This is a genomic window from Dyella ginsengisoli, from assembly GCF_044904665.1.
Lineage (GTDB): Bacteria > Pseudomonadota > Gammaproteobacteria > Xanthomonadales > Rhodanobacteraceae > Dyella_A > Dyella_A ginsengisoli.
Window position 1 is genome coordinate 55,742 of record NZ_JADIKM010000006.1, and the last position, 113,398, is coordinate 169,139.

The 113,398-nt window shown below is 69.9% G+C and carries 102 protein-coding genes and 3 pseudogenes (2 of these 105 cut by a window edge); 53 read left to right on the forward strand and 52 right to left on the reverse strand.

Features of this window, described 5'->3' with window-relative positions; translation table 11 throughout:
- The 3 genes from purH to ISP17_RS17630 all read left to right on the forward strand — a co-directional run.
- Positions 1–163 carry the 3' end of a bifunctional phosphoribosylaminoimidazolecarboxamide formyltransferase/IMP cyclohydrolase gene (gene purH / locus ISP17_RS17620; RefSeq protein WP_404635507.1) on the forward strand. Its footprint begins 1,448 nt before the window's first position, so the window shows 163 of its 1,611 coding nt (coding positions 1,449–1,611); its start codon lies off the left edge, out of view; it ends in the stop codon at positions 161–163.
- A 13-nt stretch (positions 164–176) separates the two neighbouring features.
- Positions 177–851, forward strand: coding sequence for a GNAT family N-acetyltransferase (locus ISP17_RS17625; protein WP_404635509.1), 675 nt, complete (start codon positions 177–179; stop codon positions 849–851).
- A gap of 72 nt (positions 852–923) precedes the next feature.
- Positions 924–1,628: a glutathione S-transferase gene (locus tag ISP17_RS17630; protein ID WP_404635511.1), complete on the forward strand. Its 705-nt coding sequence runs from the start codon at positions 924–926 to the stop codon at positions 1,626–1,628.
- A gap of 41 nt (positions 1,629–1,669) precedes the next feature.
- Here the strand turns inward: ISP17_RS17630 and ISP17_RS17635 are convergent, their stop codons facing one another.
- Both ISP17_RS17635 and ISP17_RS17640 read right to left on the reverse strand, forming a co-directional pair.
- Positions 1,670–2,101 carry an EamA family transporter gene (locus ISP17_RS17635; RefSeq protein ID WP_404635513.1) on the reverse strand — a complete coding sequence of 144 codons (432 nt, stop codon included), beginning with the start codon at positions 2,099–2,101 and terminating at the stop codon, positions 1,670–1,672.
- Positions 2,102–2,108: 7 nt separating this feature from the next.
- Entirely contained in the window at positions 2,109–2,636 is a 528-nt protein-coding gene (locus ISP17_RS17640) for a DUF2782 domain-containing protein (protein ID WP_404635515.1), read from the reverse strand.
- Between the two features lie 129 nt (positions 2,637–2,765).
- On the opposite strand from ISP17_RS17640, the gene polA reads away from it, so the two are divergent.
- From polA to ISP17_RS17660, 5 genes and pseudogenes are all read left to right on the forward strand, one after another.
- Entirely contained in the window at positions 2,766–5,537 is a 2,772-nt protein-coding gene (gene polA, locus ISP17_RS17645) for a DNA polymerase I (RefSeq protein WP_404635517.1), read from the forward strand.
- Between the two features lie 422 nt (positions 5,538–5,959).
- A complete protein-coding gene (locus tag ISP17_RS17650) occupies positions 5,960–6,178 on the forward strand; it encodes a hypothetical protein (RefSeq protein WP_404635519.1) in 219 nt (72 codons plus the stop codon).
- 93 nt (positions 6,179–6,271) lie between these two features.
- Positions 6,272–7,678: pseudogene (locus tag ISP17_RS19540) on the forward strand (UvrD-helicase domain-containing protein); the annotation flags it as partial.
- Between the two features lie 123 nt (positions 7,679–7,801).
- Positions 7,802–8,590, forward strand: a pseudogene (locus ISP17_RS19545) (3'-5' exonuclease); the annotation flags it as partial.
- Positions 8,591–8,657: 67 nt separating this feature from the next.
- The gene (locus ISP17_RS17660; RefSeq protein ID WP_404635523.1) at positions 8,658–8,996 is read left to right on the forward strand and encodes a hypothetical protein; all 339 of its coding nucleotides are present in this window, start codon (positions 8,658–8,660) and stop codon (positions 8,994–8,996) included.
- 19 nt (positions 8,997–9,015) lie between these two features.
- On the opposite strand, the gene ISP17_RS17665 is transcribed toward ISP17_RS17660, so the two are convergent.
- The 3 genes from ISP17_RS17665 to ISP17_RS17675 form a co-directional block, all read right to left on the reverse strand.
- Positions 9,016–10,269, reverse strand: a complete 1,254-nt coding sequence (locus ISP17_RS17665) for a heme biosynthesis HemY N-terminal domain-containing protein (RefSeq protein WP_404635525.1) — start codon at positions 10,267–10,269, stop codon at positions 9,016–9,018.
- Complete coding sequence (locus ISP17_RS17670; RefSeq protein ID WP_404635527.1) at positions 10,266–11,366, reverse strand: uroporphyrinogen-III C-methyltransferase; 1,101 nt, start codon at positions 11,364–11,366, stop codon at positions 10,266–10,268. Before ISP17_RS17670 ends, ISP17_RS17665 begins: the two co-directional genes overlap by 4 nt.
- Positions 11,367–11,695: 329 nt before the next feature.
- A complete protein-coding gene (locus ISP17_RS17675) occupies positions 11,696–12,475 on the reverse strand; it encodes a uroporphyrinogen-III synthase (protein ID WP_404635529.1) in 780 nt (259 codons plus the stop codon).
- Between the two features lie 145 nt (positions 12,476–12,620).
- On the opposite strand from ISP17_RS17675, the gene ISP17_RS17680 reads away from it, so the two are divergent.
- From ISP17_RS17680 to ISP17_RS17695, 4 genes are all read left to right on the forward strand, one after another.
- On the forward strand, positions 12,621–13,130 hold the full coding sequence (locus ISP17_RS17680) for a YiiD C-terminal domain-containing protein (protein ID WP_404635531.1): 510 nt from the start codon (positions 12,621–12,623) through the stop codon (positions 13,128–13,130).
- A gap of 72 nt (positions 13,131–13,202) precedes the next feature.
- Positions 13,203–13,619: a hypothetical protein gene (locus ISP17_RS17685; RefSeq protein WP_404635533.1), complete on the forward strand. Its 417-nt coding sequence runs from the start codon at positions 13,203–13,205 to the stop codon at positions 13,617–13,619.
- Positions 13,620–13,698: 79 nt separating this feature from the next.
- Positions 13,699–14,139, forward strand: a complete 441-nt coding sequence (locus ISP17_RS17690) for a rhodanese-like domain-containing protein (protein ID WP_404635535.1) — start codon at positions 13,699–13,701, stop codon at positions 14,137–14,139.
- 314 nt (positions 14,140–14,453) lie between these two features.
- Entirely contained in the window at positions 14,454–14,828 is a 375-nt protein-coding gene (locus ISP17_RS17695; protein WP_404635537.1) for a hypothetical protein, read from the forward strand.
- Positions 14,829–15,046: 218 nt separating this feature from the next.
- Here ISP17_RS17695 and ISP17_RS17700 read toward each other — a convergent pair whose 3' ends face one another.
- Entirely contained in the window at positions 15,047–16,129 is a 1,083-nt protein-coding gene (locus ISP17_RS17700) for a 2Fe-2S iron-sulfur cluster-binding protein (RefSeq protein ID WP_404635539.1), read from the reverse strand.
- A 33-nt stretch (positions 16,130–16,162) separates the two neighbouring features.
- Between ISP17_RS17700 and ISP17_RS17705 the strand changes: the two genes are divergently transcribed.
- From ISP17_RS17705 to ISP17_RS17730, 6 genes are all read left to right on the forward strand, one after another.
- Complete coding sequence (locus ISP17_RS17705) at positions 16,163–16,606, forward strand: hotdog fold thioesterase (RefSeq protein WP_404635541.1); 444 nt, start codon at positions 16,163–16,165, stop codon at positions 16,604–16,606.
- A gap of 31 nt (positions 16,607–16,637) precedes the next feature.
- On the forward strand, positions 16,638–17,585 hold the full coding sequence (locus ISP17_RS17710; RefSeq protein ID WP_404635543.1) for a serine/threonine protein kinase: 948 nt from the start codon (positions 16,638–16,640) through the stop codon (positions 17,583–17,585).
- A 45-nt stretch (positions 17,586–17,630) separates the two neighbouring features.
- The gene (locus ISP17_RS17715; protein WP_404635545.1) at positions 17,631–18,068 is read left to right on the forward strand and encodes a hypothetical protein; all 438 of its coding nucleotides are present in this window, start codon (positions 17,631–17,633) and stop codon (positions 18,066–18,068) included.
- A 38-nt stretch (positions 18,069–18,106) separates the two neighbouring features.
- On the forward strand, positions 18,107–18,442 hold the full coding sequence (locus ISP17_RS17720; RefSeq protein ID WP_404635547.1) for a VOC family protein: 336 nt from the start codon (positions 18,107–18,109) through the stop codon (positions 18,440–18,442).
- A gap of 71 nt (positions 18,443–18,513) precedes the next feature.
- Positions 18,514–19,707, forward strand: a complete 1,194-nt coding sequence (locus ISP17_RS17725; protein ID WP_404635549.1) for a class I SAM-dependent rRNA methyltransferase — start codon at positions 18,514–18,516, stop codon at positions 19,705–19,707.
- A 57-nt stretch (positions 19,708–19,764) separates the two neighbouring features.
- Entirely contained in the window at positions 19,765–20,835 is a 1,071-nt protein-coding gene (locus tag ISP17_RS17730) for a DNA topoisomerase IB (protein ID WP_404635551.1), read from the forward strand.
- Between the two features lie 6 nt (positions 20,836–20,841).
- Here ISP17_RS17730 and alaC read toward each other — a convergent pair whose 3' ends face one another.
- A complete protein-coding gene (gene alaC, locus ISP17_RS17735) occupies positions 20,842–22,077 on the reverse strand; it encodes an alanine transaminase (RefSeq protein ID WP_404635553.1) in 1,236 nt (411 codons plus the stop codon).
- 189 nt (positions 22,078–22,266) lie between these two features.
- On the opposite strand from alaC, the gene rmuC reads away from it, so the two are divergent.
- The 10 genes from rmuC (at position 22,267) to ISP17_RS17785 (ending at position 31,892) form a co-directional block, all read left to right on the forward strand.
- Positions 22,267–23,712, forward strand: coding sequence for a DNA recombination protein RmuC (gene rmuC / locus ISP17_RS17740; RefSeq protein WP_404635555.1), 1,446 nt, complete (start codon positions 22,267–22,269; stop codon positions 23,710–23,712).
- Between the two features lie 185 nt (positions 23,713–23,897).
- Positions 23,898–24,497 carry a GTP cyclohydrolase I FolE gene (folE, locus tag ISP17_RS17745; RefSeq protein ID WP_404635557.1) on the forward strand — a complete coding sequence of 200 codons (600 nt, stop codon included), beginning with the start codon at positions 23,898–23,900 and terminating at the stop codon, positions 24,495–24,497.
- A 2-nt stretch (positions 24,498–24,499) separates the two neighbouring features.
- Positions 24,500–24,835, forward strand: coding sequence for an EF-hand domain-containing protein (locus tag ISP17_RS17750; RefSeq protein WP_404635559.1), 336 nt, complete (start codon positions 24,500–24,502; stop codon positions 24,833–24,835).
- Between the two features lie 84 nt (positions 24,836–24,919).
- Positions 24,920–26,254 carry a TCR/Tet family MFS transporter gene (locus ISP17_RS17755; RefSeq protein WP_404635561.1) on the forward strand — a complete coding sequence of 445 codons (1,335 nt, stop codon included), beginning with the start codon at positions 24,920–24,922 and terminating at the stop codon, positions 26,252–26,254.
- Entirely contained in the window at positions 26,251–26,757 is a 507-nt protein-coding gene (locus ISP17_RS17760) for a DUF1993 domain-containing protein (RefSeq protein ID WP_404635563.1), read from the forward strand. The genes ISP17_RS17755 and ISP17_RS17760 overlap by 4 nt, the downstream gene beginning before the upstream one ends.
- Positions 26,758–27,387: 630 nt before the next feature.
- The gene (locus ISP17_RS17765) at positions 27,388–27,612 is read left to right on the forward strand and encodes a hypothetical protein (RefSeq protein ID WP_404635565.1); all 225 of its coding nucleotides are present in this window, start codon (positions 27,388–27,390) and stop codon (positions 27,610–27,612) included.
- Positions 27,613–27,849: 237 nt separating this feature from the next.
- Entirely contained in the window at positions 27,850–29,481 is a 1,632-nt protein-coding gene (locus ISP17_RS17770; RefSeq protein ID WP_404635567.1) for an NAD(P)/FAD-dependent oxidoreductase, read from the forward strand.
- 106 nt (positions 29,482–29,587) lie between these two features.
- Complete coding sequence (locus ISP17_RS17775; RefSeq protein WP_404635569.1) at positions 29,588–29,872, forward strand: helix-turn-helix domain-containing protein; 285 nt, start codon at positions 29,588–29,590, stop codon at positions 29,870–29,872.
- Positions 29,869–31,170, forward strand: a complete 1,302-nt coding sequence (locus ISP17_RS17780) for a type II toxin-antitoxin system HipA family toxin (RefSeq protein WP_404635571.1) — start codon at positions 29,869–29,871, stop codon at positions 31,168–31,170. Before ISP17_RS17775 ends, ISP17_RS17780 begins: the two co-directional genes overlap by 4 nt.
- A gap of 71 nt (positions 31,171–31,241) precedes the next feature.
- On the forward strand, positions 31,242–31,892 hold the full coding sequence (locus ISP17_RS17785; RefSeq protein ID WP_404635573.1) for a DsbA family oxidoreductase: 651 nt from the start codon (positions 31,242–31,244) through the stop codon (positions 31,890–31,892).
- A gap of 6 nt (positions 31,893–31,898) precedes the next feature.
- On the opposite strand, the gene ISP17_RS17790 is transcribed toward ISP17_RS17785, so the two are convergent.
- Entirely contained in the window at positions 31,899–34,832 is a 2,934-nt protein-coding gene (locus tag ISP17_RS17790; protein ID WP_404635575.1) for a bifunctional diguanylate cyclase/phosphodiesterase, read from the reverse strand.
- A gap of 146 nt (positions 34,833–34,978) precedes the next feature.
- Here ISP17_RS17790 and dinG point away from each other — a divergent pair, with 146 nt between their 5' ends.
- The 7 genes from dinG (at position 34,979) to ISP17_RS17825 (ending at position 40,223) form a co-directional block, all read left to right on the forward strand.
- Entirely contained in the window at positions 34,979–37,084 is a 2,106-nt protein-coding gene (dinG, locus tag ISP17_RS17795) for an ATP-dependent DNA helicase DinG (RefSeq protein WP_404636050.1), read from the forward strand.
- Positions 37,081–37,644 carry a HutD/Ves family protein gene (locus ISP17_RS17800; protein ID WP_404635577.1) on the forward strand — a complete coding sequence of 188 codons (564 nt, stop codon included), beginning with the start codon at positions 37,081–37,083 and terminating at the stop codon, positions 37,642–37,644. Before dinG ends, ISP17_RS17800 begins: the two co-directional genes overlap by 4 nt.
- Before the next feature lie 43 nt (positions 37,645–37,687).
- Positions 37,688–38,266 carry an NnrU family protein gene (locus ISP17_RS17805; protein ID WP_404635579.1) on the forward strand — a complete coding sequence of 193 codons (579 nt, stop codon included), beginning with the start codon at positions 37,688–37,690 and terminating at the stop codon, positions 38,264–38,266.
- 45 nt (positions 38,267–38,311) lie between these two features.
- Positions 38,312–38,512: a hypothetical protein gene (locus ISP17_RS17810; protein ID WP_404635581.1), complete on the forward strand. Its 201-nt coding sequence runs from the start codon at positions 38,312–38,314 to the stop codon at positions 38,510–38,512.
- Between the two features lie 4 nt (positions 38,513–38,516).
- Positions 38,517–39,110 (forward strand): DUF938 domain-containing protein, encoded by a 594-nt coding sequence (locus ISP17_RS17815; protein WP_404635583.1) that lies wholly within the window; start codon positions 38,517–38,519, stop codon positions 39,108–39,110.
- A 78-nt stretch (positions 39,111–39,188) separates the two neighbouring features.
- Positions 39,189–39,749, forward strand: coding sequence for a lipocalin family protein (locus tag ISP17_RS17820; RefSeq protein ID WP_404635585.1), 561 nt, complete (start codon positions 39,189–39,191; stop codon positions 39,747–39,749).
- Positions 39,750–39,821: 72 nt separating this feature from the next.
- Positions 39,822–40,223, forward strand: coding sequence for a YchJ family protein (locus ISP17_RS17825; protein ID WP_404635587.1), 402 nt, complete (start codon positions 39,822–39,824; stop codon positions 40,221–40,223).
- Between the two features lie 7 nt (positions 40,224–40,230).
- Here ISP17_RS17825 and ligB read toward each other — a convergent pair whose 3' ends face one another.
- The 4 genes from ligB to ISP17_RS17845 form a co-directional block, all read right to left on the reverse strand.
- On the reverse strand, positions 40,231–41,913 hold the full coding sequence (gene ligB / locus ISP17_RS17830; protein WP_404635589.1) for an NAD-dependent DNA ligase LigB: 1,683 nt from the start codon (positions 41,911–41,913) through the stop codon (positions 40,231–40,233).
- Positions 41,914–42,230: 317 nt separating this feature from the next.
- A complete protein-coding gene (locus tag ISP17_RS17835; RefSeq protein WP_404635591.1) occupies positions 42,231–42,995 on the reverse strand; it encodes an NRDE family protein in 765 nt (254 codons plus the stop codon).
- A gap of 218 nt (positions 42,996–43,213) precedes the next feature.
- Complete coding sequence (locus ISP17_RS17840; protein WP_404635593.1) at positions 43,214–44,086, reverse strand: methylglyoxal synthase; 873 nt, start codon at positions 44,084–44,086, stop codon at positions 43,214–43,216.
- Positions 44,087–44,112: 26 nt separating this feature from the next.
- Complete coding sequence (locus ISP17_RS17845) at positions 44,113–45,342, reverse strand: nucleoside recognition domain-containing protein (protein WP_404635595.1); 1,230 nt, start codon at positions 45,340–45,342, stop codon at positions 44,113–44,115.
- A gap of 373 nt (positions 45,343–45,715) precedes the next feature.
- Here ISP17_RS17845 and ISP17_RS17850 point away from each other — a divergent pair, with 373 nt between their 5' ends.
- Complete coding sequence (locus ISP17_RS17850; protein WP_404635597.1) at positions 45,716–47,059, forward strand: hypothetical protein; 1,344 nt, start codon at positions 45,716–45,718, stop codon at positions 47,057–47,059.
- A 4-nt stretch (positions 47,060–47,063) separates the two neighbouring features.
- Here the strand turns inward: ISP17_RS17850 and ISP17_RS17855 are convergent, their stop codons facing one another.
- Both ISP17_RS17855 and gltB read right to left on the reverse strand, forming a co-directional pair.
- Positions 47,064–48,494 carry an FAD-dependent oxidoreductase gene (locus tag ISP17_RS17855; protein ID WP_404635599.1) on the reverse strand — a complete coding sequence of 477 codons (1,431 nt, stop codon included), beginning with the start codon at positions 48,492–48,494 and terminating at the stop codon, positions 47,064–47,066.
- Positions 48,495–48,594: 100 nt separating this feature from the next.
- A complete protein-coding gene (gene gltB, locus ISP17_RS17860; protein WP_404636052.1) occupies positions 48,595–53,016 on the reverse strand; it encodes a glutamate synthase large subunit in 4,422 nt (1,473 codons plus the stop codon).
- 243 nt (positions 53,017–53,259) lie between these two features.
- On the opposite strand from gltB, the gene ISP17_RS17865 reads away from it, so the two are divergent.
- Together ISP17_RS17865 and ISP17_RS17870 are read left to right on the forward strand one after the other, a co-directional pair.
- The gene (locus ISP17_RS17865; RefSeq protein WP_404635601.1) at positions 53,260–54,465 is read left to right on the forward strand and encodes a murein hydrolase activator EnvC family protein; all 1,206 of its coding nucleotides are present in this window, start codon (positions 53,260–53,262) and stop codon (positions 54,463–54,465) included.
- 110 nt (positions 54,466–54,575) lie between these two features.
- The gene (locus ISP17_RS17870; RefSeq protein ID WP_404635603.1) at positions 54,576–55,931 is read left to right on the forward strand and encodes a S41 family peptidase; all 1,356 of its coding nucleotides are present in this window, start codon (positions 54,576–54,578) and stop codon (positions 55,929–55,931) included.
- A 10-nt stretch (positions 55,932–55,941) separates the two neighbouring features.
- Here the strand turns inward: ISP17_RS17870 and ISP17_RS17875 are convergent, their stop codons facing one another.
- The 5 genes and pseudogenes from ISP17_RS17875 to ISP17_RS17895 form a co-directional block, all read right to left on the reverse strand.
- Positions 55,942–56,409, reverse strand: a complete 468-nt coding sequence (locus tag ISP17_RS17875) for a cupin domain-containing protein (RefSeq protein ID WP_404635605.1) — start codon at positions 56,407–56,409, stop codon at positions 55,942–55,944.
- A gap of 7 nt (positions 56,410–56,416) precedes the next feature.
- Positions 56,417–57,175 carry a twin-arginine translocase subunit TatC gene (tatC, locus tag ISP17_RS17880; protein ID WP_404635607.1) on the reverse strand — a complete coding sequence of 253 codons (759 nt, stop codon included), beginning with the start codon at positions 57,173–57,175 and terminating at the stop codon, positions 56,417–56,419.
- Positions 57,162–57,611 carry a Sec-independent protein translocase protein TatB gene (gene tatB / locus ISP17_RS17885; protein ID WP_404635609.1) on the reverse strand — a complete coding sequence of 150 codons (450 nt, stop codon included), beginning with the start codon at positions 57,609–57,611 and terminating at the stop codon, positions 57,162–57,164. Before tatB ends, tatC begins: the two co-directional genes overlap by 14 nt.
- Before the next feature lie 21 nt (positions 57,612–57,632).
- Positions 57,633–57,872, reverse strand: coding sequence for a twin-arginine translocase TatA/TatE family subunit (tatA, locus tag ISP17_RS17890; protein WP_404635611.1), 240 nt, complete (start codon positions 57,870–57,872; stop codon positions 57,633–57,635).
- Positions 57,873–57,939: 67 nt separating this feature from the next.
- A pseudogene (locus ISP17_RS17895) lies at positions 57,940–58,611 on the reverse strand (lipid-binding SYLF domain-containing protein); the annotation flags it as partial.
- Positions 58,612–58,739: 128 nt separating this feature from the next.
- Between ISP17_RS17895 and hemH the strand changes: the two are divergent.
- Together hemH and ISP17_RS17905 are read left to right on the forward strand one after the other, a co-directional pair.
- Positions 58,740–59,858, forward strand: coding sequence for a ferrochelatase (gene hemH / locus ISP17_RS17900; RefSeq protein WP_404635613.1), 1,119 nt, complete (start codon positions 58,740–58,742; stop codon positions 59,856–59,858).
- Positions 59,859–59,862: 4 nt separating this feature from the next.
- The gene (locus ISP17_RS17905; protein WP_404635615.1) at positions 59,863–60,705 is read left to right on the forward strand and encodes an alpha/beta fold hydrolase; all 843 of its coding nucleotides are present in this window, start codon (positions 59,863–59,865) and stop codon (positions 60,703–60,705) included.
- Between the two features lie 189 nt (positions 60,706–60,894).
- Here ISP17_RS17905 and ISP17_RS17910 read toward each other — a convergent pair whose 3' ends face one another.
- The 8 genes from ISP17_RS17910 to ISP17_RS17945 form a co-directional block, all read right to left on the reverse strand.
- Positions 60,895–62,601 carry a dipeptidyl-peptidase 3 family protein gene (locus ISP17_RS17910; protein ID WP_404635617.1) on the reverse strand — a complete coding sequence of 569 codons (1,707 nt, stop codon included), beginning with the start codon at positions 62,599–62,601 and terminating at the stop codon, positions 60,895–60,897.
- A 70-nt stretch (positions 62,602–62,671) separates the two neighbouring features.
- The gene (locus ISP17_RS17915; protein ID WP_404635619.1) at positions 62,672–63,877 is read right to left on the reverse strand and encodes an ABC transporter permease; all 1,206 of its coding nucleotides are present in this window, start codon (positions 63,875–63,877) and stop codon (positions 62,672–62,674) included.
- Positions 63,874–64,608, reverse strand: coding sequence for an ABC transporter ATP-binding protein (locus tag ISP17_RS17920; protein WP_404635621.1), 735 nt, complete (start codon positions 64,606–64,608; stop codon positions 63,874–63,876). Before ISP17_RS17920 ends, ISP17_RS17915 begins: the two co-directional genes overlap by 4 nt.
- On the reverse strand, positions 64,605–64,775 hold the full coding sequence (locus ISP17_RS17925) for a hypothetical protein (protein ID WP_404635623.1): 171 nt from the start codon (positions 64,773–64,775) through the stop codon (positions 64,605–64,607). The genes ISP17_RS17920 and ISP17_RS17925 overlap by 4 nt, the downstream gene beginning before the upstream one ends.
- The gene (locus tag ISP17_RS17930; protein ID WP_404636054.1) at positions 64,772–66,340 is read right to left on the reverse strand and encodes an alpha/beta hydrolase; all 1,569 of its coding nucleotides are present in this window, start codon (positions 66,338–66,340) and stop codon (positions 64,772–64,774) included. The genes ISP17_RS17925 and ISP17_RS17930 overlap by 4 nt, the downstream gene beginning before the upstream one ends.
- Positions 66,341–66,342: 2 nt before the next feature.
- Positions 66,343–66,543, reverse strand: a complete 201-nt coding sequence (locus ISP17_RS17935; protein WP_404635625.1) for a helix-turn-helix transcriptional regulator — start codon at positions 66,541–66,543, stop codon at positions 66,343–66,345.
- The gene (locus tag ISP17_RS17940; RefSeq protein WP_404635627.1) at positions 66,540–66,944 is read right to left on the reverse strand and encodes a hypothetical protein; all 405 of its coding nucleotides are present in this window, start codon (positions 66,942–66,944) and stop codon (positions 66,540–66,542) included. Before ISP17_RS17940 ends, ISP17_RS17935 begins: the two co-directional genes overlap by 4 nt.
- Positions 66,941–67,576 carry a hypothetical protein gene (locus ISP17_RS17945; protein ID WP_404635629.1) on the reverse strand — a complete coding sequence of 212 codons (636 nt, stop codon included), beginning with the start codon at positions 67,574–67,576 and terminating at the stop codon, positions 66,941–66,943. The genes ISP17_RS17940 and ISP17_RS17945 overlap by 4 nt, the downstream gene beginning before the upstream one ends.
- 449 nt (positions 67,577–68,025) lie before the next feature.
- Here ISP17_RS17945 and ISP17_RS17950 point away from each other — a divergent pair, with 449 nt between their 5' ends.
- The 4 genes from ISP17_RS17950 to ISP17_RS17965 are packed head-to-tail and all read left to right on the forward strand — an operon-like array spanning position 68,026 to position 72,777.
- Complete coding sequence (locus ISP17_RS17950) at positions 68,026–68,634, forward strand: hypothetical protein (RefSeq protein ID WP_404635631.1); 609 nt, start codon at positions 68,026–68,028, stop codon at positions 68,632–68,634.
- 49 nt (positions 68,635–68,683) lie between these two features.
- Positions 68,684–69,397 carry a hypothetical protein gene (locus ISP17_RS17955; RefSeq protein ID WP_404635633.1) on the forward strand — a complete coding sequence of 238 codons (714 nt, stop codon included), beginning with the start codon at positions 68,684–68,686 and terminating at the stop codon, positions 69,395–69,397.
- Positions 69,394–70,230 (forward strand): fimbrial biogenesis chaperone, encoded by an 837-nt coding sequence (locus tag ISP17_RS17960; RefSeq protein ID WP_404635635.1) that lies wholly within the window; start codon positions 69,394–69,396, stop codon positions 70,228–70,230. Before ISP17_RS17955 ends, ISP17_RS17960 begins: the two co-directional genes overlap by 4 nt.
- A gap of 9 nt (positions 70,231–70,239) precedes the next feature.
- The gene (locus ISP17_RS17965; protein ID WP_404635637.1) at positions 70,240–72,777 is read left to right on the forward strand and encodes a carboxypeptidase regulatory-like domain-containing protein; all 2,538 of its coding nucleotides are present in this window, start codon (positions 70,240–70,242) and stop codon (positions 72,775–72,777) included.
- Between the two features lie 13 nt (positions 72,778–72,790).
- Here ISP17_RS17965 and ISP17_RS17970 read toward each other — a convergent pair whose 3' ends face one another.
- Together ISP17_RS17970 and ISP17_RS17975 are read right to left on the reverse strand one after the other, a co-directional pair.
- Positions 72,791–73,117 (reverse strand): hypothetical protein, encoded by a 327-nt coding sequence (locus ISP17_RS17970; protein ID WP_404635639.1) that lies wholly within the window; start codon positions 73,115–73,117, stop codon positions 72,791–72,793.
- A gap of 296 nt (positions 73,118–73,413) precedes the next feature.
- Positions 73,414–74,160: an FAD-binding oxidoreductase gene (locus tag ISP17_RS17975; protein WP_404635641.1), complete on the reverse strand. Its 747-nt coding sequence runs from the start codon at positions 74,158–74,160 to the stop codon at positions 73,414–73,416.
- Between the two features lie 92 nt (positions 74,161–74,252).
- Between ISP17_RS17975 and ISP17_RS17980 the strand changes: the two genes are divergently transcribed.
- From ISP17_RS17980 to dbpA, 4 genes are all read left to right on the forward strand, one after another.
- On the forward strand, positions 74,253–75,203 hold the full coding sequence (locus ISP17_RS17980) for an ABC transporter ATP-binding protein (RefSeq protein WP_404635643.1): 951 nt from the start codon (positions 74,253–74,255) through the stop codon (positions 75,201–75,203).
- Between the two features lie 176 nt (positions 75,204–75,379).
- Positions 75,380–76,159, forward strand: a complete 780-nt coding sequence (locus ISP17_RS17985; RefSeq protein ID WP_404635645.1) for an ABC transporter permease — start codon at positions 75,380–75,382, stop codon at positions 76,157–76,159.
- A 99-nt stretch (positions 76,160–76,258) separates the two neighbouring features.
- Positions 76,259–76,978 carry a pseudouridine synthase gene (locus tag ISP17_RS17990; RefSeq protein WP_404635647.1) on the forward strand — a complete coding sequence of 240 codons (720 nt, stop codon included), beginning with the start codon at positions 76,259–76,261 and terminating at the stop codon, positions 76,976–76,978.
- A 40-nt stretch (positions 76,979–77,018) separates the two neighbouring features.
- Positions 77,019–78,413: an ATP-dependent RNA helicase DbpA gene (gene dbpA / locus ISP17_RS17995; RefSeq protein ID WP_404635649.1), complete on the forward strand. Its 1,395-nt coding sequence runs from the start codon at positions 77,019–77,021 to the stop codon at positions 78,411–78,413.
- Between the two features lie 98 nt (positions 78,414–78,511).
- Here the strand turns inward: dbpA and ISP17_RS18000 are convergent, their stop codons facing one another.
- Both ISP17_RS18000 and ISP17_RS18005 read right to left on the reverse strand, forming a co-directional pair.
- Positions 78,512–78,733: a hypothetical protein gene (locus ISP17_RS18000; RefSeq protein ID WP_404635651.1), complete on the reverse strand. Its 222-nt coding sequence runs from the start codon at positions 78,731–78,733 to the stop codon at positions 78,512–78,514.
- A 218-nt stretch (positions 78,734–78,951) separates the two neighbouring features.
- Positions 78,952–80,193 carry a TIGR03862 family flavoprotein gene (locus tag ISP17_RS18005; RefSeq protein WP_404635653.1) on the reverse strand — a complete coding sequence of 414 codons (1,242 nt, stop codon included), beginning with the start codon at positions 80,191–80,193 and terminating at the stop codon, positions 78,952–78,954.
- Positions 80,194–80,304: 111 nt separating this feature from the next.
- On the opposite strand from ISP17_RS18005, the gene ISP17_RS18010 reads away from it, so the two are divergent.
- Complete coding sequence (locus ISP17_RS18010; protein WP_404635655.1) at positions 80,305–81,711, forward strand: M20/M25/M40 family metallo-hydrolase; 1,407 nt, start codon at positions 80,305–80,307, stop codon at positions 81,709–81,711.
- A gap of 25 nt (positions 81,712–81,736) precedes the next feature.
- Here ISP17_RS18010 and ISP17_RS18015 read toward each other — a convergent pair whose 3' ends face one another.
- Positions 81,737–84,409 carry a bifunctional diguanylate cyclase/phosphodiesterase gene (locus tag ISP17_RS18015; RefSeq protein ID WP_404635657.1) on the reverse strand — a complete coding sequence of 891 codons (2,673 nt, stop codon included), beginning with the start codon at positions 84,407–84,409 and terminating at the stop codon, positions 81,737–81,739.
- Between the two features lie 207 nt (positions 84,410–84,616).
- On the opposite strand from ISP17_RS18015, the gene ISP17_RS18020 reads away from it, so the two are divergent.
- Positions 84,617–85,528: a DUF2167 domain-containing protein gene (locus tag ISP17_RS18020; RefSeq protein WP_404635659.1), complete on the forward strand. Its 912-nt coding sequence runs from the start codon at positions 84,617–84,619 to the stop codon at positions 85,526–85,528.
- 357 nt (positions 85,529–85,885) lie between these two features.
- Here ISP17_RS18020 and hrpB read toward each other — a convergent pair whose 3' ends face one another.
- The 14 genes from hrpB to ISP17_RS18090 form a co-directional block, all read right to left on the reverse strand.
- Positions 85,886–88,402: an ATP-dependent helicase HrpB gene (gene hrpB, locus ISP17_RS18025; RefSeq protein WP_404635661.1), complete on the reverse strand. Its 2,517-nt coding sequence runs from the start codon at positions 88,400–88,402 to the stop codon at positions 85,886–85,888.
- A 117-nt stretch (positions 88,403–88,519) separates the two neighbouring features.
- The gene (gene gspD / locus ISP17_RS18030) at positions 88,520–90,841 is read right to left on the reverse strand and encodes a type II secretion system secretin GspD (protein WP_404635663.1); all 2,322 of its coding nucleotides are present in this window, start codon (positions 90,839–90,841) and stop codon (positions 88,520–88,522) included.
- A complete protein-coding gene (locus ISP17_RS18035) occupies positions 90,841–91,569 on the reverse strand; it encodes a hypothetical protein (RefSeq protein ID WP_404635665.1) in 729 nt (242 codons plus the stop codon). Before ISP17_RS18035 ends, gspD begins: the two co-directional genes overlap by 1 nt.
- Positions 91,566–92,198 (reverse strand): type II secretion system protein GspM, encoded by a 633-nt coding sequence (gene gspM / locus ISP17_RS18040; RefSeq protein WP_404635667.1) that lies wholly within the window; start codon positions 92,196–92,198, stop codon positions 91,566–91,568. The genes ISP17_RS18035 and gspM overlap by 4 nt, the downstream gene beginning before the upstream one ends.
- On the reverse strand, positions 92,195–93,361 hold the full coding sequence (locus ISP17_RS18045) for a PilN domain-containing protein (RefSeq protein WP_404635669.1): 1,167 nt from the start codon (positions 93,359–93,361) through the stop codon (positions 92,195–92,197). The genes gspM and ISP17_RS18045 overlap by 4 nt, the downstream gene beginning before the upstream one ends.
- Positions 93,358–94,224, reverse strand: a complete 867-nt coding sequence (locus ISP17_RS18050; RefSeq protein WP_404635671.1) for a type II secretion system minor pseudopilin — start codon at positions 94,222–94,224, stop codon at positions 93,358–93,360. Before ISP17_RS18050 ends, ISP17_RS18045 begins: the two co-directional genes overlap by 4 nt.
- A complete protein-coding gene (locus tag ISP17_RS18055) occupies positions 94,221–94,889 on the reverse strand; it encodes a prepilin-type N-terminal cleavage/methylation domain-containing protein (RefSeq protein ID WP_404635673.1) in 669 nt (222 codons plus the stop codon). The genes ISP17_RS18050 and ISP17_RS18055 overlap by 4 nt, the downstream gene beginning before the upstream one ends.
- Entirely contained in the window at positions 94,886–95,359 is a 474-nt protein-coding gene (locus ISP17_RS18060) for a type IV pilus modification PilV family protein (protein ID WP_404635675.1), read from the reverse strand. Before ISP17_RS18060 ends, ISP17_RS18055 begins: the two co-directional genes overlap by 4 nt.
- Positions 95,359–95,832 carry a GspH/FimT family pseudopilin gene (locus ISP17_RS18065; protein WP_404635677.1) on the reverse strand — a complete coding sequence of 158 codons (474 nt, stop codon included), beginning with the start codon at positions 95,830–95,832 and terminating at the stop codon, positions 95,359–95,361. The genes ISP17_RS18060 and ISP17_RS18065 overlap by 1 nt, the downstream gene beginning before the upstream one ends.
- A 25-nt stretch (positions 95,833–95,857) precedes the next feature.
- Positions 95,858–96,283: a type II secretion system major pseudopilin GspG gene (gspG, locus tag ISP17_RS18070; protein WP_404635679.1), complete on the reverse strand. Its 426-nt coding sequence runs from the start codon at positions 96,281–96,283 to the stop codon at positions 95,858–95,860.
- A 46-nt stretch (positions 96,284–96,329) separates the two neighbouring features.
- A complete protein-coding gene (gene gspF / locus ISP17_RS18075) occupies positions 96,330–97,547 on the reverse strand; it encodes a type II secretion system inner membrane protein GspF (RefSeq protein ID WP_404635681.1) in 1,218 nt (405 codons plus the stop codon).
- Position 97,548: 1 nt separating this feature from the next.
- Positions 97,549–99,240 (reverse strand): type II secretion system ATPase GspE, encoded by a 1,692-nt coding sequence (gene gspE, locus ISP17_RS18080; protein ID WP_404636056.1) that lies wholly within the window; start codon positions 99,238–99,240, stop codon positions 97,549–97,551.
- Positions 99,241–99,469: 229 nt separating this feature from the next.
- Positions 99,470–101,875 carry an ESPR-type extended signal peptide-containing protein gene (locus ISP17_RS18085; protein ID WP_404635683.1) on the reverse strand — a complete coding sequence of 802 codons (2,406 nt, stop codon included), beginning with the start codon at positions 101,873–101,875 and terminating at the stop codon, positions 99,470–99,472.
- Positions 101,876–102,025: 150 nt separating this feature from the next.
- Complete coding sequence (locus ISP17_RS18090) at positions 102,026–103,606, reverse strand: M4 family metallopeptidase (RefSeq protein ID WP_404635685.1); 1,581 nt, start codon at positions 103,604–103,606, stop codon at positions 102,026–102,028.
- A 268-nt stretch (positions 103,607–103,874) separates the two neighbouring features.
- On the opposite strand from ISP17_RS18090, the gene ISP17_RS18095 reads away from it, so the two are divergent.
- A complete protein-coding gene (locus ISP17_RS18095; RefSeq protein WP_404635687.1) occupies positions 103,875–104,672 on the forward strand; it encodes a TatD family hydrolase in 798 nt (265 codons plus the stop codon).
- 11 nt (positions 104,673–104,683) lie between these two features.
- On the opposite strand, the gene ISP17_RS18100 is transcribed toward ISP17_RS18095, so the two are convergent.
- Positions 104,684–105,310: a flavin reductase family protein gene (locus ISP17_RS18100; protein WP_404635689.1), complete on the reverse strand. Its 627-nt coding sequence runs from the start codon at positions 105,308–105,310 to the stop codon at positions 104,684–104,686.
- Between the two features lie 84 nt (positions 105,311–105,394).
- On the opposite strand from ISP17_RS18100, the gene ISP17_RS18105 reads away from it, so the two are divergent.
- Positions 105,395–106,087, forward strand: a complete 693-nt coding sequence (locus ISP17_RS18105) for an ArsR/SmtB family transcription factor (protein ID WP_404635691.1) — start codon at positions 105,395–105,397, stop codon at positions 106,085–106,087.
- A 14-nt stretch (positions 106,088–106,101) separates the two neighbouring features.
- Here ISP17_RS18105 and ISP17_RS18110 read toward each other — a convergent pair whose 3' ends face one another.
- From ISP17_RS18110 to ISP17_RS18125, 4 genes are all read right to left on the reverse strand, one after another.
- Positions 106,102–106,635 carry a pseudouridine synthase gene (locus ISP17_RS18110; RefSeq protein ID WP_404635693.1) on the reverse strand — a complete coding sequence of 178 codons (534 nt, stop codon included), beginning with the start codon at positions 106,633–106,635 and terminating at the stop codon, positions 106,102–106,104.
- A 10-nt stretch (positions 106,636–106,645) separates the two neighbouring features.
- Complete coding sequence (locus ISP17_RS18115; RefSeq protein ID WP_404635695.1) at positions 106,646–107,557, reverse strand: class I SAM-dependent methyltransferase; 912 nt, start codon at positions 107,555–107,557, stop codon at positions 106,646–106,648.
- Between the two features lie 86 nt (positions 107,558–107,643).
- Positions 107,644–108,306: an NYN domain-containing protein gene (locus ISP17_RS18120; RefSeq protein ID WP_404635697.1), complete on the reverse strand. Its 663-nt coding sequence runs from the start codon at positions 108,304–108,306 to the stop codon at positions 107,644–107,646.
- Positions 108,307–108,436: 130 nt separating this feature from the next.
- Complete coding sequence (locus tag ISP17_RS18125) at positions 108,437–108,850, reverse strand: SRPBCC family protein (RefSeq protein WP_404635699.1); 414 nt, start codon at positions 108,848–108,850, stop codon at positions 108,437–108,439.
- A gap of 288 nt (positions 108,851–109,138) precedes the next feature.
- Between ISP17_RS18125 and ISP17_RS18130 the strand changes: the two genes are divergently transcribed.
- Positions 109,139–111,091 carry a sigma-54-dependent Fis family transcriptional regulator gene (locus tag ISP17_RS18130; RefSeq protein WP_404635701.1) on the forward strand — a complete coding sequence of 651 codons (1,953 nt, stop codon included), beginning with the start codon at positions 109,139–109,141 and terminating at the stop codon, positions 111,089–111,091.
- A gap of 12 nt (positions 111,092–111,103) precedes the next feature.
- Here ISP17_RS18130 and ISP17_RS18135 read toward each other — a convergent pair whose 3' ends face one another.
- Positions 111,104–113,398 carry the 3' portion of a TonB-dependent receptor gene (locus ISP17_RS18135; RefSeq protein WP_404635703.1) on the reverse strand. Its footprint extends 48 nt past the window's final position, so 2,295 of the gene's 2,343 nt are visible here — the last part of the coding sequence; its start codon lies off the right edge, out of view — the gene reads right to left on this strand; the stop codon is at positions 111,104–111,106.

A 113,398-nucleotide genomic window follows, 5' to 3' on the forward strand; every position in this document is an offset into this window, starting at 1 on the left:
TGCGTTCTTCCCGTTCCGCGACGGCATCGATGCGGCCGCCGCCGCCGGCATCAGCGCGGTGATCCAGCCCGGTGGCTCGATGCGCGACGCCGAGGTGATCGCTGCCGCCGACGAGCACGGCATGGCGATGGTGTTCACCGGCATGCGCCACTTCCGCCACTGATCGCCGCGACGCCGTGCATCCGCTCGACCGCCCGGTCTGGTCCAGCCTGTCGACGGCACACCGGCCGCTGTCGCTCGGTGACGACTTGGCGCGGCGCTACGTCATCGACGTGAACCTGTTCGCCTCGGCGCGCGACGACAGCGACGAGGCACTCGCCGCACTGGCTGCATTGGTCGGCTCCGGCGAGCAGGTCTACCAGCTGCAGGTACCGGAGATCACGGTGCCGCCCGGCCTGGTCGCCGTGAAGCGTGCCTGGGGCGTGCAGATGGTGGCGCAGCAGCCGCTGGCTGGCGAACCCAGCGCCGACATCGTCATGCTGGGCGACGAGGACGCCGCCGAGATGCTGGCGCTGGCGCGACTCACCCAGCCCGGTCCGTTCCTTGCGCGCACGCACCGCATGGGCCAGTTCCACGGCGTGCGCATCGGCGGCCGCCTCGCCGCGATGGCCGGTGAGCGCTTCCGCTTTCCCGGCTGGACCGAGGTGAGCGGCGTGTGTACGCATCCGGATTTCCGCGGACGTGGACTGGCGCGCCGGCTGTCACAACATGTGGCCACGCTGATCGCCGCACGCGGCGACACCGCCTTCCTGCACGCGTGGCGCGACAACACGCCGGCCATTCGCCTCTACGAAAGCCTGGGCTTCGCCTGGCGCAGCGACGTCCACGTCGCCGTGCTGGCGCGTGCATAACAGGCAAGCGAACACGCCGGCTTCAACCGGCAGCGATTAGCGTCGTGGCGACTCCCGGCGAGGACGCCCGCCATGCGCTATCAGCTCTACTACTGGACCGGCATCCAGGGCCGCGGCGAATTCGTGCGGCTGGCGCTGGAAGACGCCGGCGCGGATTACGCCGACGTCGCGCGCGTCGAGGGCGACCGCGTTCTGCAGCCCTTTCTCGAGGGCAAGATGCCCGCGATGCCGCCGTTCGCGCCGCCGTTCCTCAAGGCCGGGCGGCTGGTAATCGCCCAGGTCGCCAACATCCTGCACTACCTCGGTCCGCCGCTGGCGCTGGTGCCGAGAGCGGAGTCGCGCCGGCTGCAGGCACTGCAGTGGCAGCTGACCATCGCCGACTTCGTGGCGGAAATCCACGACAGCCACCATCCGATTGCCGGTTCGCTCTACTACGAGGAACAACGCAAGGAAGCGGCGCGCCGGGCCGAGGATTTCCGCCGGCAGCGCCTGCCGCACTTCCTCGGCTATTTCGAGCGCGCACTGGTCTGGGCCGGCGGGCGCCATGCGCTGGGGCAGCATTCCTACGTCGACCTGTCGCTGTTCCAGCTCGTGCGTGGGCTCGAATACGCCTATCCCCGGGCGATGCGCAAGCAGGCCCGACGGCTACCCCACCTGCGCGCCCTGGCCGAGCGCGTGGAGGAGCGCCCGCGCATCGCCGCCTACCTCGCGTCGCCGCGGCGGCTGGCATTCAACACGCAGGGCATCTTCCGCCACTACCCGGAGCTCGACGGCTGACGGTTTCCGCGCTGTGGCGGGGCTCGCTCGCGGGCGTTGCGCTAGAACAGCGCGATAACCATGGCGCCGGCGACGATCAGGCCGCCGCCGACGAGCATCGGCACGCTCGGCTTCTCACCCAGGAACAGCAGCCCGAACACGATCACCATCGCCACGCTGAGCTTGTCGATAGGCGCCACCTTGCTCACCGGCCCCAGCTGCAGCGCGCGGTAGTAGCACAGCCAGGAAAGGCCAGTGGCGATGCCGGAGAGCACCAGGAACAGCCAGCTGTGCCACGGCAGTCCGGACGGCCGCGCCCATTCCCCACGCAGGCTCAGGATGCCGGCGGTGACCAGCAAGATCACGATGGTGCGGATGAAGGTGGCGAGGTTGGAGTTGATCCCCGCCACGCCCAGCTTGCCGAACAGTGCGGTGAGCGCGGCGAAGAACGCCGAGCCCAGCGCGAAGAGCAGCCAGCTATCGCGCATCGGCATCGTCGGCTCAGTGCGAGCCGCTGTCGGTGTCGCCCTTGCTGTCGCGCTTTTCGTCCTGCGGCGGCGGGCTCTTGCCCCACTCCATGATCTTGTACATCACCGGCCGCACCGGCGGCTGGCCGGCCTGGTCGCGCAGCTTGCCCTGGTTGTCGACCATGTAGGTCTGCGGCACGCCGTTCTTCGGCGTCACCACCACCATGTAGAGGCGGCCGCTCTGGCGGTATTCCTGGATGGTCTGGTCACCCTCACGGTGCACCTGGACGTCCGGGATCGCCTCGCTCGGGCCGGTGTCGCCCGGCTGGCGCGGCAGCGGGATCGGCTTGCCGGGCAGGCGCGTGGGCGTCATCTCGGCGGGCGTGGACTGGGTCGGCGTGGCGCTCGGTGCCGGCGCCGTATCGGGGGTCGGCGTGACGCCCGGATCGTTCATGCCCGGCGGCGGCAGCGCGGGCTGGTTCGGCTTGGTCGGTGCGTCCTGCGCGTGCGCCTGGGCGAACAGCAGCACGGCGGCGAGGGCCAGGGGAAGACGGGCTTTCATGGCACACAACCTCACGCGGGGGGAGAGGCACGCAGCATAGCAGCGCGCTGCTTGAGCGCCGGATGAAGCGGCTGCGCCGCGGGCTGCGCGCAGGCACCCATGCCGGACACCCATGCGAGAATGCCGCGCATGGCCAAGCTCATCCTGATCGACGGTTCCTCCTACCTCTACCGCGCCTTCCACGCGCTGCCGCCGCTGAGCAACGCGCAGGGCGAGCCCACCGGTGCGCTGTTCGGCGTGGTCAACATGCTGCGCGCCACGCTGAAGGAGCAGCCGACCTACATGGCCTTCGTCAGCGATGCGTCGGGCCCGAACTTCCGCAACGACATGTACGCCCAGTACAAGGCGAACCGCCCGCCGATGCCGGACGACCTGCGCGCGCAGGTGCAGCCGATGCTCGACATCGTGGCCGCGCTGGGCTTTCCGATCCTGCGCGTGACCGGCGTGGAAGCGGATGATGTGATCGGCACGCTGGCGCTGGCGGCGCAGGCGCAGGGCATCGAGGTGGAGATTTCCACCAGCGACAAGGATTTTGCCCAGCTGGTGCGCCCTGGCATCACCCTGGTCAACACCATGACCAGCACGGTCACCGATCGCGACGGCGTGATCGCCAAGTTCGGCGTGCCGCCGGAGCGGATCATCGACTTCCTCGCGCTCACCGGGGACAGCATCGACAATGTGCCCGGCGTGGCCAAGTGCGGCCCGAAGACCGCCGCCAAGTGGCTGGAACAGTACGGCTCGCTGGACGGCATCATCGAACGCGCTGCCGAGGTCGGCGGCAAGATCGGCGAGAACCTGCGCGAAGCCCTGCCGCAGCTGCCGCTGTCGCGCGAGCTGGTCACCATCAAGACCGACGTGGCACTGGACGTGGGCGTCACCGACCTCGCGCCGCGGGCGAAGGACGTCGACGCCCTGCGCACGCTGTTCACCCGCTACGAGTTCAAGCAGGCGCTGAAGGAGCTGGACAACGGCAATGCCACTGTGGGAGCGCATCCCCGGATCGAGTCCGGGGCAGGCGCTGTGCGCGAGAGTCCTTCGCCGGATCAGGACCATGAGCAACCCTCGCAGGGTGCGCTCCTGCATGAGGACATCGCGCCGGGGAGCTACGAGCTGGTCACCACCCCGGCGCAGCTCCAGGCTTGGCTGGCCAAACTCGAGAAGGCCGAGCTGATCGCCTTCGACACCGAGACCACCAGCCTCGATGCGCTGCAGGCCGAGATCGTCGGCGCCTCGTTCGCGGTGGAGAGCGGCCACGCCTGCTATATCCCGCTGGCACACGATTACCCCGGCGCGCCCGCGCAGCTGGATCGCGAGGCCACGCTGGCCGCGTTGAAGCCGATCCTGGAAACCCCCGCGCGCCCCAAGCTCGGCCAGCACGCCAAGTACGACATCAACGTGCTCAGCCAGTACGGCATCGCGGTACAGGGGCTCAAGCACGACTCGATGCTCGAATCCTTCGTGTGGAACGCCACCGCCACGCGCCACGACATGGATTCGCTGGCGAAGAAGTACCTCGGCTACGACACCGTCAAGTACGAGCAGGTGGCCGGCAAGGGGGCGAAGCAGATTTCCTTCTCGCAGGTCGACCTGGACACCGCCTGCCGCTACGCGGCCGAGGACGCCGACGTCACCCTGCGCCTGCACCGCGCGCTGTGGCCGAAGCTGGAAAGCGAGCCGGCGCTGCGCAAGGTGTACGAAGAGATCGAGATCCCGCTGGTGCCGGTGCTGGCGCGGATGGAGCAGCGCGGCGTGCTGATCGACGCCCACGTGCTGCGCCTGCAGAGCCAGCAGCTGGGCAAGCGCATGCACGAGCTCCAGCAGCAGGCTTATGCCGAAGCCGGCCGCGAGTTCAACCTCGACTCGCCCAAGCAACTGCAGGCGATCCTGTTCGACGAACTGGGCCTCGCCGCCAAGGTGAAGACCCCGACCGGCCAGCCCTCCACCAACGAGGAGGCGCTGGAAGCGATCGCCGACGAACACGCGCTGCCGCGGCTGATCCTCGACTACCGCGGCCTGGCCAAGCTGCGCTCCACCTACACCGACAAGCTGTCGAGCATGGTCAATCCGCGCACCGGGCGCGTGCACACCAGCTACCACCAGGGCGGTGCTGCGACCGGGCGCATTTCCTCGTCCGATCCCAACCTGCAGAACATCCCGGTGCGCACCGAGGAGGGCCGCCGCATCCGCCAGGCCTTCATCGCGCCCGACGGCTGGCGGGTGATGGCGGCGGACTATTCGCAGATCGAGCTGCGCATCATGGCCCACCTGTCCGGCGACGAGGGTTTGCTGAAGGCGTTCCGCGAAGGCGGCGATGTGCATCGCGCCACCGCGGCCGAAGTGTTCGGCATCGCGCCCGAGGACGTCACCGGCAACCAGCGCCGCGCCGCCAAGGCGATCAACTTCGGCCTGATGTACGGCATGAGCGCGTTCGGCCTGGCCAAGCAGCTCGGCGTTGACCGCGGCGAAGCCGGCGACTACATGGCGCGCTACTTCGCCCGCTATCCCGGCGTGCAGGCCTTCATGGAGGCCACCCGCAAGCAGGCGCACCGCGACGGCTACGTGGAAACCATCTTCGGCCGCCGGCTGTACCTGGAGAACCTGACCTCGCGCAACCAGGGCCTGCGCCAGGGCGCCGAGCGCGCCGCGGTGAACGCGCCGATGCAGGGCAGCGCGGCCGACATCATCAAGCGCGCGATGATCGCCGTGGATGGCTGGCTGGCCGGCCGCGACGATGCGCGCATGCTGATGCAGGTGCACGACGAACTGGTGTTCGAGGTGCGCGCCGATGCGGTGGAGGCGGTGCGCGCCGGCGTGATCGCGCGCATGAGCGGCGCGGCCGAACTGAAGGTGCCGCTGCTGGTCGACGCGGGCGTGGGCGCCAACTGGGACGAGGCGCACTGAGGCGTTGAGGAAAACCCACTTGCAGCAGTTCGCACGGGCGCGACAGGGGTCGAATGGCTGGAGCGTCGGAGCCCGTGCAGTTGTTGGATTTTCGTCAAATGAATCGGCGCTAAATCTTTCCGGAAACCGGGGCAACTTTCCGCCGTCGGCGCGCTCTATATCCTCGGATGCACGCAACGGCGTCCGTGGGTCCCTCCCCTCCCTGGAGAACCCAACCGATACGAGCCTTCCCCTGGGCCTCCGTATCGCGGTGATCCGGTCTTCCCCTGGACCGTCTCACCACCCCGGCCCCGAAGGTTCCCCCTAGCCTTCGGGGCTTTTTTTGCCCGCACGACGAGGCGCCGCGCCTAAACGCTGGCCCTGCACCTCGCGTGCACATTCCCGGCGCCTATGATCACCCCTTCATCACAGGAGGAAGGTCCATGCGTGCAGGTCTTATCGTTATTGGCGTCGTGCTGCTCGCTGCGGGGGTCTGGATCACCATCGGCAACGGCAGCTACAAGCAGACCGACACGGTCGCCAAGCTCGGTCCCGCGGAGATCACCGCGACCCATCAGAAGTCCATTCCACAGTGGGTGGGCATTGCCGGCATCGTGATCGGCGGCGTGCTGGCCATCGGCGGCTTCGTCAGCAAGCGCTGAGTTTCACCCGCGCGTCACCCTCGACCGCCGCCTCCGGGCGGCGGTCGTCGTTTCAGCAGGGCGATCGGGTCGTGCACCGTTACAATCGTGCGGATGGATGTTTCCCACCTGATCGATTCGCTCAACGACGCCCAACGCGAAGCCGTCTGCGCCCCGCCCGGCCACTACCTCGTGCTGGCCGGCGCCGGCTCCGGCAAGACCCGCGTGCTCACCCACCGCATCGGCTGGCTCACCGAAGTCGAGCGAGTGCCGCCGTGGGCGATCCTCGCCGTCACCTTCACCAACAAGGCCGCCGGCGAGATGCGCGCGCGGCTCGGTGCCCTGATTCCCAACAGCACGCAGGGCCTCACCGTGGGCACCTTCCACGGCATCGCCCATCGCCTGCTGCGCCGGCACTGGGCCGAGGCCGGGCTGCCGGAAGGCTTCCAGATCCTCGACTCGGACGACCAGCAGCGGCTGGTCAAGCGCGTGGTCGCCGGACTGGGCCTGGACGACGCGAAATTCCCGCCGCGCCAGGCCTGCTGGCAGATCAACAGCTGGAAGGACGAGGGCAAGCGGCCGGAGAACATCGAGCACTTCGACCACCCGGTCACCCGCACCTTCGTGCAGATCTACCAGGCCTACGAGGACGCCTGCCGCCGCGCCGGCCTGGTCGACTTCGCCGAACTGTTGCTGCGTGCGCACGAGCTGTGGCTGAAGAATCCGGCGGTGCTGGAGCACTACCAGCACCGCTGGCGCTACCTGCTGATCGACGAGTTCCAGGACACCAACACGCTGCAGTACGCGTGGATTCGCGTGCTCGCCGGCGCCACGGGCCAGGTATTCGTGGTGGGCGACGACGACCAGGCGATCTACGGCTGGCGCGGCGCGAAGGTGGAGAACGTGCAGCAGTTCCTGAAGGACTTCCCCGGCGCGCGCACGATCAAGCTGGAACAGAACTACCGCTCCACCGCCACCATCCTGAAAGCCGCCAACGCGGTGATCGCGCGCAATGGCGGCCGCCTCGGCAAGCAGCTGTGGACCGATGGCGACACCGGCGAGCGCATCGCGCTGTACGCCGCCTACAACGAGCAGGACGAGGCGCGCTTCGTGATCGAGCGGATCCGCGAATACGTCGACGAGCACGGCAGCGCGAAAGACTGCGCCATCCTGTATCGCTCCAACGCGCAGTCACGCAACTTCGAGGAGCAGCTGACCCAGCGCAACATCCCGTACCGCGTCTACGGCGGCCTGCGCTTCTTCGAGCGCGCCGAGATCAAGGACGCACTGGCCTACCTGCGTCTCACCGCCAACCGCCACGACGACGCGGCCTTCGAGCGCGCGGTGAACACGCCGCCGCGCGGCATCGGCGATCGCACGCTGGACGTGCTGCGCCGGCGCGCGCGCAGCGAGAACGCCTCGATGTGGGAAGCCGCCCTGCACGAACTGGCCGGCGCCAGCGAGCTGGCCGGCCGCGCGAAGAACGCGGTGAAGGCGTTCCTGGCGTTGATCGACCAGATGGCGCGCGATTTCAGCCCCACCACGGTGGCCCCCCTCTCCCCCGGTATCGCCGGGGGAGAGGGTCGGGGTGAGGGGGCAGGCTCTTTCGACGATCAAGAGCCCCCCTCACCCTTCCCTCTCCCCCGAGCAGGCTCGGGGGAGAGGGAAAACCACGAGAACCTCACCCTCGCCGAGCAGATCGACCACGCCATCACCCACACCGGCCTGCGCGACTTCTACGAGAAGGACAGTCGCGGCAATGCCGAATCGCGGGTGGAGAACCTGGACGAGCTGGTCAACGTGGCCAGCCGCTTCGAGCTGACGCCCGACGACATCGACGCGGGCCTCAGCGAGCTGGCCGCCTTCCTCTCGCATGCCGCGCTGGAAGCGGGCGAAGGCCAGGGCGAAGCGTGGGACGACTGCGTGCAGCTGATGACGCTGCATTCGGCCAAGGGGCTGGAGTTCCCGGTGGTGTTCCTGGTGGGCCTGGAGGAAGGCCTGTTCCCCAGCCAGCGCTCGGTCGAGGACGAGGGCCGGCTGGAGGAGGAGCGCCGGCTCGCCTACGTGGGCATCACCCGCGCGCGCGAACGGCTGTTCATCACCCACGCCGAATCGCGTCGCATGCACGGCACCGAGATGCTGGCGCGGCCCTCGCGCTTTCTCGGCGAGATGCCGGCCGAACTGATCGACGAAGTGCGCCCGCGCGTGCAGGTGAGCCGGCCGCTGTACGGTGGCTACCGCGCGCCCGCGTCGGCCTCGCTGGAGGAAGCGTTGCCGGTGAAGCTCGGCCAGCGCGTGAGCCACCCCACGTTCGGCGAGGGCGTGGTGCTCAGCGCCGAGGGCGCCGGCGCGCACGCGCGACTGCAGGTGAACTTCGAGAACGCCGGCAGCAAGTGGCTGGTGGCCGCCTACGCCAACCTGACGCCGCTGTGAAGTAGTCCGGCGGACGCCGTTGTCCAACGCCCCGGTTTTCGCAACGTCGGGTGGCGGCAGGCAGCCCATGACCGAATCCAAGCCGTCCAGCCGCCTGCTGGACTACGACCTGTGCGTGCACATCTTCACCGCCTCGGCCGGCATGGTCGGCGTGTGCCTGACCGTCATCGGCATCATCCGGGTGGTGATCTCGCTGCGGAAGGCCGACCTATTCGTGGACGACCTGCTGGCCGGCGACGCGATCCTCTACCTGATCGCCTGCCTGCTCTCCTACTGGGCGCTGCGCACGCGCAACCTCAAGCGCAATCACCGGGTGGAACGGGTGGCCGACGTGATGTTCCTGGTCGCGCTCACGCTTACCGCGATCAGCGCAGGCATGATCGCCTGGGCGATCTCGGTGCGCTGAAGACCGCCTCCCGCACGCGTCACTCGCGCAGGCGCGGCACCCCGTGTTCGTCGCGATCCTCGATCGCGATCGGCCGCGTGTCGATCACGCCGGCCGAGGCCGTGGGCACGTTCTGGATCATGTCGCCGCGGGTCAGTGCCAGCGCGTTGCGGAAGCAGCGCTGCGCCATCACCGCGTCGCCCTGGCCGGTCCACATATCGGCCAGCGCCTCCCACGCGCCGGCACTGGGCGCCAGCGCGATCGAGCGTTCCAGGTGCTTGCGCGCCTTGCCCCACAGCTTGAGCTTCACGCACAGGCGGCCCAGCGCGAGCAGCAGGCCGGCGTCGTTGGGATGGGCGTCCAGCCAGCCCTCGGCGCGGCGCAGGCGCGCGTCGAGGTCTTCGTTGCCCAGCGCGCCCCACGCCTGCACCAGCGAGGACGACCACTCGCGGCGCAGCGCCGATTCCAGCTCGTCCATCGCCGGCAGGATCATGCCGAGCTCGGCCGCGCGGCGCGCGTAGGCTTCGACCACCACCGGCGCGCGGCGCTGGTTCTTCGGCAGCTGCGACCACAGCGTGTTGAGCGCGGCGGCATCGGCGGCGGATTGCACGCTGGCCACCAGCACCTGGTTTTCCAGCGCCTGGTAGTTGCGGCTGCCCAGCGCGGCGCTCTTCTGCAGCGGCGCCAGCGCGGCGCGCGCGCGGCGCGTGTCGCCGGCGGCGAGCGCGGCCAGCGCCAGCTCGCGCCAGCCGCCCGGAGGCAGGCTGCCGTTATCCGCTTCCGGAGCCAGCAGCGCCACGGCCTCGGTCGGCTTGCCGTCACGGCGCAGCAGCGCCGCGCGTAGCACCCGCGCGGCCTGCGGTACCGACTGCGCAGCCTGGTTGAGCGACTCCAGCGCGCGCGTGGATTCACCGCGCCGCGCCGCCGCTTCGGCTGCCGCCAGCAGGGCCGGGCCTTGCAGTGCGTCCAGTCGCGAGGCGCGCGACAGGTCGCGCTCCGCATCGCCGTTGCGCCCCTCGGCCAGGGCCACCAGGCCGTCGGCGAGACGACGGCGGCTGAGCCGGCGATGGCGGCGGGTCAGCGCACCGAACGGCCAGCGGGCCAGCTGCCACAGCGCACCGAACAAACCCCAGGCCAGCAGCAGGATCACCACCGCAGCGAGCACCGTGGTCTGCACGCGCCAGCCGCGCAGGCGCACCAGCACGTAGCCCGGGTCCTCGGCGATCCAGTGCCAGCCGAATGCGGCCAGCGCCGCGATCAGCACCAGCAGGAGAATCCAGCGCCACAGCTTCACGGCTTCGCTCCCGCCGGCGCCGGGCCGGGCTTGAGCGCATGCACGGCGCGCAGGTTGCGCAGTTCGGTGAGCGCAGCGCCCAGCTCCACCGGCTTGGTCGGCTGCGCGGCCTTGAGCAGGTCGGCCAGGGTGGCGCGAGCCTGCTTCACCGCCGCATCGTTGCCGTCGAACTGCGCGGCGAGGCCGGCATCGGCGCGCTGCAGGGCGGCGAGATAGCCCTCCGCATCGTGCGCCAGCAGCGCCGATTCGGCGTGCGCCAGATCCAGCGCCACCAGCTCGCGGGTGAGCCGGGCGTCGGCCACCGCCATCGGTGCGCCGCTGTCGCGCTCGATGCTCACCACGCTGGCCAGCGCATGGCCGATGCGTGCCCACACGCTGTCGGCAGCTACATCCGCCGGCGCATCGAGCGGCTTCAGCGGCAGCGTGTCGAGCCCGCCGCGCAGCTGCTGCAGCTGCTGCAACGTAGTGTCGGCGTGGATGCGGGCGCCTTGCTCCAGCGCCTCGCGCTCGGCGGTGACGCTCTGGCGCAGGCCGGAGAACGCGCCGTCGTCCACCGCGGACAGCGCCTGGTCGGCAAGCGCGTACGCGGCGGCCGCGCCGGCCGCGTCGTGGAACAGCTGGTAGCGCTCCTTGCCCATGCGCAGCAGGGATTCGGTCTCGTCCAGCAGCATCGCGTCATGGCCGGAGAGGCTCTTCTCCGACAGCTTGGCCACGGCATCTTCCAGGTTGCGCAGGCGCTCGTTCTGACCGAGCAGCTCCTCGCGCATGCCGCGATTGACGTCGTCGGCGTCGCGCAGGCGTTCGCGCAGAGTGCGGCGCTCGTCGTCCATCGCCTTGAGGGTGCTTTCCAGCGTCGCCGTGCGGGCGCTCAGGCCATCGAGCGTGCTGCTTGCGGCGGCATTCGCGCGGGCCTGCTGCCACTGCTGCCAGCCCACGTAGCCGGCGCCGCCGGCGGCCGCCAACGAGAGCAGCACCGCCAGCGCCAGCGCGCCGCCGTGGGACCGCGGTTCTGGCGCGCGCGGCGAGCTGGCGCGGGCCGGGGACGGAACGCTCGCCGCGGGCGCGGCGGACTCGTGGGAAGGGGCGTCGTTGTTCATGCGCGCATGCTAGCAGCCTGTCGAACTTGAGTTGACCGAGCTGCAAAGCCGTCTGCGCGGTCCATGTGTCCGCCGATTCCTGGTCCATGGAGCCACCATGGGCCGGCAGCATCTGTCCTCACGCAGACGGCCTTTCGCCTCGACTACTCAAGTCCGACAGAACTGCCGGGCGGTAGATACCAAGCGAGCGGGGCCGGGCATGAGCGGGAGATGGGGCGATCGGCCGGGCGATCGTCGCCGTCGACGAAAACGCGCACGGATACCGGACGAAGTGGCGATGCCGCAGCCGCTCGTGTTTCAGATGGCGTGCTTGAGAGGGCCGCCGCGCATCAGCTCTGCGTGACACCCGCCCCGCTCGCCGCCTCCACCAGATCCGCCGGCAGCGCCGAACGCGCCAGCACCAGACGCGTCCACCCCGCCGCGCGCGCCACCTCGCGCAGCCGTGCGCTGCTGACCACGGCGGTGATGCCGCACAGCGCCCGCCATGCCTCATCCGGCAACTGGCGGCGCAGGTGCGCGATCGCCTCGGCGCTCGACAGCAGCACGCAGGCGTCCGCCGGCAGCGCGTGCAGCAGGGGATCGACGTGGCGACGATCCAGTCGCGGCGGCACCCGCCGGTAGACGTGCACCTCGCGCAGCTCGGCGCCGCGCGCGGCCAGCGCCTCGCGCAGCAGGCCGCGCCCGCCTTCGGCGCCGATCAGCGCGACCGGCGTGCCCCGCAGCGCCTGCAGCGCGGGCAGCGCGAGCACGCCTTCGCTGTCCTGCCGGGATGGCGCCACCGGCGCACGCACCCCGGCGCGCTCCAGCGCACGCGCCGTGCCCTGGCCCACGCCGATGGCGGGGCAATCCGCCGGCAGCAAGGGCTGCAGCGCGTGCGCAAAACGCACCGACGCCGGGCTGGTGAAGACCACCCGCTCGGCGCGCAGTGCAGCGGCCAATGCCACGCGGGTTTCCGCATCGTCGATCGCGCGCAGCGCCATGCCCGGCACGTGCAGCGGGCAACCACCGGCGGCGCGCACCCGGCGCATCACCGCGGCGGCCGCACCGACGGGGCGGGTGATCACCACCACGCGGCCGTGCAGATCGTGTGGCGCTGGAGGTTGGGGCATGCGTGCGTCCCCTGGACGGTGGGCAACGTAGAGAAACAGGTACGACCTTTCGCGCGTCGCAGTCTAGCGGCGATGGGCCGTACACTGGTCCGCCCTGCCCGCTGCCCACGGCCGGCAGCGATCCATCCCCGCTTCGAGTGTCGACATGCCTGCAGCTTCCTCCCAACCCTCGCATCGCGCCGACGATGTGGCGGAACTCGCCCTGGCCGAAGCGCTGGTGCAGTTCATCCGCGACGAGATTCCGCTGGCCCGCGCGATGGACCTGTCGCTTGCGGCCGCCTCGCCCGACCACCTCAGCCTGGCCGTGCCGCTGGCGCCCAACGTGAACGACAAGGGCTGCGCGTTCGGCGGCAGCCTGGTGAGCCTGATGACGCTGGCCGGCTGGGCGCTGGTGGAACTGGCGCTGCGCCGCCGCGGCGAGGATTGCGACGTGTTCGTGGGCGAATCCACCGTGCGCTATCTCGCCCCGGTATGGAGCGACTTCCGCGCCGATGCGCAGCTCGCACCCGGGGCGGACTGGACCACCTTTTTCGATACGCTCGATGCCCGCGGTCGCGCCCGCATTGAGGTGGTCTGCGAAGTGCCGGGCGAGCCCGGCAAGCCGGCCGCCACGCTGTCCGCGCGCTTCGTCGCCAAGCGCCGCGCAAGCCACTGAGCCGCCGTACGGGCTTGCCCGCCCGGCGGCATGCGTCACAATGCCCGGGCCTTCATCCGGGAGACCGACTCCATGCGCCGCATCGCCACCCTGTGCGTCCTCGCCGGCTTCGTGCTGCTTGCCGGCTGCGCCACCGACCAGCGCAACACGACGCTCACCGCCACGCTCAACGCCTACGGCAGCACCGTGCGCTGGGGTGACTTCGCCAGCGCCGAGCAGTTCGTCGATCCGAAGGTGCGCGAAGCGCATCCGCTGACGCCCATCGAGCTGTCACGCTTCAAGCAGTACCGCGTCAGCGACTACGACGACGGCCAGGGCCCGGTGCCCACCGGCGAGAACGAGGCGCAGCAGGTGGTGCGCATCGGCATCGTCAATCTCAACACCCAGGCCGAGCGCACCCTGGTGGACAAGCAGACCTGGCACTACGACCCCAAGGCCAAGCACTGGTGGCTCACCAGCGGCCTGCCGGATCTCACCACTGCGCGCTGAGCGCCGTTCCCTGCAGCCCGTATAATCGCGGGCTTTCCGCCCCACTCCCGCGGCCTGCGGCTGCCCCAGCGAAGCACCCATGAACGATTTCCTGCACAAACTGCCCGCCTTCGTGGGCAACCATCTCGCGCTCTCGGCGCTGTTCGTGATCCTGCTGGTGGCGGTGATCGTCACCCAGCTGATGACCCTGCTGCGCAAGTACAAGGAGCTCACGCCGGCCGGCCTGACCCTGCTGATGAACCGCGAGAACCCGCTGCTGGTGGACATCTCCCCGCGCGACAGCTACGAGAAGAGCCACATCCCCGGCGCCAGGCACGTGCTGATGAGCCAGTTCGACCCGGAGAGCAAGGACCTGGCCAAGGCCAAGGACCTGCCGGTGATCGTCATCTGCCGCGCCGGCCAGACCGCCCAGGGCGCCGCCCAGCGCCTGGTGAAGGCCGGCTTCCAGCGGGTCTATTTCCTCGGCGGCGGCATGGGCGCGTGGACCCAGGCGCAGTTGCCGGTGGCGAAGGGGAAGTAGGGCTGCACTCGCCGCACACCGAAGATCACGCTGATCGGTGCAAGAACAGAGAGCGCACGAAACCCGCCCGAGGCGGGTTTCTTTTTGGGCGGGATCGTATGCGAACGGCTTTCTGCGTTTCCTTCCCTTGATCGACAGACCGCGACTCAGCTTACGTTCCTCACCATGGACAAGAGCCCGCCGCGGCGGGCGTCATCGCAATCGGTGAAGTCGCCGATCGCTCGATTCGCTTGACCGTGCCGACGCCCGGAGCGGACGATCGCCTCTTGCGGCCCGCGCCCATCGCGTACCGCCTGATTGCAGCGTGGGGTGCCATGAGCAAGAGGTCGACACGGATGTGGCAGATAGGGCCGGCGTTCCTGTGGGGCATCGTGCTGGCGGCGGCGTTCGCCACGACGAGACCGACGCCCTGGCTGCTCACGCTGACTGGTCTTGGCTGCGGCGGTCTGGTGGGTCATCTGCGGTCGCGGGCGATCGCCGCGGGCAAGCGGACCACGCTTGCCGCGGCATTGGCGTGGTTGTGTGGCATCGGCCTCCTTGTCCTGGCCATGGCTTTTGCCGAGGACATGTTTCTTGGCGCATGGGCGGCCAGCATTGCCGGTTGTCTGCTGGTGGGCAGCGTGTACTCGCTCTGGACCAGTCACCGCGCCAAGCGAAGGTCGTCGGCTATGCCCGCGGAGGGCGGCTGACTTTTCATTCGTGCCGGCGACCATGCCGCCGGGCTCCGACGCTCGTCGGGGACAGGCATTTCTGCCTCCCACGGGCGACCGGCTCGACGTCCCGGAGTCACCGTCTGCTCGGAGCCATCGGGGCACCCGCTTAAGGCTGACAATGCGCGGGAAGGGCTCCGATGGCAGTCACCCGTACTCTCCAGCGCCTGCGCCTCCTCCGTGCGGCGACCGGAGTACTACCCCTGCGCCCGAATCCCCGCCCTTCCCGCCAGAATCTGCGCCAGCACGTCCGGCGCGTATTCGAAGGAGTCGTAGTAGAGGCGGTCTTCCGGCAGGCCGGCCTCGACGAAGCGGTGGCGGGCAGTGTCGATCATGGCGGGCGGGCCGCTCATGTAGAGGTCGTGGCCGCTGAGGTCCGGGTGGTCGGCGAGCACGGCTTCGTGCACCAGGCCGATGCGAGCATGCGCATCGTCGGCTTCGGAGAGTACGGGGACGAACAGGAGATCGTGCGCGTCGCGCTGCCACTGTTCGGCCAGCGTGCGCAGGTAGAGATCGCCGCCCTGGCGGGCGCCCCAGTAAACCCGCATGGCGCGGCTCGTGCCCAGCGCGAGGAAGTGCTCGACGATGGCCTTGACCGGCGCGAAGCCGGTGCCGCCGGCCATGAAGATCATCGGCCGCTCGGAATCCTCGCGCGGCACGAAGGTGCCCAGCGGGCCTTCGATGCGCAGCGTGTCGCCCACCTTGGCCAGCTCGCTCACCCACGAGGTGAAGCCGCCGCCGGCGACGTGGCGCACGTGCAGTTCCAGCGCACCATCGGCGACCGGGCCGTTGGCGATGGAGAACGGACGGCGCTTGCCGTCGTCCAGCAGCACGTCGAGGTACTGGCCGGCGAGGTAGCGCAGCGGACGCTCGCCGGGCGCGGGCAGCAGGCGCAGGCCGATCACTTCCGGCGCCAGCGGCTGCTTGTGCGCAATCACCACATTGAGCGCGCGGCGGGCGATGTCTTCCACCGAGGCGACTTCGCGTGCGGCGATCACCAGATCGCTGGCCGGTACGGCCTGGCACAGCAGCACGGCGTGGTGCGCACGCTCGTCGGCGTCCAACGCCAGCGGCGGCTGATGCGGATAGCTGACGCGACCGGCCACCAGCAACGCCTTGCAGCTGGCGCATACGCCCGAGCGGCACGAGTACGGCAGCGCGATACCGGCGCGCTGCGCGGCGTCGAGCACGGTCTCGCCCGGCTGCGCCGCAAAGCGGTGGCCGGTTGCCTGGAGGGTGATGGTGAACACGATGCGATTGTCGCCGCGGCGGGAGTGCATCGACAATGCGGGTTCGCCTTACGAGTATCAAGCATGCGCATCTGGAAGCAGGACACCGACCTGGCCCGCGTCAACGGCTGGTGCAACAACACGATGATGGAGACGCTGGGCATCGCGATCACCGAGATCGGCGACGACTACCTGCGTGGCACCATGCCGGTGGATCACCGCACACACCAGCCGTTCGGCCTGCTGCACGGCGGCGCCTCGGTGGCGCTGGCCGAGACGCTGGGTTCCACCGCCGCCATGCTCACGCTGGACCCGGCGCAGGAACTCACCGTGGGCCTGGACATCAACGCCAACCACATCCGCGGCGTGCGCAGCGGCACCGTCACCGGCACGGCGCGGCCGCTGCACATCGGGCGCACCACGCAGGTGTGGGAGATCCGCATCGAGACGGAAGAAGGTTCGCTGGTGTGCATCTCGCGCCTGACCATGGCGGTGGTACCGGCGCGGGTGATCGGGGCGAAGGGGTGACCACGGCGCGTGCGCCGACGGGAGACGGACGGTGAGCGCCGAAGCGCCCTACGCCAACCTCACGCCCGACCTGGTGCTCGATGCGATCGAGGCTTGCGGGCTGTGGCCGGACGGCCGCCTGCTGGCGCTGAACAGCTACGAGAACCGCGTGTGGCAGGTGGGCATCGAGGATGCCGCGCCGGTGATCGCCAAGTTCTACCGGCCGGGCCGCTGGAGCGACGAAGCGATACGGGAAGAGCACGCCTTTGCGCAGGAGCTGATGGACGCGGAGCTTCCGGTAGTGGCGCCGCTGCGCTTCGACGGCCACAGCCTGCTGCAGCACGGCGGCTATCGCTACGCCTTGTCGCCGCGCCACGGCGGCCGCGCGCCTTCGCTGGAATCGCGCGACCAGCTGGAATGGCTGGGCCGGTTGATCGCGCGCATCCACACCGTGGGCGCACGCGCGCCGTTCGCCCATCGCGGCCGGCTGGATCGCGACACGATGGTGCGCACGAGCGTGCAGGCGGTGCTCGACTCCAGCTTGCTGCCGGCGTCGCTGGCGCACGGCTACCGCGCCGCCAGCACGCGGCTGGACGACGCCATCGCGCAGCGGCTGGACGCGGTGGGCCCGATACGCACGCTGCGCCTGCACGGCGACTGCCACCCCGGCAACGTGCTGTGGACCGACGCCGGCCCGCACTTCGTCGATCTGGACGACGCCCGCACTGGCCCGGCCGTGCAGGATCTGTGGATGCTGGCCAACGACGAGGCCGCCATGCGCGCCCTGCTCGACGGCTACACCACCATGCGCGAGTTCGACGAGGGCGAGCTGGCGCTGGTGCCGGTGCTGCGCGCGATGCGCCAGCTGCACCACGCCGGCTGGATCGCCCAGCGCTGGCACGATCCGGCCTTCCCGCTGGCGTTTCCGTTCGCCGCCGAGCCACGCTGGTGGGAACAGCACATCGCCGACCTGCACGAACAGGCCGACGATCTGGAATGATGCGCTGCCCTTGAAAACTTCCACCCCCTCGCTCCGGAGCACTGCATGCGTTCGTTCCTCTTCCGCCTGATCGGCATCCTCGAAATCGCCGGCGGCTTTCTCGGCGTGGTGGCGAGCGTGCGCCGACTGCTGCCGCTGGGCTCGACCTACGAGACGCTGATGGCGGTGATCGCGCTGGCGGTGTTCGGCTTCATCCTGGTCGCCGGCGTACTGCTGGTGGAAGGCAGCGAGCGCGGCGTGGCGTTCTCGCGCGTGGCGCAGTTGCTGCAGCTGCCGCTGCTGGCCACGCCGGTGCTGAGCTACGCGCTGCACGCGGGCGCCTTCATCAACGTGTTCGCCACGCTGCAGGCCGCGCCGCGGCTGGGCATCGACTGGCACCTGGGCACGCACGGTTTTGTGCTGGCAGTGGCCGGGCCGGCGGTATCGCGCATCGGCCTCAACCTGCTGGCGCTGCTGTCCTGGCTGGTGCTCAGGCTGCGCTGATCCTCCACCACGATCGTTCAGCACCAAGAAGAGGTTTCATGGCCCGCCCCAACTACATCGAACTGCCCGCCGCCGACATCGCCGCGTCGAAGGCCTTCTACACGAAGGCATTCGGCTGGACGCTGGCCGAGTTCGGCCCCAGCTACGCAGCCACCACCACCGGCGACGTCGACGTCGGCCTGCAGGGCGATGCAAGCGAGGCACCGGCGGCGCCGCTGCCGGTGATCCAGGTGGACGATCTGGACGCGGCGCTGGTCGCGGTCACCGCCGCGGGCGGCAACATCGTGCGGCCCACCTTCGCGTTTCCGGGCGGGCGCCGCTTCCACTTCCGCGACCCGCACGGCAACGAGCTGGCGGTGATGCAGGCCGACTGAACGTGGGTGACAGGCCGCTCGCTGAGCGCGAGCGGCGCCGGCGACCGGCGCGCAGCCGGTAGAATGCGGCGATGAACACGCCGATCAACCCGCCCGCCACGCCCGCCGAACTCCCCGTCATCCGCCTCAAGTCCGATCGCCCGCCGGGTCACCCGTGGGTGTGGTCGGCGCAGGTCTACAAGCCCGAAGGCCGTCTGCCGCCGGGCAGCGTGGTGGAGGTGCACGACGCGCGCGGGCGCTTCGTCGGCCGCGGTTTCTGGAACGGCCACGCGCGCATCGCGCTGCGCCTGCTGTCCACCGATGCCGCCGAGACCATCGACGCCGAGTGGATCGCCGCGAAGATCGCCCGCGCCGTGCAGCTGCGCCGCGAGCTGCTGCAGCTGGACGCAGTGAGCGACGCCTGGCGCGTGGTGCACAGCGAGGGCGACGGGCTGTCCGGCCTCATCGTCGACCGCTACGCCGACATCCTGGTGGTGGAGTATTTCGCCGCCGGCATGTGGAAGTTTCGCGAGGCGATCCACGCCGCGCTGCAGACGCACTTTCCCGGCGCGCGCATGGTGTGGTTCGCCGAGAGCCACGTGCAGAAGCAGGAGTCGTTCGACTGCCGCAGCGGCGAGATGCCCGCGCCGGTGGAAGTGCACGAGCACGGCCGGCGCTTCCACGCCGCGCCGGGGCTGGGCCACAAGACCGGCTTCTTTGCCGACCAGCGCGACAACCGCCAGCGCTTCGCCCAGCTGGCGAAGGGCCGCCGCGTGCTCGACCTGTGCTGCAACGCCGGCGGCTTCGCCGTGCACGCGATGGCGGCCGGCGCGCGCGAGGCGATGGGCGTGGACATGGATGCCGGCATCCTGGAGATCGCCCGCGCCAACGCCGCCGCAAACAACGTGGACGTGGCGTTCGAACAGGCGGACATCTTCGACTGGGTGCGCGCCGCGGTGGCGCGCGGCGAGCGCTACGACGCGGTGATCCTCGACCCGGCCAAGCTCACCCGCGACCGCTCCAAGGTGATGGACGCGCTGAAGAAATACTTCGCGATGAACCGCATGGCGCTGGACATCATCCCGCCCGGCGGCCTGCTGTTGACCTGCTCGTGCACCGGCCTGGTCAGCGAGGCGGATTTCCTGGAGATGCTGCGCCGGGTGGCGCTCAACGCGGGCCGCGAGATCCAGGTGCTGGACGTGCGCGGCGCCGGCGCCGATCACCCGTTCCGCACCGACGTGCCGGAAGGGCGCTACCTCAAGGCGGTGTTCTGCCGCGTGGAGTGAAGCGGCCGCGCGCGTCGCCTGCACGCGCGCTTGATCGCGATTGACCACACTCGGCGCATGCCGCGCCGCCTGTCGAAGTCTCCCGCCGTCGATCCCAAGGTCCTGCGCGAGGCGCGTGCGGCGGGCCTGGTCTACGTCAGCGATGACCAGCCCGGCATCACCCGCCGGCGGCGCGGCAAGGGTTTCAGCTATCGCGACGCGAGTGGCCGGCGCATCGACGATGCGGCCGAGTTGAAGCGCATCCGCGCGCTGGCGATCCCGCCCGCCTACGCCGATGTATGGATCTGCGCTCACCCGCGCGGCCACCTGCAGGCCACCGGGCGCGATGCGCGCAGGCGCAAGCAGTACCGCTACCACGCCGACTGGCGCGCGCTGCGCGACGCGGACAAGTTCAGTCGCCTGCTGGAGTTTGGCGCGGCGTTGCCGCGCCTGCGCCGCCGCGTGCGCGCCGACCTCGCCCGCCCCGGCCTGCCGCGCGAGAAAGTGCTGGCGCTGGTGGTGCGCCTGCTGGACGAGACGCTGATCCGCATCGGCAACGATTGCTACGCGCGGGAAAACGGCAGCTTCGGCCTGACCACGTTGCGGTCGCGCCACGTGCGCGCCGAGCGCGGGCGGCTGCGCTTCGCTTTCCGCGGCAAGAGCGGGCAGATGCGCGACCTGGCGCTTGACGACAGGCGACTGGCGCACATCATCCGCCGCGTGCAGCAGTTGCCCGGGCAGCGGCTGTTCCAGTATCTCGATGACGACGGCACGCAGCAGCCGATCGACTCGGGCATGGTCAACGACTACCTGCGCGAGGTCAGTGACGGCGAGTTCACGGCCAAGGATTTCCGCACCTGGGGCGGCACCGTGCAGGCGATCGGCGTGATGGCCGACACACCCGTGCCGGAACGCGGCGGCGAACGCGCCCGGCGCAGTGCGATCGCCGCTGGCGTGAAGGCGGTGGCTGCCGTGCTCGGCAACACGCCGGCCGTCTGCCGTAGCTCCTACATCCACCCGCAGGTGTTCGAGGGCTGGCGTGACGGCAGCCTGCACGGCGCGGTGCCGCCGGGCACGGCGCGGCACGCACGCCAGCTGGAGCAGCATGCGCTGCGCTGGTTGCGCCGACGCCTGCGCGCGGAGCGGTGAGCGCGATCAGCCCGCCGCGTCGGGCGCCCTGGCGGCGGCCGGCAGCAGGCCGTCCTTGCGGAACATCGCCTTGATGCCGCGCACCGCCTGGCGGATGCGGTCCTGGTTCTCGATCAGGGCGAAGCGCACGTGGTCGTCGCCGTAGTCGCCGAAGCCGATGCCGGGCGACACCGACACCTTGGCCTCGGCCAGCAGCTTCTTGGCGAACTCCAGCGAGCCCAGGTGCGCGTAGGGTGCGGGGATCTTTGCCCACACGTACATCGAGGCGCGCGGGTTCTCCACCATCCAGCCGGCCTCGTGCAGGCCCTTGACCAGCACGTCCCGACGCAGCTGGTACTGGTGGGCGATGTCGCGCACGCACTGCTGGTCGCCTTCCAGCGCGGCGATCGCGGCCACCTGCAACGGGGTGAAGGTGCCGTAGTCGTGGTAGCTCTTGATGCGCGCCAGCGCGGCGACCAGCTCGGCGTTGCCGACCATGAAACCGATCCGCCAGCCGGCCATGTTGTAGCTCTTGGACAGGGTGAAGAACTCCACCGCGATGTCCTTGGCGCCGGGCACCTGCATGATCGAGGGCGCCTTCCAGCCGTCGTAGGTAATGTCGGCGTAGGCCAGGTCGTGCACCACCAGCACGTCGTACTGCTTGGCCAGCGCGATCACCCGTTCGAAGAAATCCAGCTCCACGCACTGCGCAGTGGGGTTGGAGGGAAAGCCCAGGATCATCATCTTCGGCTTGGGGATCGACTCGCGGATGCCGCGCTCCAGCTCGGCGAAGAAGTCGATGCCGGGCGCCATCGGCACCGAGCGGATCTGCGCCCCGGCGATCACCGCACCGTAGATGTGGATGGGATAGCTGGGATTGGGCACCAGCACGGTGTCGCCGCGATCGAGCGTGGCGAGCATGAGGTGCGCCAGGCCTTCCTTCGAGCCGATGGTGACGATCGCCTCGCGCTCGGGATCGATCTCCACCTGGTAGCGCTCGGCGTACCAGCGCGCGATCGCCCGGCGCAGCCGCGGGATGCCCTTGGAGGTGGAGTAGCCGTGGGTGTCCGGCCGCTGCGCCACCGTGCACAGCTTTTCCACGATGTGCGCCGGCGTGGCGCCGTCGGGATTGCCCATGCTGAAGTCGACGATGTCCTCGCCGCGGCGGCGCGCCGCCATCTTCAGCTCGGCGGTGATGTTGAACACGTAGGGGGGAAGACGCTCGATGCGCGCAAAACGGCGCGGGGAAGCGGGCTCGCTCATGGTGACCTCGAATGTACGTAGGCGCCCGGAACCGTCCGAGCGACGCCGGCCGCAGGGCGGCCTGGCCGGCCCTGACAACGAACCGGTTGCGCCGACGATAGTCCGGCCGCGGGGCGCGCGTCGAGCGGTCGGTCCCAGGCGCTGAGACGCCAGGCCGTAGAATGGCCGCTTCGCTTGCCGGAGGCCGTCATGCCCCTCACCTCGCTGCTGCTGATCGTCCTCCTCATTGCCATGCTGGCGAGCCTCGCCCTGCAGGTCGCCCAGCTGCTGCGCGGCTGCGGTGACGCCGGCCTGCAGGCGAAGCTCGACGCGCTGAAGGACGACGGCGAACGCCTGCAGCGCACGCTGCGCGAGGAGCAGCGGGCCGGGCGCGGGGAGTTGCAGCAGGGCTTCGACCGCTTCCGCGTGCACGTGGGCGAGCAGTTGAACGCCGTGTCGCAGCAACAGGCCGAGCGCATCGACGGCTTCGGCCAGCGGCTGGGCCAGCTCACCGAACGCACCGACACCGGCCTGCAGAAACTGGCTGAGCGCCTGGCCGGCGACGCCCACCGCAGCCGCGAAGAACTCACCCTGGCGCTGACCCGCTTCGGCGAGCAGCAGCAGCAGCGCCTGGCCGCGCTCACCGCCGACAACGAAAAGCGCATGGGCGACGTGCGCGCCACGCTGGAGGCGCAGCTCAAGGCATTGCAGCAGGACAACGCGCAGCAGCTGGAAAAAATGCGCGCCACCGTCGACGAGAAATTGCAGAGCACGCTGGAGACGCGGCTGGGGCAGTCGTTTGCGCTGGTCTCCGAGCGGCTCGAAGCGGTGCAGCGCGGACTGGGCGAGATGCAGAGCCTGGCCACCGGCGTGGGCGACCTCAAGCGCGTGCTGACCAACGTGAAGAAGCGCGGCATCTTCGGCGAGGTGCAGCTGGGCGCGCTGCTGGAAGACTTGCTCACCGCCGAGCAGTACGCCGCCAACGTAATCACCGTGCCGGGCAGCAACGAGCGGGTGGAGTTCGCCATCCGCATGCCGGGCCAGGACGAGGGCGACCACGTCTACCTGCCGATCGATGCCAAGTTTCCGGTGGAGGACTACCAGCGCCTGCTCGACGCGCAGGAGATCGCCGATGCCGACGCCGCCAACGCCGCCGGCCGCGCGCTGGAAACCCGCGTGCGCGAGGAGGCAAAGCGCATCCACGCCAAGTACGTGGCGCCGCCGCACACCACCGATTTCGCCGTACTCTACCTGCCCACCGAGGGCCTGTACGCCGAGGTGATCCGCCGCCCCGGCCTGTTCGAGCAGCTGCAGCGCGAGCACCGTGTCACGGTGGCCGGCCCGACCACGCTCAGCGCCCTGCTCAACAGCCTGCAGATGGGTTTCCGCACGCTGGCCATCGCCAAGCGCTCCAGCGAGGTGTGGAAGATCCTGGGCGCGGTGAAGACCGAGTTCGGCAAGTTCGGCGACGTGCTGGACAAGGTGAAGAAGAAGCTCGACGAGGCCGGCCGCCACATCGACGCCACCGGCGTGCGCACCCGCGCCATCGAGCGCCGCCTGCGCGAGGTGGAGTCGCTCCCGGGCGAGGCCGCGGTGCCGCTGCTCGGCGAGCTGGCCGCACCGGACCTGGACGACGAGGAGCCCGGCGAGGCCTGAGCAAGCGTCGCCGCCCCGACCTGCGACAACCTGGCGCAGCGGCGGCGGCATCCGGTCATCGGGGTTTGCCGTATCCGTGATACGGCAAGGCAGCAGCACCGCCCGCCTCCCCCGAACACCGTCGGTGCGGCCCGCAGGACGCCGCCCCGGTAAACTTCTCGTCTTGATTTGTCTCAGGAACACGCATGAGCGACCACGCACCGCGTCACGACGTCACCCGCGAGCAGGCCGAAGAGGCCGTGCGCACCCTGCTGCGCTGGGCCGGCGAAGACCCTGCCCGCGAGGGCCTGCTGGACACCCCCAAGCGCGTGGTGAAGGCCTACGGCGACTGGTTCTCCGGCTATGCCGACGACCCGGCCGAATACCTCAAGCGCACCTTCAAGGAAGTGGAGGGCTACGACGAAATGGTCGTGCTGCGCGACATCGAGTTCGAAAGCCACTGCGAGCACCACATGGCGCCGATCATCGGCCGCGCCCACGTCGGCTACATGCCGACCAACCGGGTGGTCGGCATCAGCAAGCTGGCCCGCGTGGTGGAAGGTTACGCCCGCCGCTTCCAGGTGCAGGAAAAGCTCACCGCGCAGATCGCCCAGTGCATCAACGAGACGCTCAAGCCACGCGGCGTTGCCGTGGTGATCGAGGCCAGCCACGAGTGCATGACGACCCGCGGCGTGCACAAGCGGGGCGTGTCGATGGTCACCAGCCAGATGCTGGGCTCGTTCCGCGAGGATCCGCGCACGCGCGCGGAGTTCCTGCAGTTCATCGGCATCCAGCGCACCTGCTGAGGATGCGCCTGGCCGCACGGATGCTGGCTGCCGCGGTCGCACTGACCGCCGCGCCAGCGTGGGCGCAAAGCACGCCGGCGGCCTACCTGCGGCTGTTCGACCACGACGGCGACGGCCGGGTCAGCGAGCAGGAGTACGTCGACCGCCTCAGCGCCGGCTTCCTCGCCATGGACAGCAACCACGACGGCACGCTGGAGCCGTCCGAACTGCCCGGCCATCGCGGCCGGGCGGTGACCCTGGTGCAGCACCAGGCCAACCTGCGCCGCCAGTTCCGCAAGCTGGACCGCAACCACGACGGCGTGCTCGACGCGCGCGAGCTGGCCCAGCCGCCGCAATAGCGTTCACGACGACGAGCCGGCACTGCGAGCGCCACACCGCTTCGGTTATCGTGCGCGCTCCGCGCTTGTCGACCCCAGACCGCCTTGACCTCCCCGCCCGCTCCCCGCCGCGCCGCCCTCGCCTTCATCTTCGTGACGGTGCTGCTGGACATGCTGGCGTTCGGCATCATCATCCCGGTGCTGCCGCATCTGGTGGAGCAGCTGATCGGCGGCGGCACCGCCAGCGCCGCGTGGTGGGTGGGCGTGCTGAGCACGGTGTTCGCGATCACCCAGTTCGTGTTCTCGCCGATCCAGGGCGCGCTGTCGGACCGCTTCGGCCGGCGGCCGGTGATCCTGATCTCCAACTTCGGCCTGGCGATCGACTTCTTCGTGCTGGCGCTGGCGCCCACGCTGTGGCTGCTGTTCGTGGGCCGCACGGTGATGGGCATGACCGCGGCCAGCTTCAGCACCGCCAACGCCTACATCGCCGACATCACGCCGAAGGACAAGCGCGCCGGCGCCTATGGCCTGCTCGGTGCGGCGTTCGGCGTGGGTTTCGTGCTCGGCCCGGGCCTCGGCGGCTGGCTCGGCGCGATGCACCTGCGCCTGCCGTTCTACGTGGCCGGCTCGCTGGCGCTGTGCAATTTCCTCTACGGCCTGTTCGTGCTGCCCGAGTCGCTGCCGCCGGAGCGGCGCAGCGCGCGTTTCGAGCTGCATACCGCGCACCCGATCGGCGCGCTCAAGCTGCTGCGCCGCACGCCGCAGCTGCTGGGCATGGGCGTGGCGAGCTTCCTGGTTTTCCTGGCGCACTACGCGCTGCAGATCACCTTCGTGCTGTACGCCGACTACCGCTACCACTGGGGCCCGCAGTCGGTGGGCCTGGTGCTGATGCTGGTGGGCGCCTGCGACGGCCTGGTGCAGGCGCTGCTGACGCGACGGCTTACGCCGCGCTTCGGCGAACGGCCGGTGCTGCTGTTCGGCATGCTCTGCGGCATCGCCTCGTTCGTGCTGATGGGACTGGCCACCGAGGGCTGGGTGTTCCTGCTCGGCATCCCGCTGATGGCGTTGTGGGGCCTGTCCAACCCGCCGATCCAGTCGATCATGACGCGCCAGGTGGAACCGTCCGAACAGGGCCGCCTGCAGGGCGCCAACACCTCGCTGGGCAGCTTCGCCGGCATCTTCGGGCCGTACCTGTTCGCCCAGGTGTTCGCCTGGTCGATCGCTCCGGCCAGTCGCGTGCACGTGCCGGGCGCAGCGTTCCTGCTGGCCGCGTTGCTGCTGGTGTTCGCGCTACTGGCGGCCGTGCGCGCCACGCGCCACGGCGAGATCGAGCCGCCGGCGGCCACGCCGATCGACCCGGCCCACGCTTCCCACACCGCCGCGCTGCATGTCGCGGCGAACGACCTTCCCCCCCACGAAACCACGGAGCACCACCCATGACGATGTCGATGTATCAGGCTTCCGTTCCCGTCGCCGTGCGCGCGCTGAACAACCTCTCGGCCGTGCTCAAGAAAGGCCACGCCCACGCCCAGGGCAAGCAGGTGGAAGACGCCACGCTGCTGCAGACCCGGCTGGTGCCGGACATGCTGCCGCTGGTGCGACAGGTGCAGATCGCCTGCGACATGGCCACCCGCGGCATCGCCCGCCTCGCCGGCGTGGAACCGGCCGCGTTCGAGGACAACGAGACCACCTTCGCCCAGGTCTACGACCGCATCGAACGCGCCATCGCCTACGTGAAGGGCTTCACCGCCGAACAGATCGACGGCAGCGAGACCCGCGCCATCCACCTGAAGATGCGCAGCGGCGAGCTGCACTTCGAGGGCCAGGCCTACCTGCTGGACTTCGTGCTGCCCAACCTGTTCTTCCACTGCACCACCGCCTACAACATCCTGCGCGAAGCCGGCACCGACATCGGCAAGCAGGATTTCATCGGCCGCAGCTGATCGACCGGCCCCGGCGGCCTTGCCGCCGGGGCCTCCCGCCGCCGCCAACGGGGTGACCGGGTCGGGCTCGCCGTCTTGGTCACCGCGTTCGCGTCACTTCCCCGGCCGAAGGTGACGCGACGCGTCAGATCGGGTCACTGCGCTCGCCGCGCGCGACCTTTCCGGCGCAGAAACGGCGCCTTTTCCCTGAACGAAAGGCCACTGCGCGCCCCTCCTGTGCATGCTTGGCACGCCGCCATCGCGCGGCGCCATGGCGCGCATTTCAGACCGTTCCAGCGCCCCCGCGACCGACCGCCAAGCCCACGCGAAGACAGCGTGGAACCCGCATCGGACAAGCGTTCTGCGTCCTTGATGGTGCGCCCGCCCCGATTGCCTGCTGGCAGTGGAAGCGCCGACGCGTTGCCATGGCGATCGCGCAGGTCCGTGACGTCGATGCGCGGCCATCGCCGCGCCACTGCGCGCACCAGCCGCGCGAACTGTGATCGACCTCGCATTTACCCCTGGCACGCTGGCCTGCGCCCTGCATCTTCCCCAGCGAAGAGAAAGGCGGCTCCCCCTCCCCATGTCGATCACCGCTTCTCGCTTCGCATTCCCTCTTCACTTGTGCGTTTACCCAGCGAGCACACGGCCATGAACCAGATCATCGAATACGTCATCGTCGGCGGTCCCCAGCACGGCATGGTGTGCCGTCATCCGGTGCCGTCCGTGCCGGCCGACGCCATTGCGATCTCCAGCAACGACGGCCAGCTGTGCCGCGTGGCCGCCCGCCGCCGCGCCAGCCATGCCAGCACCCGCCTGCTGTTGCTGCACCCGCAGGCGACCGGCGAACAGTTCCGTACCCTGCTCGCGGCGTGATCGCCCGCTGAGCCACGCTTTTCAGCGCCCGGCGGGGAAGGCTCCCCCTACCCCCCGCCAACCCCGCCGGGCGCTGACCTTTCTTCCCTCGCCGCTCGACGGCACTTCCCCCCACCCCCCTGCCCGCGTGTCCGTCGCGCGGGCGCGCCTTGTTCCGGCATGGCGTGGCCCGGACAATGACCGGATGGCTGCCCCGACGTGGCGGCCCTCCGACCGATCGACCGAGCGCCCCCACGCATGCTGCGACTGACCGACCTCAAGCTGCCGCTGGATCACAGCGGCGCCGACCTGGAGCAGGCGATCCGCACGCGGCTCAAGCTCGGCAAGGGCGAGCTGCGCGGCTTCACCGTGGCCAAGCGCAGCCATGACGCACGCAAGCGCGGCGCGATCGCGTTGATCTACGCGCTGGATGTCGAGGTGGCCGACGAGGCCGCGGTGCTCGCGCGCTTCGCCGACGATGCGCACGTCCACCCCGCGCCGGATACGCGCTACCGCTTCGTCGCCCAGGCACCGGCGACGCTGGCGCACCGGCCGATCGTGATCGGGCTGGGGCCGTGCGGCCTGTTCGCCGGGCTGCTGCTGGCGCAGATGGGCTTTCGCCCGATCATCCTCGACCGCGGCAAGGCAGTGCGCGAGCGCACCAAGGACACCTGGGACCTGTGGCGCAAGCGCAACCTGCACCCGGAGTCGAACGTGCAGTTCGGCGAGGGCGGCGCGGGTACCTTTTCCGACGGCAAGCTGTACAGCCAGATCCGCGACCCGCAGCACCACGGCCGCAAGGTGCTGGAGGAGTTCGTGAAGGCCGGCGCGCCGGAAGAAATCCTGTGGATCAACAAGCCGCACATCGGCACGTTCCGGCTGGTGACGATGGTGGAGCACATGCGCGGCACCATCGAGTCGCTAGGCGGCGAGATCCGCTTCCAGCAGAAGGTGGACGACCTGATCCTGGAAGCCGAAGGGACTGATCGCCAGCGCATCCGCGGCGTGGTGCTCGCCGGCGGCGAGGAAATCCGCAGCGACCACGTGGTGCTGGCGGTGGGCCACAGCGCGCGCGACACCTTCGCCATGCTGCACGCGCGCGGCGTCTACGTGGAGGCCAAGCCGTTCTCGATCGGCTTTCGCGTGGAACACCCGCAGTCGATCATCGACCGCGCCCGCTTCGGGCCGCAGGCCGGCCATCCGCTGCTGGGCGCGGCCGACTACAAGCTGGTGCACCACGCGAAGAACGGCCGCGCGGTGTACAGCTTCTGCATGTGCCCGGGCGGCACCGTGGTGGCGGCCACCAGCGAGCCGGGCCGCGTGGTCACCAACGGCATGAGCCAGTACTCGCGCAACGAGCGCAACGCGAATGCGGCGATCGTGGTGGGCATCGATCCAGTCGATTTCACGCCCTTCGACGGCAGCGGCAGTCCGCTGGCCGGCATCGCCCTGCAGCGCGCGCTGGAAAGCCGCGCCTACGTGCTCGGTGGCGAGAACTACAACGCGCCCGGCCAGCTGGTCGGCGATTTCCTGGCCGGCCGCGCCTCGCGCGAGTTCGGCGAGGTGCTGCCCTCGTTCAAGCCCGGCGTGACGCTGGGCAGCCTGGACAGCGCGCTGCCCGACTACGCGATCGCCGCGATCCGCGAGGCGATGCCCGCATTCGACCGGCAGATCAAGGGCTTCGCCATGCACGACGCGGTGTTCACCGGCGTGGAGACACGCACCTCCTCGCCGATCCGCATCAAGCGCGACCACTCGCTGCAGAGCCTCAACACCACCGGCCTGTACCCGGCCGGTGAAGGCGCCGGCTATGCCGGCGGCATCCTCTCGGCCGGCGTGGACGGCATCAAGGTGGCCGAAGCCGTGGCTCGGAGCATGGTGGGCGGCTGACCCAGCGAGGAACAGGCGGATTGTCACCGTACGCTGACAAGAGTTAGGATGTCGTCGTTCGGCGACAATTCAAAATGTCGCCGTACAGCGACATGAGGATGCCGCCGTGCAAATCCGAACACCGCAGGACATAGGCGCCATCGTGCGCGAGAGTCGCCAGCAGGCTGGTCTGGACCAAGCCGAGCTGGCGCGCCGCGCGGGCGTGAGCCGGCAGTGGCTGGTGGAAGTGGAACGCGGCAAGCCGCGCGCCGAGATCGGCCTGATCCTGCGCGTTTTCAACGCACTGGGCCTGCCTCTGCAAAGCGGTTACGCACCGTATGCCGCGGGCGTGGCAGACGCCCCCGGCCCAGACATCGACGCCATCGTCGATGCGGCACGCCAGCCCCGATGACGAACCCGCGCCTGCTCGCCTGCCTCAATGGCACGCCCATGGGCACCGTCGAGCGCGATCGAGCCGGGCGGCTGCGCTTCGCCTACGACGACGCGTGGCGCCGCCGGCCCGACGCCATCGCGCTGTCGCTGTCGATGCCGCTGATCCGCAGCGAGCATCCGCACGCCGCCATCGATGCCTTCCTGTGGGGCCTGCTTCCCGACAACGAGCAGACACTGGGGCGCTGGGGCCGGCAGTTCCAGGTATCCGCACGCAACGCATTCGGCCTGCTCGCGCACATCGGCGAGGACTGCGCCGGCGCCGTGCAATTCATTCCGCCAGATCGGCTGGCCTCGATCCAGCGCGACGCCCGCGAGGACATCGCCTGGCTCAACGAGCGCGACATCGGCGAGCGGCTGCGCCTGTTGCGCCACGACCCGTCGGCCACGCGTCGCGCCGAGGACCATGGCCAGTTCAGCCTTGCCGGCGCACAGCCCAAGACCGCGCTGTTGTGGCGAGACGGTCGCTGGGGCGTGCCCTCCGGTCGCGTTCCCACCACCCATATCCTCAAGCCGCCCACCGACGCATTCGACGGCCACACGGAAAATGAGCACCTGTGCCTGAGCCTTGCCCGCACGCTCGGCCTGCCGGTCGCTCACTCGCGGGTGCATCGCTTCGACGGCGAGCCGGCCATCGTGGTGGAGCGCTTCGACCGGACCACGTGGCAAGGACAGTTGCTGCGCGTGCACCAGGAGGACATCTGCCAGGCACTCGGCATTGTCCCGACGCGCAAATACCAGAGCGACGGCGGACCCGGCCCCGTGGTAATCGCCGAACTGCTGCGCACGCACTCCAGTGCCGCCAGCGAGGACGTGCAGCGATTCGTCGACGCGCTGGCCTTCAACTGGCTGATCGCCGGTACCGATGCCCACGCCAAGAACTACTCGCTCCTGCTGGGCAGTCACGGGCGCATTCGGCTGGCGCCGCTGTACGACCTGGGCAGTGCCCTGCCTTACCCGGAACTGCGCCAGGACAAGCTGACGATGGCGATGAAGATCGGCAATACCTATCGACTGCGCGACATTCGTCGCCACCATTGGGAGAAACTGGCACGCGAACTGCGACTGCCGGTGGAGGCGACGCTGGCTCGCATCGTGGCGATGGCCGATGCACTCCCCGACCATGCGCAGGACGTGGCGCGCGACATGCGGGCAGGCGGCCTGGATCATCCGATCATCGACACGCTGCTAGACCTGCTGGCCGACAGCGCGCAGGAGAAGGCGCGACGGCTGCTTGGAACGGCGGCGCCAGACGCCTGATTCGGACAGCATTGAGTCCCTGCCCCGCGCCGCCATATCGGCGTGCTGCCCCTCATTCACGAATTGCTCCCATGACCGAACCCACAGCGCTGCGCATCGATTTTGTCTCCGACGTCTCCTGCCCCTGGTGCGCGGTGGGGCTGGCCTCGCTGGAGCGCGCGCTCGATGCGCTGAAGGACGAGGTACGCGCCGAGATCCACTTCCAGCCGTTCGAGCTGAACCCGCAGATGGCGCCGGAAGGCGAGGACGTGGGCGAGCACATCGCGAAGAAGTACGGCATGACGCGCGCGCAGCTGGCGCAGAACCAGGAGAACATCCGCCAGCGCGGCGCGGCGGTGGGCTTCATCTTCGCGAACCAGGACACGCGGCGCATCTACAACACCTTCGATGCCCATCGCCTGCTGCACTGGGCCGAGGACAGCGGTCGCCAGCACGCGCTCAAGCGCGCGCTGCTCGCGGCGTATTTCACCGACGGTGAGGACGTGGGCGATCGCGAGGTGCTCGCGCGCGTGGCCGAAGCGGTCGGGCTGGATGGCGCCGAGGCGCGGTCGATGCTCGCCAGCGACCGCTACGCGCAGGAAGTGCGCGCGCAGGAGCAGTTCTTCCAGCGCGCCGGCATCCATTCGGTGCCGGCGATCATCATCAACCGCCAGCACCTGATCTCCGGCGGCCAGCCGCCGGAGGTGTTCGAGCAGGCGCTGCGGCAGGTGGCCGGCGGCTGAAGCCTCTCAGGCCTCGATGCCCAGCCAGTGCGCCAGCGGGTGCGGGCGGCCAAGCAGGAAGCCTTGCCCCAGTTCGCAGGCCATGCCCTGCAGCAGCGCGCGTTGGCGCGGCGTCTCGATGCCCTCGGCGATCACCTGGATCTCCAGCGCGTGCGCCAGCGCGAGGATCGCCTCGACCACGGTGGAACTGTTGGTGCTGCCGGCATCCAGCGCCTGCACGAAGGTCTGATCGATCTTGAGCATGCGCAGCGGCAGCGAGTGCAGGTAGTTGAGCGAGGAATAGCCGGTGCCGAAATCGTCCAGCGCCGCGCCCACGCCGGCCTGACGCAGGCGTTCGAGCGTGCCGCGCACGCGTTCGGGATCGTCCAGCAGCGAGCCTTCGGTGACCTCCACGATCACCCGCGACGGCGCCAGCGCGGTGCGCCCGATCATCGCCAGCAGGCGCTGGTCGAAATCGGCATGGCGCAGGTGCAGCGCGGACACGTTGAAGGTGAGGAAGCTGCCGTGCTCCGGCAGCCGGGTCAACGCCACGCAGGCGCGCTCGAACAATTGCCAGTCGATCAGCTCGATCTGCCCGCAGTCCTCGGCCACCTTGAGGAACGCACCGGGAAGCAGCACGCCGCGCTCCGGATGGTGCCAGCGCAGCAGCGCCTCGTAACCCACCAGCTCGCCGGTCCGCAGCCGGCAGATCGGCTGCAGGTAGGGCTGGAACTCGTCGCGCTGCAGCGCGTGGCGCAACTCGCCCTCCATGCCCAGTTCGTCCACCAGGTTCTTCGCCAGCGTGTCGTCGAACAACGCATAGCGCTTGCGACCCAGCTCCTTGGCCCGGTACAGCGCGATGTCGGCATCGCGCAGCAGCTCGTCGGCCTGGCCGTAGCGATGGTCGCCCAGCGCGATGCCCAGGCTGGCGCTGGGCTGCAGCTCGCGGCCGGCCACCGGCAGCGGCTGGCCCAGCGCGTGCAGCACGCGATTGGCCACCGCCGTGGCGGTGTCCGGCCCGTCGACGCGATCAAGCAGGATCGCGAACTCGTCGCCGGACAGCCGCGCCACCACGTCCGGCTCGCGCACGCAGCTGTGCAGGCGCTGCGCGACCTCCTTCAGCACGGCATCGCCGGCGAGGTGGCCGAGGCTGTCGTTGATCACCTTGAAACGATCCACGTCGATGTACAGCAGGGCGCAGCGCGCGCCGCGGATGTCGCGCACCAGCGTCAGGCTGCGCTCGATGCGCTCGCGCAGGTAGTCGCGGTTGGGCAGGCCGGTCAGCGCATCGTGCATCACCTGGTGGCGCAGCTGCTGCTGGACGCGCTCGCGTTCGCTGATCTCCTTGCGCAGGGCGCGAGTGCGCTCGTGCACGCGCAGTTCCAGCTGGGCGTAGGCGTGCTGCAGGGCGTCGGCGACGCGGCGGCGCTGCAGGCTGGTGGCGATCTGCGAGGCGACGAAGCCGAGCAATTCCTGCTCCGCCGTGCCGTAGGTGATCTGCTCGGTGTAGCTCTGCACCGCGACCAGGCCGATCGCGTGGTCGCCGTCCCACAGCGGCACGCCGAGCCAGCAGATCGACGGCGTGCCGGTGGAATGGGCGTCGATGTCACCGCACCCGATCATGCGGTCCATGCCGGCGCGATCGACCACCAGCGCACCGTGCCTGAGCACGTACTCGCTCAGGCCACGGCTGAGCGGCCGGGCGCGGTACGGCTCGCCCATCACGTCGACCGCATAGGGAAAACTCAGGGTTTGCGAGGTTTCATCGACCAGCGCGATGAAGAAGTTCTTCGCGTTGATCAGGCTGCCCACGATCGTGTGCACCTGCTGGTAGAAGGTCTGCTGGTCGATGTCGGCAGTGGCCAGCTGGGCGATCTGGAACAGCGCCGCTTGCAGGCGCTCGGCGCGCTGGCGCTCGGCCACCTCCTGCTGCAGGCCGCGGTTGAGCTCGGCCAGCTCCAGCGTGCGTTCGCGCACGCGGCGTTCCAGGTCGTCCTTGCCCTGCTTGCGCTCCAGCGCGGTGAGGATGTGGCTGCCGACGAACTGCAGCAACGCGCGATCGTCGGCGCTGTAGCGGATGCCTTCCTCGTAGGTCTGCACCACCAGCGCGCCACGCGCCACGCCCTCGCGCAGCATCGGCACACCGAGCCAGTGCCGGCACTGCGGGCCCATCGCGCGCAGCGTGCCGCCGAGCTGGCGGTCGATCTCGTCGGTGGTGCCCATCAGCGACCGGCTGCCGGTGAGCAGATGCCAGGTGAGGCTGCCCTGCAGGCGCGCCACCGGCATTTCCTCGTCGGACTGGCCCGCCTCGTCCTCGGTGTCGGCGTAGTAGAGAAAGCGCATCGCGCCGCGCTCGGCGTCGTAGCGCACGATGAAGAAGTTCTCCGCGTACATCAGCGTGCTGACGATGCCGTGGATGCCCAGCAGCATATCGGGCATATCCAGCTCGGAGCCGGACAGGTCGGAGATGCTCAACAGCGCGCGCTGCAGGCTCTCGGAGCGCTCGAGCTGGTCGTGCGAGCGCTGCAGGTCGGTCAGCTCCAGCGTGCGCTGCAGCTGACGTCCGGCCAGCTGCAGCAGCGGCATCGGCAGTTGTCGGTCGGGCGGCGTATCGGCGGCGCCCGCGTCCAGCTGCACCAGCAGCACCGCCGCGCCGGGCCGGCACAGCCGGCAGGCCAGCAGCGACAACGCCGGATCGAGCTGCGGCCCATCGTTGTCCAGCGCGCGCTGCACCAGCGCCATCTCCGCCGCGCCCAGGCGGGTGGCGGGGCGGCATTCGGGCTGACTCTGGCCCGGCAGCCACCACAGCACGGTAGCCGCCCGGCACGTCGGACCCACGTGCACCATGTCCACAATCACCGCCGCCACCGCCGCGGGGCTGGACGCTTCCAGCAGCCGCTCCAGCCAGGCCACGGGGCTGGCGGGAGAACGGCTGGGCAGGTCGCGCGGCATGGGCTTCATGTGGCAGTAATGATCCTTCTTGGCGAGCCGCTGGGCTGGCGACGCGGCCCGATCCGATAAACTGGATGCTTGCTGCGAGCATCGCGTCCCCCGCGGATCGCGTTCCATTGCTCCTTATCGACCGTTCCCGCCCGGGCTTTACCCGCTTGCTCACCGACGCCATCAAAGACGCCATCCGCGCCGCCTACACCCGCCTCAAGGACGGGCTGCCGGGCTTCCGCGCGCGCGCCTCGCAGGGGCGCATGATCGCCGAGGTGGCCAGGGCGCTGGCGGAGACCGGCGGCGCGGCGGTGATAGAGGCGCCCACCGGCACCGGCAAGTCGATGGCCTACCTGATCGCCGGCCACGCGGTGGCACGGGCGCAGAAGAAGAAGCTGCTGATCGCCACCGCCACCGTGGCGCTGCAGGAGCAGCTGGTGCAGCGGGACATCCCGCTGTACCTGTCGCTCAACGGCATCGAGGCCAAGGTGGCGCTGGCCAAGGGCCGCGGCCGCTACGTGTGCCCGCGCAACCTGCTGATGGCCGGCAACAGCCTGGCCGCCGACGCGCAGCTGGGGCTGGGCTTCGACACCGACCTGGCGCTGTGGACGCGCCCGCCCGACGCGCGCGACAAGCACGCGCTGGGCAAACTGCTCACCGCGCTGGACACCGGCAGCTGGGACGGCGACATGGACGCCGCGCCGGAGCCGGTCGGCGACCTGCTGCGCGGCATGATCACCACCAGTGCCGGCGGCTGCACCAGCCGCCGCTGCGCGCAGTTCATGGGCTGCCCGTTCTTCGCCGCGCGCCGCGCGGTGGCCGACGCCGAGATCATCGTGGCCAACCAGGACCTGGTGCTGGCCGACCTCACCATGCCCGGCGGCGAGGAGGACAGCTGGGGCGGCGTGATCCTGCCCAAGCCGGACGAGACGCTGTACATCTTCGATGAAGGCCACCACGTCGCCGCCAAGGCGATCGACCGCGGCACCGCCGAGGTGTTCATGGGCGCGGCGGTGCGCCAGCTCAGCCGGCTCGGCCGGCAGGTGCACGCGGCCTATTCGCTGACCGACAAGGAGTCGCTGGGCAAGCTCGGCCTCGACCAGGGCGACGAGAAGCTGCAGGAGCTGAGCAACGCGCTGGAGGATCTGGAGCGCGAGATCCGCCTCGGCTGGGTACCGGACCCCGGCGAGAGCGAACCGATGTATCGCGGCTCGATGGGCCAGCTGCCGGAAAGCTGGGTGGAACACGCCCGGATTCTGGCCGTCTATACGGCCGAAGTGCAGCGTTGGCTCAACGCGGTGCGCCGCGCCGTGCTGGAAATGAGCGAGGGCGGCCCGACCCAGGAGGCGCTGTCGCGCGAGCTGGGCATGGCACTGGAACGGCTGGAGAAGCAGTCACGCTGCTGGCGCGCCTGGTCGACCAGCGACCACGAGCACGCGCCGCCGCTGGCGCGCTGGGTCACACTGGCCAACGACCAGCAGTTGGTCTGTCACGCCTCGGCGGTGTCCGCCGCGGGCATGCTGCGCAACGTGCTGTGGGGCAACGCCAGCGGCGTGGTGATGACCTCGGCCACGCTGAGCGCCGGCGGCAACTTCCGCCATTTCGCCGATGCGGTGGGCCTGCCCGACGAGGCGGTGACGCTGAGCCTGCCCTCGCCATTCGATCTCGCCACGCAGGCCAGGCTCGAGGTACCGGCGATGCGTACGCTCCCCGACGCGCGCGACGCGCACGCCGAGGAGGTGGGCGAATGGCTGGCCGAGCACCTCGACTGGGACGCCGGCAACCTGGTGCTGTTCACCTCGCGCATCAAGCTCGACCGCGTGCTGCAGAAGCTGCCGATCGCGATGGTGCGCAAGGTGCGCGCGCAGGGCTCGCTGGGCAAGTCGCAGCTGGTCGCCGAGCACTGCGCCGACATCGAGGCCGGCAAGGGCAGCACGCTGTTCGGGCTGGCCTCGTTCGGCGAAGGCCTCGATCTGCCGGGCAAGTTCTGCGAGACGGTGGTGATCACCCAGCTGCCGTTCGCCGTGCCGACCGACCCGGTCGGCGCCACCTACGCCGAATGGCTGGAATCGCGCGGGCGCAATCCGTTCATCGAAGTGACCATTCCGGAAGCCACGCGCTTGCTGATCCAGTACTGCGGCCGACTGATCCGCAACGAGACCGACCGCGGCCGCATCGTGCTGCTGGACCGCCGCGTGGTGGTGAAACGCTACGGCGAACGCATGCTGCAGGCACTGCCGCCGTTCGAGCGCGTGATCGAGCGCGCCGCATGAGCGCCGGCCGCCTCCTGCGCGCCGAGGCGCTGCTGCCGGTGCCGTGGCGCAACGGCCAGGGCATCACCCGCGAGATCGCCGTGATGCCGCCAGGCGCGGGCGTGGGCGATTTCCTGTGGCGCGTGAGTCTGGCCGACGTGGTCGGCGCCGCGCCGTTCTCGCGATTTCCCGGCGTGGACCGAACCATCGTGCTGATCGATGGCGCCGGCTTCCGCATGACGCTGGATGGCACGCAGGTCCACGACCTCACCACGCCGTGCGTGCCGTTCGCCTTCCCCGGCGAGGCGGAGGTGGCGGTGGCGCTGGCCGGTGGCCCCACGCGCGACTTCAACCTGATGCTGCGGCGCGGCCGCGCCACCGGCGACGTCGAGGTTTGGCGCGGGCCGGAGACTCACCGCCTGCCCGCGGACCTGAGGCTGCTCCATGTCGTGCAGGGCCGCGCCGAGACGCCGGACGGCATCCTCGCCGCCGGCGACAGCTGGCTGCCGGCTGCGGGAGCGCACGCGGAGATCCGCCTCGACGGCGTGGCCCTCGCCGTGCGGGTGCGCGCCGCCGGCTGAGCCGCCGCTACACTCGTCGTATTTCCCGTGCGGAGCGACCACGATGGCGATGCTGATCCTTGGTCTGGCGCTGTTCCTCGGCGTGCACTCGATCCGCCTGTTCGCCGACGGCTGGCGCACGCGGCAGATCGCGCGCCTCGGCGCCAACGGCTGGAAAGCGCTGTATTCCTTGCTTTCGCTGGCCGGCTTCGTGGTGCTGGTGTGGGGTTTCGGCCTGGCGCGTCAGCATCCGGTGGTGGTGTGGGTGCCGCCGATGGCACTGCGCCACCTCAATGCGCTGTTCACCCTGCTCGCCTTCGTGCTGCTGGCGGCGGCCTACGTGCCGGGCAACGCGATCAAGGCGCGGCTCGGCCACCCCATGCTGGCGGCGGTGAAGCTGTGGGCCTTTGGCCACCTGCTGGCCGCCGGCATGCTGCACGACGTGGTGCTGTTCGGCGCCTTCCTGCTATGGGCGGTGGTGGATTTCATGGTTTCGCGGCGGCGTGACCGCGCGGCCGGCGTCACTTATCCAAAGGGACCGGCCTCGCGCACGGTGCTGACGGTGGTGATCGGCGTGGCGGCCTGGGCCGCGTTCGCGTTCTGGCTGCATGTGCTGCTCGTTGGGGTGAGTCCGTTCGGCTGAGGGCGTATCCTGCCGGCTCCGTTACCGCTGCCTGCGAGGTGCGCCATGGTCGGCTTTCTGCTCTGGTTGCTGCTGCTGGTGTTCTGCTGGCCGATCGCGCTGCTGGCGCTGGTGCTGTACCCCATCGTGTGGCTGCTCGCGCTGCCGTTCCGGCTGGTCGGCATCACGGTGGGCGCGGTGTTCGCCTTCCTCGGTGCGCTGCTGATGCTGCCGGCGCGCGTGCTGCGGGGCCGTCCGGCGGTCTGATCCGATGGAGCGGCCGAGCTCGCCGGCCTGCGCGCGCAATCGCGCGCCGATCCTGGCGGTGCTGCAACCGTGGTTTGCCGATCGCCGGCACGTGCTGGAGATCGGCAGCGGTACCGGCGAGCACGCCGTGCATTTCGCCGCGGCGATGCCGCAGCTGGTCTGGCAGACCTCCGACCGGGACGAGTATCTGCCCGGCATCCGCGCCTGGCTCGATCACGCCCGACTGCCCAATACGCTCCCAACAGTGACGCTGGACGTCAACGGCCGCTGGCCGGAGGGTCCGTTCGACGCGGTGTTCACCGCCAACACGCTGCACATCATGGGCTGGCCCGAGGTGCAGCGACTGTTTGCCGCACTGCCGGCGGTTTGCACTGTAGACGCCCGGCTGGCGATCTACGGCCCGTTCCACGAACGCGGCCACCCCACCTGTGACAGCAACGCCGCGTTCGACGCGGCGCTGCAGGCGCGCGACCCACGCATGGGCCTGCGCGACCGCGCGGCCGTGGACGATCTTGCGGCCACGAGCGGATTCAAGTTGCAGCGTGTCGTGCCGATGCCCAGCAACAACCTGTGCATGCTGTATCGGCGGGAAGCCTGACCAGGCCGCGACTCTGGCACGGCTTTCGCAAGACATGCCGGGCCTGCCGGCTGTCCGCCTGTTTCGAGGAAATGCGCCATGAACTGGTCTCTTCCACTGCCCACCACGCTCAGCGCCAGCGTCGCCCTGACGATGTCCACGCCGACCGCGATCAAGGCGGTGCCCCAACTCGACATCGCGCAGTTCGCCGGGCGCTGGCACGAAATCGCGCGACTGCCGTCGCCGCTGCAGCGACTCACCGATCGCGACATCCGACTGGATATCGAGCCGCTGGAGGCGGATCACTACCGGCTGCGCCGCAGCTGCAACGACCCTGACGGCAGCGAGCGGCGGCAGGAATTCCACGCGCGCCGGCGCTATCCGGTGCAAGAACCCGGGCAGTTCCAGCGCACCGCGGCGCCCGCCTGGGCGCAGTGGCTGCCCTCGACGTGGAAGGACCTGTGGGTGCTGGCCGTCGACCGGCAATACCAGTGGCTGATGCTGGGCGAGCCGCGCCTGCGCGAGCTGTGGATGTACGCCCGCGAGCCGCAGATGGAGCGCCAGGTGCTGGAGGCGCTGAAATCCACCGCGCGCGGCCTGGGCTACGACCTCGCCCCGCTGATCGTCAGCGGCCAGCTGCGCAGCTTTCAGATGATGTGACGCGCGGGCGGACTTGGCAGCGCGGCGGCGGCCGTTCACCATCGCGGGCTCGTCACGCACCGGCCTCCGCCCATGGCTTCCACCCTCCGCACGCCCTGCCCCTGCGGCCGGCCCGCCGAGTACGCGCAGTGCTGCGGCCCGCTGCACGCCGGCACGGCCGTCGCCACCACCGCCGAACAGCTGATGCGCTCGCGCTACAGCGCCTACGTGCGGCGCGACGAGGCCTATCTGCTGGCCAGCTGGCACGCCAGCACGCGGCCGGCCGCGCTGGACCTCGCCGCGCAGCAGCCCGCGCCCACCTGGCTGGGGCTGGAGGTGAAGCATCACGCCCCCGATGGCGACCGTGCAGTGGTCGCGTTCGTCGCGCGCCTGCGCCACGGCGGCGGCAAGGCGCAGCGCATGCACGAGGTGAGCCGCTTCGTGCGCGAGGACGGACGCTGGTACTACGTGGACGGCGACCTCGGCGGTAGCTGAGCGCGCCTCAGAAGCCGGTCACGCCGGCTGCGTGCAGACGTGCCGCCAGCGCCTGCACTTCCTCATTGGCGAAGTAGGCGCGCAGACGCTTCGCGCGCGTGGCGCCAATGCCGTTCTCGCGTTGCCAGTCCGCCTCGCTGCGGGCGACCAGCGTGGCCCAGTCCGGTGCCGGCGCGTCGCCCATCGGTGGCGGTGCCAGCGCCGCCAGCCAGCGGCCGAAATTCGCATCACGCGCGACGGCAAAGGCATGGCTCAGCGCCGCCGCGCGTTCCGCACCGATGCCATCGACCGCGGCCAGCTGCACGGGCGTCAGGCGCATCCAGTCCAGCAGGCTTCGCACCTGTCCCGTGTCGATCAGCTGCTGCCACAGCGCGGCGCCGACGCCGTCGAGGTCCAGCCCGTGACGGCCGCCCAGCCACACCAGTCGCGCGCGGAACTGCCCCTCACAGCCCGGATCGGGATGCCAGCAGCTAAGCGCGTCGTGCTTCGCATCCGGCGCCTGCACCGGCGCGCGCTCGCGGGTACGCCACACCACCTCGTCCAGGCGCGGGATGGTGAGCCCGGCCAGCGACACGCTCACGCGATCCCCCGGCCGCACATCGAGTTCGCGCCAGCGCGTCAGCGCACCCACGCTCACGCGCTGCACCCGATGGTCGTCCAGCTGCACCGGCTCCAGCTCAAGCACCACGCTCACCCGACCGCTGCGGCCGGTGCGGAAATCCACCCCACGCACGGTGGCCAGCGCGCGGGCGGCCGGGTATTTCCACGCCACCGCCCAGTCCGGCGGCGCGGCCTGCCAGCGGTTGGCCGGCGGTCGATGCCCCTGGCGCAGCACCACGCCATCGGCGGCAAACGGTAGCGTCTGGCGATACCAGCGCTCGCGCCAGCGCGTCACGTCGGCCAGCGTCGCCACCGGCTGCACCAGCGCGGCGCTGTCGGTCAGGCCCATCGCGCGCAGACCGGCCAGGCGCGCGGCCATGTCGTCCGGCCCGCTCGGCCAGTCCCACACGAACAGATCGATCTGCGCCGCGGTGGCGTCGTCGAGCTCGCCCCGCGCCAGTGCGCCGGCCACTTTCGAGCGGGCGTTGGCACCGCCGTCGCGCGCCTGCACGTGGCCGGGCAGGCGCCACACCAGCTCGCCCTGCAGCACCACGCGCGCCGGCGCGTGGGCCAGCGTCTTGGGCACCGCGGCGATGCGGCGGGCGGCGGCTGTCCAGTCCGAACCGCGCCTGCCGTCGCCGCGGCTCACCGCCTCGCGCAGCGCGCCGTGCTCGTAAAGCAGGGTGACCGCCACGCCGTCGGCCTTGGGCTGGATCCACAGGTCGCTGTGGCCGCGCGCCTGCATCCACGCCTGCACGGCATCCGCATCGGGCAGCTTGGCCAGCCCGGTCTGCACCACCGGGGCACGCACGCTGCCGCCGGCGTCGGCCAGGTGCGGCAGGTCGGCCGGCGACTGCGCGGGAAAGCACGCGCGCCAGGCGCGGAACTGCACCAGCGCCTGGTCGTAGATGGCGTCGTCCACCGGCGAGCTGCCTTCCACCCGATAGGCGTGGTTCCACGCGGCAAGGCGATCGTGCAGGGCGGCGAGCTCGACGCGGGCGCGGGCGGGCGGCCAGTCGGGACAGCCCGCATGCAGCGGCGCCGCGACCCACAGCAGGCCCAGGACGAACGCGATCCCTCGATAACGCATGGCGTACCCCCCCGGCGCGCTCCGGCGCCGATCGGGCAAGCCTAGCCAGGGCATCGACGCGCCCGACAGCGGGTTCGCTCCGGGGACACTGTAGGGTCGCGCTGCCTGCCCGCTAAAGCGTTCGCCGACGCGTGCGCTCAGAGGCTGAGAAAAATTCGACCGCCGTAGCGAGAGCGCCGCCAAGCGTTCGTGACAAGGTGCGTTGGGAGCAAATCCGGGGAGTTTGGTGAGCCAAATGACCCGGATTTGCCCGCAGCGCGCCGCCGGCACGGGCGTTTGGCGACGGTCGCAGTAGGCGGACGATTTTTTCTCAGCCCTCAGTCGGCGGTGCCGAAGCGCAATTCGGTTTGGCCGTCCGGACGTCCGTTCGGGCCAAACCGCCGCTCGACGATGCGGCCCGCGCCGCGATGATCGATCAGCACCAGCGTGCTCGCCCGCGTGCCGTAGCGTTCGCCGCGGATGAACGCCGAGGACAGCCAGCGCTCGCGCTCCAGGCCGATGCCGGTGTCCGGCAAGTCCTCGTCCGGCGCCTGCCGCTCGTCGGCCAGCGCTGCAAACAGCGGCTCGATGTCGTCCGCTCCGGCATCGAGCCAGTATTGCAGGCGCCGCATCAGGGCCCGTGTCTTCGGCCACGGCGTGTTGAAGTCGGCATTGGAAAGGCCGTGCACGCCGGGGCCGATCGCCTGCAGCCGCGGCTCCGGCCGGTTGCCGAGGTAGAAGCCGTCGCGCACGTCGAAGGTGAGCAGGTTGAACGGCCGATAGTGCGCCGCATCGGCGCGCAGTCGCGATGCGTGGGCGGGGGCTTCGCCCGGACCGGTGAGGTAGTCCACCGCGAGCAGGCCGCGCGAGCGTCCGAGCTGGGGATCGCGCGGATCGCGCACGTTGGTCACCACCGCGCAGCGACCTTCGTCGGTGACGCCGAGCCAGGTTCCGCCGGCCTCCAGGTCGCGCCCGGCCGCCATCGTCGTATCCGGCCAGCGCGCCAGCGGTGCACTCGGCCGGCCGTGGAATTCATCGCGGTTGCCGGCGAGCACGAGCCGCCAGCGGGGATGGGCGTTCCAGGCGAAGCCGATCAGGCACATAAGGCGAGAAGTAAGGGAAGAGGAGTGAGGAGTGAGAGGTGGGGTACGAGGCGCAGGACGCTACGGGATCTGTCCGGGCCTCGCGGGCGCATCGTTTTATGGAGAAGCTTTCTATCACTGTCGGGCGGGGCGTGCCGCAATGAACAGCGCACGAGGCTTTCGCTCTCCACTCTCACTTCTCACTCCTCTTCCCTTACTCCTCGCCTCTCCGCTCCTCTTCACTGACTCCTCGCTCTGAGCCTTACGGCTTCCGACCAGCGCGCCGCCACCCGCGGGCTGGTCATGCATACGGCCTCGTCGGTCACCGTGGTGACGGCGCGTTCGAGCAGCTGGATGTCGGCTTCGTGCTGGCGCGGCACGTGCGGATCCTCGAAGAAGATCGCGCGCTGGCAGCGGTGCTCCAGCACCAGGTCGGCGATCTGCGCGTCGCCGCCCATCGGGCCGCTCTGGTAGCGCTGCACCCACTCCCGACCCGCGGGCCAGCCGCGGCTCCACGCCAGTTCGTTGAGGCGCTGGCCGGTGGTGCCGGTGGCCACGCGCGCGTCGAAGCGCGAGAGCACGTCGAAGTGCTCGGCGGCGAAGGCCAGCATCTGCGGCTTCATGGCGTCGTGGGCGATCAGCGCCAGCGTCTGCTTTTCCAGTGCGAGCAGATCGTCGGCGCCCGGGTCGGGGGCGAAGCCGGCGTGCACGCGTTCCATCTCGATCCAGTCGCGCGCCGAGGCCACGGTGGAGATGAAGGGCTTGCCGTGGATCACGCACTGACGCTTGAGCGCCACCGCCTCGGGGAAGATCGAGGACGGATCGACCGGGTCGATCAGGTAGATCGCGCCATCGAGCGTGCGCTCCGGACCCATGCCGACCACCTCGGCCACCAGCTTCATCAGGCCGCCTTCGCGGCCGTACGGATAACGCTGCAGGCCGTCGTAGCCGGCGAGCAGCCCGGCACGCACGATGCCGTCGTGGGTGCGCCCCACGGCGTGCAAGCCCAGGGCCAGCTCGCGCACGCCGCGCTCGCAGGCGCGCAGCCAGCGGAACAGCGCGGCATCGCGCTGGTTGTGGTGGAGACGGTTGGCAGCGAGGCCCAAGCGCATCGATGGCGATCCCGTGGTTGAACGCATCAGCCGAAGAACCAGTAGCACACCGCGATGGAAGCCAGCACGCCGGCGAGATCCGCCAGCAGCGCGCAGCCCACCGCGTGGCGCACGCGGCGGATGCCAACCGCGCCGAAGTACACCGCCACCACGTAGAAGGTGGTCTCGGTGCTGCCCTGGATGGTGGCAGCGAGCAGCGCGGGGAAGCTGTCCACGCCGCTGTGGTTGATCGTCTCGATCAGCATGGCGCGCGCCGCGCTGCCGGACAGCGGCTTGACCAGCGCAGTGGGCAGCGCGTCGACGAAGCGCGCATCCAGCCCCGCGTGCTGCACTGCCCAGCGCACGCCATCGAGCGCGAAGTCCAGCGCGCCGGACGCGCGCAGCACGCCCACTGCGCACAGCATGGCGATCAGGTACGGCAGCACCCCCTTGGCCACGTCGAAACCCTGCTTCGCGCCATCGATGAAGGCCTCGAACAGCGGCACGCGCTTGTACGCGCCCGCGCACAGGAAGGCGACGATCACTCCGAACAGCACCAGGTTGCCCAGCAGCGACGACAGCGAGGCCAGCGCCGCCGCCGACAGCGAGATCAGCACCGCGATGAAGCCGCCCAGCACCAGCGCGCCACCGAGCAGCCAGGCCAGCACCACCGGGTCGGCCAGCCGCAGCCGCTGCATGAAGGCCACACTGAGCAGGCCGACCAGCGAGGAGGCGCTGGTGGCCAGCAGGATCGGCAGAAACACCAGCGTGGGATCGTGCGCGCCGGCCTGCGCGCGGTACATGAACACGGTCACTGGCAGCAGGGTGAGCGAGGAGGCGTTGAGCACCAGGAACAGGATCTGCGCGTTGCTCGCCGTGTCCGTCGAGGGATTGAGCGACTGCAGCTCGCGCATCGCGCGCAGGCCGATCGGCGTGGCCGCGTTGTCCAGCCCCAGCGCGTTGGCGGCGAAGTTGAGCGTGATCAGGCCCACCGCCGGATGTCCGCGCGGCACCTCCGGCATCAGCCGCGCGAACAGCGGCCCGAGCAGCCGCGCCAGGCCATCGACCAGGCCGGCCTTCTCGGCGATTTCGAGGAAGCCCAGCCACAGCGTGAGCGTGCCGAACAGCAGCACCATCACCTTCACCGACAGCTCGGCCATGTCGAACAACGCAGCCACCACGGCGGCGAACACGCCCGCGTCGCCACCCACCAGCCAGCGCGCCAGCGCGGCCACCGCCGCCACGAGGAAGAAGCCGAACCAGAGGCGGTTCAGCATGAGCTGGCGCGGTAGACATGCAATGACATGCACGCATTCTCGGCCAGCGCGCAGGCTGGTGCCAGTGTGGTGCTACACGCTTGGCGACCCTTTCAGCGAGGCAGGCAGTGGTCAGCGGCAAGGGGCGTTCGCGCAAGAAGGTTGGCGCCCTTTCAAGCGGACGCGCCGCGGCCGATGGCTGCTGCCTGCCCTCGCCCGAAGGGAGCCCTCCTCCCTCGCAAGGGCTGCGCCTTGCCCAGACGCGCGAGGAAGGTTCTGAAAGGACCCCAAACGTGCAACACCCCGCTAGCGCCATCGGTCAGGTTTCGCCCGGCGCGCGCCCGGTGCACACTCGCCGCAGCTGCCGGCATCGAGGCCGCGGCGAGGAGACGACATGGTCCGTTGGCACCCCCTGCTCATGTTGCTGATCGGCGTGATCGCCATGGATCCCCGTGCCGCGGCGGCGCAAGAGGACAAGGCATGGCGCGACGCCCAAGTCGCCGCCGCCGAAAAATCCGAGCGGATCATGGCGACCGCCGCCCGACGCAAGGACCTGCTGGGTCAGTACCGGGTGATGATGGATGCGGCCACCGCCGCACCGGCGGAAGATCGCGCGTTCAACATCATCTTCAGCCAGTACCTGAGCTGGTATCAGAGCTTCATCGGCGACTACCCGAACGCGCAGGCCAGCTACTCCATCAGCCAGCCGACGCAGCCGGACGACGCACCCTCGCCGCTGGCCGCGGGCTGGCAGATGCAGGATGCGCGCGACGCCATCGCCCGTCTCGCCAAGGGCCGCCAGGTGGTGCTGTTCAACGAGGCGCACAACGTGCCGCTGACCCGTACGCTGACGGTGGCGATGCTGGCCACGCTGCGCGCCGAGGGCTTCAACTACTTTGCGGTGGAGACGCTCTACGGCGACGACCACGCGCTGGCCAAACGCGGCTACGTCACCGCCGACAGCGGCTTCTATACCCGCGAGCCGATCTACGCCGAGATGGTGCGCACCGCGCTCAAGCTCGGCTTCACCGTGGTGGCCTACGAGTCGGACCAGCCCGGCACCGCGGACGAGCGCGAACGGGCGCAGGCGCGCAACCTGTACGACCGCGTGTTCCGCCACGATCCCAAGGCAAGGCTGGTGGTGAACGCCGGCTACGCGCACATCCAGGAGAGCGGCGCCTACCTCGGCGGCCGCAGCATGGCGCAGTACCTTCAGCAGCTGGACGACATCGACGCGCTGACGGTGGAGCAGACCATGCTGATCCCGCATCCGCAGGCGACGCAGGACCACCCGTGGTACACCGCGGCGATGGCCACGCGCCACCCCGACGAGCCGTTCGTCTTCGTCGACCACGACGGCAAGCCGTGGTCGCTGCGCCCGGGCTACGACGTCAGCGTGTTCTTCCCGCTGCCGCGCATGCGGCGCGAACGCCCGACCTGGCTGAGCCTGTGGGGACTGCGCCGGCCGTACTTCGTCAGCGGCGACGCGGCCTGCGCGCAGCGCTGGCCGTGCCTGGTGGAAGCGCTGCCCGCGAACGAAGGCGACGACGCGGTCGCCGCCGATCGCCTGCTGTTCGATCCGCCGCCGAATCCGCCACCGCTGCACGACCGGGTGCGGCCATTGCGCGGCGCCACCGCAGGCGAGCTGTACCTGCGCCCGGGCGACTACCGCCTGCGCATCACCGGCGCCGACGGCCGCATCTCGGTGAGCCAGAGCGTGCGCATTCCGGCACGCTGAGCGCTCACGCGACCGCGGCCGCCACGGGCTGCTCGGCCAGCATGCGCACGATCGAGCCGGCCGCCTCGCGGCCGTCGTACACCGCGCGCACCACCAGGTCGGCGCCGCGCACGTTGTCGCCGCCGGCGAAAATCTGTCGATGGGTGGTCTGGTGCGGCAGCGCGCCGTGTTCGCCGGTGATCACGCGGCCGGATCGATCCAGTTGCACGCCATGCGCCTTGAGCCAGTTCGGCGGGCTGGGCAGGAAGCCGAACGACTGGATCACCACGTCGGCCTCGACCACCGCCTCGCTGCCCGGCACGTTCTGCGGGCGCGGGCGGCCGTGGCCGTCGGTCACCAGTTCGGTTGCGATCACCCGCACGCCGCGCACGTGGCCGTGGCCGTCGTCGAGGATCTCCAGCGGCTGGCGCTGGAACACGAACTCCACGCCTTCCTCGCGCGCGTGTTTCACCTCGCGCGCGGAGCCCGGCATGCTGGCCTCATCGCGGCGGTAGACGCAGCTCACCGCCGAGGCGCCCAGGCGCACCGCGGTGCGCACGCAGTCCATGCCGGTGTCACCGCCACCCAGCACCACCACGCGCTTGCCGTTGAGGTCGATCGGCGAGGGTTCATTGCGCAGCAGGCGCTCGGTGTTGGCGATCAGGAACGGCAGCGCGTCGTGCACGCCGTGCAGGCCGCGGCCGGGCAGCTCGCCGTCGACGAAGGTGTAGGCGCCGGTACCGACGAACACCGCGTCGTAGTCGTCCAGCAGCTGGCCGAACTCGATGTCGCGGCCCACCTCCTTCTCGAGGTGGAAGCGCACGCCCATCTCCTCCAGCACGGCGCGACGCGTGCGCACCACGTCCTTCTCCAGCTTGAACGGCGGAATGCCGAAGGTCAGCAGGCCGCCGATCTCGCTCTGCCGGTCGTAGACGTCGGCGGCGATGCCGGCGCGGCGCAGGCGGTCGGCACAGGCCAGGCCGGCCGGGCCGGCGCCGATGATCGCCACGCGCTTGCCGGTTTCCGTCACGTGCGAGAGGTCCGGCCGCCAGCCCTGGCGCAGCGCCTCGTCGGTGACCCAGCGCTCGATGCTGCCGATGGTGACCGCGCCGAACGCGGTCTGCTCCAGCGTGCAGGCGCCTTCGCACAGGCGATCCTGCGGACAGATGCGGCCGCAGATTTCCGGCAGCGGGTTGGTCTCGTGCATCAGCGTGGCCGCTTCCATGATGCGGCCGTCCTGCACCAACTTGAGCCAGTTCGGGATGTAGTTGTGCACCGGGCAGGCGTGCTCGCAGTACGGATTGCCGCAATCGATGCAGCGCTCGGCCTGGGTGCCCGCCTCCTTGGTGGCGAAGTCGCCGGAAATCTCGCCGTAGCCCAGCACGCGCACGTTGACCGGCACGGTGCGCGGCGGCTGTCGCGGCACGTTGAGGAACTGGAAGGTCTTGTCGGTCATTCTTTGAACCCGGAAGTGAGTGCAGAGGAGTGAGAAGTGAGAGAAAGCATGTGGAGTGCGGATTTCTCTCGCTCCTCACTCCTCTGCCCCCGCTCCTGCTTCATGCTGCGCTCCGCAGCTCTTCGGCGAGCGCCGCCAGGCTCGCGGCCTTCGGCTTGACCAGCCAGAACTTGTACTGCAGGCCGCGGAACTCGCGCAGGATCTGCCGGCCCCAGTCGCTGTTGGTGTATTCGACATGGCGCGTGACCAGTTTGCGCAGGTGCTGCATGTAATGCTCCATGCCCTCTGGCGAGATGCGCAGGATGTCGACCAGCTCGTGGTTGTAGCAGTCGACGAAGTCGCGCTCGAGGTCGAGCACGTAGGCGAAGCCGCCGGTCATGCCGGCGCCGAAGTTGAGGCCGACCTTGCCGAGCACTGCGACCACGCCGCCGGTCATGTACTCACAGCAGTGGTCGCCGGCGCCTTCCACCACCGCCAACGCGCCGGAGTTGCGCACCGCGAAGCGCTCGCCGGCGCGGCCGGCGGCGAACAGCTCGCCGTCGGTGGCGCCGTACAGGCAGGTGTTACCGATGATCGAGGCGTCCTGGCTGGCGAACGGCGAGTCGGCCGGCGGACGCACGATGATCCGTCCGCCCGCCATGCCCTTGCCGACGCCGTCGTTGGCTTCGCCGACCAGGTCGATGTGCACGCCGCCGGCGTTCCAGGCGCCCAGGCTCTGGCCGGCCGCACCGGTGAGCGCGAGCGTGATCGGCGATTCGTCCATGCCGTGGTCGCCGTGCGCGCGGGCCACCTCGCCGGAGAGCCGCGCGCCGATCGCGCGATCGGTGTTGGCGATGGCGTATTCGAAGCGGCCGCCGCGCTTGCCGAGCACGGCGTCGCGGGTGTCGGCGCTGATCCGCGAGGCCAGCGCGGCGGGGTCGCGCATCGGGTTGCGCGCCAGCGTGCAGGTGGCATCGGCGCTGGCGCTCAGGCCACGGCCGTCGATCAGCGGCGAGAGATCGAGCCGGTGCTGCACGGGCGTGGTGCCTTCAAGCTGGCGCAGCAGGTCGGTGCGGCCGACGATCTCCTCGATCGAACGCACGCCGAGTTCCGCCAGCTGGGCGCGCACGTCGTCCGCCACGAAGCGGAAGTAGTTCATCACCATCTCGGGCAGGCCGATGAAGTGGTCCTTGCGCAGCACCGGATGCTGGGTGGCCACGCCGGTGGCGCAGTTGTTGAGGTGACAGATGCGCAGGTACTTGCAGCCCAGCGCCACCATCGGGCCGGTGCCGAAACCGAAACTTTCCGCACCCAGCATCGCCGCCTTGATCACGTCCAGCCCGGTCTTCAGGCCGCCGTCGGTCTGCAGCCGCACGCGGCCTCGCAGGTCGTTGCGGCGCAGCGTCTGCTGCGTCTCGGCCAGGCCTAGTTCCCACGGCGTACCGGCGTACTTGATGGAGGTAAGCGGGCTGGCGCCGGTGCCGCCGTCGTGGCCGCTTACCGTGATCAGATCGGCGCCGGCCTTCACCACGCCTGCCGCCACGGTGCCCACGCCGGCGTGCGAGACCAGCTTCACCGAGACCAGCGCGGTGGGGTTCACTTCCTTGAGGTCGTGAATCAGCTCGGCCAGATCCTCGATCGAGTAGATGTCGTGATGCGGCGGCGGCGAGATCAGGCCGATGCCTGGCTTGGCGTAGCGCAGCCGGGCGATGGTCGCATCCACCTTGTGGCCGGGCAGCTGGCCGCCTTCGCCGGGCTTGGCGCCCTGCGCGATCTTGATCTGCAGCACCTCGGCGTTGACCAGGTAGTGCGGCGTGACGCCGAAGCGGCCCGACGCCACCTGCTTGATCTTGGACATCTTCTCGGTGCCGTAGCGCGCCGGGTCCTCGCCGCCCTCGCCCGAGTTGGAGCGCGCGCCGAGCCGGTTCATCGCGATCGCCAGCGCCTCGTGTGCCTCGGGTGACAGCGCGCCCAGCGACATGCCGGCCGAGTCGAAGCGCTTGAGGATCGCCTCCACCGGCTCGACCTCGTCCAGCGGGATCGCCGCCCCCAGAGGCTGCGGCCCGAGCAGGTCGCGCAGCGCCGACGGCGGGCGGTGGTCGACGTGGTGGGCGTAGGCGCGGTAGTCGGCCGCCTCGCCGCTGCGCACCGCTTGCTGCAGCGTGGCGATCACGTCGGGGTTGTACATGTGGTACTCGCCGCCGTGCATGTACTTGTACAGGCCGCCGGCGCGCAGCGGCAGCGCCTCGTCCCAGGCTTCGGCGGCGAGCAGGCGCTGATCGTGCTCCAGATCCTCGAACGTGGCGCCGCCGATGCGCGAGGGCGTGCCGGGGAAGCACAGCTCCACCACTTCCGGCGCCAGCCCCACGATCTCGAACAGCTGCGCGCCGCGGTAACCGGCGATGGTGGAGATGCCCATCTTGGAGAGGATCTTCAACAGGCCCTTGCGGATGCCACGGCGGTAGCTGCGCCCCACCTCGGCGCGGTCGGCGTCGATGTGGCCCTGGCGACCGAGCTCGAACAGGCTCTGGTAGGCCAGCCACGGATAGATCGCGGTGGCGCCGAAGCCGATCAGGCAGGCGAACTGGTGCGGGTCGCGCGGGGTGGCCGTCTCCACGATCAGGTTGCACTGGCAGCGCAGCCCCTCGTCGATCAGGTGCGCGTGCACCGCGCCGGTGGCCAGCAGCGCGTGGATCGGCAGCTTGCCGCGCTCGGGGTAGCGGTCGCTGAGGAACACCAGCACCTGGCCGTCGCGCACGCTCTGCGCCACCTCGCGACACAGCCGGCGCAGCGCCTGCTCCAGCCCTTCCTCCGGCGCGTACATCAGGTCGAAGCGCGGCGTGCCGGCGAACTGCGGCAGCGCCAGCAGCTGGCGCAGCTTGCGCTGGCTCAGGATGGGCGAGTTGATCAGCGTCTGCTTCGCGTTCTCCGGGCGGAAGTCGAACACGTTGCCTTCCGGGCCGAGCTGGGTCACCAGTGACATCACCAGCTTCTCGCGCAGCGGATCGATCGGCGGGTTGGTGACCTGCGCGAAGGCCTGCCGGAAGCGGTCGAACAACGGTCGCACCTGGCGCGACATCGCCGCGATCGGCGTGTCGTCGCCCATCGAGCCGGTGGCCTCGGCCTCCAGGTCGGCCAGCACCTTGAGCACCGACTCGCGCTCCTCGCGGGTGAGGCCGTACAGCTTCTGGTAGCGGTGGAGCTCGTCGGCCGGCAGCGGCTCGGCGGCCAGCGAGGGATCGATCAGGTCCGACTCGAGATAGCTCACGCCCGCGCGCAGCCAGTCGTGGAACGGCGCGCGCGCGCGGTTGATGGCGTCGATGTCGGTGTCGCGCAGCAGGCGATGCGCCTTCAGGTCGACCGCGATCATCTCGCCCGGCGCCAGCCGGCCCTTGGCGACGACCTGCGACGAGGGCACGTCCCACAGGCCCGCCTCGGAGGCGACGATCAGGTGGTTGTCGGCCGACAGCGCCCAGCGCGCCGGGCGCAGGCCGTTGCGGTCCAGCGTGCAGGCGGCGTACCGGCCGTCGCACATCACCAGCCCGGCCGGGCCGTCCCACGGCTCGCTGTGCAGCGCGTAGTACTCGTAGAAACCCGCCAGATCCTCGTCGATGCCCTCGCGCGCGGCGAACGCCGGCGGCACCAGCACGCGCATCGCGGCAAGCAGGTCGAGCCCGCCGGCGAGCAGCACCTCCAGCGCGTTGTCGAGGCTCTCCGAATCGGAGCCGGTCTGGCGCACCAGCGGGCCGAGGTCGGACAGGTCCAGCAGCGGCGAGCGCATGATCGACTCGCGCGACTGCATCCAGCGCCGGTTGGCGCGGATGGTGTTGATCTCGCCGTTGTGTGCCAGCAGGCGGAACGGCTGCGCCAGCCGCCACTGCGGCATGGTGTTGGTGGAGAAGCGCTGGTGGAACACCACCGCGTCGGAGGAGAGCGCCGGGTGCAGCAGGTCCGGATAGACCTCGCGCAGGCGACCGGGCGCGGCCATCGCCTTGTAGCCGACCACCTCGGCCGACAGCGTGATTACGTAGAAATGTTCGTCCTCGCGCAGCGCGTGCTCGGTGCGCCGGCGGGCGCGGAACAGCGCGCGCTCGAACGCTCCCTCATCCATGCCGTGCGCGGGCTCGACGAAGATCTGCCGCACCCGCGGCTGCGCCGCCGCGGCCAGCGGACCGCAGGCCTCGGCGTTCACCGTCACCTCGCGCCAGCCGGCGGGTTCCACGCCTTCTTCGCGCAGGTGGCGCTCCAGCTGCACCGCCGCCGCATCGCCACCGGCCGGATCGAGGAACACCACGCCGGCGGCGAAGCGCTCGCCCAGCGCGATGCCGGCTTCTTTCGCCAGCGCGCGCAGCCACGGCTGCGGCCGATGCAGCAGCACGCCGCAGCCGTCGCCGCTGATGCCGTCGGCATTGACGCCGCCGCGGTGAGAAAGTTTGGCGAGCGCGCTGAACGCGGTATCCACCACCCAGGCGCTGGCGCGCCCGTCCACCTGCGACACCAGGCCGAAGCCGCAGCTGTCGTGTTCGAAACTCGCGTCGTACATGCGCGGCGTAACCTGCTGGTGCAAGGTCGCCTCCCTCTCTCGCTCAATGAAACCGTTGGGGACACCAACGCCTGCAGCGCACGCGCTGCAGGCAATTGACAAGACGTGCGCTCCGACTGTACGCACATTTGATGCGCCGCGTCAAAGGCATTTGGGCGTCTAAACGGAAAAACGTAACAACGACGGAGGAAGCGACCGGGGCGCCGCCTCGCCGTCGCCGCGAGGCTCAGTGATAATCGCCCCATGCCCACGCCTCCCGCCTTCCGCCTGCTCATCCCACTGTGCCTGGCCAGCACCTTCATGCTCCTCGCCGCACCGTCCGTCCAGGCGCGGCGCGGCGGCCAGAGCGCCGCCGAGAAAGCCCGCGCCGAGCACAAGCTGGACGACGTGCGCAGCCGCATGGAGGCGCTCGCCAAGGCGCAGGAAGCCACCGCCAGCGAACGCGACCGCGTGAATGCCGAGCTGGCCAGGCGCGCCCGGGCGCTCGCCAGCGCAGCCGGCGCCGTGCGCGCCACCGAGGCGCAGATCGCCGCCAAGCAGCACGACCTCGAACAGTTGCAGCAGCAACGATCGACGCTGCAGGCGAAGCTGGACCGCCAGAAGGCCGCCATCGCCGACCTGCTGCGCGCCACCTACGCGCTCGGCCAGGGCTCGGATCTGCGGCTGCTGCTCGGCGACGAGGACGTGGCACGCATCGCGCGCGCACTCGCCTACTCCAAATACTTCCAGCAGGACCGCCTGCAGCGCGTGCAGCAGCTGATGGGCGACCTCACGAAATTGCAGGACGTCGAAAACGCCATCACCGCCGAGCAGCAGGCGCTGCAGGCCACCCGCGCGCAGCAGGCCGAGCAGGCGAGGGCGCTGGCCGCGCGCCGTGCGGAGCAGAAGAAACTCGCCGAGCAGGTCGACGCCACCTACCAGGACGAGGCAGCGCGGCTGGCCGCGCTCAAGCGCGACGAGGCCGCACTCACCTCGCTGGTGACCAAGCTGCAGGCAGCGATCGACCAGGCGGCCCGCGCGGCGGAGCGCGAAGCGGCACGCACGCACGGCGGACGCGCGCCCGCCGGTGGCGGCAAGACTCCGATGCTGGCCAATATCCGCGGCAATCTGCCCTGGCCGGCGGCGGGCGCGGTGCACAACTACGGCAACGGCGTGCTGATAAAGGCCCCGGGCGGCAGCGAAGTGCATGCGGTGGCGAAAGGCCGGGTGGTGTTCGCCAACTTCCTGCGCGGTTACGGCATGCTGGTGATCCTCGACCACGGCGGCGGCTGGATGAGCATGTACGGCAACAACGAGGCGCTGCTGCACCGGGTCGGCGACACTGTCGAGGCGGGCGAGTCGGTGGGCACCGCGATGGCGCCGACCGGGGTCAATACGGGCGCCTATTTCGAGCTGCGCCACGGCAACAAGCCGGTGGACCCGCGCAGCTGGCTGGCCAGCCATCGTTGACGCCGCCCCGCGCGGCACCGCAGGCTAGCGAAGGCGGGAATTACCGCTGCCACCGGCGGTCCAAGCCGCCACGCGCCATGCGCCTCCCCTCGATCGTCCGGAGTTTCCCCATGCGTCTATCCCCCACCTGCGGCCTGATCGCCCTTTTGCTGGCCGCGCCGCTTGCCCGTGGCCAGGACCTGCCTGCCGCGCCGTCGAGCACCGCCGCGCCGGTCGCCACTGGCACGGTCGCCGGCGCGCCCGATCCGGTGGACCTGGAGGACATCCGCAACTTCAGCCGCGTGTTCGAGGTGGTGCGCCAGGCCTATGTGGAAAAGGTCGACAACAAGACGCTGATGAAGGCCGCCATCAGCGGCATGCTGGCCGGACTCGATCCGCACAGCGAATACCTGGACAAGGACGGCCTGGCCGCCCTCACCGAGGACACCACCGGCGCCTACAGCGGCCTGGGCATCGAGGTGATCGAGCAGGACGGCCAGCTGCGCATCGTCTCGCCGATCGACGACACCCCGGCAGCGCGCGCAGGCATCAAGCCCGGCGACACCATCGTCAAGATCGACGGCAAGCCGGTCACCGAGGAGAACATCGATGCGATGTTCAAGGACCTGCGCGGCGAGCCCGGCAGCAAGATCACCCTCACCATCGTGCACGACAAGAGCGACCACCTGATCGACCTGCCGCTGGTACGCGAAAAGATCTCCGTCACCAGCGTGCGCACGCGGGAAATCGAGCCCGGCTACGCGTACATCCGCATCAGCCAGTTCCAGGAAGACACCGCGCCGGACCTGGAGAAGAAGCTAGGCGAGCTGATCACCAAGCACGGCCAGCCCAAGGGCGCGGTGCTCGACCTGCGCTCCAATCCTGGCGGCCTGCTCACTGCCGCCGTCGCGGTGAGCGACGACCTGCTCGACGCGGGCACCATCGTCACCACGCGAGGCCGGCTGGCCGATGCCAACATGAACTTCAGCGCGCATCCGGGCGACCTGCTCGGCGGCGCGCCGCTGGTGGTGCTGGTGGACAACGGCACCGCGTCGGCGGCGGAAATCGTTTCCGGTGCGCTGAAGGACAACCATCGCGCCCTGATCATCGGCAAGCGCACGTTCGGCAAGGGCGTGGTGCAGACCGTGCTGCCGCTGGACGCCGAGCACGCGGTGAAGATCACCACGGCGCGCTACTACACGCCCAGCGGCACCTCGATCCAGGCCGAAGGCATCAAGCCGGACATCGCGCTGGCCGACCTCACCGTGAACAAGGCCGACAGCGGCCCGCAGCTGATCACCTCCGAGGCCGACCTCAGCCATCACCTCGCCAACGAGGACGGCAACGCGCCGAAGGACATCAACAACGACGGCAGCGCCGAAAACGCCAAACTCGCCACCCAGGATTACGCGCTGTCGCAGGCGCTCAACGTGCTCAAGGGGCTGGCGCTGAACCGCGCCCCGGCCGCGGTGCCGGCCAAGCGCTGAAGAGACGGGGTCACGCGCCCGTGCCGTGCGCCAGCTCGCGCAGGCGCGCGGCGAGCGCGTCATCGTCCAGCAGGGTGAAGCCCGCGAATTCGAACGCGGGCGCGACCAGGCAGGTGCACAGCGCATAGTCGCCGAGCGGCCGGGCCGACTGCCAGGCCCCGGCGGGCACCACGCGCATCGGCAGCACGTCGCTACCGGACTCGCCCAGCGGTCCCAGCCGGAGACGCTCCAGCCGATCGGTGTCGGCGTGGTAGACCAGCAGCTCCAACGGGGCGCCCTCCACGAAATGCCAGGCCTCTTCCGCATCCACGCGATGCCAGCGACTGCATTCGCCGGCGGCCAGCAGAAAGTGGATCGCGCTCAGCGCCGGGCGCACGCCCGGAGGCGCGGCGGCGGTGTGGATGCGGCGGAAGTGGCCGCCTTCCACGTGCGGTGCCAGCGCGAGCCGTTCAATCAGGGCGGTGGCGCGGGGATGCACCGGGCGGTCAGGACCGGGCGGGGTTGTCCGCGGTGGGCTTGAGCAGCCACGCCACCGCAAGTACCCCCACCTCGTAGAGCAGACACATCGGCACCGCGAGCATGATCATCGAGGTGATGTCCGGCGGGGTGATGAAGGCGGCCACGGTGAACGCACCGACGATGGCGTAACGACGCCCGCTGCGCAGCTTCTGCAGGTTCACCAGGCCGATCGCGGCCAGGATCACCACCGCCACCGGCACCTCGAAGCACAGGCCGAAAGCGAAGAACATCAGCATCACGAAATCGAGGTAGTGGGTGATGTCGGTCATCATCTCCACGCCCTGCGGCGTCACCGCGGCGAGGAAGCGGAACGCCGCCGGCAGCACGAGGAAATAAGCGAACGCGCAACCCATGTAGAACAGCACCAGCGCAGCGGCCAGCAGCGGCCGCGCCAGGCGCTTCTCATGCTTGTACAGGCCGGGGCTGACGAAGGCCCACAGCTGGTACAGGATCATCGGCATCGAGATGAACAGCGCCGCGTAGAACGCCAGTTTCAGTGGGGTCACGAACGGGCTGGCCACCTCGGTGGCGATCAGATGCGCGCCCTGTGGCAGGCGCGCCACCAGCGGCGCGGCCAGCTCGGTGTACAGGCGGTTCGCCATCGGCACCAGCGCGAGCAGCACCAGCAGCACCGTGACGGCGGCGCGCACGATGCGGCTGCGCAGCTCCAGCAGGTGCGAGAACAGGCCCTGCTGCAGATCGATCGACGGCTCAGGACTGGCCACGCGGCACCTCGTCGGGTGGAGTCGCCGGTGCCGGCGCATTGGCCGCAGGACTGGCGTCCATCAGTTCGTCGAACGGGGCAGCATCGACCGGGGCGTCGGACGGGCCCGGAGCGGCGGGATCCGCACCGGCCAGCGTGGAGACATCCGCGCGCACGGCCGTGTCGACCTTGCGGGCCGCCTCGTTGAGTTGGGCCTGGACAGAATTGAGATGGGCCTGCGCCGCCTCCGCCTGCGCGGCGGCCTCACGCGCGGCCTTGCGGATCTCTTCCACCTGCAGCTCGCGCTCCACCTCCGCGCGCACGCTGTCCCAACCGGAACGCAGGCGGCGCAGCAGGGTGCCGGCAGTGCGTGCCGCCACGGGCAGCTTCTCCGGTCCCAGCACGATCAACGCGATGACGGCAAGCAGCAGCAGCTTGCCGAAGCTGATCTCGATCATGGCCGCACGCCGTCGACGTGCTTACTTGGCGTCGCTGGAGTCGCGCTGACTCTGCGTGGCGGCGTCGGGGGCTTTCGGCGGGTCGGCCTGCAGCCGCTCCTCCGCCTGCTTGCGCTTGGCCGCTTCCTCTTCGTCGCCGCTGAGACCCTTCTTGAAGTCGCGCATGGCCCCGCCGAGGTCGCCGCCGATGTTGCGCAGCTTGCCGGTGCCGAAAATCACCACTACCACGATAAGCAGGATGATGAGATGCCAGATGCTCATGATGTCCTCGAATGCAAAACCGGATTGGATGGCGCGCCACGCCTGTCGCGCCGCGCCGTCCGGATCAACGTGAAGTGTACTCCTCCAGCCGGTCGCGGAAATCGACCACCTGGCTCGGCACGTTGCTCACGCCACCCTCGAAAATGCGCCGCGGGGTGATGCCGGCGCCGTAGATCGAGGCGTTGGCGTCGTAGTCGATGCGCAGCGCCGAGCCGTCCAGCGCCACGCCGGCAAACAGGCCGCGCGAGCGCGAATAAGAATAGATCTCCGCTTTCATCTGGCTGTCGGTCGCCGCGCTGGCCGTACGGCCCACCGGGCCGGCCGCGGCCGAGGCATCGGCGCCGAGGGTGAACTTGCCGTTGACGATCGAATCCACCCCGCGCTGGGTGCGGAACACCAGCACCACGTCGGTGGACGACACGCCGATCTGGAAGCCCACGCTGCCGCCGGTCATCGTGATGAAGCTGGGGTTGGACCAGGTGCCGTCCGGGCTTTTCACCGAGATCAGCCCCTCGCCGCGGCGACCGCCGAAGATGAAGCCGGCCTTGACCATGTCCGGGATCACCGCGATCGCCCTGGCGTCGCGCAGCAGGTCCTGCGGGATCGCCTTGTCCGGCGCCTGCATGATTTCGTTGAGCACGCGCACCGCGTTCTGCGCGCGCACCAGCGGCGGATCTTCGGCGTGGGCGGCCATCGCCGGCAGCAGGAGAATCAACGCAAGCAGCGACCATCGACGCAGGGATGCTTTGAACATGGAAGGCTCCGAAATCAGGGGGAAACGGGCATCGTGCGACATCGCGTGCGATCAGGTCGGCGCGGCGGCCTGTGGCAGACTGGGCGGCCTTGTCACGACCGCCGCCGACGCCCATGAGCAGCAACTATACCGGCCTGGCCGGGTATGCCCACGACCAGAGCGCCAAGGCTGGCGTACTGCTGGTGAACCTCGGCACACCGGATGCGCCGACCGCAGCGAAGGTACGGCCCTACCTGGCCCAGTTCCTGAGCGACCCGCGCATCATCGAGCTGCCGCGCTGGCTGTGGAACATCATCCTGCACGGGGTGATCCTGCGCATCCGACCCAGGCGCTCGGCCCACGCCTACGCGCGCATCTGGACCGAGCAGGGTTCGCCACTACGCACCGGCAGCGAGGCGTTGCTGCGGGCGCTGCAGGCGGAGATTTCGGCGCGCCGGCCGGGGCCGGTCAAGGTGGAACTGGCGATGCGCTACGGCGAGCCGTCGGTGCGCCGGCAGATCGAGAAGATGCAGCGCGAAGGCGTGCGCCGGCTGCTGGTGCTGCCGCTGTATCCGCAATATTCCGCGACCTCCACCGGCTCGGTGATCGATGCGGTGGCCGACACGCTGAAAGTGCTGCGCTGGCCGCCGGAGCTGCGCCTGATCAACGACTACCACGACGACCCGGCGCACATCGAGGCGCTGGCCAAAAGCATCGAGGCGTTCTGGGCCGAGCGCGGCCGCGGCGACAAGCTGCTGCTGTCCTTCCACGGCATTCCCGAGCGCTACCTGCGCGCGGGCGATCCGTACTTCTGCCAGTGCCACGCCACCGCGCGCCTGCTGCGCGAGCGGCTGGGGCTGGAGGCGGGGCAAATCCTCACCAGCTTCCAGTCGCGCGTGGGCCGCGAGCGCTGGCTGCACCCGTACACCGACGAGACGGTGAAGCAGCTGGCCAAGGACGGCGTGGCCAGGCTCGACGTGGTCTCGCCCGGCTTCGCCGTGGACTGCCTGGAGACGCTGGAGGAAATCGCCATGCAGAACCGCGAGTTCTTCCTCGAAGCCGGCGGCACCGACCTGCGCTACATCCCCGCGCTCAACGACTCGCCCGACCAGGTGAAGGCGATGGCCGACCTGGTACTGCGCCACACGCAGGGCTGGCCGGAGTTCGCGCCCGACTACGACGCCGAGGCCGCGCGCGCCCGCCAGCTCGCCGCCAAGGCGCGCGCCGACGCCATGCACGGGCGCACCGGTTGAACGCATGAGCGAACCGCGCGAACTTCGCATCGATCTGCCCACCCTGCGGCTGGCCGCACTCACCTGGGGCGACGACGACGCGCCACCGCTGCTCGCCCTGCACGGCTGGCTGGACAACGCCGCCAGCTTCGCACGGCTGGCGCCGCGGCTGGCTGCGCAGTATCGAGTGATCGCGCTGGACCTGCCCGGCCACGGCCACTCCGATCATCTGGGTGAGGGCGCCAGCTACCACTGGCCGGACTACGTGCGCGCGGTGCTCGGCGCCGCCGACGCGCTACGCCTCGAGCGCTACGTGCTGCTTGGCCACTCGCTGGGCGCCGGCATCGCCTCGATGGTGGCCGCCGCCCGGCCCGAACGCATCGAACGCCTGCTGCTGATCGAAGGCCTCGGCCTGCTCGGCGACGACGGCACGCAGACGCTGCAGCGCTTCCGCGACGCGCTCACCCATGAGCCGGCCGGCAAGCGCCTGCGCAGCTTCGCCAGCATCGAGCAGGCGATCAGCGCTCGCACCCTGGCCAGCGGCCTGCCGGCGAATCAGGCACGACCGATCATCGAACGCGCGCTGCGTGAAGCCGACAGCGGCTGGCAATGGCGCAGCGACCCGCGCATCAACCGCCCCACCCCGCTGCGGCTGGCCGAAAGCCAGATCCACGCCCTGCTCGCCGGCATCGAGGCGCCGACGCGCCTGCTGCTGGCCGAACCGGCCACCGCCTACCTGCCGAGCGAACCGATGCAACGGCGTGCGAGGTGCGTGCGCGATATCCGCGTCACGCACATGGCCGGCGGACACCATTTGCATCTGGAGCATGCGGAGGCGGTGGCGGGTTGGGCTCTGAGCGAGGAGTGAGTGACCGGGAGCGAGGAGTGAGTGGAGAGGAGCGAGAAGTGAGAGAGAGCATGAGCTCCTGCTCACATGGTCACTCTTCGACGCCCCATGCTTGGTCTACCGTACCGTGCATGAAGAGCAGGCACGCATCCGATCAACGTGATTCCGCCTTTCTCTCACTCCTCACTCCTCTTCACTCACTTCTCGCTGTCACAGTCCAAGCACGTCCTTGCCCTGCTCGAACGTGATGTCCACCGGGATGTGCGCGGCATCGAGCTTCTTCAGGTCGCCGGCGAGCGTGGCGTCGACGTTGCCCATCGAATCGGTGAGCGCCTTGGCCGCCGCGTAGTCGCCGTCGCCCTGGATGGTGAGCAGCTTGGCCGACAGCGCATTCATCGCGGCGGTCATCTTGTCGAAGTCGACGCGGTAGCGGCCGGTGGCCGGATCGCGCGAGAACGCACCCTGCTGCTGGAAGAAGTTGAAGCGCACCATGTTGGCCCTGGCGTGCGCGTCGCTGGCGCCGAAGCGCACCGAGCGCAGGATGCCGGCGAGGAAGGTGACGTAGTTGTCCATCAGCCTGGCCTTGTCCAGCTCGCCCTTGTCGGCCAGCTTGGCGACCATGTACAGGCCGAGCACGTCGGCCTTGCCTTCCTCGAAGCTGGAGGCCTGGTCCTTCAGCGCCTCGCGCACGGTGCCCTTGCCATCGAGTGTGTTCTTGATCCCCAAGCCGTGGGCCACTTCGTGGAACATGGTGTTCTGGAAGAACGCGTCGAACGTGAGATGTTTCTGTTGATCCTCGGCGATCAGCTGCTTGGCGATCGGCAGCATGATGGTGTCGAACTTCGCCTGCATCACGTTCTCCAGCTGCAGCCGGCGAGTGCCCTTCTTCAGCTGCACCTGCTCGTCGTTGGGCAGGTTGATCGCGATGGTCTTGGCGCCGACGTTGGCGTCGCCGGCGTAGTACACGGCGAAGTAGGCGTTGAGGTCGGCGTCCGACCCCGGCGTTTCGGCCTTGTATTTCGCGTCGACCGGCAGCTCGCGCTGCAGCTCCGGCAGGTACTTGGCGAAGCGCGCCAGGCGCTTGCTCCAGGCCTGGTCCTTCACCAGCACGTAGCTCTCGTAGCTGGCCTTGTAGCCGAACAGCTGGTCTTCGTAGGTCTCGATCGGGCCGATCACGATGTCGATCGGGTTGCTCTTCATGTCCATCCAGGCGAGGTCGCTGGGCTGGTAGTCGTCGCTTTGCAGGGCATCGGCACGCATCGTGAGGTAGTGGGCAAAGCCCTTGTCCCTGGCCAGTTTCGCCGCCTCGCGCAGCAGGCCGGCGGCCTTGTCCAGCTCGGTCTTGTAGGCGACATGGTAGGGCACGGTGGTGAGCTTGCCGGCGTCATCGCGGCGCAGCAGGGTGTAGAGCGAGGCCTTGTCCTTGAGTTCGGCCTGCTCGAACTCGGCCTTGCTCATGTCCGCCGGGTAGAACTGCGCGCCGGCCGGACGCGGGCCGATGCCGGGGACGAATGGCTGGTCGTTGTCGAGGCGGTCCCACGGGCCGTAGTTCAGCTCGGCGAAGGCGCGTACGTCTGGATCGCTGATCTTGGCCATCAGCGCGGCCTTGTCGCCCCAGGACTGCTGCCAGTAGATCGCGTTGGTGACGTCGGCCGCATCGATCAGCAGGCCGAGCATCTTCTTCTGGTCGGCATCGAGGCCGGACAGGTCGGCGGTGAGCTTGACCTTGGCGTAGTCGGCCAGGTGCTGCTGCACGGCGCTGTCGGCGGCTGGCGTCGCGGCGGTGGCAGCGGCAGCGGGCTTCGCGGCCGTCTCGGCGTTTGCCGGCGCCTGGTCGTCATGCGCGGACGAGCATCCACTCAAGGTGGCGCTGCCCAGGGCGAGCAGCAGGCACAGCGGAAGCAGGCGATGGCGCATGGCGGTTCTCCGTGGAATGAAAACCCCATGGTAAGCGAGGGCGACGCCGGTGCGCCGCCCTCGCACGCCATCAACCGGAGATCGCCAGCCGCTCGGAGCGGTACAGCTGCATGGTGACGCCCGCCGCGACGATCGCCGCCAGCGCGCTGCCGCCCAGGCACCAGGCCAGATGCAGCGGGCTCACGCCGGTACCGCGCACCAGGTCGAGGATGCCCAGGTGCTGGCCGAGCAGCGGCACCGCGTACATCCAGTCCTGCGGCTTGATCGGCATCACCATCAACGCCACGCTGGGCAGGATCGGCAGCATCATCAGCAGCGACACATAGGTCTGCGCCTCGCGGTAGCTCTTGGCGAACGCCGCCACCATCGACTGCAGCGAACCGAGCAGCACGATCATCGGCAACTGCAGCAGCAGCACGTGCAGCGCGAACGACGGCCCCAGGTGCAGCTCCATGCCCAGCTTCTCGGCTGGCACGAAGCGCCCGACGATGCCGAAGCCGACCAGGCAGATCACCAGGCTGGCGGTGGAGAACGCGCAGATCGCCGCCAGCTTGCCGAGGAAGATCTTCCAGCGCGGCACCGGATTGGCGAATAGCGGCTCCAGCGATTGGCGCTCGCGCTCGCCGGCGGTGAGGTCGATCGCCAGGTACATGCCGCCGATGAACAAGGTGAGCACGAACAGGTATGGCAGGATGTTGAACATCAGCACCGCCCGCGACTGGGCGGTGGCCTGGTCGCGCTTGGCCACCACCACCGGACTGGCGGTGGCCGGCGACAGGCCGCGCGCCACCAGCCGCATCGCGCCCTGCACACGTGCATAGCCTTCGATCAGCTTGGTCACCCGTTCCACCGGCGTGCTGGCGTCGCGCTGGGAGGAGTCGTAGATCAACTCCACCTGCACCGGCTCGCCCCTGCGCCAGGCCTTGGGGTAATCGGCGCGGATGCGCAGGGCGAGGTCGACCTCCTGATTGCGTACCGCCGCTTCCGGATCGGCGATCGCCGGCTGCGGCAGTACGCCGCCGGCCTTGAGCGCATCGACCAGGTTCGGCGCGTATTCGGCGCCGATCACCGGCACCTTCAGCGGCTGCTCGGCCTTGTCCAGTTCGCGGTTGATGGTGAAGTTGATCAGCATCACGAACATCAGCGGGGTCAGCAGCGGGCCGGTGAGGAAGGCGCTGGTGAGCGTGCGGCGGTCGCGCAGGTTCTCGCGCACCTCCTTGAGGAACACGGTGAGCACGGCGCGCGTGCGGCGCAGGGGGTTGTTCAAGGTACTCATGCGGCGAGGCCCTCCTCGCTGCCGATCAGTTTCACGAAGGCTTCCTCCAGGTTGCTCTCGCCGGTCTGCGCGCGCAGCTCGTCCGGCGTGGCGTCGGCCACCACGCGGCCGCGGGCGATCACTACGATGCGGTCACACAGCGCACCGACCTCCTGCATGATGTGGCTGGAGAACAGCACGCAGCGGCCCTCCGCCTTCAGGTTGTGCATGAACTCGCGCAGCGCGCGGGTAGCCATCACGTCGAGGCCGTTAGTCGGTTCGTCCAGGATCACGTTGCGCGGATCGTGGATCAGCGCGCGGGCGATCGCGGTCTTCACCCGCTGTCCCTGCGAGAAGCCCTCGGTCCGGCGATCGGCGATGTCGGCCATGTCCAGCGCACCGATCAGGGCCTCGCGTCGCAGGCGCAGCTCGTCCTCCGGCAGACCCTGCAGGCGCGCGAAGTAGTCGATGTTCTCGCGCGCGGTGAGCCGCTTGTACAGGCCGCGCGCGTCCGGCAACACGCCCAGCCGGCGGCGCACCGCCAGCGGGTCGGCCGCCGCGTCGATGCCATCCACCAGCACCTGGCCACGATCCGGCTTCATTAGCGTGTAGAGCATGCGCAGCGTGGTGGTCTTGCCGGCCCCGTTGGGGCCGAGCAGTCCGGTGATCTGGCCGTCGCGGGCGGTGAACGTGACGCCTTCGACGGCCTTCACCGTGCCGAAGGCCTTGTGCAGATCCTTCACCTCGATCATGGCGTGGAGCTCCTGGTCAGGCACGAACCGGTTCGCGGCAGCAGCGATGTGGCCGCCAACAGCGGAAGCAGGATCTGCGAAAAGAACGCGGGGGTACCGAGCAAGGCCGCGGCGAGGATGGCCGCCGCCCAGAGCACTGCGGCAAGAAGGGTTTGCTGCTTGTTCACGGCGTCGCTCCATTGAAATCAATGAACATCGGGGTGGGCTGCAGGCGCTCCAGGCAGCTCGCGTCGAGCGTCTTCGGCTGCAGGTCTTCGACGAAATGCTTGACGATCTTCGGCATGCAGCCGGCGCCGATCACGTTGTGGCCCTGGCCGGTGGCGACGAGGTGGCGCGCATTGCCCAGCCCCTTGAGCACCTCCTCGCCGTAGCGCGGCGGGGTCACCGGGTCGTACTGGCCGGACAGCAGCAGCACCGGCTTGTCGGTCTTCAGCGGATCGTGGAAATCCTTCGGCCGCGTGCCGTGCGGCCACACGCTGCAGACCGTGGTGAGCGCATCGATCATGCGCGTGCCAAGGATCGTGTGCTCGTCCTGCGGGCGCGGGGTGAACAGGTCGGCGTCCTCGCTGCAGATCACCGAGGACTGCATGCCGCCATTCATGGTGTCGGCCAGGTCGCCCGAGAGCAGCTTGGCCTGGCCGAGCAGCGGGCCGACGTCGCCGTGCGCGGCCGCGTCGATCGACAGCGGCAGCAGCGCCGCGGTAACCGGCGAGTAGGCGAACATGCGCACCACGCTGGCCAGCGAGAACTCGCTCAACCGGCGCTGCACGGTCTGGTAGCTCTGCGGGTCGCGGAAGCTCACCGTGTGCGGGTTGGCGCGCAGCGCGTCGCGCAGCTGGTACAGCGTCTGGTACGGGTCGCCGAAGCGCTTGTGACATTCGGCGTCGGCGGTGCAGCGGGCGAACTGCGCCTTGAGTGCATCGTCGAGGTTCTGCGCGAAGTCCTCGCCCAGCACCAGCGAGTTCGGCACCACGCCATCGAGCACCACCGAACGCACGGCGTCGGGATAGCGCATCAGGTACTGCTGGGCCATGCGCGTTCCGTACGAGACGCCGACCAGATCGAAGCTCGGCGCGCCCAGCGCCTTGCGCACGTCCTCCAGGTCCTGGGCGGCGATGGTGGTGGTGTAGAAACGCGGATCGGCGTTCTTTTCCACCTGCGCCAAGCAGCGGGTGATCTCGGCCTTGAGCTTGTCCGGATCGCCCTCGGCATCGTCGTCGGGGGTGGCCGGCTTTTCCTCGTTCTTGCAGCTGAGCGGATGCGAGCCGCCGGTGCCGCGCTGGTCCAGCAGCAGCAGGTTGCGGTGCGCGAGCAGCGGATCGAGCGCGGCGATCGCCGGCCCCGCGTTCTCGGTGGCCGCCTGGCCGGGACCGCCGGCGAGGAACACCAGCATGTCCCTGGCCGCCACTTCCGCATTCGAGCGCACCACGGCCAGGCGCAGGCTGATCTTGCGACTGGCCGGATCGTCGCGGTTCTCCGGCACCTCGAACGGTGCGCACCACGCGGCGGTGGTCTGCCCGCTGTTGGGCTGGCCCAGCTCGCACGCGGTGAGCGTGAGCGTGCCGAGTTTCCAGGTGGCCGGCCGCGCCGGCTTGACTGGTGCGGCGGTGGCGGCTGGCGATGCAGCAGCAGGTGTGTCTGCGGCCTTGCGTCGATGAGTGACATGGTTGGCTGCAAGGATCGCGACCGCAATCGCGACCGCCACGCCCATGCGTCCTGCCTTGGGTTTCATGCTCACGTGCTGCTCCCCGGGTCAAAAATGGATTCGATCGACTGCCCGAACAGCCGGGCGATCTTGAAGGCCAGCGGCAGGCTAGGGTCGTACTTGCCCGTCTCGATGGCGTTGATGGTCTGGCGCGACACATCCAGCCGCTCGGCCAGATCCGCCTGCGACCAGCCCTGCTCTCCGCGCAGGTCGCGCACGCGGTTATTCATGTACGGGCGTACCGCCGCGACACCGCCCACCTGGCGAGGCCGTAGCTGCCGAACAGGCCCGGCATCACCAGGATCGCGACCAGGAATGCCGGCGGCGCGGGGAACGCGCCCACACTCAGCAACAGGCCGTAACTGAAGAAGCCGAACCCGGTGACCATGGCGGCGATGGCAAACGCTTCCAGATCGATGCGGCGCTCCAGCTCGTCCTCGTCACGGATCAGCCGCACCACGGCGCGGATCACGCCGGTCACCGGCAACAGCGGGGCGATCGCCAGCACGAAGCGCCAGGAGCTGGTCGGCAGCCGCGGCGCCAGTGCGCCGTAGAGCACGATCAGCACCACGTAGGCGCCCATCGCGGTGAAGAACTCGCGCAGGTAGCGGCGGTGGATGGGGCGCATCATGGCTGCGGCGTCCCGGGTGCGCCGGCGCGTTCACGACGGACGCGCCGCCAGCGGCGCACCGACTCGATGACGGCCAAAAGCAGCGAGGAGCTGCCGAGTCCGGCGAGCAGACCAAGGCTCAGATCATCCAGCCGCCCGCGCCACCAGGCGGCCAGCAGCACCACGCCCATCAGCGCCGCCACCAGCAACAGGCGCAGCGGCAGCGACCACACCGACGCCTGCTCGCATTCGGTGCTGCCGCCGTAGCGGCGGGTGATCACCCACCAGCGCGTGAGGCTGTAGGTCACCATCATCACCGGGAACACCCAGATCAGGATGCTGCCGTCCAGCGGCACGGCGCCGGCCGCTGCCAGCAGGCCGCCGGTCAGGCTGAGCGCCGCCAGCACGGCGCTGGCCACACCCAGCGCGACCAGGTGGATGCGCTGCTCGAACTCGTCGCTCTGCGCCACCTTGCGGGCCATCAGGGCGATCACGTAGAGCATCGGCAGTGCGGGAACCGCGGCCAGCGCGATCTTCAGCCCCAGCCCGGACGTGGTACGCGCCAGCGGCCAAACCAGCACCATCGACGCCACGTAGACCAGCATCGTCACGCTGACATGGCGCTGGTACTGGCGCTCGGTCAGGCGCTTCATCGCGCGCCCCCGCCGACCCGTTGCGCCCGGTCCGGACCCAACGCCCCGCCCTGCCTGCAGCTGTTCACTCCCTGCCCCATGGTCACCCCCCGTTCCCCGCCGTTATGTAAAGCACCCTTGACAAGGAGAGTACGTAGCCAGTGGCGTCATGTCAAGGACACTTTACAAGGCGGCAGATGTCGGCTCGCACCCGGAAAACTTGAGGGTAGAAATGTGATCTGGTTTGCAATTTGTGACGCTCTGTGGCGCAATCAGAGTCTTGTGCAGGAGCAAAAGTCGACTCACGGATGGTCGCATGCCCTTGTTTATCCATACTTTCGTGACGACGGCAGGGAAGATCCGATCGTTTGGCACGTCGTTTGCTGCCAGCCACGCACGAAGCAGAAACAGATACGCCGTTCCTGGTTTGAACATTTGTTGTACTTCTCGATCCAACAAGGGGGAATTTCATGTTCCAGAAGAAGATCGTGCTCGCCGCCGTGCTCGCCGCGGCCCTGGGTTCCGCACTGCCGGCCGGCCAGGCGAGCGCCGCCACGGCCACCGGCCAGACCAAGTTCACGGTAGCCCTGCAGCCGGTGCTGGTGCTCGACTACTACCAGCAGATCGACCTGACCGTGAATTCGGCTGCGTTGACCACACTGGCCGGTACCTCGACCAACCTCAGCGCCAGCAAGGCCATCACCGCCAGCGCATCGGGCACGGCTCTGACGGGCGATGCCTCACTGAACACCAGCGCCGCTGGTCTGACCAATGTCAGCCTGACACTCAGCAATGTCTGGTCGGTGCGTTCGATTCTCGCCAAGAGCAGCAAGACCACCGTGGCCATCGGCTTGGGCGCAACCAGCAGCGGCACCACGGCCACGCTGACCGCCGGTACCGACACCAGCTCGACCATCGGCCTGAGCAACCCGGGCACCACGTCCACCGTGCCAAACGGCGGCACCGGCTTCGCCACTCCGGTCTACGGCAACGTCACCATGACCATGGACCTGAGCAACGCGAAGACGGCGGACACCTACTCCGGCGGCAACATCTACATCACCGCCACCTCCACCTGATCGCTCCCGCAGCGCGCAGGTCATGAAGGGGAAGGCACGGACCGCGGCCATGCCGTGGCTGGTACCGCTGCTGCTGATCGGGGCATCACTGCACGCGGCTGCGCTTTCGCGCGGCCGCGTAGTCGGACCGGCCTCGCTATCGCAGAACCGGGCCGCCAGTGCGCCGCGCCTGATGGCGGCGCCGGCGGCAGCCGGTTGTGCGGTCTACTTCGACGCCACCGGCCAGCTGAGCTTCAACCCGCCGGCCAACAACACGGCACTTTTCCCCGGCATCCGCCCGACGGACGTCGTGGCCGGTGGCCCGGGCATCGCTCACGGCACGCGGGCCGTCCAGGCCACGCCCGGCGGACCGCTGTCGCTGGCGGCCGATGCCGGGATCGACGGCATCCCGCTGGCCCTGGTCGCTCCGACCGTGGGGCAGCAAGCCGTTCAGGGGATCGCCTACTTCGCGACCAGCACGACGTGCGCGGGAGCCTCGGACTTCACCACGACGGTGCAGAGCCAGCCGGCCGGCATCAACGCGCCACCACCTTCGGGCACCGTGGTCGCCAGGCTCAACGGCAACACCAGCATGGATGCCAGCTACGCATTGCAGTACGCCGACGAGGGAACCTACCTGTGCTCGGGAGTCAAGCCCGGCTACATCCTGTGTGAAGTCTGGCGGGTCGACGTGACGTTCAACTTCCTCACGTCCAGCTTCGATGCGGACGGCGCCGGCAATTACAGCCTCACCATCAACCAGGTTTCGATGACGTCGCCATGATTCCGTTCCGCCGCGCCGCCGCCCTCGCCCTTGCGCTCGCCTTCAGTGCATCTGCCTTTCCGCAGGTGGCGCTGTCGCCGCAGATCGCCGACATCTCGCTGGACGCGCCCGCGCAGACGCAGTCCTTCCGCCTGAGCAACCAGGCCAAGCTGCCCATGCACGTGGTGGTCAGCGTGCAGAACTGGACGATGGACATCGACGGCCGCGTGGGCGTGGCGCCGGCCACCGAGCAATCGCTGGCGCCGTGGGTGGAGATCAACCCGACCTCGTTCACGGTCGAGCCAGGGCAGTCGCAGGTGGTGCGCTATGCGATTCGTCCCGCGGTGAAGCTGGAGCCCGGCGAGCATCGCGCCATGGTGTTCTTCACCGAACAACCGTCGCCCGACGACCAGGCCAAGCCCACCACGCTGCGCGCCTACTTCAAGCTGGGCGCGGCGATCTACGCACACGTCGGACCGGTGCAGGAGAACGGCGAAGTGGTATCGCTGCGTACCGACGCCCGTGCCGCCACGTTCACCCTGCACAACAGCGGCAACGCGACCACGCGCATGCGCGGCCAGTTCGCGCTGTGGCAGCAGCAGGCCCATCCGAGCGCAAACGCCGTCACGCCGGCGCAGCTGGACAAGGACTTCAAGCCGCCCGCTGGACTGATCGCCTACGGCCGGCTGCCGCAGGACGCAGTGCTGCCCGGCGCCGATCGCCACGTCACGCTGGACTTCGACGGCAAGCCGCTGCCCGCCGGCCACTACGTGCTGGCCCTGCAGGGCACGCTGGGCGCGACGGTGATCGACCGCAGCGTGCGCTTCGACGTGCCCGGCACCGTGCGCCACTAGCGCCTTGCGATGATCGCCCCACCCCTCCGCGCCCGGCGGCGTCGGCTGCTCGCGTTTGCATTCGTGCTGGCAGCCGGCCTCCCGCTGGCTGCGGCGGCGCAAACCGGAGCGGCGACGGCCGACGCAGCAACGAACGCGCCGCGCAAGCTGCTGGCCGGTCTCACGGTGAACGACCGCCCCGCCGGCGTGGACCTCGACCTGCTGGATCGCGGCCACGGGCACTACAGTGCCAACCTCGACCAGTTCGCTACCGCCATCCAGAGCCGCGTGATCGCCCGCGACCGCGGCGTGGCACTGCCGACACCGCTGGGTGAGGCAGCCATTCCCGCCGCAGCGATCCAGACCATCGACGGCGCCCGCTACGTCGGCATCGGCACGCTGGCGCGCGCGCTGGCCGGACGCATCCGCTTCGACCAGGGCGAGTTCGCGCTCGCCGTCACCCTGCCCTGGACGCCGGGCGCCACGCCCGATGCCACCGATACCGGCGGCGCCTCCCGCGAAGCGCCGGACATCCGGGCACCGGCAGCGAGCCTGTCGGCCATCCACAGCGAGGCCTATTTCACCCGGCAGGATGGTCGCGACTCGCTGGCCACGCTCACCGACCTGCAGGGTGCGCTGGGACCCGGCGCCTGGCGCACGCGTCTGCTTACCAGCTCACCCGGCGGGCGGCAGAGCATGCAGGACTACGGCTGGATGCTCGACCGCGGCCGCAGCCGCCTGTACCTGGGCCACAGCCAGCTCGCGCTCGACCCGCTGCTGCCCTACGCCAACCTCACCGGCGCCCAGTACGCGTGGAGCAATCGCCCCGACCTCAGCTACGGCGACACGCTGGCGAACAACCAGCTGGTGGCCACGCAGACGCTGGGCGGCCAGTCGCTGAGCGGGCACGACGCCCCGCCCGGAGGCATCGCCGAGCTGCGCGTGGACGGCAAGGTGCTGGCGCGCACCGCGATCCGCCTCGACGGCAGCTGGTCGTTCCGCAATGTCACCCTGCGCGGCAGCGAGTTCGCCCAGGTGGCGCTGTACGAACGCTTCGGCGACGGCACGCCGAGCCGCGTCATCACGATCGATGGCGCCACCAGTCCGCGCGCCCTGCCCGGCGGCACGCTGGTGTCCTACGCGGGCCTGGGCGTGGACGGCAACCCGCTGGATCGCGCCATCGGCACGCACGGCCTGGGCGGCTTCTACCAGATGCGCTGGGGCTTCAGCGACCGACTCACCGTCGATGCCTCGGCGCAGCGCGCCGGGGGCCGCGACTACGGCGCCACCAACGCCATCGTGGGCCTGGGCGCGCTGGGTACCTGGGGGATCGGCGTGGCGCGCAGCGGCAGCGCCTCGGCGTGGAGCATGCAGGGCGACGGCCAGCGTGGCATGTGGTTCTGGAATGCCTACGCGCGCCGCTACGGCGCGAACTATTTTCCCGGCGTGGCGGCGGTGCAGTCGGACCGCTACGGCGAGCTGGGCGCACACCTCAGCGCGCGGCTGAATGTCTCGCTGGTCGGTCGCGATGCCAGCGATCCGTTCGCCGATCGCCGCTATGTGTTCGTCAAGCCTGCGGCGGACTGGGCCATGACCGATCGTTTCAGTGTCAGCGCCCGGCCCGACTACAACGGCCTCTACACCTATGCCGCGAACTGGGACGTGCGCAACGACACCCGCGTGATGTTGACCCGCTACGTCGGAATTTCCCAGCTGGAACTGGCGCATGCGCTGGACGGCGGACTGCAGCTGGACCTCTCGGTGACGCGCGACCCGCAGCGCGGCACCCGCTACGCGCAGACGCTGAGCGGGCTGTGGACGCGCGGCCACCCGGTGAGCTGGACCGCCAGCGTGCTGGAAAGCACCTCGCGCATCGGCTACCTGCTCGATGCGGCCACCGAGGCCATCCCCGGCCTGTCGATGCACGTACAGCTGTACAACGACCCGACCCGCGGACCGTCCGGCAGCGGCAGCGGCACCACGTTCCAGCTCTCGCTGGTGGCCGATTTCGCGGTGACGCCGTCGGGGCTCGCACGCGGTTCGTTCAACGCGGCAGCGGCGCGCCGCGGCGGCATTTCGGGCAAGGTCACCGGACAGCTGCCCGAGGGCGTGCGCTGGGCCGACCTGGCCGGCGTGCGTGTGCTGGTGGACGGTCGTCCGGCGGGCCAGCTCGACGCCCGCGGGCACTATCTGGTGAGCGATCTGGCACCGGGCGTGTATCGCCTGCAGATGGATCCGGAAAACCTGCCGATCGACCTGCAACCGCCGGCGCGGCAGCCGCTGGTCGAGGTGCGTTCGGGTGCCACCACGCGGGCGGATTTCGCCATGCAGCTGCGGCTCGGCATGGCCGGCAAGCTCATCGACGCCAACGGCCGACCGATGGCCTCCGCCGTGGTTCGGGTACTCGACGCCGACGGCCGGCTGGTCACGAGCGTCCGAAGCAACACGCTGGGCTACTACCGCGTGGATCAGCTGGCCCCGGGCACATACATCGTCCAGTCCGGCGAGGCGCGCCGGCAGGTTCGGCTGGATCGGCGCTTCGTCTACGGGCAGGATCTGCAGCCCTGAGCGCCGGCCGGGTTCAGATGCACACGCTGCCGGCTGTGGCCGCGGCCTGACCGGCCGCATCGGACGCAGACGCCGCCACGCTGCCGCCGGCTTGCCGGCAATGCTGCTCGAACGCGGCCGCGGGCGAAGACAGGCCCGCCTCCATCGCCAGCGCGGGCGCGCCCTCGGTCGAGAGACCGTGCGCGGCACGCCACGCGCGCACCACGGCGGCCGCCTGCGGGTCGATGCGCACGGTGAAGCGGGTACGGCCATCGGCGCCCTGAGCGGCCAAGGGCAGGGAAGCAAGCACAAGTGCCGCAGCGAGGCCGCGGATCAGCAGGTGGCGAAGCGGTGTGAGCATGTCGAAGCCCTCGACAGCCGCGGGGTTGGCGGGCGTCCGAAGGGGTTTTCGGCCCGCACCATCGCGCCTTGATAGGCTCCGCCCGGGCAACCTGCGCAATTGCGATGCAGATCACATAAACCGATCGCTCCAGCGGTCTACCGCGAAAACGTGCTTGACAGCACGCATTTCACGTCGACTTTTTGACGCCGCTGTGCTGCGGGGGTTCGATCCGACCCGGAGGGCACCGCCGCCCCGAGCCACGCGCAGCCGGACCCGCCGCCAGGCGCCGGCCCGGCCGGCCCGCAAAGGCCTGCTCAGCGTGAGGAGATGTACTTCTCGCGGCGGATCTGCGGCACCGGCAGGCCGAATTCCTTCAACGCGGCGAAGGCGGCGTCGACCATGTTGGGGTTGCCGCACAGGTAGGCGATATCACGGTCGGCCGCGGGCGCCAGCTCCGGCAAGGCGGCCTGCACGTGGCCCATGCGGTCGCTCGGACGGGGCTCGGTGCGGGCTTCGCGGCTGAGGCAGCTCAGGTAGGTGAAGCCCGGGTGCGCCTGGGCGAAGGCGGTGAACTCCGCGTCGTAGAGCAGCTCGGCTTCCTTGCGGGCGCCGTACAGCAGCACCACTTCGCGGTCGCCCGCGGCGAGCAGCCCGGCCAGCTGGGGCAGCATGGCGCGGTACGGCGTGACGCCGGTGCCGGTGGCCATCAGCAGGTAGCGCGGCAGCGCGTCGCCGTCCTGCAGGCAGAAGCGGCCGTAGGGGCCGCTGGCCTCCACCGTGCCGCCGTGCTCCAGGCCACCCAGCAGTGCGGTGGCGGCGCCGCCTTCCACGTAGCTCACGGCGATCTCGATCTGCTGCACCGGCGAACGGCCGTCGCCCACGGTGGCCACCGAATAGCTGCGCTTGGTCGGCGTGCCGTCGGCATAGGCGAAGTGGATCTGCAGAAACTGCCCCGGCACGAACGCCAGCGGCTGGCCATCGACCCGCTCGAACACCAGGTGGCGCACGGTGGGCGCCAGCATGCGGCTGTCGACGAGACGGAGCGGAAAATGGTCGGCCATGGGGTTTCCGGAAACGGTGCGTGCACCCGGCGAGCCCGGGCGGCGTGGGTCAGCCACGTATAATAGGCGGCTTGGCCCCACCGGTGCAGCCCATGTCCACGCAACCCAGCACAACGGTTCCGGCGCTCGTCGTCGACAACCTGCGCAAGACCTACGGCAATGGCGTCGAAGCCCTCAAGGGCGTCAGCTTGACCGTGCAGCCCGGCGACTTCTTCGCCCTGCTCGGCCCCAATGGCGCCGGCAAGTCGACCCTGATCGGCATTCTCTCCTCGCTGGTGAACTCCACCGGCGGCGACGCGCAGGTGTTCGGCGTGTCGGTGAACAAGCAGCGCAACGAGGCGATGAAGCTGATCGGCCTGGTGCCGCAGGAAATCAACTTCAACCAGTTCGAGAAGCCGTTCGACATCTGCGTGAACGAGGCGGGTTTCTACGGCATTCCGCGGAAGATCGCCGCCGAGCGCGCGGAGAAATACCTCAAGGAGCTGCGCCTGTGGGACAAGGCGCACCACCAGGCGCGCATGCTCTCCGGCGGCATGAAGCGCCGCCTGATGATCGCCCGCGCGATGATGAATGAGCCGCGCCTGCTGATCCTCGACGAGCCGACCGCCGGCGTGGACATCGAGATCCGCCGCTCGATGTGGCAGTTCGTCAGCGGCATCAACGCGGCCGGCACCACGGTGATCCTCACCACGCACTACCTGGAGGAAGCCGAGCAGCTGTGCCGCAATATCGCGATCATCGACCACGGCACCATCGTGGAGAACACCACGATGAAGCGCCTGCTGTCCAAGCTCGACTCGGAGACCTTCGTGCTCGACGTCACCGCCGCGCCCGAGCCGCTGCCGATGCTGGCCGACATCACCCTGCGCCGCATCGACGAGCACACGCTGGAAGCGGAGATGCCGCGCACCTCCGACCTCAACGCGCTGTTCGCGGCGCTGAGCACGCACGGCATCCGGGTGACCTCGATGCGCAACAAGACCAACCGGCTGGAGGAGCTGTTCGTGCGGCTGGTGGAGAACGGGCGGGACAAGGCGGCGTGACCGCCGTTCTCCCTCTCCCCTGACGCAGTCGGGGGAGAGGGCCGGGGTGAGGGGGGCTTTCAGTATGGCCTCCCTCATTCCCGCAAAAGCAAAAAAAGCGAACAGCTTCCCCCTCACCCCAACCTCTCCCGCGGCGCAGCCGGAGGAGAGGGAGCAACAAGCCAAAGGCGAAAAGCATGAGCAACACATCCGCCAACATGGTCGCGCTGTACACCATCGTGCGCCGCGAGATCGCGCGCATCACGCGCATCTGGACGCAGACGCTGATCCCGCCCGCGATCACCATGACGCTGTACTTCGTGATCTTCGGCAAGCTGATCGGCAGCCGCATCGGCACTATCGAGGGCGGCTTCACCTACATGCAGTACATCGTGCCCGGGCTGGTGATGATGTCGATCATCACCAACAGCTACGGCAACATCTCCAGCTCGTTCTTCGGTGCCAAGTTCAGCCGCGCGGTGGAGGAGATGCTGGTGTCGCCGATGCCGAACTGGGTGATCCTGCTCGGCTACGTCACCGGCGCCGTGGTGCGCGGCCTGGTGGTGGGCGTGCTGGTGCTGATGATCGCGCTGTTCTTCACCTCGCTGCACGTGGTGCACCCGCTGCTCACCTTCCTGTCGGTGCTGCTGGGCGCCACGATCTTCTCGCTGGCCGGCTTCGTGAATGCCGTCTACGCGAAGAAGTTCGACGACATCGCGCTGGTACCCACCTTCGTGCTCACCCCGCTGACCTACCTGGGCGGCGTGTTCTATTCGATCAACATGCTGGGCGAACCGTGGCAGGCGATCTCGCGGATCAACCCGATCCTGTACATGGTCAACGCGTTCCGCTTCGGCGTGCTCGGCGTGAGCGACGTCGGCATCGGCACCGCCTTCGCGGTGATGGTGTTGTTCGTGGTGGTGCTGTCGGCGGTGGCGCTGCAGCTGCTCAAGCGCGGAGTGGGGCTGCGCTCCTGACGAATTCTCGTAGGAGCGCACCCTGTGCGCGAATACCCTTCCAAGACCTGACAAAAAAGCGATCGCGCACAGGGTGCGCTCCTACACGAGTGCTGTTGCATGCGCGTCAATAAATACATCAGCGAAGCCGGCCTGTGCTCGCGCCGCGAGGCGGACGAGCTGCTGCTCGCCGGGCGGGTGACGATCAACGGCGAGGTCGTCTCCACCGGCGCCAAGGCACTGGAGGGCGACGAGGTGCGCGTCGATGGCGAGATCGTCAAGGCGCGCATCCTGGCCACCACGCCGTCGGCGAAGAAGGCGGTCTACATCGCGCTGAACAAGCCAGTGGGCATCACCTGCACCACCGACCAGAGCGTGGACGGCAACATCGTCGATTTCGTCGACCACCCGCAGCGCATCTTCCCGGTCGGCCGGCTGGACAAGGAGTCCGAAGGCCTGATCCTGCTCACCAGCAACGGCGACATCGTCAACGAGATCCTGCGCGCGGAGAACCACCACGAGAAGGAATACCTGGTGGCGGTGAACAAGGCGGTCACCGACGAGTTCCTCGCCGGGATGAGCAAGGGTGTGCGCATCCACGGCCAGATGACCCAGCGCTGCCGCGTGCGGCGCATCGCCAAGTTCGGCTTCGGCATCGTGCTGACCCAGGGCCTGAACCGGCAGATCCGCCTGATGGCTGCCGCGTTCGGCTACCGCGTGACCCAGCTGCGCCGCGTGCGCATCGACAACATCAAGCTCGGCCACCTCAAGCCCGGCCAGTGGCGCAACCTCACCGACGTGGAACTGAAAGGCCTGCTGCCGAACCGCACGCAGTGGTGACGCCTGCCGGCTGAAGCGCGGCGCCGTGCGATCATGGCGCATGACTTCCTTCGCCTCGCTCCCGCTCAAGCCCGCCCTGCTCGCCAGCCTCGACACCCTCGGCTACGCCGCCATGACGCCGGTGCAGGAGCAAAGCCTGCCGCCGATGCTGGCCGGGCGCGACGTGATCGCCCAGGCGCAGACCGGCTCCGGCAAGACCGCCGCGTTCGGCCTCTCGCTGCTGCAGAGCATCGACGCGGACACCATCCGTCTGCAGGCGCTGGTGCTGTGCCCCACCCGCGAGCTGGCCGACCAGGTCAGCAAGGCGATCCGCAAGCTGGCGGCGAACATCCCCAACGTGAAGCTGCTGACGCTGTGCGGTGGCATGCCTTTGGGGCCGCAGCTGGCCTCGCTCACGCATGATCCGCACATCGTGGTGGGCACGCCCGGCCGTGTGCAGGAGCACCTGAAGCGCGGCAGCCTGCACGGCGGCGGCATCAAGGTGCTGGTGCTGGACGAGGCCGACCGCATGCTCGACATGGGCTTTTCCGAGGCGATCGACGACATCGTGGGACGCATCGCCAAGCACCACCAGACCCTGCTGTTTTCAGCCACCTACCCGGACGAGATCCGCGCGGTGAGCGCGCGCGTGCAGCGCGATCCGGTCGAGGTGACGGTGGATGCGCCGGTCACCCAGCGGCCGTCGATCGAGCAGCGCTTCCTGCTGGTGGAACTGGCGCAGAAGCTGGACGCGCTGGCGCAGCTGTTGACCAACGAACGCGCCGGTCCGGCCGCACGCGCCCAGGCGCTGGTGTTCTGCAACATGCGCAAGGATGTGGATGCAGTGGCGCAAGAGCTCGACCGTCGCGGCTTCTCCGCGCTGGCCCTGCACGGCGACATGGAGCAGCGCGACCGCGACGAGGTGCTGGTGCGCTTCGCCAACCGCAGCTGCGCGGTACTGGTGGCCACCGATGTCGCGGCCCGCGGGCTGGACATCGCCGCGCTGCCGCTGGTGGTGAGCTTCGATATCGCGCACGACCCGGACACGCATACCCACCGCATCGGACGCACCGGCCGCGCCGGGGAATCGGGCCTCGCGCTCACCCTGGTCACGCCGCGCGAAGGGCCGAAGGCGGACAACATCGAGCAGGTGTTGGGCACGCCGCTGCGGCGCGAGGTGCTCAAGGTGCAGCCGCCGCGCGGCAAGACGCTGCAGCTGGCGCCGATGAAGACCCTGGTGATCGACGCGGGCCGGCAGGACAAGCTGCGCCCCGGCGACATCCTCGGCGCGCTCACCGGCGACGCCGGGCTGCAGGCGGGCGACATCGGCAAGATCGACGTGTTCGCCACCCGTGCCTACGTGGCAATCAGCCGCGAGCTGGCGAACAAGGCGCTGGAGCGACTGCGCGCCGGACGCATCAAGGGCCGCAATTTCCGCGTGCGTGCGCTGGGCTGAGCCGGCGACCGACCACGCGACCACCGACGACCGCAAGGGTCAACGCGGGGGGAAATCCGAATGCGCGCCGCGACCAGCGCGGCGCGCTCACGCCAGCGTCAGTGGCAGGTGCTGCAGGCCGGCATGTTCACGGCCGAACGTGCCAAACGCGCCACGTCGACATCCGTCAGTGCATCCGTCGACACACCGAGCGCCTGATGGGCCGGATTGGCCTGCACCGGGGCGGCCTCGTGCGCGGCGACGTGGACGGTTTCACCAGCCATCGCGCCTCCGGCAATAACCGCCAGGGCGAGCATCGCGGTCACGGAACGAATCTTCATGCTGTGCATCCTCTCTGCAATGAGACGCGCCGGGCTTGCGCCTACAGCACACTGCGCCCAAGGCGAGCACGGCGCCGGTCTCTGTCCTTACCAATTTCCGAGCGTAGCGCCGAAATCCGCGCGCCACCAGTGCAGCGGCGATGCTGCACTGCATGAAGATCCGTCAGCCCGCGCGGCCTTGTTTTGCCTCATTTGCGCCGTACCGAACGGCGCTCGCATCACGCCCCGTGCAGCCACTGCGCGGCGCCGTGCCCGGCCCGCCGTCCACTGGCAAAGCAGGCGGTGAGCAGGTAGCCGCCGGTCGGCGCCTCCCAGTCGAGCATCTCGCCGGCGCAGAACACGCCGGGACGCGCGCGCAGCATCAGGCGTTCGTCCACCAGCGCATCGAAACGCACGCCGCCGGCGGTGCTGATCGCCTCGGCGATCGGCCGCGGCGCGTGCAGGCGCAAGGGCAACGCCTTGATCAATCCGGCCAGTGCGACGTGGTTGGCCAACGTGGCCTTGTCGGCCACTTCGAACACCAGCGCGCACTTGGCGGCATCGAGCCCCGCGCGGCGGCGGAGCCAGTCGCCGATGCTGTGCTTGCGGCGCGGCGCGGCCAGCCGCGACACCAGCGTGTCGAGCGGGTAACCCGGTGCCAGATCCAGCGTGAGCCGCGCCTCGCCGCGCGCGGCGATCTGCTCGCGCAGCGCGGGGCCGATCGCGTAGACCAGGCTGCCCTCGATGCCGTATTCGGATATCACGCACTCGCCCTGGCGCTGGTGCCGCCAGCCGTTGCGGTCGTGCCACTGGGCCACCACCGCCTTGAGCGGCGCGCCGGCGAAGCGGCTGGCCAGATGCTCGCTCCATGGGCGCTCGAAGCCGCAGTTGGCCGGTGCGAGCGGTGCCGTGTCCACGCCGGCGGCCTGCAAGGTGGCCATCCAGGCGCCGTCCGATCCCAGCTGCGGCCAGCTACCGCCGCCGAGCGCCAGCACGGTGGCGTCGGCGCGCACCGTCGTCTCGCCGGTCGGCGTGGCGAAGCGCAGCGCACCGTCGTCGCTCCAACCCAGCCAGCGATGGTGCATGTGGAAGCGCACGCCTTCGGCGTGCAACCGGCGCACCCAGCGACGCAGCAGCGGCGCGGCCTTCATGTCCGCGGGGAACACCCGGCCGGAGCTGCCGACGAAGGTTTCCACGCCGAGCCCGCGCGCCCACGCACGCAGGGCATCGGCATCGAAGTCGCGCAGCCAGCCGCCCACCTCGCCGGCGCGATCGCCGTAGCGGCCGACGAAATCATCGAAGGCTTCACCGTGGGTGAGGTTGAGCCCGCCCTTGCCGGCAAGCAGGAACTTGCGGCCCACCGAGCCCATGGCGTCGTAGAGGTCCACGGCGATGCCGGCGTCGCGCAGCTGCTCGGCGGCCATCAGGCCGGCCGGCCCGCCGCCGATCACGGCGACGCGCGGGGGGGAGGATTCGGTCATGCCGCGCATGGTCGCATGCCGAAGGTCGAGTGGTACGCGACGCGCGCGCTGCGCATACTCGGGCAATGCGTCATGCGCGCACCGCCTGCTCGATCAACCGAGGTTCCGCCGATGTGCCGTCTCCGATTTCTGCTTCCCGCCGCTCTGCTCGCCGCCACCAGCGGCGCACCCGCCGCCCAGGACGCCGCGCAGCCGCGCGAACAGCCCGCGCTGCACGCACTGGCCAACGCACCGAGCGAGGCGCGCCTGCACGACACCATCGCCCGCCTGGTCGGCTTCGGCACCCGCCACACGCTGTCCGATACGAAATCCGACAAGCGCGGCATCGGCGCCGCGCGACGCTGGGTGAAGGCACAGTTCGAGGCGATCTCGCGGGACTGCGGCGGCTGCATCGAGGTGGTGACGCCATCGCAGGTGTTCAGCGGCGAGCGCATCCCCAAGCCCACCGAAGTGATGGACGTGGTGGCGATCAAGCGCGGCAGCACCGATCCCAAGCGCGTCATCGTGATGAGCGGACACCTGGATTCGCGCGTCACCGACATCATGAACAGCACCAGCGATGCGCCGGGCGCCAACGACGACGCCTCCGGCGTAGCCGCACTGATGGAAGCGGCGCGGCTGCTGTCGAAGCAGGACAACAGCGCCACGCTGGTATTCGCCGCACTCTCCGGCGAGGAGCAGGGCCTGTACGGCGGCAAGGTGCTGGCCGACTACGCAGTGGCGCAAGGCTGGCAGGTGGAGGCCGACCTCAACAACGACATCGTCGGCAACAGCCGCGGCCAGAACGGCGTGCGCGACAACACCACCGTGCGCGTGTTCAGCGAAGGCACGCGCAGCACCGAGACGGCGAAGCAGGCGCGCGTGCGCAACTACTTCGGCGGCGAGGTGGATTCGCCCTCGCGCAGCGTGGCGCGCTACATGGCGTCCATCGCCGACCAGTACTTGTCCGATTTCCACGTGAAGCTGATCTACCGCACCGACCGCTACGGCCGCGGTGGCGACCAGGTGGAATTCCTCAAGGCCGGCTACCCGGCGATCCGCGTCAGCGAGGGCCACGAGGATTACACCCGCCAGCACCAGGACCTGCGTACCGGGAATACTGATCAGGATCGGGGTGTGCACTACGGCGACACGCTGGACGGCATCGACTTCCGCTACCTCGCCCGCGTTACCGCGCTCAACACCGTGACCATGGCCGCGATGGCCAACGCGCCGGCGCCGCCGAGCGGAGTGAAGACCGAGGGCGCGCTGGCCACCGACACCACGGTGAGCTGGAGCAAGGTGCCGGGCGCGGCCGGCTACCGCGTGCACTGGCGCGACACCACCGCACCGCGCTGGCAGTACGCCCGCACCGTGGGTGACGTGAACCAGGCGGTGGTGAAGGACGTGGTGATCGACGACTGGTTCTTCGGCGTGTCGGCGGTCTCGGCCGACGGCTACGAGAGCCCAGTGGTGTTCCCCGGTCCGTCCGGCAGCTTCGAGCGGCAGGCACCGGAAGCGACGCCCGCGGCGAAGTGATCGTCTGCGGCTGGCGCCACCGGCGTCAGCCGCGCTGGAACGGCACCAGTTCCGGCATGTGCAGCGAAAAGCCCTGCGCGAGATCCACCCCCAGCTCGCGCAGCGCCTGCATCACCGCCTCGCTGGTCACCCACTCGGCCACCACGGTCAGGCCGATCTGATGGCCGATGTCGGTGGCCGCGCGCACCATGGCGTAACTCACCGGGTCGTCCAGCATGTCGCGGATGAAACTGCCGTCGATCTTGATGATGTCCACCGGCAGGTTCTTCAGATAACCGAACGAGGACATGCCGGCGCCGAAATCGTCCAGCGCCATCTTGCAGCCCGCCGTGCGCAGCCGCTGCATGAAGCGCGCGACCTGCGAGAGATGGCGCACCGCCACCGTCTCGGTGATCTCGAAGCACACCCGGGAAGGATCAACCCGATGCAGCGCCAGCAGCTCGATGATGCGATCGGCCAGCGCGTCGTCTTCCACGCTGGCGCCGGACAGGTTGATGGTGGCCAGCTGCAGCGCGGCTCCGGCCGGATGCAGCTGGTCGAAGTGCGACAGCGCCGTCTCGATCACCCAGCGGTCGATCACCGGCATCAGGCCGTAGCGTTCGGCGGCGGGCATGAAGGCGCCGGGCACCACCAGGCGACCGTTGTCGTCGCGAAAGCGCAGCAGCAGCTCGATGCGCACGCCGTCACCGGCGTGCGCCACCAGCGGCGTCAGCTCCTGGTAGGTGAGCAGCAGGCGGCCCTCTTCGGCCGCCCAGCGCAGGCGGTTGGCCCACTCCATCTCACTGCGCCGGCGTGCGGTTTCGTCGTCGTGCTCGGAGTAGAAGTGCACGCGGTTGCGGCCCAGCTCCTTGGCCATGTAGCAGGCGGTGTCGGCCTGCGCGAACAGCTCGTGCAGGTGCATCCCGGGCTGGTCGATCAGCACGCCGCCGACGCTTGCGCTGATCGAGTAGCTGCGCTGCTCCCACATGAACACGTAGCCGTCGATGCGCCGGCGCAGCTGCTCGGCGATCGCTTCGGCCGCATCGCGCGTGGCCACGTTCGGCAGCAGCACGCCGAACTCGTCGCCGCCGAGCCGGGCGAGCACGTCGTGGCGCGCCAGCTGCTCGCGCATCACCATCGCCAGCTGGGTCAGCAGCTGGTCGCCGGCCATGTGGCCGGAGGTGTCGTTGATCAGCTTGAACTGGTCCAGGTCGATGTAGAGCAAGGCCGCTGCCGGCGCACCGGCGGCCACCGCCGCCATCGTCTGGGCCAGCCGCCGCTCGAACTCGCGCCGGTTGTACAGCTCGGTCAGCGCGTCGTGGCTGGCCTGGTGGCTGAGGCGCTCGTTGAGCTGGCGCTGCTCGGTGATGTCGGCGGCCACCATCAGCAGCTTGGACACGCTGTCCAGCTCCACCCGCGCGATCGATACGCTGGCCCAGAAGCGCTCACCGCGCTCGTTGCGCAGCAGCGCGTCGAGTCGGCTGACTTCCTCGCCCGGCGGATCACGCAACCAGCGCCGCACCGCGACGTCGTCGAACATCTCCGGCAGCTCGCGTCCGATCAGGCTCTCGCCGAGCCGGTCGCGCGACGCCTGGTTGGCATAGGTGACCCGCCCGCCGACCGCGTCGGCCAGCACTACCAGCGCCGGCAGCAGCTCGTTGAGCGCACGGAAGCGCTCCTCGCTCTCGCGGTAGCGCCGGCTCATGCGCCAGCCCAGCTCCACCGCGCGGCGCTGGGTGCCGGCCACCGACCACACCAGCAGCGCCAGCAACAGGGTGACTAGCAGGCCCGACGGCAGCAGCGACTGCGACCAGCCGAACGTCGGCTCCGGCTGCGGCCGGTAGCGCATGGCCACCCGCCAGACGCGGCCGCCGTAGTGCAGGTCGCGGGTGAAGTCGCCACCGGCGATCGCCGCCGCGGGCTGCGAATCGAACAGCGGCTGGGGCGCTGCGGTCACGTCGCTGACCTCCACGTGCAGGCGCTGGAGCGCGTCGGTACTGAAGGCGCTGCCCACCCACTCGGACACCCGGAACGAGGCCGCGATGGAACCGACCAGCCGGGCACTGCGCTCAGATGCAGACACCGGCGGCGTGCCCTCGCTGTAGATCGGCAGCCGCAGCGTGACGCCCAGGATGTGCTGTCCAGCCGCATTGGTCTGCACCAGTTCGAACGGTGCGGACAGGCTGGACTGGTCGCTGTCGCGTGCGGCGACCAGCGCGGCCATGTTGCGCGCCTGCCCCCTGATGTCGAGCCCGAGCAGCCGTTCGTTGCCGGCGCGCGGCTGCACGCGGCGGGTGATGTAGTGCTCGCCGTCCGGACGCGTCTCCCGTTCGGCGTAGGCCAGCGCGACCAGACTCGGAAACAGTTCACGCGGGCGCAGGTTCTCGTAGAAGTGGGCAAAGTCGTCCTCGGTGACCTCATCCGAGGCGATGAACAGCGTCTGCACCGCGCGCATCAGCAGTTCGGAAGAGGACAACCGGGCCTGCAGTGCGGCAAAGTTCTTGTCGGCCAGCTCGTGCATCGCGGCCCGGTCGGCCGCCTGCTGGCGCGCGCGCTGCTGGTGATGCAGCAGCAGCGTGAGGCCCACCCCCAGCAGCAAGGTGAGCAGCACCCAGAGCCCCGTCCACGAACCCTGCGGCGGACGGGTGGCCATGCCGTCCGCGGCGACGGCTGGCAGCGAGGCTTGGGTGGGCAGGGATGAAGCAGGTGGCTGGCTCAAGCGGTTGTCCGTGTCGCTGGCGGGCACTGCCGGCTATCTGAGCACATCCGACCCGTGCGCGCAGTACGGTTTTGTGAAGGGGTGGCGCGCCCGCTGGGCACCACCTGCGCGCTCTGCTACAACGTCGGCGGGACGCGCCGAGGGGAGCGCCCGCGCCACCGGGAAACCGCCGCGCATCGATGGAACGAACGCCACAGGGGATCACACATGACACGCTGCCTCACCGTGCCGGCACGCTTCGCGCTGGCCGCATTGTTTTGCCTGCCGCTCACCTTCAGCCGCACGGCCGACGCCGCCGATTCGTCCGCCGCGCAGACCGAAAGCTTCATCGCCTCGCTGCATCCGGCCAGCGGCACGGTGGCCATTCCCGGTGCCAACGCGCATCTCGCACTGAAGCCTGGCTACGGCTTTCTCAACGCGCATGACGCCCAGCGCGTACTCGGCCAGCTGTGGAACAACCCGCCGGACAAGGACGTGCTGGGCATGATCCTGCCCAGCGACGATCCGCACGTGCTGCTGGACGACAACAGTTGGGCAGTGGTGGTGACCTACGTGGACGAGGGCTACGTATCCGATGCCGACGCCGCCGGCATCGACTACGACAAGATGCTGCGCGACATGCAGGAGAGCGCGCACGACGAAAACCCCGAACGGCGCAAGCAGGGTTTTCCCGAAGTGGAACTGGCCGGCTGGGCCGAGCCGCCGCACTACGACTACGCCAGTCACAAGCTGTACTGGGCGCGCGACCTGATCTTCAGCCAGGACGGCCACAGCGGGCATTCGCTCAACTACGACATCCGTGTACTCGGCCGACAAGGCTACCTGTCACTCAACGCGGTGGCGCCGATCGGCCAGCTCGACCAGGTCAAGGCGGACATGCCCGAGGTGCTGGCGATGACCGACTTCGACGCCGGCCAGAGCTACAACGACTACGACAAGAGCACCGACAAGCTCGCCGCCTACGGCATCGGCGCGCTGGTCGCCGGCGGCATCGCGGCGAAGGCCGGGCTGTTCGCCAAGCTCGGCGTGATGCTGCTGGCGCTGAAGAAGTTCGTGATTCTCGGCATCGCCGCGGTGGCCGGCCTGTTCAAGAAGCTGTTCCGCCGCAAGCAGGCATGAGCCACGCGCCGTGCGGTACCGCCTAGGGGTGCTCTGATCCACTAGACGTAGGCGGCATGATGTTCAAAAGGCCGGCAGGATGCGTCGCGCGGCGCTGGGCAGACAGGCCGTCTGTTCAAGCCGCGCGGCACAGCATGACGGCCTTTTGAGCATCACCCTTCAGCATTGAATTCGACCGGTTGCGGCCAGTTCTGTTTGTCCACAGGCCTTCCTCGCTCCTCAAGGCCGTGACCATCCTTGGTCACTCCCCGCGTGCGGTGCGCCGGCTCGACAGATGGCTGTCCGCACTCGCATCAACCTTGCGGCCTGCGAACAAACAGAGCTGGTGACGCCTGCGTCTAGTGGATCAGAGCATCCCTAGGTGCCGCGCGGCTTGGCCCGGTGGGTGGGCGTGGCGCTCCACGGATCGTCCGGCCACGGGTGGCGCGGGTAGCGGCCCTTGAGCTCCTTCTTCACCTCCGGGTAGGTTCGTTCCCAGAAGCCCTTCAGATCCTGCGTGACCTGGATCGGCCGGCCCGCCGGCGACAGCAGGTGCAACGTCACCGGAACGCGACCGCCGCCGACCCGCGGCGTGTCGGCGAGGCCGAACAGCTCCTGCAGCTTCACCGCCAGTACCGGCGGTTCGCCGGGCGCGTACTCGAGTCGACGGCTCTGGCCGCTGGGCACCACGAGTTGATCGGGCGCCTGCGCGTCGAGGGTGCGGCGCTGCTCGTAGTCGAGCATCGCGGCGAGCGCCTGCGACAGCGATTCGCCGGCCAGCGCATCGAGCCCGCGCTTGCCTTCCAGGTGTGGCGCCAGCCACTGCTCCAGCGTGGCCAGCAGGTGCGCGTCGTCGACGTCGGGCAGGTCCAGCTCGGGCATCCACTGGCGCAACGCCTGGATGCGCGCGCGCAACCGACGCGCCGACTCGCTCCACGGCAGCGCCTCCAGCCCGCGGCTGCGCACCGCCGCTAGGAGCGCCGGCAGCGCGTCGGCCGGCTGCACCGGCACGCTGCGCCGCTCCAGCACGATGGCGCCGAAGCGCTGCTCCTCGAACGCCTCCACCGCGGCGCGCGCCTCGTTCCAGCGCAGCACCCGCTCGCGCGCGAAGGCGGCGGGAAAGTCGCGTTCGAGCTGGCGCGGATCCAGCGGCGCGGCGGCGAGGATCAGGCTGTCGCGCGCCTCGTGGCGCAGGTCCAGCGCCACCAGCCACGGCTCGCCGAGCAGCACGGTCTGCTCGTGCAGCCGCGCACCGCGACCGTTCGCCAGCGTGTAGCGCAGCGGTTGGCTGGCATCGCGAAAGGCGATGCGGTCGGGAAAGGCGTGCGCCAGCAGGTCGCCTACCGCGTGGCTGTCCGGTACGCCGCTGGCGGCGGTGCGCACGTCGAGGCGGCGGCGCCAGCCCTTGGCCGCCTGCTCGATCGCCGCCAGTGCGCCGACGTCGGCCTCGGCACGCCCGCCGCCGCGGCGATCGCGCCACACGTGCAGCGCGCCGACGCGGGCGCGGAAATCGTCGCTGCGCGCGAGTTCCCCGCGCAGCGGCGAGCGCGCGTCCATCAGCGCCAGCAGGTCGGCGACCAGCGCGAGGCGCTCGGACGGTGCGCGCAACGCAGCGGCGGCCAGCCGCGGGCTGGCGCCGAGCTGCAGCATGCGCCGGCCCAGCGCGGTGATGCGGCCATCGCCGTCCAGGGCGCCGAGCAGCGCAAGCAGTTCGCGGCCCTGCGCCAGCGCGCCGGCCGGCGGCGGGTCCAGCCACGGCAGACCGGCGGCACTGGCCGCGGTGATGCCCCACGCGGCCAGCTCCAGCGCCAGCGCGGACAGCTCGGCCTGGGCGATCTCCGCCGTGCGCGAGGGTTCCAGCCGCTTGCTCTGCGGCCACAGGCGATACGCGGTGCCCGCGGCCACGCGGCCGGCGCGACCGGCGCGCTGGTCGGCCGAGGCCTGCGAGATCGTCACCGTCTCCAGCCGGGTGAAGCCGGAGTTGGGGTCGAAGCGCGGCTCGCGCGCCAGGCCGGTGTCGATCACCGCGCGAACGCCCGGCAGGGTGACGCTGGATTCGGCCACGTTGGTGGCCAGCACCACGCGGCGCGTGCCCGGTTCGGCTGGCGCCAGCGCCAGCTGCTGCTCGGCCAGGCCGAGTTCGCCGTGTAGCGGCATCAGTTCCACCTGTTCGTCGAGCGTGGTGGCCAGCACGGTCTGCGCACGGGCGATCTCGCGTCGGCCGGGCAGGAACACCAGCACGTCGCCGTCGTTCTCCGCCAGCGCCTGCCGCGCGATGCGCGCGACGTGATGCTCGACGCTTTCCTGCGCGCGCGCCGGCGGGTACTCGATGCGCACCGGAAAGCTGCGCCCCGGGCTGCTGATGCGCGGCGCATCCAGCCACTGCGCGATGCGCTCGCCGTCCAGCGTGGCCGACATCACCAGCAGGCGCAGCTCGGGCCGCAGCGTGGCCTGCACGTCCAGCGCCAGCGCGGCGCCGAGGTCGCCGGCGAGATGCCGTTCGTGGAATTCGTCGAACACGATCGCGCCGATGCCGCTGAGTTCCGGATCGTCCTGGATCAGCCGCGTCAGGATGCCCTCGGTGACCACCTCGATGCGCGTCGCCGCGCTGGTGCGCGACTCGAAGCGGATCGAGTAACCCACCGTCTGCCCCACCGTTTCACCGAGCTGCTGCGCCATGAACTGTGCGGCGGCGCGCGCGGCGATGCGGCGCGGTTCCAGCATCAGGATCTTGCGCCCCTCAAGCCACGGCGCATCGAGCAGCGCCAGCGGCACCTGGGTGGTCTTGCCGGCGCCGGGCGGCGCTTCCAGCACCAGCCGCGGATGCGCGGCGAGCGCGTCGCGGATCCCGGGCAGCAGCGGGGTGATCGGAAAGGCGAGAGGCGGCGAGATCATCGCGTGGATGATACGTGCTGGCTCGACTGAGCCTTACGCCGAAACGAAAGCATCGCCCGCGAGCGGGCTCCTACTGGATCTTGCAGTAGGAGCCTGCTCGCGCGCGATGCCCTTGCTCTACGGCTTGGCCTTCGCCCGCAGCGGCGCCAGCGACTCGAACTTCTGCTGGTATTCGTTGGTGATGTCGCGGGCGTCGTCGCTGCTGGCGATCACGCGCGGGGTGATCAGCACGATCAGCTCGGTGCGGTTGTGGTTGCGGCTGGTCTGTCCGAACAGCCGGCCGAGCAGGGGGATGCGGTTGAGGCCGGGCACGCCGGTATCGGTGTTGCCCTCGTCCTGCTGGATCAGGCCACCGAGCAACACGGTCTGCCCGCTCTGCACGGCGACCTGGGTGGCCAGCTCCCGCTGCGAGATGGTCGGGTTGCCGTTGACCAGCGCAGTGGTGCGATCGACCTGACTCACCTGCTGGCCGATGTTCATGTAGACCAGGCCGCCGGGATTGACCCGCGGCTGCACGTTGAGGATCACGCCGGTATTGAGATAAGTGACCTGGCTGTATTGCTGCGTACCAATGCCGGTGCTCACGCTGGTCTGATTGATCGGCACCTGGTTGCCGACCTGGATGTGCGCGGTCTGGTTGTTCATCACCACCATCGATGGCGCGGACAGCGTCTTGGTGTTGCCGCTGGTCTCCATCGCGTGCAGGGCGACCTGCAGGTTGGAATTGACGAAGGAGTAGAACAGCGCGTCCTGCGCCGGATTGAAGCCGGCGCCGCCGCGACCCAGCGCGTACTGCTGCTGGTTGCCGGGCTGGCCGGGGGTGTAGCTGCCGTCGCTGTTGCTGTGCCCGCCGATCAATCCTTCCAGATACCACTGCACGCCGAACTGGAACTCACCGGTGAGGTTCACCTCCAGGATGCGCGTCTCGATCTGCACCTGCAGCGGCACGTTGTCCAGACGCTTGATCGCGTCCTGGATCTCATTCCACTGCGACGGGCGCGCGCGCACCAGCAGCTGGTTGTTGGCGTCCACCGAGCTGATGCGGATGCTGCCATCACCGGAGCTGTACTGCTGGTCGCCCGCGCTACCACCGCCGGTAGCGCCGACGTTGTTGATCAGCGCGCCGGCGTTGCCACTACCCGTGCCACCGGCGCCGCCCGCGCTGCTGCCCAGCCCGCTACCGCCGCCCATGCTGCCACTGGCGTCGCGCCCGCTGGCGCCGCTGTTGAGGCCGCCGCCGGTGTTGCCAAAGCTGCCGGCGGTGCTGCCCATCGCCGCGCCGCTGGCACCGCCGGTGTTGCCCAGCGTGGCGCCGGTGAGCCCGGGGCCGACTTCGCCGCCGGCACCGCCGCTGCTGCCGCCGGCGTTGTCGGTGTAGATCTGCGCCAGGTAATGCGCGAGGTCGGACGCCTTGATGTTGCGCACGTCGTACACGTACAGCTGCGGCTCGTTGCCGCCGCCGCGGTCGATGCGGGCGATCCAGTCGCCGACTTCGCGCAGGTAGTCCGGCTGGGTGGAGATCACCACCAGCGCGTTGGTGCGCTCGATCGGAATGAAGCGCAGCATGCCGGCCAGCGGCGTGTTGCCGTCCTTGCCGAACAGGCTGTCGAGCTTGGGCATCAGGTCGGTGACGCTGGCGCGCTCCAGCGAGAACACGCCCACCGACATGCCGCGCAGCCAGTCGACATCGAAGGTGCGCACGGTGCGCGCGTAGTTGGCCAGCTCCTGCGGCGTGCCGGAGAGCACCAGCAGGTTGCGCGCCGGGTCCACCAACAGCACCGAGTCGGGTCGTGCGAACGGCTTGATCAGCTTCTGCATCTCGGTGGCGCTGATGTAGTGCAGCGGGAACAGCCGCGCCTGCAAGCCGCCGGCCGGCGCGCTGGCGCCCAGCCCCGGCACCAGGTTGCCGGCCGCGGCGTCCTTGGCCGGCATCACCACGTAGCCGCCGTCGCCGCTGACCAGCGCGTTGCCGGTCCACGACAGCAGCATCTCCAGGATCGGCAGCGCCTGGCTGGTATCGACCGGTTCGGCGGTGGCGAAGGAGATGTTGCCCTGCACGCCGGGCGCGATGGTGTAGTTCTTCTTGAGCAGGTCGCCGAGCACCGCCTTCACCACCGCCTGCACCGGCTGGTTCTCGAAGTTGAAGGTGACCGCGCCGTCGCCCTTGGCCGCCGGCCGCGGCCTGGCCAGCGCGGTGGGCCGGATGAACTGGCCGTTGCCGGCGCTGACCTGCGGCTGCACCGCCGTGGTGACGGCGGTGCCGGCGGAGGTGTTGAGCGGCAGCGGCGTCGGCGCCGGCTTCTCGGTGCCGGCCATCGCCTCGCGCTGCAACACGCCATCGTCGGGCGGCGGCGGCAGCGTGGCGCAGCCCGCCAGCCAGACGACGACGGCCACGAGGGCGACCAGTCGTAACAGCGGAGACTTCTGCGTGCGGAACATCAACGAACTCCTTGCTGGGTCGAGTCAGCCTGCTCGGCCCGACGTTTCTGGATGACGGCATTGAGCTGGCGGATGCGTTCCGCCTGCAGTTGGGCCTGGGTCTGGCGCGCGCGCTGGGCGCGCCCGGCCTGCGGATTCACGCCCATCCGCAGGTCCTGGTCGCCGCCACCGGGGCCGGGACCGGGCTCGACCTCGCCCTGGCGCATCTCGGCAGCGCCGGGGGCGTTGTCGACGGGCGGGGCGGTCTTGTCGAACGGCGCGCCGGCCGGCAGTTTCAGTTCGACGCGGCCGTCGGGCGCATCGAATACCGCCGAACGTGGGTGCACTTCCACCAGCGTCCAGCGGCCGTCGGGCGTGGCCTTGCCTTCGACGATCTGCAGGTCGCGGTTGTTGCTCTTGTCGTGCACCAGCGCGATGTGTACGTCGCGGGTGAGGATCACGCCGGTAAGCGCCAGATCACCCACCGCGCCGCCGCCATCGGCCAGCGCGGACGGGCGGCGGTCCGGACTGAACAGCGGTTTCTGCCAGACCAGCGCAAAGCGATCCAGCGGCTGCGGCGGCGGCAGCGCGGCGCCGCGTCCGGGCGGCGGCAGCGGCGCCGCGGCGCGCGACGGATTCCAGCGCACGCCCTGCCCTGTGCCCAGCAGCAACGCGGCGAAGATCGCAGCCAGCAGCGCAGCCAGCAGCGCCAGGGCTGGAGTGAGGCGACGCTGCGCGGCGGCCCTCACGGCGCGGCTCCGGCGGCGGACGGCGCCGGCGCGTTGCGCGACGGGCGCACGTAGCCGGTGAGGGTGAACTGCACTTCCAGCGGCGCCTGCGCGTTCTGCTGGGTGATCACCGGGTTGCGGAAGATGCTCAGGTCGCCCACGAACAGGTACGGCGTGCCCTGCTCCAGATCGTGCAGCACGGCGCTGAGCGGCTCGATGTCGCAACGCAGGCTGATGCTCACCGCGGCCTTGCGGTAGGGCTCGGAGCTGTCGGCGGGCGGTTCGGGCAGGGGCATCTTCTGGGTCACCTCGCAGCCGCCGTTGCGCGGATGCGCGGCGGCGACGTCGACTACGCGCTGCATCAGCCCGGCGCTGGCGGCATTGGGATCGTCCTCGGGCAGGAACGCGCTGCTGGCGGCCTGGCCGGCGCCCAGCGTGGCGAGGCGCTTTTCCAGCTCGGGCTTCTGCGCGATGGCGGCGGCGTAGCGACTCTGCGTGTCGCGCAGGTCGGCCATCTGCGCGTCGATGGCGCGCAACGGCGCCACGAACCACCAGTGCAGCAGGACGAAATAGGCGATCACCAGCACCACCAGCAGCAGGCCGATCGCGGCGAGCCGGCTGTCGCGCGGTTTCAGCACGAGACGCTTCATGGCGTGGCTCCGGCCGCGGTGGCGGCGGGCGCGGGTGTCGCGGAGGGCGGCGTGCGCACCTTGCCGACCATGTAGAAGCGCTCCTTGCCGGTGGTCGGATCGGCCTGGATCGATCCCTGGAAGCCGACGTCGCGGATCAGCGGCGAATCCTTCAGCGCATCGACCAGCTTGGCCGCCTGCACGCTCTGCCCCTGGAAGCCGATCGCTCCGCTGGCATCGAGACTGAAGCGCTCCAGCCACGCGGTGTCGGGCAGCCGGTGGGTCAGCTCGTCGAGCAGCGCAAGCACCGGCACGCTGTCCTTTTTCTTCTGCGCGAGGAAGCCGGCCGCGCCAGCGTTGTCCTGCAGCTGCTGGCGCAGCGCGGCCACCTGCTGCGCCTCGCCGCGCATGGTATCGACCTGCGCCTGCATGGCGTCCAGGGCCAGTTGGCGGTTGTGCAGCCACTGGCCCAGCGCCAGCACCAGCAGCACCGCGCTGGCGACGGTGAGCGCAAGGTTGAGGCGGCGTCGCGGATCGCTGCGTCGCGGCCGCTGCGCGGGCGCGAGCAGGTTGGCGCCCACGCGGCGCCCGTCGGCCGTCAGCAGATCCACCGCGTCGACGCGGATGCGCAGGGCGGCGAGCCGTTCGAGCAAGGGATCGAGCGCGGCGCGCGGCAGCACGATCAACTCGGCGGCAAAACGCCCTTCTCCGGCCGGCTGGTCCAGCTCGCGCACGTCCACCGCCACCTGCTCGGCGCGGAACGGCGTCTGCCGGTCGATCTCGAAACCCACCACCTGCGCCAGGTTGTCGCGCGCCGCCAGCGGCAGCGCCAGCGTGCGGCGCAGGCCGGCCGCGGCGGGCAGGCACAGCGCCAGGCGCAGATCCTGCGGATCGACCGCCGCCAGCGCCTGGCGCAGGGTCTGGTGCTGCATGGCCGGATCGTCCGCATCGGACCACTGCGCCAGCGCGGCGGATTCGCCCGCGCGGCGCAGGTGCCAGATCCCGTCGCGTCGTTCGAGCAGGTGCCAGTCGGCTCCACCGGCCAGCGCCCTTTGCATCGTGGTGGGCAGCAGCGCGCGCAGTTCGCCGCCCCACCACGCCAGGAACGCCGGCAACGGCGACGCGCGCCAGGCGCGCCGTGCGCGATCCAGCTGCGGGCGCAGCGACTGCGTTGCGGTACTCATTCCCCGTCTCCCTCCTGCCAGCGCAACACCGCGTAGGGTTGCGCGCCGGCCCCGATCCCGCGCAGGCGGATCGTCGCCCGTACGACGGCCTTGGTGCCGTCGGCGAGCGTCGCCTGCGAACGAATACTATGCGTCACCCCGCCACCGGACGCCATCGCGGTGGCCGGATCGAGCGCCGCGCGCGCCTGCTGCGCCTGCGCGATGTGTGCCGCGTCCATGCCCGGAATGGCCGCCAGCGCCAGCGGCGGCGCGGTGGCCGGGTTGGGCGTGTCGCGGCCGGACCACAGCGTCACCTGTGGTGCGACAGTGCGATAAACCGCCGCCGGCATCCCCAGCACCATGCGCAGCTCCTCGATGCTGGCGAACGGACCGTGCCGCGGGGCGTAGTCCAGCCCGGCCGCGGCGTACGCCGCGTCGCCCGGATCGGGCCCCACGGTGCTCTTGAAACTGCGCCAGGTGACCACCCGGTCGGTCAGCACCTGCGCGGCGCGCGGCTCCATGCCGGCGGCGGTAAACAGGCCGGTAAGCACCACCGGCGCGGCCGCGTTGAGATCGACCTTGCCGCTCTCGTCGATCACCGCCACCTGCACGTTCGCCGCGCCGTAGCGGAAGGTGTACGGGCGGCCGTCCGGAATCCAGCGCTGCGCCGGCTGCGGATCCTGCAGTGCATAGATGGCGCGGGCGATGCCGGCCTCGGCGGCGTAATGCGCCTGCGTCTGCGCGAACGCATAGCGCGCCTGCAGCCCCTCGGTGCGCGCGAGCATGGCGTAGCCGCCCAGCAACACGGCGAGCAGGGTGCATGCCCACAGCACCACCAGCAGGGCGACGCCGCGTTGCGTCGCATGCAGGTCCAGCCGCCTCATGGCCCACCGCCCATGCCGCGCAGGCGCTGCAGCGGGCCCTGCAGCATCAGGCCGCTGGACGGATCGATGCGCAGCGGCACGGTCAATACCGGCCACGGCGTGGTACCCAGCGGGGTCAGCTCGACGCGCACCAGCTGCGGCAGCATCCGGCCATCGGGCCAGCGGTCCTGCCAGTCGCCGGGACGGCCCTGGGCATCGACGCCGCGGTACTGGAAGCGGCCGCTCTTGATGCGGTCCAGCAGCAGCTGTGGCTTGCCCAGCGGCTTCGGCGGCTTGCCGTCCGGCGGCAGCATCGCCAGCTGCATGTCCAGCCGCAGCGCGCCGTGGCCGTCGTCGACCAGCGACAGCGCCATCAGCTGCGGGCCGAGCTTGTCGAGGTAGCCGGGCAGCGGTGCGACGAAGCGCATGCTGCGCGCCTTGCCCTCGAAGAAAACGCTGTCGCCGTTCGCGTCGTGGCCGATCGGCGCCACCATGGTTTGCGCCAGCTCGCGGCGCAGCAGCTGCTGCGAGGAGCGCACCTGATCGAGCCGCTCCACCGCGACCGTGCCCGAGCGCACGCTATGCGTAGCGGTGCGGATGCCCGAGTACACACCGAGCAGCAGCAAGGTGAGCAGCACCAGCGCCGCCAGCACCTCCAGCAGGCTGAAGCCGGCCGTGCGCCTCACGGGGACGCTCCGCCGCCGGACGCGCCGCCGGGGTTGTCGCTCGACGGCTCGTCCGGCGGATTGGCGGGGGCGCCGGCGGGATGGGACGCGCCCAGGCGCAGCGTGCTGAAGTGCGCCACCTGATCGTGGCCGGCGCCACTCCAGCTCACGTCCAGATCGAGTTGGTACAGCTGCAGCGCCACGTTCGGTGCCGGCTTGCCGGCCGGGTTCCACGGCGTTACCCGCAACTGCCAGCGGTACTGCTTGTTGAACGCGCCGCGACTCGTGCCGGCGCGAATCGGCTCGGTGACGAAGGCGCTGTCGAGCAGGCTGCGCGCCCACATCGCAGCCTCGCTGCGCTGGGCCGCGTGCTGGGTGAGTCCGATCGCTCCGCCGGCCACCTTCATCAGCGCGGTGAAGGTGATCGCCAGCAGCAGCAACGCCGCGATCACCTCGATCAGGCTGAAGCCGCGGGCGCGACGGGGCGACATCACGGCTGCTCCACGCTCACCGCACCGGTGAGCCACGCCACGTTGACCTGCCAGCGGCGCTGTCCTTGCTGCAGTGTGACGTGGCCGCCGGTGGAGCTGCCGTCGGGAAAGAAGCGGATGCGTCCCACGCCCGGGCCGACCTGGTCCTCCTTGGCGCTGGTGATGCTCAGCGCCAGGCCGTCCGGCAGCTGCACCGTACGGCCGTTGGCACCGCGGTAGCTGCCGGCACGGGTGTCCACGTCGAAGTGCTGCTCCCGGCCTTTCACGATCGCCTCCGCGCGGGTGGCGCGCAGCGCGGCGGCCAGCTCGCCGCTGGCCGCGCTCACGCGCGCACCCTTCAGGCCCTGCGACACCGATACCGACACCGCTGCTGCGGCGATGCCGATCAGCAGGATCACCGCCAGCATCTCGAACAGGGTGAAGCCGCGCGCACGCGGCGCGCCCGGGAGGCGGAGGGAAGAGCGGGCGTTCACGTCAGGCGGGCCGCGCAGGCGGCGCTCATTCCCAGTTGCCGATGTCCTTGCTGAAGCCGTCGCCGCCGGCCTGGCCGTCCTGACCGTAGAACACCAAGTCGAAGCTGCCGTGCTCGCCGGGATACTTGTAGCCGAAGGCGTGGCCCCACGGATCCTTCAGGTCCGAGGCCTTGGCGTACGGACCCTGCCAGTTGGCGGCACCGGCCGGCTTGGTCACCAGGTCATCGAGCTGGCGCGGCGGCGTGCCGTTGTCGAGCGCGTAGTTCTCCACCTTCTGGCCGAGCGTGGTGAGCTGCGCCTTGCCGGCGCCGTACTTGCCCTTGTCGACGTTCTTGCCGACCTGGGTCACCACGACGGCGCCGATGATGCCGATCAGCACGATCACGGCGAGCATTTCGAGCAGGGTGAAGCCGGCGCTGCGGCGCACGGCGCGGAGAGACCTGGACTGCATGGGATTACCTCGGGTCATACGGAACGGATACATGGGACATCGCCGATCACTGGATGTTGCTGGTGAGGCTGAGCAGCGGCAGCAGGATCGCCGCCATGATGATCGCCACCAGCACGGTCATCACGATGGTCAGCGCCGGCACCAGCGCGGCAAGCAGGCGGTCGATCGCGCGCTTGCTTTCGAGCTCGAAGGTGTCGGCGACCTTGAGCAGCATCACATCGAGCTGGCCGGCCTCCTCGCCCACCTGCACCATCTGCAGGGCGAGTCGCGGGAAGCGCTGCGATTGCGAGAGCGCGAAACCGAGCCCGGCACCGCCCTTGACCTGCTCGGCGGCCTTCGCCAGCGCCTCGTCCAGCGCGCGATTGGAGGTGACCTGCCGCGCGATGGTCAGCGAGGACAGCAGCGGCACGCCGTTCTTCAGCAGCGTACCCAGCGTGCGCGCGATGCGCGCGGTCTCCACCTTCAGCAGCAGCGGGCCGACCACGCGCATCTGCAGCAGCTTCGCGTGCCACGCCAGCCGGATCTCCGGATCACGCAGCCGCGCGCGCCATGCAAAAGTGCCACCGACCAGCAACAGCAGCACCAGCCACCACCACGCCTGGATGAAGTTGCCCAGTCCGAGCACGGCTTGCGTGATCAGCGGGATCGGCACCTGCATGTCCTGGAAGATCGGCACGAACTGCGGCACCACATAGGCCAGCAGCAGCACCAGCGAACCGAGCACGCCGACCAGCAGGAAGGCCGGATAGATCAGCGCGTTGACGATGCTGCCGCGCAGCTGTTGCGCGCGCTCCAGATAATCGGCGAGCCGGCGCAGCGTCTCCTCCAGCGAACCGCCCGCCTCGCCCGCGCGTACCAGCGACACGTAGAGTTTGGGAAACACGCCGTGCTCCTCGTCCAGCGCCTGCGACAGCGTGGTGCCGCCGCGGACGCGGTCGCGCACGCGTTCGATCAGCTTTTTCGCCCGCTCGCCTTCGGGCAGCTCCAGCAGGATGCCGAGCGCGCGATCGAGCGGCTGGCCCGCGCCGAGCAGGGTGGCGAGTTGATGGGTGAATTGCGCCAGCTGGTCGCCGGTGAAGGGGCCGCGCGCAAACAGCGCGGCGAGGCCGCTGCCGCCGCCCGGCGCGTCGGCGGGCTGCGCTTCCAGCGGCGTGTGGCCCTGGTCCTGCAGGCGCGCGATCACGTCCTCGACCGAGGCCGCCTCCATCTGCCCCTGCAGCATGTCGCCGGCGTCGCTGACCGCGCGGTAGCGGAACTGCGCCACGTCAGCCTTCCTGCGTCACGCGCAGGACCTCTTCCAGCGTGGTCACGCCGGCCACCGCCTTGGCGATGCCGTCCTCGTACATGGTGCGCATGCCTTCGGCGCGGGCGGTGCGCTCGATCTCGCCGGCGTCGGCGCGCTGCATGATCATGCGGCGCAGCGGGTCGGTCATCACCAGGAACTCCATGATCGCGCGGCGGCCGCGGTAGCCGGTGGGGTTGGCCGTGCTGCTGCCCGGTTTCCACAGCCGGATCGGCCGCTCGCTGGTGTATTTCTCCAGCTCGAACTCGGCGATCACCTCGGGTGACGGTTCGTAGGGAATCGCGGTCTCCGGATCGAGCCGGCGTACCAGCCGCTGCGCCAGGATGCCGTTGACGGTGGAGCCGAGCAGGTAGTCCTCCACGCCCATGTCGAGCAGGCGGGTGACGCCGCCAGCCGCACTGTTGGTGTGCAGCGTGGACAGCACCAGGTGGCCGGTGAGCGCGGACTGGATCGCGATCCGGCAGGTTTCCAAGTCGCGCATCTCGCCGATCATGATCACGTCCGGGTCCTGGCGCATGATCGAGCGCAGCGCGCCGGCGAAATCCAGCCCGATCTGCGGCTTCACCTGGATCTGGTTGATGCCCTCGAGCTGGTACTCGACCGGATCTTCCACCGTGATGATCTTCACGTCGGGCGTATTGATCTGCGACAGCGCGGTGTACAGCGTGGTGGTCTTGCCCGAACCGGTGGGACCGGTGACCAGCAAAATGCCGTGCGGCCGCTGCAGCACGTCGACGAAACGCTGCTGGAAGTGCTCGGTGAAGCCCAGCGAGGCGAAGTCGAACACCACCGATTCGCGATCCAGGATGCGCATCACCACCGACTCGCCGAAGGCGGTCGGCACGGTGGACACGCGCAGGTCCAGCTCCTTGCCCTGCACGCGCAGCTGGATGCGGCCGTCCTGCGGCAGGCGGCGCTCGGCGATGTTGAGCTTGGCCATGATCTTCACGCGCGAAATCACCGCCGCGGTCGAGGACGAGGGCGGCGCCTCCACCTCGTGCAGCACGCCGTCGATGCGGTAGCGCACCTTGAGCCGGTTCTCGAACGGCTCGATGTGCACATCCGAGGCGCGCTGCTCCACCGCGCGCTGCAGGATCAAATTGACCAGGCGGATCACCGGCGCCTCGGAAGCAAGGTCGCGCAGGTGTTCCACGTCTTCTTCTTCGGTCGCGCCGGCGCCGTCGAGGTTCTCCACGATCGAACCCATCGCCGAACGGCCCTGGCCGTAGTAGCGCTCGATCAGGTCGTCGATCTCCGAACGCAGGCCGATGCACAGCGCCACCGGCTTGCCGGCGGCCAGCTGCACGGCGTCGAGCGGATACGGATCGGCCGGATCGGAGACGATCAGCGCCAGCCCATCCTCGCCGTGGCGCATCGGCACCACGTGCTGCTGCTTCAGGAAACGCGGCGAAATATCGACCTCGGCCGGCGGCAGGTCGGGCGCCTCGCGGGTGGACACCAGCGGCGCGCCGAGCAGTTCGGACCAGGCCAGCGCCAGATCGCGCTCGGACACCAGCCCCAGTCGCGCCATCAGGGCCGTGAGCGTGCCTTCCGGGGCCTCTTCGTGCAGGCGGCGGGCGCGGGCCAGGTCGCCGTCCTTGAGGGCACCACGCGACACCAGCAGGGCGCACACCGCTTCCTCGCGATCGTGCATCCCCGACTGTGCTGCGTACTCCGACGCGGTCACCACTGCCGACATCACCCACCCCGCTCCATTGCATGGACAAACAAATGCTGCCGATCGGCGCCCCCGCCCCGATCGGGACCGGCATTGTTATCACATCCGGCCGGTGCCGGCGCGATACCACCGGCGCTGGCGTTCACAAAAAGAGGCCGACGCCCTGCGGCGCCGACCCCGTCACGCATGATCCGGCAGCCCGGGCTTACCAGCCCATGCCTATACCCACGCCGGCACTGCCCTGGTTGCCGCTCACCGCACCGCCGAAGGTGACATTGGTGTTGCTGCCGACCTGGCGCGAATAGCCCACCGCCAGCGCGGTGCGGCTGCCGTAGCCGCCGATGCCCACGCCCAGCCGGTTGGGCTGGTTGATGCCCTGCGTGCTGAAGGCCATCTGCGACATCGCCGTGCCCATCGCGCCCACCTGGTCCAGCCGGCGATCGACCGCGCGGAACTGGTCGCTGACCTGGTTGCGGAAGCTGTTGAAGTCGCCATTGGTGACGAACCCGGTGGCCAGCTTCTGGTCGGTGTAGGCCTTGGACGCGCTCAACGTCTGCACGTCGCCGGCGTCGGCATAGGTCTTGGCGGTGGCCAGCGCCTCGTCGACCTGGCCGACGTTGGCCGCGTCGGTCGCCTGCGTGCCGGCGGCCACGTTGGTGATCTGCCGCTGGCTGGTCGCCGTGCCCACCGACACCGTGTTGGCGCGGTTGGCCACCGAGCCCTGGCCCAGCGCCACCGCGTTGGCGGCGGTCACCGATGCACCCTGGCCCACGGCCGTGCCGGAAGCTGCGCTCACCGAGGCGCTCTCGCCTACCGCCACCGCGTTGGTAGCGCTGGCGGTGATGGTGGTGTTCGCACCCACCGCCGTGCTGCCGTCGGCGTTGACCTTGGCATTGCCGCCGATGGCGGTGTCGTTGGGACCGGCCGCGTAGCTGTCGCCGCCCACCGCCGTGCCGTGGTCGCCGCCCACGGTGGCGTTGGAGCCGACCGCCACGCCCTTGCTGCCGGCCAGCACCGAGGCGGTATCGCTGCCGTCGCCGGCACCGTCGACCACCAAGTGCGAGCCGCCCACCTGCTGCAGGTAGTCGATGCCGGACAGCGCGCTGCTCAGCGCCACGTCCAGCGCGCCCAGCGCGTCGCCGACGTTGTTGTAGCTGGCGCCCTGGATCAGGTAGTTCGGCGCCACGAAGGCCCCGCCCGCATCCAGCCCGGCGCCGCCGCCGAGCGCGGCGAACACGCCGTCGAGCTGCATCGTGCTGTCGTTGACGGTGCGCACCACCGCATTGAGCTGGCCCACGTTGACGGCGTCGGTGTCGTCCACGCCCGCATCGACGTTGACGATGCGCCGCTCGCCGCCCGCGCTGCCCACCGACACCGTGCTGGCCTGGTCGGCCACCGAGCCGGCGCCCAGCGCGATGCTGGAGTCCGCGCTCGCCGCGGCACCGTCGCCCAGTGCCACCGAATCCGCTCCGCTGCTGGTGGCACCGATGCCGGCGGCCAGCGAGTAGTCGCCGATGGCCGCGGCGCTGTAACCGAATGCCGAGGAGAGGAAGCCCTGCGCCACGCTGTAACCGCCGACCGCGGTGGCGGCCGTGCCCAGTGTGCCGCTGTTGAAGCCGATGGCCACCGACTGCTGGGTGGTCGCACCGCCGTAGCCGTTGGCGTTCTGGCTGCCGATGGCGATGGCGTAGCTGCCCGCCGCATTGCTGTCCGCGCCGAGCGCGGTGGCGCCGGTGGCGGTCGACACGGCGTTGTTGCCCACCGCGGTGGCCGAATCGGCGCCGGTGTAGGCCGAACCGCCCACCGAGGTGGTCGCCGCGCCCATCGCGAAGGCGCCGTTACCCAGCGCGGTGGCGTTGTCGCCGATGGCCGCGCCCTGGTAGCCCAGCGCCAGCGCACCGCGTCCTTCGGCGGCGGCGATCGAGCCGATCGCGATCGAACCTTCGCCCTGCGCCTCGGTGGCGAGGTAGTTGTTGGCCGGATCCGGATCGCCACCGCCGATGGCGATGCTGCCGACATCCGACGCCTGCGCGTTGGCGCCGAGCGCCACGCTGTTGTAGCCGTTCGCGCCGGCGTTGTAGCCGCCGGCGAAGGCGTTGATGGCAGTGGCGTAGGACAACGCGCCCACCGCAGTGCTGTTGGCACCGTCGGCGCCGGCGCCGGCGCCGAACGCGCTGGCGCCGATGCCGCTGGCCTCGGTGGCGTAGTCGACGCCGTCCACCGTGTACACGCCGCCCAGCGCGGTGGTGTAGTCGGCCAGCGCGTTGCTGCCCTGGCCCAGCGCCGTGGCCTGCACGCCGGTGGCCACTGCGTTGGCGCCCACGGCGGTGGCGCCGGTGCCGCTGACGGTCTGGTTGGGGCCGCACGACAGAGTGTCGTTGTCGGCCGGCACCACCTGGTTGCCGCTGCTCAGCACGCAGGCATCCGGCAGCTGCTGCGCCTGGGCGACACCGACCGGCGCACCGGCCAGCAGTGCACCGAGCAGCAGCGCACCGACCGCGCCGGTGACGATCGAACGACGAGCGCCCGCACGACGCGACGAGGCCAGTTCACTGGCCACCACCAGGGTGCCGAGCGCGCAATTCCAAACCTTGCTGTAGATCTTGTTCATGAATGATTTCCTGCATCGGAACGCCCGGTCCGCTGCGCGGCGAGGCGCCCGTGATCGACGGGAGGCGACGCACGCCGGGGCCGGCGCGACGGTCGCGAGAGAGAGTGCGTGTGGCCCGACGCGGCCGCTGCCGCGCCGGGCCGGGCGGGATCAGCGCGGCGCGGCGCAGGTCACGCCGACCGCGGTGAAGGCCGCGGTGACGTCGGCCACGGCGTAGCCGCGATCCTTGGCGGCGCCTTCCACGCCGCAGGCGCCGGTGTCGAAGGTTTCGCTCGGACCCCAGTACAACGCGTTGGCGTCGTGGAACACCTCGAACGCCTTGCGCGTGTCCCAGCCGGCGGTCTTGGCCAGCGTGCAGAACGCGCGGTTGTAGACGCCGCTGGAGTAGTGCACGTCGATGCCGTCGTAGTACTGCGCGGCGTTGTCGATCGAGGCGCCGTCGTTGCTCGGCGTGCACATGTCGCGCAGCGCCGGCAGGCCGAGCAGCGGCACGGTGGACGGCTTGACGATGTCGGCACCGACCATGAAGTCGTTGGCGCCGCGGTCGTAGAACTTCACCGCCTCGCCGGCCATGTCGGAGAACGCCTCGTTCATGCCGCCGGACTGCGCGGTGTATTCCAGGCCCGAGTGCTGCTCGGTGAAACCATGGCTGATCTCGTGGCCGGTGATGTCGAGCACCACGAACGGATAGAAGTACTGGTCACCGTCGCCGAACACCATCTCGCGGCCGTCCCAGAACGCGTTCTCGTAGTTGGTGCCGTAGTGCACCCACATCGCCAGCTGCATCGGCGTGCTGCCATCGGTGGTCAGCGCCGGCTCGGCGAACCAGTCGCGGTACATGTTCTGCACGACGCCGCCGAAGTGGTGCGCGTCGTTGATCGGCGAGAACGCGCCGTTGATCGCATCGCCGCTGCTCACGTAGCGCGACGGATCGCTGCCCACGCAGCCGAACGACCACTGCACCACGCGCTGGCCGCCGGCCAGATTGTAGGTGGCGACATCGGCGTCCTGGAGGTAGCAGGTGGTGCCGGACTTCTGCGCATCGAGTTTCTCCTGGCCCGGGCCGGAGCCATCGTAGAAGTACTCGCCGGTGAGCTGGTTGCCGCCGGGGCCGGTGGCCGAGACGGCGACGGGCGTGGTGCTGCCGCCGGGCGGCAGGCGACCGGTGGTGATGCCTTCCCACTGCCGGATCACGGCGCCGGTGTTGGCATCGACGATGGCGGTCGGGCGCGACATGTGGCCCTTCACCGGCACCAGGTAGGAGGTGCGATACGCCAGCGTCACTGCACCGCCGGCTTTGGGATAGACGAACAGCGTGGCCTCGCCGTTGCGCAAGCCGGGGGCGGCGAGCTGGCCCATGTGCTGCTTCAGCGCCGCCTGCGCCTGCAGCGCGGTGAGCCGCGGCGTCACCGAGGCGAGCTGCTTGCCGGGATCGCGCTGCACCTCGCCGGCCACCGCCAGCACGTTGCCGCTGCGATCGCGCTCGACCACCACGTGGCTGCCGTACACCGGCACGCCGCGGAAGGTCTGCTGCTCGCGCGTCTTGATCGTGCCGTGGCGCGTGGCGATGGCCTCGCGCTGCACGAGGCTGGTGTTCACGCCCAGCCCCAGCCGGCTGGCCAGCGGCGCGGCGGACAGGCGGCCAAGGCGGCCGGCCTCGATATGCGTGGTGCCGGCCGCGCCGGCGACCGAGGTGGCGCCCGCGCCGAGCACGGCCAGGATGGCACCCATGAGTTTCTTCTGAAGCATTGACGTTCCCCAAATCGGATTCGTGACCGGCCGGCCCGGTCGACGACCAGGCTGCAGCACCGGAACATGTGGCCGACTGACCTCCCCCCCGGGGGACAGTGACGTAGATCACACTAGGTAGCCGCCACGCATCGGGTCAATTCGAAAGATGCCTATGGGGTAAGACGCACGCGCCGCGTTCTGGTCCGTGGATCGCAACTTCGACGAGGGCTTGCGACAATCGCGTCTTTGTCCGCCGCGGGACTTCGCGATGCTGCTCGACATCGGCGCCAACCTCACCCACGAATCCTTCGCCCACGACTTCGACGCCGTGCTGGCACGCGCGCGGGCACACGGCGTGGCGCGGATGGTGGTGACCGGCGCCAGCCGCGACGCCAGCCGCGATGCGCTGGCCCTGGCGCAGGCCCATCCCGGCGTGCTGTACGCCACCGCCGGCGTGCATCCGCACCACGCGGTGGACTACGACGATGCCACCGACGCCCTGCTGCGCGAGCTGGCCACGCATCCACAGGTGCGCGCGGTGGGCGAAACCGGCCTGGACTACCACCGCAACTACTCGCCGCACGACGTGCAGCGCGACGTGTTCGAGCGCCAGCTGCGCATCGCCGCCGAGCTGGGCAAGCCGCTGTTCCTGCACCAGCGCGATGCGCACGGCGACTTCATTGCCCTGCTGCGCCGCTACCGCGACCGGGTGCCGGCCGCCGTGGTGCACTGCTTCACCGATACCGCCGCGGCGCTGCGCGACTACCTCGCGCTGGACTGCCACATCGGCATCACCGGCTGGATCTGCGACGAGCGCCGCGGTACGCACCTGCGCGAACTGGTGAAGCAGATCCCGGCGAACCGGCTGATGATCGAGACCGACGCGCCGTACCTGCTGCCGCGCACCGTGCGCCCGCTGCCCGCCCACCGCCGCAACGAGCCGATGTACCTCAGGCACATCGCCGAGGAGATCGCGCGCGACCGCGGCGAGTCGTTCGAGGCGCTGGCCGCGCACACCACGGCCACCGCCGAGGCGTTCTTCGGGCTCGCCGCCACCACCGGCTGAGCGCAGCGGCGCTACACCTCTGCCTTGAAGGTGCGCCCGAGCGCCGCTCCACCGCCGACGTAATGGCGGAACACATACAACAGCGGCCGGAACCGCTGCGGATCGATGTGCTCACTGCCGGCGAGGACGACGTCCTGGTGCGCATGCACCCGCAGCACTTCGGTCTCGACCGTGACGAAGCCGCCCGCGCTGGCCTGCCAGGCATCGAGCGATCGTTCGTGCCACGCCGTCACGCGCGCCTCCATCTGCAACGGGCACTCCGCGACGCGCGGCGCCTGTACCTGCTCCGAAGGCAGCGGCGTCAATCCGGCCAGCGCGAACTTGTCGGCCACGTGGCGGTAGCCGGTCTTCCAGCCCGGCACCGGGTCGCATCCGGTGGTTGGTGCCAGCGCTTCCACCGCTCGCCATTGCTCCGGCGCCACGACGTTCAGCGTGCACTCGCGCTCGCGTCGCAGGTTGGCCAGGCCCTGGCCGCCTTCGGCCAGACCCAGCACGACGCGGTCGGCCAGTGCCCACGCGGAAGACATCGGTGTCAGGTTGGCGCTGCCGTCGACGTTGCGGGTGACGATCAACAGCACCGGGGTGCCGAAATAAAGGATGTTCGGGCGGATGGTGCGGACGGGAATCGGCGTGTGCATGGTCGCCACTGTCGCGGCGCGGCACTCGCCGATGGTGCGGCGGGCAGCGAAACGTCGGCGTCCGGCGCGCGCTAGCATCCACGCATGCATGCCAGCCCCACCCGCCACCAGCTCGCCGAGATCGGCAGCCTGCTTGCCGATTCGTCGCGGGCCGCCATCCTGCTGGCCCTGGTGGACGGCCGCGCACGAACAGCCGGCGAACTGTCACGCATGGCCGGCATCGCTCCCAGCACCGCCAGCGCCCATCTGGCTCGCCTCGTCGAGGGCGGCCTGCTGCAGGTGCTGAGCCAGGGCCGGCATCGCTACTTCAAGGTCGCCAACGACAACGTCGCCCAGGTGCTCGAGGCATTGCCCCTGCTGCGTTCGCCGCCGGCCTGCGCGCCGATGCGAGCGCCCCGCGCGCAGCCGCTGGCGTTCGCGCGCACCTGCTATGGCCATCTGGCCGGACGGCTGGGTGTGGCGGTCTACCAGGGGCTGCGCGAGCAGGCATGGATCGAGCTCGGCGACCACTCCGTGCGGCTCACCGAATCCGGACGCGAGGCGCTGCCGAAGGGCGGCCTGCTGGCGGACGCAAGGGCGTCGCCATCCCTGTCGGGCCGCGGTTGCCTGGACTGGACCGAGCGCCGCCCCCACCTTGGCGGGCCGCTCGGCGTGGCGATCGTCGACCACCTGCTGCGACGCGACTGGCTGCGCCGCCAGGACGGCTCGCGCGCCCTGCTGCTGACACCCCCGGGGCGGACCGGCCTGCAGAAGCTGGGCATCGTCCTCGACGACTGAGCCGCGGTGCCGGCTCAGTCGAGCCGCCGCCACTCGCCCGGTGCGAGGCCATCGAGCCCGTACGGACCGATCCGCTCGCGGATCAGCCGCAACGTGGGAAAGCCGACCGCCGCGGTCATCCGGCGCACCTGGCGGTTACGGCCCTCGCGCAGCGTGATGCGCAGCCAGCTGGTGGGAATCGCCTGGCGAAAGCGCACCGGCGGATCGCGCGGCCACAGCCAGTCCGGCTCGGCGGCGTGCTCGGCAGTAGCCGGCAGCGTGGGACCGTCCTTCAGCACCACGCCGCGGCTCAGGGTGGCGATCGCCGCATCGGTGATCGTGCCGTCCACCTGCACCAGGTAGGTCTTGGGCTGCTTGTGCTTCGGGTCGGTGAGCCGGTGCGCCAGCGCGCCGTCGTCGGTGAGCAGCAGCAGGCCTTCGCTGTCCTGATCCAGCCGGCCGGCGGCGTAAACGCCCTTCTGCGTGACGTAGTCGGCCAGCGTGCTGCGGCCCGCCTCATCGGTGAACTGGCACAGCACGCCGTACGGCTTGTTCAGCGCGAGCAGCACGGGCCGTCGGTCAGTGCGCCGACGACGCCGGAGCCGGCGCGTCCGGCTTCACGAAGCGCAGCGTCATGCGGTCGGACTCGCCGATCGCCTGGTACTTCGCGCGATCGACATCGCCCAGCGTGAGCGTGGGCGGCAGTGTCCAGACACCCTTGGGGTAGTCCTTGGTGTCGGCCGGGTTGGCGTTGATCTCGCTCGACTCCTCCAGCGTGAAGCCGGCCTCGGTGGCCAGCTTCACCACGCTCGCGGTGGGCAGGTAGCCGCTGGACTTCACCGCGGCCAGCGAGGTGCCGTCGGCGGCGCGATGGTCGACCACGCCCAGCACGCCGCCGGGGCGCAGCACGGCAAAGAACGCCTTGAACATGGCCGGCGCGGTGTCGGCCATCACCCAGTTGTGCACGTTGCGGAAGGTCAGCACCACATCGGCGCTGCCGGGCGCGCCGAACACCGGTGCCTTCGGATCGAACGTGACGATCTTCGCCTTGCCGTAGGTGGCCGCATCGGCGGCGAACCGACGCTGCAGCGTGTCGCTGGCCGGCTTGCCCGGCGGCGGCGCGGACACGGCCGCGATGTACTGGCCGTTGTCGCGCAGCAGCGGCGCCAGGATTGCGCTGTACCAGCCGGCGCCGGGGGTGATCTCCACCACCGTCTGGTCCGGCCGCACGCCGAAGAACTGCAGCGTCTGCTTGGGATGGCGGTAGCGGTCGCGGGCGCGCTCGGCCTCCGGGCGCCAGGCGCCGGCGATCACGCTGTCGAGCTGGGCGGCGGTGAAATCCTGCGCGCTGGTCGGCGGCACCAGCTGGTCGGTGGGCTGGTCCTGCGCCAGCGGTTCCGCCTCCGCCAGCGTCTGCGCGGCGGCCGGTGCGGCCAGCGCCAGGGCGCACAGGGCGACCGGCAGCCATTTGCGTGAAACCCGTGATGTCATGAAGCACTCCCTGTTGGATGGCACCTGCCCCGCCGCGCACGCTGCCGCGGCCGGGGTGATGGCGAGGTGCAGATACGTGGCGCCGCTCAGAACGGACGCGGGCACACCGACTGCAGCCCGTCGATGTGCTCGTGCAGGTCCGGCGCGATGCCCTGCCACATCGGATCGAGGATGAAGTCGATGCCCTCGTAGCGCGCCAGCTTGGCCGCGGGTATGAAGTCCGCATCGCCGGCCACCAGGATGATCTGGTCGACCTGCTTCTTGTAGGCCAGCGCGGCGATGTCGATGCCGATCTTCATGTCCACCTGGGTCTGGCGCATCTCCGGCTCGAAATGCTCGTCGCCCAGCGCGCCCCATGCCAGCGAACCTTCGCGCAGCTGCTGGAACGCGCTGCGCTTGAGCTGCCACTCGCCGCGCTCGGCCAGCCGCCCCAGCCGCAGCGCCATCTTGCGCTGGCGGCGCAGCTGGTCGTGCAGCTCGCGCCGGAACGCGGCCGCGCCGGTGCGGCCGAAATCCAGGCTGTCGCCGCTGACCGGCTTGACCAAGGTTCGCTCCAGCGGCGGGCAGTCGTAGAAGAAGATGCGGTACAGCGCCTCGCGCGGGCGATCGAGCGCCTTGAGATGCTCCAGCGCCATGCCGAACACGGTCTTGGCGACGGTGCGCGCGTCGTTGGGATCGCGATCGCTCCACACCTTGCGGTAGCGGGCGAGAAAAAACGCGCCATCGACCAGAAACGCAGTGGTGGTCATGCAGTCCTCGGAGCCGGATCGACCCGGCGCCGATCGTCACCCGACGCACGCGCGGGCGGATCGTCACCGGTGCAAAGGAGATGCCGCGGGGGCGCGGCAGGCGCGCATTGTACATCGGCGCTCGAGCGGCTCAGCGCGCCGCCAGCGCCCGTGCCAGTGCAGCCAGACCCTCACCGTAGAGTCCGCGCATGGCGTGTGCGGCGGCCGGCCCGCCGTCGCCCAGTGGCTCGAAATCGCACGACCAGTCGACCCGGCACGCCGCGCCTTCCGGATGCACCGCCAGCGTGGTGCGGCAGGTGTGAAGCGGCAGCGAGCCATCCACCAGCACGTAGACGCAGCGACAGGCCGCCTCGTTGCGCGCCTCCAGCCGCTCCACCACGCGCCCGCCGTCGGCCAGGTGCAGGGTGCGGATGCGCCCCTCCCACGACAGGTCGAGCCGGCGCACCTGCGGGTGCCAGCGATGCAGGCCGCCGAAGTCGCCGATCACCGCCCAGACGGCCTCGGCCGGATGATCGAACCGCTGGCTGACGTGGATGCCGGTCATGCCTACCTTCCCTGTCCAGCGCGCAACACCCCGCAGAGGCACGCAAGAGCCGCGCCAGCCCGGTGGGCGCCGCCGCACGGCATGGGTGGCCGTGACTGTTGCTTTTGTGGCGCAGCGCGGCCGTGACAGCCCGTGCCAAATGCTTCACGCGGCACACGTCGCCGGCCGGCACGGATGCTGCAGTGCAGTTTGCGGCGTGCGCGGGCGAGCGCGATGCTCGAACTCTTCCCTCGCGCGCCGGGCCATCCGGCCTCCTGCTGGCGCGCACGGACCGAAGGAGTCACGGTCATGAGCAACGCCATGTCGGCCAGCCAGCCCTCCTCGCGGATCGCCAGCCTGCTGCAGGCACGCATCGGCACCAGCCAGGTGCTGCCGCATGTCGCCAAGTCGTGGGACCGCTGCCTCAACCGCTACAGCATGGAACCGGACGCCGAGCGCCGTACCGTGGTGCTCGACGCCGCCTCGGTGCGCGCCCGCCAGGAAACCATGGGCGAGCTGCTCGGCGTGGCGCGCGCGGAGATGGAAAACCTCTACGAGCAGATTGCCGGCTCCGGCTATGCGGTGATCCTCAGCGACGCCGAGGCGGTGGTGCTCAGCGCGATCACCGATCCCCAGGCCAAGCGCGACTTCCGCAGCGCCGGGTTGTGGGTGGGCGCGGTGTGGAGCGAGCAGAACGAGGGCACCAACGGACTGGGCACCGCGATCGCCGAGCGCGCGCCGGTCACCGTGTACTGCGGCGAGCATTTCCGCCGCTACAACGCGGGACTCTCGTGCTGCGGCGCACCCATCCTCGACGTCGACGGCGGCGTGCTGGCCGTGCTCGACGCCTCCGCCGCCAGCACCAGCGACACGCGCCTGGTACAGAGCCACACGATGGCCTTGGTCAGCATGTCGGCCAATCTGATCGCACGCTGCCACTTCCTCAGTCGCTTCCGCGACGCCTGGGTGCTGCGCTTCCACAGCCGCGCCGAGTTCGTCGGCCTGCTGCACGAGGCGCTGATGGCGATCGACGAGCACGGCTGCATCCTCGCCGTGAACGATGCGGCGATCGTGCAGCTGGGCATGAGCACGCGCGAGCAGCTGGTCGGGCGCGGCATCGACACCGTGCTGCCGCTCGACTTCGCCGCGCTGGAGCAGCGCGCGGCAAACGAGCCGGCCACGCTGTGGCCGATGCGCGACATCGCCTATGGGCGGCGCTTCTTCGCCAACGCGCGCGCGCCGCAGGGGCGCCGCGTGACGGCCAGTCAGGCTGCGGCGGCACCCGCGGAGGCGCAGGTAGCACCCTCGCGTCGCCACGTCGGCGGCGATCCGCGCATGCAGCACAACCTCAACTGCGGCCGGCAGCTGTTCGGCCGGCGCGTGCCGATCCTGCTGCAGGGCGCCACCGGCACCGGCAAGGAGGTGTTCGCCAAGGCGCTGCACCGCGCCAGCAGCTGGGCCGAGAAACCCTTCGTGGCAGTGAACTGCGCGGCGATTCCCGAGGCGTTGATCGAGAGCGAGCTGTTCGGCTACACCCGCGGCGCGTTCACCGACGCGGCGCGCGAAGGCCACATGGGCAAGATCCGCCAGTCCAGCGGCGGCACGCTGTTCCTGGACGAGATCGGCGACATGCCGCTGGCGCTGCAGACGCGCCTGCTGCGCGTGCTGGAGGAGCACGAGATCGTGCCGCTGGGCGGCGACACGGCGATCCCGGTGGACCTGCACGTGATCAGCGCCAGCCATCACGACCTGCTGGCGATGGTGCAGGCCGGCACGTTCCGCGAAGACCTCTACTACCGCCTCAACGGCATCACGCTGGAACTGCCGCCACTGCGCGAGCGCACCGACAAGCGCGAGCTGATCGTCACCCTGCTGCGCGAGGAGCGCGGCGACGGCGAGCCGCCGCGCATCGACGATGCGGCGATGGAGCGGCTGCTGACACATCCGTGGCCTGGCAACATCCGGCAGCTGCGCAATGTGCTGCGCACCGCCGCCGCGCTGTGCGGCGAGCGCGGGCGGATCGGGCTGGAACACCTGGGGCGCGAGTTCGAGCTGCCGCGCGAGCACGGCAGCTCCGCTCCCGCCGAGACCGCGCGCGGCGACGACGCGGCCGGCCCCCTGCGCACCGCCGAGCGCGATGCGCTGATGCACGAGCTCGAACGCATGCACTGGAACATCAGCCGCACCGCCGCCACGCTGGGGGTCAGCCGCAACACGCTGTACCGCAAGATCCGCAAGCACCGGATCGTGCTGCCCGGCTGAGGCGGCGGCGCCTCAGTCGTCGGCGGCCGCCGCGTCGCCGAAGGCGTAGCTCACGCCCAGCAGGAACGTGCGCGGCGCACCGGGCGAAACGAACAGCGTGGGCGTGCCGGGACCGGTGGTATCAAGCAGCCGGCCCGACGTGTCGAACACGTTGCTGCTGAGCTGGCCACCGTTGACGTAGTGCCGGTCGAACAGGTTGTCCACGCTGGCGAAGAACGCCAGTGCGCGGTTCGGCCGGTAGTGCAGGTCCAGCGACACCACGCCGTAGCCCGGCAGCGCGCCGTGCCGGTCGGCATTGTTTTCGTCGCCCACTGCGTACTGGCCGGAGTAAGCGCGCAGGTTGGCGCCGAACGACCAGTGCGACGTGAGCCGGTATTCGCCGGAGAGGTTGAACAGCCGTCCCGGCACGCCGGGCAGGCGATCGCCGCGGCTGACCCGGATCGCACCGTCGCCGTCGGCGCTGGAATTGGCGCCGCTCACCGTCTCGAACGCCGCGCCGTAGGTGGCGCGCACCAGGCTGAGATTGGCCTGCCACTCCAGCCGTCCCGTCACGCCTCCCACGCCCATGTCCACGCCTTCGCGGCGCGTGCTGGGCACGTTGGCGAAATAGCCCTGCGAACTGCCACCGGTGAACACGGTGAGGATGTCGTTGGAGGCGCGGCTCAGATACGGCGACACGTTCCAGCGCAACCGGCCGTGCGCCGCGGTGCCGCGCAGGCCGCCGCTGAGCGTGCGCACCACCACCGCTTTGAGCGGCGGATCGCCGGTGAAATCGTTGGGCAGCGCGCACGGCGCGGCGGGGTCGGCGCACTCGAACTCGATCGGCGTGGGCGTGCGCATGCCCTCGTCGTAATTGGCGTAGACACCCAGCGCCGGCGTGATCGACCAGGCGATGCCGAGGCTGGGATTGAAGCGGTGGAAGCGCTGCGCGCCGTTGATGTCCGGCTCGCGGCCGGAGCGGTCGGTGACCGCCAGGCGGCTCACGTTGTAGCGGCCGCCGGCGCTCAGGTGCAGCGCGTCGGTGAGCGCCAGCACGTCCATCGCATACAGGCCGACGCTGCGGTTGGTGGCGCCGGCATCGGTCAGCGCCTGCGCGCCGAACGGCGCCAGTCCGATCGCCGCGCCGCGCTGCGCCGGATCGAGCGGAAAATACGCCGGCTGCGTGTACTGGCTGAAGCCGCTGGCGCCGACGTCCAGGCTCACGCCCGCGGTGAGCTGGTTGTCGTGGCCGGCCAGCGGCTGGCTGTCCACCGCCTGCAGCGAGACTCCGTAGCCAAGGGTGCGCACGTGGCCGAGCACGTTGCTGGCCGGCACGTTGTTGATGGTGGCGGCGGGGTTCGCCGGGTCGTAGGCGGGACTCACGCCGGCATACCAGAACTGGCCGATCGAGGCCGGGTCGAACGGCCCGTCGACTGTGTAGCCGAGCGGGCCGTCGGCGGCCGGATCGTAGGCGGCGAAGTCATTGGTGTTGGAGTTGAAGCTCGCGCTGCGCGAGAGGCGCAGGTAGCCGTTGGCCTGCACCGCCCAGTCGGCACCGAGCTGGCGCGTGCCCTGCACGGTGAAGGCGTTGAGCCGGTTGTGGAAGTTGTCCGGCCAGGTGAAGCCGACCTTCGGCGTGTCGATCCATTCCACCGGCAATGACTGCGTGCCGGACAGCCGTCCGATCGCGCCGGTGTAGCTGAGCATCAGCGAGGTGTTCTCGTCCGGCCGCCAGTCGCCGCGTACGAAAGCCTGCTGCACGCGGCTGGGCGAGTAGTCGCGCCAGCCGCGTTCGTAGTCGCTGGCCGCGCCCACGTAGATCGCCATGCGGTGGCTGTGCGCACCGAAGTCCGCGTCGGCCTGCAGCCGGCCCCACGATCCGCCGGACACATTCACCGTGCCGCCCGGATCAGTGAAGCCGCTCTTGCTGGTCATCAGCAGCGCGCCGGCCAGCGTGTTGAGGCCGTACAGCGGGTTGGAACCGGGCACCAGCTCCACGTCGCGCACGGCGAAGTCGGGCACCGACTCCCAGTTCATCGTCTCGGCGAAGGGCTCGTTCTGGCGCACGCCGTCGAAGTACACCGAGATACCCGACGGCGAACCGAGCAGCGGCGACAGCGTGAAGCCGTGGAAGATCAGGTTGCCCTGCCACGGGTTGCCCTGCGACTGGGTGACGTTGACGCCCTGGAAGCTGGACTGCAGCAGGTCGGTGATCGCCTGCCCGTGCAGTTGCGCCATGTCGTCGGCCTGCGCGCTCTGCACGTTGAGCGGGATATCCAGCGGCGGCACCTCGAAACCGGGCAGCGGCGCAATGGCGATCACCCTCAC

Bases quoted from the DNA above. Each gene is read 5' to 3' on its own strand.
- ISP17_RS18045 (WP_404635669.1), bottom strand. From the start codon at position 93,361: ATGAGTACCGCAACGCAGTCGCTGCGCCCGCAGCTGGATCGCGCACGG.
- ISP17_RS18125 (WP_404635699.1), bottom strand. From the start codon at position 108,850: ATGACCGGCATCCACGTCAGCCAGCGGTTCGATCATCCGGCCGAGGCC.
- ISP17_RS17805 (WP_404635579.1), top strand. From the start codon at position 37,688: ATGGCGATGCTGATCCTTGGTCTGGCGCTGTTCCTCGGCGTGCACTCG.
- ISP17_RS17635 (WP_404635513.1), bottom strand. From the start codon at position 2,101: ATGCCGATGCGCGATAGCTGGCTGCTCTTCGCGCTGGGCTCGGCGTTC.
- ISP17_RS17640 (WP_404635515.1), bottom strand. From the start codon at position 2,636: ATGAAAGCCCGTCTTCCCCTGGCCCTCGCCGCCGTGCTGCTGTTCGCC.
- ISP17_RS17715 (WP_404635545.1), top strand. From the start codon at position 17,631: ATGCGTTCGTTCCTCTTCCGCCTGATCGGCATCCTCGAAATCGCCGGC.
- ISP17_RS17765 (WP_404635565.1), top strand. From the start codon at position 27,388: ATGAACCAGATCATCGAATACGTCATCGTCGGCGGTCCCCAGCACGGC.
- ISP17_RS17825 (WP_404635587.1), top strand. From the start codon at position 39,822: ATGGCTTCCACCCTCCGCACGCCCTGCCCCTGCGGCCGGCCCGCCGAG.
- gspM (WP_404635667.1), bottom strand. From the start codon at position 92,198: ATGAAGCGTCTCGTGCTGAAACCGCGCGACAGCCGGCTCGCCGCGATC.
- ISP17_RS17815 (WP_404635583.1), top strand. From the start codon at position 38,517: ATGGAGCGGCCGAGCTCGCCGGCCTGCGCGCGCAATCGCGCGCCGATC.
- ISP17_RS17960 (WP_404635635.1), top strand. From the start codon at position 69,394: ATGATTCCGTTCCGCCGCGCCGCCGCCCTCGCCCTTGCGCTCGCCTTC.
- tatB (WP_404635609.1), bottom strand. From the start codon at position 57,611: ATGATCGAGATCAGCTTCGGCAAGCTGCTGCTGCTTGCCGTCATCGCG.
- gspE (WP_404636056.1), bottom strand. From the start codon at position 99,240: ATGCACGATCGCGAGGAAGCGGTGTGCGCCCTGCTGGTGTCGCGTGGT.
- ISP17_RS17840 (WP_404635593.1), bottom strand. From the start codon at position 44,086: ATGCGCTTGGGCCTCGCTGCCAACCGTCTCCACCACAACCAGCGCGAT.
- ISP17_RS17760 (WP_404635563.1), top strand. From the start codon at position 26,251: ATGACGATGTCGATGTATCAGGCTTCCGTTCCCGTCGCCGTGCGCGCG.
- ISP17_RS17770 (WP_404635567.1), top strand. From the start codon at position 27,850: ATGCTGCGACTGACCGACCTCAAGCTGCCGCTGGATCACAGCGGCGCC.
- ISP17_RS18020 (WP_404635659.1), top strand. From the start codon at position 84,617: ATGACACGCTGCCTCACCGTGCCGGCACGCTTCGCGCTGGCCGCATTG.
- ISP17_RS18000 (WP_404635651.1), bottom strand. From the start codon at position 78,733: ATGAAGATTCGTTCCGTGACCGCGATGCTCGCCCTGGCGGTTATTGCC.
- ISP17_RS17700 (WP_404635539.1), bottom strand. From the start codon at position 16,129: ATGCACTCCCGCCGCGGCGACAATCGCATCGTGTTCACCATCACCCTC.
- ISP17_RS17845 (WP_404635595.1), bottom strand. From the start codon at position 45,342: ATGCTGAACCGCCTCTGGTTCGGCTTCTTCCTCGTGGCGGCGGTGGCC.
- ISP17_RS17720 (WP_404635547.1), top strand. From the start codon at position 18,107: ATGGCCCGCCCCAACTACATCGAACTGCCCGCCGCCGACATCGCCGCG.
- ISP17_RS18115 (WP_404635695.1), bottom strand. From the start codon at position 107,557: ATGACATCACGGGTTTCACGCAAATGGCTGCCGGTCGCCCTGTGCGCC.
- ISP17_RS17950 (WP_404635631.1), top strand. From the start codon at position 68,026: ATGTTCCAGAAGAAGATCGTGCTCGCCGCCGTGCTCGCCGCGGCCCTG.
- ISP17_RS17705 (WP_404635541.1), top strand. From the start codon at position 16,163: ATGCGCATCTGGAAGCAGGACACCGACCTGGCCCGCGTCAACGGCTGG.
- ISP17_RS18005 (WP_404635653.1), bottom strand. From the start codon at position 80,193: ATGACCGAATCCTCCCCCCCGCGCGTCGCCGTGATCGGCGGCGGGCCG.
- ISP17_RS17675 (WP_404635529.1), bottom strand. From the start codon at position 12,475: ATGCCCCAACCTCCAGCGCCACACGATCTGCACGGCCGCGTGGTGGTG.
- ISP17_RS17800 (WP_404635577.1), top strand. From the start codon at position 37,081: ATGAGCGCCGGCCGCCTCCTGCGCGCCGAGGCGCTGCTGCCGGTGCCG.
- ISP17_RS18095 (WP_404635687.1), top strand. From the start codon at position 103,875: ATGCTGCTCGACATCGGCGCCAACCTCACCCACGAATCCTTCGCCCAC.
- ISP17_RS17785 (WP_404635573.1), top strand. From the start codon at position 31,242: ATGACCGAACCCACAGCGCTGCGCATCGATTTTGTCTCCGACGTCTCC.
- hrpB (WP_404635661.1), bottom strand. From the start codon at position 88,402: ATGATCTCGCCGCCTCTCGCCTTTCCGATCACCCCGCTGCTGCCCGGG.
- gltB (WP_404636052.1), bottom strand. From the start codon at position 53,016: ATGTACGACGCGAGTTTCGAACACGACAGCTGCGGCTTCGGCCTGGTG.
- ISP17_RS17940 (WP_404635627.1), bottom strand. From the start codon at position 66,944: ATGATGCGCCCCATCCACCGCCGCTACCTGCGCGAGTTCTTCACCGCG.
- ISP17_RS17750 (WP_404635559.1), top strand. From the start codon at position 24,500: ATGCGCCTGGCCGCACGGATGCTGGCTGCCGCGGTCGCACTGACCGCC.
- ISP17_RS17685 (WP_404635533.1), top strand. From the start codon at position 13,203: ATGCGCCGCATCGCCACCCTGTGCGTCCTCGCCGGCTTCGTGCTGCTT.
- ISP17_RS17690 (WP_404635535.1), top strand. From the start codon at position 13,699: ATGAACGATTTCCTGCACAAACTGCCCGCCTTCGTGGGCAACCATCTC.
- ISP17_RS17935 (WP_404635625.1), bottom strand. From the start codon at position 66,543: ATGAATAACCGCGTGCGCGACCTGCGCGGAGAGCAGGGCTGGTCGCAG.
- ISP17_RS17680 (WP_404635531.1), top strand. From the start codon at position 12,621: ATGCCTGCAGCTTCCTCCCAACCCTCGCATCGCGCCGACGATGTGGCG.
- ISP17_RS18120 (WP_404635697.1), bottom strand. From the start codon at position 108,306: ATGACCACCACTGCGTTTCTGGTCGATGGCGCGTTTTTTCTCGCCCGC.
- ISP17_RS17965 (WP_404635637.1), top strand. From the start codon at position 70,240: ATGATCGCCCCACCCCTCCGCGCCCGGCGGCGTCGGCTGCTCGCGTTT.
- ISP17_RS17670 (WP_404635527.1), bottom strand. From the start codon at position 11,366: ATGAACAACGACGCCCCTTCCCACGAGTCCGCCGCGCCCGCGGCGAGC.
- ISP17_RS18010 (WP_404635655.1), top strand. From the start codon at position 80,305: ATGTGCCGTCTCCGATTTCTGCTTCCCGCCGCTCTGCTCGCCGCCACC.
- ISP17_RS17975 (WP_404635641.1), bottom strand. From the start codon at position 74,160: ATGGCCGACCATTTTCCGCTCCGTCTCGTCGACAGCCGCATGCTGGCG.
- dbpA (WP_404635649.1), top strand. From the start codon at position 77,019: ATGACTTCCTTCGCCTCGCTCCCGCTCAAGCCCGCCCTGCTCGCCAGC.
- ISP17_RS17780 (WP_404635571.1), top strand. From the start codon at position 29,869: ATGACGAACCCGCGCCTGCTCGCCTGCCTCAATGGCACGCCCATGGGC.
- ISP17_RS17915 (WP_404635619.1), bottom strand. From the start codon at position 63,877: ATGAGTACCTTGAACAACCCCCTGCGCCGCACGCGCGCCGTGCTCACC.
- gspG (WP_404635679.1), bottom strand. From the start codon at position 96,283: ATGCAGTCCAGGTCTCTCCGCGCCGTGCGCCGCAGCGCCGGCTTCACC.
- ISP17_RS18085 (WP_404635683.1), bottom strand. From the start codon at position 101,875: ATGAACAAGATCTACAGCAAGGTTTGGAATTGCGCGCTCGGCACCCTG.
- polA (WP_404635517.1), top strand. From the start codon at position 2,766: ATGGCCAAGCTCATCCTGATCGACGGTTCCTCCTACCTCTACCGCGCC.
- ISP17_RS17910 (WP_404635617.1), bottom strand. From the start codon at position 62,601: ATGCGCCATCGCCTGCTTCCGCTGTGCCTGCTGCTCGCCCTGGGCAGC.
- ISP17_RS18050 (WP_404635671.1), bottom strand. From the start codon at position 94,224: ATGAGGCGGCTGGACCTGCATGCGACGCAACGCGGCGTCGCCCTGCTG.
- ISP17_RS18090 (WP_404635685.1), bottom strand. From the start codon at position 103,606: ATGGGTGCCATCCTGGCCGTGCTCGGCGCGGGCGCCACCTCGGTCGCC.
- ISP17_RS17980 (WP_404635643.1), top strand. From the start codon at position 74,253: ATGTCCACGCAACCCAGCACAACGGTTCCGGCGCTCGTCGTCGACAAC.
- tatA (WP_404635611.1), bottom strand. From the start codon at position 57,872: ATGAGCATCTGGCATCTCATCATCCTGCTTATCGTGGTAGTGGTGATT.
- ISP17_RS17990 (WP_404635647.1), top strand. From the start codon at position 76,259: ATGCGCGTCAATAAATACATCAGCGAAGCCGGCCTGTGCTCGCGCCGC.
- ISP17_RS17850 (WP_404635597.1), top strand. From the start codon at position 45,716: ATGGTCCGTTGGCACCCCCTGCTCATGTTGCTGATCGGCGTGATCGCC.
- ISP17_RS17930 (WP_404636054.1), bottom strand. From the start codon at position 66,340: ATGAAACCCAAGGCAGGACGCATGGGCGTGGCGGTCGCGATTGCGGTC.
- ISP17_RS17650 (WP_404635519.1), top strand. From the start codon at position 5,960: ATGCGTGCAGGTCTTATCGTTATTGGCGTCGTGCTGCTCGCTGCGGGG.
- ISP17_RS17810 (WP_404635581.1), top strand. From the start codon at position 38,312: ATGGTCGGCTTTCTGCTCTGGTTGCTGCTGCTGGTGTTCTGCTGGCCG.
- ISP17_RS18100 (WP_404635689.1), bottom strand. From the start codon at position 105,310: ATGCACACGCCGATTCCCGTCCGCACCATCCGCCCGAACATCCTTTAT.
- gspD (WP_404635663.1), bottom strand. From the start codon at position 90,841: ATGTTCCGCACGCAGAAGTCTCCGCTGTTACGACTGGTCGCCCTCGTG.
- ISP17_RS18130 (WP_404635701.1), top strand. From the start codon at position 109,139: ATGAGCAACGCCATGTCGGCCAGCCAGCCCTCCTCGCGGATCGCCAGC.
- ISP17_RS17790 (WP_404635575.1), bottom strand. From the start codon at position 34,832: ATGAAGCCCATGCCGCGCGACCTGCCCAGCCGTTCTCCCGCCAGCCCC.
- ISP17_RS17870 (WP_404635603.1), top strand. From the start codon at position 54,576: ATGCGTCTATCCCCCACCTGCGGCCTGATCGCCCTTTTGCTGGCCGCG.
- ISP17_RS17945 (WP_404635629.1), bottom strand. From the start codon at position 67,576: ATGAAGCGCCTGACCGAGCGCCAGTACCAGCGCCATGTCAGCGTGACG.
- ISP17_RS17955 (WP_404635633.1), top strand. From the start codon at position 68,684: ATGCCGTGGCTGGTACCGCTGCTGCTGATCGGGGCATCACTGCACGCG.
- rmuC (WP_404635555.1), top strand. From the start codon at position 22,267: ATGCCCCTCACCTCGCTGCTGCTGATCGTCCTCCTCATTGCCATGCTG.
- ISP17_RS17730 (WP_404635551.1), top strand. From the start codon at position 19,765: ATGCCGCGCCGCCTGTCGAAGTCTCCCGCCGTCGATCCCAAGGTCCTG.
- folE (WP_404635557.1), top strand. From the start codon at position 23,898: ATGAGCGACCACGCACCGCGTCACGACGTCACCCGCGAGCAGGCCGAA.
- ligB (WP_404635589.1), bottom strand. From the start codon at position 41,913: ATGCGTTATCGAGGGATCGCGTTCGTCCTGGGCCTGCTGTGGGTCGCG.
- alaC (WP_404635553.1), bottom strand. From the start codon at position 22,077: ATGAGCGAGCCCGCTTCCCCGCGCCGTTTTGCGCGCATCGAGCGTCTT.
- ISP17_RS18105 (WP_404635691.1), top strand. From the start codon at position 105,395: ATGCATGCCAGCCCCACCCGCCACCAGCTCGCCGAGATCGGCAGCCTG.
- ISP17_RS17865 (WP_404635601.1), top strand. From the start codon at position 53,260: ATGCCCACGCCTCCCGCCTTCCGCCTGCTCATCCCACTGTGCCTGGCC.
- ISP17_RS17920 (WP_404635621.1), bottom strand. From the start codon at position 64,608: ATGATCGAGGTGAAGGATCTGCACAAGGCCTTCGGCACGGTGAAGGCC.
- ISP17_RS17630 (WP_404635511.1), top strand. From the start codon at position 924: ATGCGCTATCAGCTCTACTACTGGACCGGCATCCAGGGCCGCGGCGAA.
- ISP17_RS17695 (WP_404635537.1), top strand. From the start codon at position 14,454: ATGAGCAAGAGGTCGACACGGATGTGGCAGATAGGGCCGGCGTTCCTG.
- ISP17_RS18060 (WP_404635675.1), bottom strand. From the start codon at position 95,359: ATGTCGCCCCGTCGCGCCCGCGGCTTCAGCCTGATCGAGGTGATCGCG.
- ISP17_RS17855 (WP_404635599.1), bottom strand. From the start codon at position 48,494: ATGACCGACAAGACCTTCCAGTTCCTCAACGTGCCGCGACAGCCGCCG.
- ISP17_RS17970 (WP_404635639.1), bottom strand. From the start codon at position 73,117: ATGCTCACACCGCTTCGCCACCTGCTGATCCGCGGCCTCGCTGCGGCA.
- ISP17_RS17905 (WP_404635615.1), top strand. From the start codon at position 59,863: ATGAGCGAACCGCGCGAACTTCGCATCGATCTGCCCACCCTGCGGCTG.
- ISP17_RS17820 (WP_404635585.1), top strand. From the start codon at position 39,189: ATGAACTGGTCTCTTCCACTGCCCACCACGCTCAGCGCCAGCGTCGCC.
- hemH (WP_404635613.1), top strand. From the start codon at position 58,740: ATGAGCAGCAACTATACCGGCCTGGCCGGGTATGCCCACGACCAGAGC.
- ISP17_RS17835 (WP_404635591.1), bottom strand. From the start codon at position 42,995: ATGTGCCTGATCGGCTTCGCCTGGAACGCCCATCCCCGCTGGCGGCTC.
- ISP17_RS17660 (WP_404635523.1), top strand. From the start codon at position 8,658: ATGACCGAATCCAAGCCGTCCAGCCGCCTGCTGGACTACGACCTGTGC.
- ISP17_RS17725 (WP_404635549.1), top strand. From the start codon at position 18,514: ATGAACACGCCGATCAACCCGCCCGCCACGCCCGCCGAACTCCCCGTC.
- ISP17_RS17985 (WP_404635645.1), top strand. From the start codon at position 75,380: ATGAGCAACACATCCGCCAACATGGTCGCGCTGTACACCATCGTGCGC.